This is a genomic window from Leuconostoc citreum (assembly GCF_004354555.1).
In the GTDB taxonomy this organism is placed as follows: Bacteria; Bacillota; Bacilli; order Lactobacillales; family Lactobacillaceae; genus Leuconostoc; species Leuconostoc citreum.
Map to the genome: position 1 here is coordinate 1 of NZ_PUFH01000004.1, position 115033 is coordinate 115033.

The following is a 115033-nucleotide window of genomic DNA, read 5'->3' on the forward strand; positions in this document are numbered from 1 at the left end:
TCCCTTCCTCTCCATTATGGACGCTTAGCTCAGCTGGGAGAGCACCTGCCTTACAAGCAGGGGGTCACAGGTTCGATCCCTGTAGCGTCCATTGGCGAAAGTCAAGAAACCGGCACGTCGGGATAAAGCGATGCCGACTTAGCTCAGTTGGTAGAGCACCGCTCTTGTAAAGCGGGGGTCGAAGGTTCGAGTCCTTTAGTCGGCATGATTCTGCGGAAGTAGTTCAGTGGTAGAACATCACCTTGCCATGGTGGGGGTCGCGGGTTCGAATCCCGTCTTCCGCTTGTATGCCGGCGTGGCGGAATAGGCAGACGCACAGGACTTAAAATCCTGCGATAGAGATATCGTACCGGTTCGATCCCGGTCGCCGGCATATATGCACCTATAGCGCAATTGGATAGAGCGTCTGACTACGAATCAGGAGGTTGCAGGTTCGACTCCTGCTAGGTGCATAGAGGTTGAAGGAATTCAAACTCTTTTTTTAAGTTTAAAGGGGCAGAAGCTCTCGTAGAACTTTTCGGGACGTAGCTCAGCTTGGTAGAGCACCTGGTTTGGGACCAGGGGGTCGCAGGTTCGAATCCTGTCGTCCCGATTGGCAAGGAAAATTGTCAAAGACGATCGCGGTGTAGCTCAGCTGGCTAGAGCGTCCGGTTCATACCCGGGAGGTCGAGGGTTCGATCCCCCCTGCCGCGATAGGCTCGAGATATAGGACCTTTAGCTCAGTTGGTTAGAGCAGACGGCTCATAACCGTCCGGTCGTTGGTTCGAGTCCAACAAGGTCCATGCAGGACGAGAGTCAAGCAAGAGATGATGGAGAATTACCCAAGTCTGGCTGAAGGGAACGGTCTTGAAAACCGTCAGGTCGAGAAATCGGCGCGTGGGTTCGAATCCCACATTCTCCTTAGGTAGAGATACCAAAATAATATTATCGCGGGATGGAGCAGTCTGGTAGCTCGTCGGGCCCATAACCCGAAGGTCGTAGGTTCAAATCCTGCTCCCGCAATTGGTCGCATGGTCTAGCTGGTTAGGACGCCTGCCTGTCACGCAGGAGATCGCGGGTTCGAGCCCCGCTGTGACCGTTTAGTATGGGGACATACTAAGATGGCTCTGTAGCTCAGTTGGTAGAGCATACGATTGAAGCTCGTAGTGTCGGCGGTTCGATTCCGTCCAGCGCCATAGATGTCTCAGGGCATCCAGTAAGAGATGCGAATGTAGTTCAATGGTAGAATTCCAGCCTTCCAAGCTGGCTATGCGGGTTCGATTCCCGTCATTCGCTTTTATGTTGAGAAGCATAAGAAGGGCCTGTAGCTCAGTTGGTTAGAGCACTGTGTTGATAACGCAGGGGTCACAGGTTCGAGTCCTGTCAGGCCCATGATGAAGGATGTTTCAATGGAAACATCCTTTTTTGTTTGCCTTTTCTTACTGTTTCCGTTACAATTAATACATAATTTAACTTACCATAAGTAGACTATTCTAGAAAGTTGTTGGGTGATGAAAAACAACCAGTTGAAATTCCAGTAAGTTCCAATAGTGGGTAATGCCACTCGGTTAGCTCCGTTATCAGGTGATAATAAGTGTTATTTGCTTTGGCATTAAAGTAGATAAAAACTGGGTGGTACCACGGAAGCGCGTTTTCGTCCCTATTCCTACAAGGTTTAGAGGGGAAACGCGTTTTTGTATACTATAGATATTATGGAGGATAAACTATGTTAGATATAAAATATTTACGGAAAAATGTGGCAGAGGCAACTCGCCGTTTACAGGATCGAGGCATCGAATCTGAGAAGTTAACGACATTATTAAGTTTGGATAAAGCGCGTCGTGAGGCGATACAACAGGTAGAAAGCCTAAAAGCTCAAAGAAATGAAGTCTCTGATAAAATTGCTTACGCGAAGCGTAATAAAACTGATGCTAGTGAGGCTATTCTTGCAATGCAAGAAGTCGGATCAAAGATCAAAGCACTGGATGCAAGACAAGCAAGTCTTGATATGGAAGTTAAAAATTTAGCAGCTCATCTTCCTAACTTAGCTGCGTCTGATGTGCCGGTAGGACCTGATGAAGCAGCAAATGTTGAACAACGTGTTTGGGAACCTAAGACATATGGCCAAAGATTGAAAGCACACCAAGAGGCACCAGAATGGTTAAAAGCACATTATGAGGTGGGCGAGACGCTTGGTATTTTAGATTTTGAAAGGGGTGCTAAGGTATCAGGTGCACGTTTTCTTTATTATGTGGGTGATGGCGCACGACTTGAGCGAGCTGTGTATAATTTCATGTTAGATGAGCACCGTCAAGAAGGCTACACTGAAATGATTACGCCAATTGTGGTTAATGATGCTGCGATGTTTGGCACCGGTCAATATCCTAAATTTCAAGACGATGCATATCGTGTTGAGGGACTTGAACAGACTTATATTCCGACTGCTGAAGTGCCATTAACTAATTATTATTCAGGGGAAACACTACCAGCTGAAGACTTGCCGATTAAATTTACAGCGTTATCACCATCATTTCGTAAAGAGGCAGGTGCTGCTGGTAAAGATACGCGTGGCTTAATTCGGTTACATCAATTCAATAAAGTTGAAATGGTGAAGTTTACTAAGCCTGAACAATCATATGAAGAGCTTGAAAGTATGACGGCCAATGCAGAAAATATTCTGCAGAAACTTGGGTTACCATATCATGTCATTCTGCTGTCAACCGGCGATATGGGATTTTCAGCAGCTAAAACATATGACGTTGAAGTTTGGATGCCACAACAACAAGTTTACCGAGAAATATCTTCTGTCTCAAATACGGAGGACTTTCAAGCGCGTCGCATGCATATCACATATCGCAATGAAGCAGGACAACTAGCTCTGGTTCATACGCTTAATGGTTCTGGCCTTGCTGTGGGAAGAACAGTAGCTGCTATATTAGAGAATTACCAAAATCCCGATGGTAGTGTGACAGTGCCTGAGGTGCTACGCCCTTATTTGGGTGGCCAAGATAAATTGATGGCAACGCCACATCATTAATGTACTAAAAGTCTGTATTTATCAGGCTTTTTTTGCTACAATTGACAGTAGACTATTGTGCGCTAAAACACACAAATTTATATTTCAGAGGAGAAACACACAACCTACTAGCGTTGTGTGCTAAAAATAATGGCAAATCCAATACGAAAACTAGTTGATAATTCAAAAAAACAACTAAAAAAATTAAATCATATTGCTGATAAAGTTGAGGACTACGCTGACGAGATGGCGGCTTTGTCTGATGAAGCACTTCAGGCCAAAACGCCGGTATTTAAAGAAAAAATTGCTGATGCTTTGCGTGATGTGACAGAGACAGATAAACAAAATAAAGTACTAGCAAAAACATTAGATGCACTCTTGCCGGAAGCATTTGCGGTTGCACGTGAAGCAGCAAAACGCGTGTTGGGATTGTATCCATTTCGCGTGCAGATCATGGGTGCTGCTGTTTTAAATGACGGTAACTTGGCTGAAATGCGAACGGGTGAAGGAAAAACATTGACGGCCACTATGGCGGTCTATTTGAACGCGCTAACAGGCCGTGGCGTACATGTAGTCACTGTAAACGACTATCTTTCCGCACGAGATGCCGAGCAAATGGGGCAGTTATATAATTGGTTAGGTCTATCTGTTGGGGTCAACGTAGGTGACGCGCCAGCTGAGGAAAAACGTGCTGCTTATGATGCAGATATCACGTACTCAACGAACTTTAATATTGGTTTTGATTATCTACGTGATAACATGGTGAGACGTGCTGAAGAACGTGTCATGCAGCGAGGTTTGAATTTTGCGTTAATTGATGAAGCTGATTCTATCTTGATTGATACAGCACGTACACCGTTGATTATTTCGGGACCAGGATCAGGTGTTTCTCAGTTGTATGGGCGTGCAGATCGTTTTGTAAAAACATTACAACAAGATGAAGACTACAAGATTGACGAAGAAGCAAAAACGACAATGCTCACCAACGATGGCATCCATAAAGGCGAAATTTTCTTTAATCTAGATAACCTTTATGATGCTGGAGATACAGCTTTAACACATCATATTGACCAAGCGTTACGTGCGAATTTCAATTATATCAATGATAAAGACTACGTTGTACAAGATGGTGAGGTCAAGTTAATTGACCAATCTACTGGACGTATTTCTGAAGGCACACGCCTATCTGACGGCTTGCATCAAGCAATTGAGGCTAAAGAGGGTGTTGAAATTCAAGAAGAAAACAAATCTATGGCACAAATCACGTACCAAAACTTGTTTAGAATGTATAAAAAGCTGTCTGGTATGACAGGAACAGCTAAGACTGAAGAAGAAGAGTTACGCGAAATTTATAATATGGAAGTCATTACTATTCCAACCAATCGGCCAATCAAACGAGTTGATTACCCTGATTTGCTATATCCATCTATTCGTGCTAAATATAATGCCGTTGTCAAATTAATCCAAGAATTACATGAAAAGGGTCAACCTATTCTTATTGGTACGGGATCAGTTGAGTCGTCAGAATTACTATCAAAAATTTTGATGGCACAAAATGTACCGCATAACGTACTTAACGCTAAAAATAATGCCAAAGAAGCTGAAATTATTGCTAACGCGGGGCAACGCGGGGCCGTGACAGTAGCGACGAACATGGCGGGTCGAGGCACTGATATTAAGCTTGGCCCTGGTGTAGCTGATTTGGGTGGTTTGGCAGTTATTGCTACAGAACGTCATGAGTCACGACGTATTGATAATCAATTGCGTGGTCGTGCAGGTCGTCAAGGTGATGATGGCTTCTCACAGTTTTTCTTATCACTAGAAGATGACTTGATGATTCGTTTTGGTGCGGAACGTATTAGAGCTGTTTGGGAACGGATGAATCTGGATGAAGAAGAGACGGTTATTAAAAATCGGTTAATTACACGTTCAGTTGAATCGGCTCAAAAGCGTGTGGAAGGCAATAACTATGATACACGTAAAAACGTTTTGCAATATGATGATGTGGTACGAGAACAACGTGAATTAATTTATCATCAACGAGATATCATCATTGATGAGTCACAATCATTGGATTGGGTTTTGATGCCAATGGTTTCACGTACGATCAATCGCGTAGTGACAGCACAAACAAAAAGTAAAAAGCCTTCAGAATGGCAGTTACAACAAATCATTGTCTTTGCGGAAAATGTGCTTGTCAACGAAGATGCGCTGACTGAAAATGATTTGTCTGGCTTTTCACGAGAAGATATTGAAGCGAAGTTATATGCCCTGGCAAAGGAAAACTACGCTAACAAAAAGCGGCAATTATATGAACCGGAGCAAATGTTAGAATTTGAGAAGGTTGTGATTTTGCGTGCTGTAGACCAACATTGGACAGATCATATTGACGCACTGGATCGTTTGCGTCAAGGGGTTGGTTTACGCGGCTACGGCCAGCTGAATCCGTTAATCGAATATCAGAATGAAGCTTTTGAAAACTTTAATAAGATGATTGCTGATGTGGAATATGATGCGACGCGTACATTTATGAAAGCTGAAATTCGTCAGAACTTGAAGGCGTAGTTTTTAGATTCCTTTATAGATAATGCAATAACAGGAGCGAGCCAAAGTGTTCGCTTTTATTTTGAGAGGGTAAAGACATGGAAATTATTGATGCTAAGCATGCGTTAGCAGACATACAAGAAAATATTGCGCGTTTTCAAGGCACTTTAGATCTAGAAGCGTTAACGGAAGAAATTGCCGATTTTGAAAACCGTATGACAGAACCTGGATTTTGGGATGATAATACAAAAGCGCAAAAAGTTATCGAAGAAAACAATGTGCTAAAGAATCGGCGCGACTCATTTTTGAATTTAACGAATCAGGCTGAAGAAATTGAAGTCTTAATTGATATGCTCGCTGAAGATCCTGGAGATGTTGATACAGCTACTGAATTGGCAGACAGCATTGCACAAGCCCAAAAAGATGTTGAGGCTTACAATCTGGAACAGTTACTAACGGAACCATACGACGCTAATAATGCCATTTTAGAAGTTCATCCTGGCTCGGGGGGAACAGAATCAACGGACTGGGGTGCAAACTTATATCGGATGTATACGCGTTGGGCTCAACAGCATGGCTTCCAAGTTGATGTGTTAGACTACCATGCTGGAGATGAAGCCGGCATTGATAGTGCGACAATAAAAATTACTGGGCATAATGCGTTTGGCTTTTTACGAAGTGAAAAAGGCGTACATCGTTTTGTTCGTATCTCACCTTTTGATTCAGCAGGCCGCCGTCATACTAGTTTTGTCAGTGTTGATGTGATGCCAGAGTTAGATGACACTATTGAAGTTGAAGTCCGCGACGATGATATTAAGATGGATGTCTTTCGTTCTGGTGGTGCTGGTGGGCAGAACGTCAATAAAGTTTCAACTGGTGTGCGCCTAACCCACGAACCAACAGGGATTGTTGTGTCATCAACAGTGGAACGAACACAGTACGGTAACCGTGATTACGCCATGAAGCTCTTGAAAAGTAAATTATACCAGCTCGAACTTGAGAAACAAGAGGCTGAGCGGGCTGCTTTAACTGGTGAAAAAATGGAAAATGGTTGGGGATCACAAATTCGTTCATACGTATTGCATCCTTACCAGATGGTTAAAGATCACCGAACAAATTATGAAACAAATCAACCACAGCAAGTATTAGATGGTGATTTGGACCCGTTCATTAATGCTTATTTACAATGGCAATTAAGCTTAAAAAATCCAAATTAAGGTCGAAACAATATGTTTCGGCTTTTTCCATTATCAAACATATTAGTTTCTAACAATAGTCTAATGCGTTATAATATAAGTCAACATTAGACATTAACTGCCTAAAAAATGGAGGGCATAACATGGATAACAAATATACATCAAGTGCACAGAATGTGCTGGTTTTGGCTCAAGAACAAGCAAAATATTTTAAACACCAGGCTGTAGGAACAGAGCACCTATTGTTAGCCTTAGCAATTGAAAAAGAAGGCATTGCAAGCAAAATTCTTGGCCAATTCAACGTGACCGATGATGATATTCGCGAGGAAATTGAACATTTTACCGGTTATGGCATGACATCGCGCTATGATAAAAATGTCTATTTACCCTATTCGCCAAAAGCTGGCGACATACTTCGTCAATCAGGCGAAGAATCACGCGCGCTAGCACAGACCCAAGTTGGTACAGAGCATGTGCTGTTAGCCTTATTACAGGATGAGAGTATCTTATCATCGCGTATTTTATTAGCGTTGGATGCCAATTTACAAGAAATGCGCCGAGCAATTTTGCGGAAACTTGGTGTCACCGATGTACGCAAGCAAATGAAGCAACGTGACAAACAGCAATCACAAGGGACACCAACCCTGGATAGTTTGGCACGTAACTTAACACAACGTGCTAAAGATAATAAAATGGATCCCATTATTGGGCGCTCAAAAGAGGTGCGTCGTGTTGTACAAATTTTGTCACGACGTACAAAAAATAATCCGGTATTGATTGGTGAACCAGGTGTTGGTAAAACAGCTATAGCTGAAGGTTTAGCGCAAAGAATTATTGCTAATGATGTTCCAGACACATTGAAAAATAAGCGATTGATGGCATTAGATATGGGCTCTCTGGTCGCTGGCACAAAGTACCGTGGTGAATTTGAAGATCGCTTGAAGAAAATTATTGAAGAGATTTATCAAGATGGACAGGTGATTCTGTTTATCGATGAGCTACATACTTTAATTGGTGCTGGCGGGGCTGAAGGGGCTATCGACGCTTCAAACATTTTAAAGCCAGCTTTAGCAAGAGGTGAATTACAGACCTTGGGCGCAACGACTTTTGATGAATATCAAAAATATGTCGAGTCGGATGCAGCCTTGGAGCGACGATTTGCGCCGGTGACGGTGGATGAGCCATCACAAGAAGATGCCATCAGTATTTTGAAGGGTATTCGTTCTAAATTTGAAAGTCATCATCAAGTAGCGATTGATGATGCTGCGATTATTGCTGCAGTAAAACTATCATCGCGGTATATTACAGACCGTTTTTTGCCTGATAAGGCGATTGATTTAATGGACGAAGCTGGTGCGAAGGTTCGTATTGATGCGATTAATCGGCCAAACCCAGTGAATAAAAACAAAGCCAAATTGGCTGAGACAGTTGCGGCTAAAGAAGCAGCAATTACTGCGCTTGATTTTGAAGGTGCAGCTAAATTGCGCACCGAAGAAGTACGCTTAAAAAAGCGTATCAATAAAGCTGAAGCAAAGTTGGCGGATGATACACAACAAAATTACCATCTTCACGTGACTGAAGAAGATATTGCAGAAGTAATTTCACAGCAAACGGGTGTACCGTTAACGCAACTGGAGAAAAATGAACAGCAGCGTTTAGTCAATTTAGAAGCTGTCCTTGGTCGACGTGTCATTGGTCAGAAAGCAGCGATTTCTGCTGTGGCACGTGCAATTCGTCGTGCACGTTCAGGCTTGAAAGACCCTAATCGGCCAATTGGTACTTTTATGTTTTTGGGTCCAACAGGTGTCGGTAAAACAGAGCTTGCTAAGGCATTAGCGGAAGCCATGTTTGGTAGTCAAGAAAATATGATTCGTATTGATATGTCGGAATATCAAGAACGTTGGTCAGCTTCTCGACTTGTAGGCTCAGCACCAGGTTACGTAGGATATGATGAAGGTGGACAGCTAACCGAACAAGTGAGAAACCATCCTTATTCCGTGGTGTTACTGGATGAAGCAGAAAAAGCGCACCAAGATATTTTTAATTTGATGCTACAAGTGTTTGACGATGGTTTTTTGACGGATTCAAAAGGTCGTAAAGTTGATTTTCGTAATACAATTATCATCATGACTTCTAACTTGGGGGCAACACGTTTGCGTGATGAAAAATCAGTTGGTTTTGGCGCAGTTGATTTGAAAAATAATCATGCTGCGATGGCTGAAAAAATTCGTGAGACGCTAAAAGAAACATTCCGTCCAGAATTTATTAATCGCTTGGATGAAGCGGTCGTATTTGAACCACTAACAAAAGATGAGTTACATCAAATTGTTAAATTAATGAGCCGCACAGTACTACAGCGCGTAGCAGAGCAAGGTATATCTGTTAAAATAACGCCTGCAGCGATTGATGTCGTTGCTAGTGCCGGATTTGATCCAGAGTATGGTGCACGACCAATTCGACGGGCTTTGCAGACAAAGATTGAAGACGTTTTGAGTGAAGAATTGTTGCGTGGTCAGATTACCACTGATACGACTGTGACGATTGGTGCGAAAAACGGGGATATTAGACTAAGCATTAAACCTATCGATAAAGTAGCAGCTAAAGCTTAAAAGCCATCACTTAACAAAATAAGTGATGGCTTTTTCACCGAGATTAGCAATGAGCCAGCCGGCTAATAAATAAGGCACAAAAGGCAGACGTGCTTGATTGACAAAGAGTAAGCCAGTAAGACCTAGTATTGTGGCAATTAACAATGTGTAAGCGAAAATCAGACTATCATTAATTAAGATAAAGCACAGCAGGATGGGGATGTCACCAAAACCAAGCTTGTGGCGATAAACTAAACAGAGACACACAGGGATGACGAGGCAAAAAACTGTTATTTTGTCCTCGAACTGATTGAAATGGCTGGTCATAAACAAATAAATGAGCCAAGGGTATAAAACGCCTATGTGTATCGTGTGGCTGTAGATATCTTCACACGATAGAAAAAATAGTAATACCGCAGTTATCCATACTGTAATATCAGAAAAAAGTGACCAACCAATTATTGCGCCAAGTAGTTCGATATGTGCATAGTGCATACCAAATTTAAATTGACAATGACGACAATGGCCATGTAACAAAATAGCAGATATAACCGGGATTAAGTCATACCAAGATAACTGATGTTGGCATCTAAAACAAAAGGAACGTTTAATACCTAGGGGTATGTTGTGATTTAAGCGCTCGGCAAGGCATAATATTGTAGAAGTTAGCACTGCGTTAAATAGAATAATTAATAGTGTTTGCATAAGGGATTAGACGGAAAAATAAGCGATGACTCATACAAAAGGATATAATCATTTGATGTGCTGATTCACTCTTGACATTAGTCTATAATCTGGTATTATATTGAACGTGCTTTTAAGTAATCTGTTCTGTGAAATCATCACAACGTGCTGAACGGCGCTGTAAAGGCAATTGTCAGCAGATTCCCAGTAAGCATTTTTGTTTAATTACAAAAATGACACACCTGGAACTGTGTAATTAATAAAAAATTTAAGGAGACCGTAGCATGCCTACAATTAACCAATTGGTTCGCAAGCCCCGTAAGTCAAATGCGACTAAGTCAAAGTCACCAGCTTTGAACTTCGGCTATAACTCAATGAAGAAGAAAGCAACAAATAACGTTGCACCACAAAAGCGTGGTGTTGCCACACGTGTTGGTACAATGACACCAAAGAAGCCTAACTCAGCTTTGCGTAAGTACGCTCGTGTGCGTCTTTCAAACTTGTATGAAGTTACTGCTTATATTCCAGGTATTGGTCACAACTTGCAAGAACACTCTGTTGTTTTGATTCGCGGTGGTCGTGTGAAGGATTTGCCTGGTGTGCGTTACCACATTATTCGTGGTGCATTGGATACAGCTGGTGTTGACGGACGTATGACATCACGTTCAAAGTACGGCACAAAGGCGCCAAAGAAGTAAGAAGGAGACTGACAAATGCCACGTAAAGGTTATACTAAGCGTCAGGAAGTTTTGCCTGACCCAATTTACAATTCAAAGCTCGTTTCACGTTTGATCAACAAGTTGATGCTTGATGGTAAGCGTGGAACTGCTTCAACAATCTTGTATGATGCTTTTGATCGTATCAAGGAAGCTACTGGTAACGAACCATTGGAAGTTTTCGAACAAGCCATGGAAAACATCATGCCTGTATTGGAAGTTAAGGCTCGCCGTGTTGGTGGATCTAACTATCAGGTGCCAATCGAAGTACGTCCTGACCGTCGTACAACATTGGGATTGCGTTGGTTAGTAAACTACTCACGTTTGCGTAACGAACACACAATGGATGAACGTTTAGCTAAAGAAATCATGGATGCAGCTAATGATACTGGTGCATCTGTTAAGAAGCGTGAAGATACGCATAAGATGGCTGAAGCTAACCGTGCATTCGCGCACTATCGTTGGTAAGGTTTTTGGCACAACCTTGTGTGTTGTGCTTAAATTAAACCATCATTTATTGGGATGCTAAATTTAATCGTTCACATCGCAATAAATAGTGTAAAATGACAGTAGATGGTAAAGCACTATTGGCTTTTACCATCAAAAAGCGAACACAATTCTGTGTCGCTTTTTGTTGCATATAGAACAAAACCAGGAGATAACTCACAATGGCAAAACGTGAATACCCACTAGAACGTACACGTAATATTGGTATCATGGCCCACATCGATGCGGGTAAGACAACAACCACGGAACGTATCTTGTATTACACAGGTAAAATTCACAAAATTGGTGAAACACACGATGGTGCTTCACAAATGGATTTCATGGAACAAGAAAAGGAACGTGGAATCACAATCCAATCAGCTGCCACAACAGCCGTATGGCACGGTTTCTTTGACCAATTCGTAAAGACGCCCTACCGTGTTAACATCATCGATACACCAGGTCACGTTGACTTTACAATTGAAGTTGAACGTGCTTTGCGTGTTTTGGATGGCGCTGTAGCTGTCTTGGATGGTGCTGCTGGTGTTGAACCACAAACTGAAACAGTTTGGCGTCAGGCAACGACTTATGACGTGCCACGTATCGTATTCGTCAACAAGATGGATAAGTTGGGTGCTGATTTTGCTATGTCAGTTGAATCAATGCATGAACGTTTGCAAGTTAATGCTGAAGCCATTCAATGGCCTATTGGCGCTGAAGATGAATTCGAAGCAGTAATTGATTTGATCACACAAGAAGCTTATTACCCAGTTGATGATTTGGGTGAAAAGTGGGAACCACGTGAAATTCCTGCGGAATTAAAAGAATTAGCGGAAGAAAAGCGTAATACTTTGATTGAAGCTGTTGCTGATGTTGATGATGATTTGATGGAAAAGTACCTTGAAGGTGAAGACATTTCTGTTGAAGAATTAAAGGCCGCAATTCGTCGCGCAACTTTGGCATTACAATTCTACCCAGTTCTTGCAGGTTCTGCCTATAAAGATAAGGGTGTTCAAATGATGTTGGATGCCGTTGTTGACTATTTGCCAGGACCTTTGGATGTTAAGCCATATGTTGCTAATGATCCAAAAACAGGTGAAGAAATTGACTTGATTGCTGATGATAGCAAGTCATTTGCTGCGTTGGCCTTTAAGATTATGACTGATCCATTCGTTGGTCGTTTGACATTTATGCGTGTTTATACTGGTACTTTGCAATCAGGTTCATACGTACAAAACACATCTTCTGACACGCGTGAACGTGTTGGTCGTTTGCTACAAATGCACGCCACATCACGTACAGAAATTGATGAAGTTTTCTCAGGTGATATTGCAGCAGCTATCGGTTTGAAGAATACAACAACTGGTGATTCTTTGACAGCCGTTGATCATCAATTGATTCTTGAATCAATGGAATTCCCAGAACCAGTTATTGAATTGGCTATCGAACCAAAGACGAAGGCTGATCAAGACAAATTGTCTAATGCTATTCAAAAGTTAGCCGAAGAAGATCCATCATTCCGTGCGACAACAAACCCTGAAACTGGTGATACATTAATCGCTGGAATGGGTGAATTGCAATTGGATATCATGGTTGATCGTATGCGCCGTGAATTTAACGTTGAAGCAACAGTCGGTGCACCTCAAGTTGCCTACCGTGAAGCCTTTACACAAACAGTGCAGGCGCGTGGTTACTTCAAGCGCCAATCTGGTGGTAAGGGACAATATGGTGATGTTTACATCGAATTCTCACCAAACGAAGAAGGCGCTGGATTTGAATTCGAAGACGCTATCGTTGGTGGCGTTGTGCCACGTGAATATATCCCATCAGTTGAAGCAGGTTTGAAGGATGCTTTGAACGCTGGCCCATTGGCTGGCTTCCCATTAGTTGATTTGAAGGCTAAGTTGTATGATGGTTCATACCACGATGTCGATTCATCTGAAGCTGCCTTTAAGATTGCTGCGTCATTAGCTTTGAAAGAGGCTGCCAAGACTGCCGGTGCAGTTATTCTTGAACCAATCATGGCGGTTGATATTGTTGCACCTGAAGACAATCTTGGTGATGTTATGGGACACGTCTCAGCACGCCGTGGTATGATTGAAGGTCAAGAATCTCGTGGACCTGTTTTGGCTGTTAAGGCTAAGGTGCCTTTGTCAGAAATGTTTGGTTATGCAACAACTTTGCGTTCTGCAACACAAGGTCGTGGTACATTCCAAATGGTATTTGATCACTATGAAGCTGTTCCTAAGAACATTCAAGAAGAAATTATCAAAAACAGCGGTAAAGAAGCTTAATTCTCAACTTCTTAAAACCAATGTGATTAACTGACAGATGGTTCAGTATAAACGGCGTCACTCTACTCAGAGTGGTGCCGTTTTATTTTAAGTATATTGAGGCTTAATATGAAAAAAGAATATAGTCATTATTTAGTACCAGGAATTATTGTTGTTGGCATGGTATTACGGCTCCCATTTACTTCAATACCGCCTATTATAAGCAATATTGCTAAAGCACAACATGTGCCTGTTGGACAATTAGGTATTTTAACGACCATTCCACTTCTAGCATTTGCATTATTTTCATCTATAGCACCTAAAGTAGCACAAAAATTAGGTTTGGAAAGAGCTTTCTCACTAATGCTCTGTGTCATGATTGTTGGCTCAGTACTTAGGATTATTGATACTACCTTTCTTTACATTGGAACATTGATTGTTGGTATTGGTATTGCACACATGAATGTTTTATTGCCAAGCGTTGTGCGAACTTATTTTCCAACACGTCTTGGATCGATGACTTCCCTATTTACGTTTAGTATGATGTTGGCGACAGCCGTTGGCGCCGGATTAGCGGCACCAATTACTATGGCAACTAATTGGCGCATATTTATTTTGCTACTCACTGTATTGCTCGTGATAGCATTGCTGATATGGTTGCCAAATGATTACTTTGCGGCAAAACAAAGAATAATGAATAAATTAACAGTACCGGTGGACATAAAAGATGAGCAACCATCAGTTTGGCGTAATAAATATGCTTGGCTCTTACTTTTTTTTGCTGGTATGCAATCTGCGATGTTTTATATATTAATGGCTTGGGGACCAACGATGGCGGTGCAAACAGGTATATCAACAGCCGTAGCTGGTATATTTGCTGGAATTAATGCTTTAATTGGATTACCCTTTGCGTTAACAGTACCAACAATTGTTTCGCGATTAAATGGCAAGCAGCGCCAGTTATTAGTTGGCATGACATCGCTTGTTGGCATCTTGGGTTATCTATTATTGCTTCACCCTGTAGGAAATTTTTGGTACTGGCTAATCGTTAACCTGATGATTGGTGGGAGCACATCCGTACTTTTTCCTTATCTAATGACGACGTTAAGCTTGAAGACGAGCTCACCAAAAGCAACAGCAGTATTATCTGGTATGACACAGAGTGGCGGCTATTTATTGGCAGCTTTGGGACCAGTTTTATTTGGTTATGCATATAATTGGTTTAAGAGTTGGCAACCACAATTAGTGGTTGTATTGTTCTTATTTATCTTGATGACTATTGCAATTATTACGGTTGAGAAACAAAATAAAATATTGTGAGAAAAAAGCATGTCACGCGTGAAGTGGCATGCTTTTCTTGTTACAATATATCTATTGACTAAAAGTGAGGGTTGGGAATTGACTAACACATCAACACCAATTATTGAATTTAAAAATGTTGGCTTATCATATGATGATAACGAGGTACTTAAGAATATTGATTTGTCTTTGGAAGCAGGCAAATTTTATACGTTATTAGGACCATCGGGATCGGGAAAGACAACCATATTAAACTTAATCTCTGGGCAATTAACCGCGACACATGGTGACATTTTATTTGAAGGCAACATTATTAATGATGTGCCTGTCGAAAAACGTAATATGAATACGGTATTTCAAGATTACGGCTTATTTCCAAATATGAATGTTTTTGATAACGTGGCATTTGGTCCGACAATTAAGCGTATGAGCAAGACCGACATCAATGCAAAAGTTACCGAAATGCTGGATTTGGTTAAATTAAGCGACTATGCTGATCGAGAAATTAACGAGCTGTCGGGCGGACAACGCCAACGTGTGGCTATTGCAAGAGCGTTAGCAAACGATCCAGAGGTATTGCTCTTAGATGAACCATTGTCAGCTTTAGATTATAAATTGCGCAAGGACATGCAATATGAATTACGGGAAATCCAACAACGTTTGGGCATTACTTTTGTCTTTGTGACACACGATCAAGAAGAAGCACTGGCTATGTCTGATTGGATTTTTGTGATGAATGATGGGGTTATTCAACAGAATGGATCACCAGAAGATATTTATGATGAACCAATTAATCATTTTGTTGCTGATTTTATAGGCGAATCTAATATACTAGATGGCATCATGAAGACCGATTATTTAGTGCACTTTACCGGTAAAGATTTTGAGAACGTTGATGCGGGGATGCGGCCTAACGAACGTGTCGAAGTTGTTTTGCGACCGGAAGACTTAGATCTTACAACCATTGAGAATGGCAAACTAGTCGTCACAATTGATGACCAATCGTTCCGAGGGGATTACTACGAAATTACTGCGTTAGATGATGATGGGAATGAGTGGCAGGTACAGGCAACCAACAAAGCGGAAATTGGGGAACGCGTAGGGTTAACGTTCGATCCTGAAGATATTCATATTATGCGATTTAATGAGTCGGAAGATGATTTTGATGCCCGTCTGGAAAGTTATGAGGATGATGCTGATGATGCCAAAGAGTAAGCGTCAACGACAATTCTTTTATATTATTCCCTATGGGATATGGTTAGTTCTGTTCGTTATTGCTCCATTAGTGTTGTTAGTGTTTCAATCTTTAACAACACCAACAGGTCACTTTACATTGCATAACTATGCGATTTATTTTGCTAGTGGTACTTACTTGCGGATGACATTTAATTCGGTGTGGTATGCGTTTTTGATTACAGTAGTGACCTTAATTGTGAGTTATCCAATGGCTTATTTGCTAAATCAATTAAAACAAAAACAATTTTGGCTGCTGCTCATTATTTTACCAACGTGGATTAATTTACTGTTGAAAACATATGCGTTTATTGGTTTGTTATCCAAATCAGGCACGGTTAATAATTTTATTGGTTTGTGGGGGGTTGTACCACAGCAACTCTTATTTTCGGATTGGAGTTTCTTATTAGTCGCAGCATATATTGAGATACCGTTTATGATTTTACCTATCTTTAACTCATTGGCTGAAATCAATCCACGATTAGAACAAGCTAGCCGAGATTTAGGTGCTAATCGCTGGCAAACGTTGCGACGTGTGATTGTGCCATTATCGATGCCGGGGGTCAAAGCCGGTATTCAAGCGGTATTTATCCCGAGTTTGTCACTATTTATGATTACGCGTTTGATTGGTGGTAATCGTGTTATTACTTTAGGAACAGCCATCGAAGAACACTTTTTAGTGACGCAGAACTGGCAACTGGGCTCTACAATTGGCGTTGTGTTAATTGTGGCAATGGTTATCACAATGATTTTGACACGTGATCGTGCACGCCGCTCTGCTAGAAAGGGAAGATAAACCAATGATGAAAAAAATCAAATGGGGTAATTTATATCTTTGGCTGATGTTTGTTGTGTTATATTTACCCATCATATTTTTAATTACTTATTCTTTTAATGCCGGCAAAGTTATGCAAGGGTGGTCGGGTTTTTCGCTGAAACACTATGGTGAGTTATTTGCAGATACGCGTATTTTGGAAATTGTTGTGAATACTTTTTTAGTTGCTTTATTGTCGTCATTGCTATCTAGTGTTATTGGGACAGCAGGGGCATTGTACATTTATAATATTAAGCATGCACTGACTAAAAATGTCTTCTTATCTTTGAATAATATCTTATTAGTTTCACCGGATGTGATTATCGGTGCAGCGTTTTTAATTCTTTTCACGGTTATGGGTTTCTCACTGGGCTTTACTTCGGTACTTTTGTCACACATTGCGTTTAGCATTCCGATTGTCGTCTTGATGGTATTACCACGGCTGCAAGAAATGAATCGCTCGCTAGTTGCCTCAGCTAAGGATTTAGGTGCTAATAATTGGCAAATGTTAACACGTGTGATATTACCAGTTATTTCACCAGGCATTTTTGCCGGTTTCTTTATGGCTTTTACCTATTCCTTGGATGATTTTGCTGTGACTTTCTTTGTGACTGGCAATGGGTTCTCGACGCTTTCTGTAGAAATCTATTCGCGTGCACGTCAAGGTGTTAGTCTAGAAATCAACGCTTTATCGGCGATGATGTTTATGGTGTCGTTAGCACTGGTGTTAATTTATTATGTGATTTCAACACGTGCCGCTAAAAGCAAAAAACAAGGCACTAGATTAGTTTTACCGGCATCGGAGGGGTTATAGTATGAAAAAGCTTATCACAGGTATTTCAGCTATTTTAGTACTTGTTGTCCTGCTGTTTGGAACGCAACGTTATTTGGCGTCTCAGACAGGTACCGGAGAATCTTCTGATAAAGTGTTAAATTTATACAATTGGGGCGATTACCTTGATCCTGATTTGATTACTAAATTTACTAAAGAAACTGGTTACAAGGTCAGCTATGAAACTTTTGATTCAAACGAAGCGATGTACACGAAGATTAAGCAAGGGGGGACGTCATACGATTTAACAGTACCTTCTGACTACATGATCAAAAAAATGAAGCGTGAGAACTTATTGTTGCCTTTAGACCATAGTAAGCTGACAGGTATCAATAATTACGATACGCGTTTCATGAATCAAACATTTGATAAAAATAACAAGTATTCATTACCGTATTTCTGGGGTACTTTAGGCATTATTTATAATGATAAATATGTCAAGCCTCAGGATGTTCAACACTGGGACGATTTGTGGGCGCCTAAATTCAAAAACCAAATCATGCTAGTTGATTCGGCCAGAGATGCTTTGGCTATGGCTTTAATTACACAGAATAAATCAGTCAATGATAAGTCAACAGCCGACTTGGCTGCAGCCCAAGCTAAATTGACCACGCTAATGCCTAATATAAAAGCAATTATAGCTGATGAGATTAAAATGTATATGGCGCAAAATGAAGCTGCTATTGCTGTAACCTATTCAGGGGAAGCTTCTCAAGCAATGGGCAACAATAGTCATTTGCACTATGTTGTGCCCAGTGAAGGTTCTAACCTATGGTTTGATAATATCGTGATGCCAAAAACAGCAAAACATAAAGCAGCCGCCTATGCGTTTCTTAATTTTATGAGTGAACCGAAAAACGCTGCCCAAAATGCAACGTATGTTGGATATGCTACACCGAATAAGCGTGCGATGCCATTCTTATCGGAAGCAGTTCGTCATGATAAACAGTTCTATCCTGATAAGAAAACATTAGATAATCTTCAGGTATATGATGACTTAGGTCAACGATGGACCGAAAAATATAATGATGCCTTCTTAGAATTTAAAATGTCGCAGAGATAACCTTAAAAAACCAATGATGATTGATTGGTTTTTTTTTTATTGCCCAACAGCACAAATTAATTTAAAAAAGGGTTGCTATGGCGCTGTTAATCTGTTAATATAGTTAAGTACGCTTTTGGAACGGTAGTCACATAAACCTACCGAAAGCCTGGTGTATCAATATTTAGCGATGATGATTAAGGTTGCGACACGCGCGGCCGCGTTGCCATGGGCGCGCAAAACACAAGCAGTGTTGTCGGTTTTTAATCGGAGTTAGCTGATTTACAAAATCAACGAGGAGGCACGAAATAATGGCACAAAAGAAGATCCGTATCCGTTTGAAGGCATACGAACACCGTATCTTAGACCAATCAGCAGAAAAGATTGTTGAGACAGCTAAGCGCACAGGTGCAGAAATTGCTGGTCCTATCCCATTGCCAACAGAACGTACATTGTACACAATTCTACGTTCACCACATAAGCATAAGGATAGCCGTGAGCAATTCGAAATGCGTACGCACAAGCGATTGATCGACATTGTGAACCCTACTGACAAGACAGTTGACGCATTGCGTAAGCTTGAATTGCCATCAGGTGTTGCAATCGAAATTAAGTTGTAATTCATCGGATTACACTTCGCGCCTCATCGAGGCAAAATAAAGTCAAGAAAAAATTAAGGAGATTAGTCATGACTAAAGGTATCTTAGGCCGCAAAGTCGGTATGACTCAGGTTTTCACAGAATCTGGTGAATTGATCGCCGTAACTGCTGTTGAAGCTACACCAAACGTTGTATTACAAGTTAAAAATATTGCAACTGATGGTTATAATGCTATCCAACTTGGTTACCAAGACAAGCGCACAGTTTTGTCAAACAAACCTGAACAAGGTCACGCTTCTAAAGCAAACACGACCCCTAAGCGCTACGTTCGTGAAGTCCGCGATGCGGAAGGCGAATTTAACGCAGGGGATGAAATTAAGGTTGACACATTCCAAGCAGGTGATTACGTCGACGTAACCGGTATCACAAAGGGACATGGCTTCCAAGGTGCTATCAAAAAGCTTGGACAATCACGTGGTCCTATGGCCCACGGTTCTCGCTACCACCGTCGTCCTGGTTCAATGGGTGCAATCATTAACCGTGTATTTAAGGGTAAGCTATTGCCTGGTCGCATGGGTAACAACAAGCGTACTATGCAAAATGTTGCTATTGTTCACGTTGATGTTGAAAACAACTTGTTGTTGTTGAAGGGTAATGTCCCTGGTGCCAACAAGTCACTATTGACTATCAAGTCAACAGTTAAAGTTAACGCAAAGCATCCTGAAGTTAAGATGGCCGGTGTATCTGCATCTGCTACAACTGAAGAAGCTTAATATAAAATATATAGAAAGGAGAACAATCAATCATGACTAAAGTTGCTGTATTAAAGCAAGATGGTAGTCAAGCTGCTGAACTCGAATTGAATGACGCAGTTTTCGCCATCGAACCTAACAACGCCGTTATCACTGATGCAGTTTTGATGCAACGCGCATCAATGCGTCAAGGGACACACGCTGTCAAGAACCGTTCAGCGGTATCTGGTGGTGGACGTAAGCCTTGGAAGCAAAAGGGTACTGGTCGTGCACGTGCCGGTTCAATCCGCGAACCACAATTCCGTGGCGGTGGTATTGTTTTTGGACCTACACCACGTTCATACGCATACCGTATCAACCGTAAGGCATACCAATTGGCTTTGAAGTCAGTTTTGTCACAAAAAGTTGCTGAAGGTAAGTTAGTAGTTGTTGATGCTTTGTCATTTGAAGCACCAAAGACACAAGACTTCAAGAAGGTTTTGGCTAACTTGTCAGTTGACACAAAGACATTAGTAGTTGTTGATGAAGACAACGAAAACGCAATCTTGTCAGCACGTAACTTGACTAACGTTCAAGTTATGACAACAAAGGGTATCAACGTACTCGACGTTGTTAATGCAGATAAGCTGGTGATTGTTCAATCATCAATCGAAGAAATCCAAGGAGGTCTTGCCTAATGGATGCACGCGATATTATCCGTCGCCCGATTATCACTGAAGCCTCAATGGCACAAACAGAACGCAAGCGTTATGTTTTTGAAGTTGATACTCGCGCAACAAAGCCTGAAATTAAGAAGGCAATTGAAGAGATCTTCGACGTTCAAGTAAGTGGTTTGAACACAGCTAACGTTCGCGGTAAGAAAAAGCGCCAAGGTCGTTATGTTGGTTACACACGCAAGTTGAAGAAGGCAACAGTAACGTTGTCTAAAGATTCAAAAGATATTCAGATCTTTAACGAAGGTTAATTCTAAATAGGAGGAAAAGACATTGGCTATCAAGAAGTATAAGCCAACCTCAAACGGACGTCGTAACATGACGGCTTCAGATTTCGCTGAAATCACGAAGTCAACGCCCGAAAAGAGTTTGTTGGCAAAGAAGTCAAAGACTGGTGCACGTAATAACTCTGGTCGTATGACTGTTCGTCATCACGCTGGCGGACATAAGCAAGCCTACCGTTTGGTAGACTTCAAGCGTATTAAAGATAACACGACAGCTACTGTAAAAGCTATCGAATACGATCCAAATCGTACAGCAAACATTGCTTTGCTTGTCTATGAAGATGGTATTAAGTCATATATCTTGGCGCCAAAGGGATTGAAGGTTGGCGATAAAGTACAATCTGGTCCTGATGCCGACATCAAGGTCGGCAATGCCTTGCCATTGAGCAACATTCCTGAAGGTACTTTGATTCACAACATCGAATTAAAGCCTGGTAAGGGTGGTCAATTGGCACGTTCAGCTGGTACATCAGCACAAATTTTGGGTAAGGATGGCAAGTATGTCATCGTGCGCCTAACATCAGGTGAAGTACGTTTGGTTCTTGCAACTAACCGTGCAACTATTGGTGAAGTTGGTAACGCTGAACACTCATTGATTAACTGGGGTAAAGCTGGTCGTAACCGTTGGCGTGGAAAGCGTCCACACGTTCGTGGATCAGTTATGAACCCTAACGACCACCCACACGGTGGTGGTGAAGGTAAAGCCCCTGTCGGTCGTCCAAGTCCTATGTCACCATGGGGTAAGAAGACTGCTGGTAAGAAGACTCGCGATAAGAAGAAGGCTTCAACAAAGTTTATCGTTCGCGGTCGCAAGAGTAAGTAAGGGAAGGAGACAACTAATGGCTCGTAGTTTAAAAAAGGGACCATTTGCGGACCCACACTTGCTTAAGAAGATTGAAGCGCAAGCTGATTCTGAAAAGAAGTCAGTGATCAAGACTTGGTCACGTCGTTCAACAATCTTCCCAAGCTTTATCGGCTTTACAATTGCCGTTTATGATGGTCGCAAGCACGTTCCAGTTTTTGTGCAAGAAGACATGGTTGGACACAAGTTGGGTGAATTCGTACCAACTCGTACGTTCAAAGGCCACAAGGCTGATGACAAAAAGACTGGTAAAAAATAAAGGAGGAAATTGAAAAATGGCTGAACAAATTACTTCAGCTCGTGCGACAGCCAAGATTGTTCGCGTTGCCCCACGTAAGGCACGTCTAGTTCTTGACACAATTCGTCGTAAGAGCGTTAACGAAGCATACGCAATTTTGAAGTTCCTACCTAACACTTCTACTGAAGATATTTACAAGGTTTTGAACTCAGCAGTTGCTAATGCTGAAAACAACTTCTCATTAGACAGAGAAGATCTTATTGTGAAGGAAGCCTTTGCTAACGAAGGACCTACGCTTAAGCGTTTCCGTCCTCGTGCCAAGGGTTCTGCTTCACCTATCAACAAGCGCACAAGCCACATCACAATTGTGGTTGCTGAGAAGGAGGCAAAGTAATGGGTCAAAAGATTAACCCTACTGGATTCCGTGTCGGCGTTATTCGCGACTGGGATGCAAAGTGGTTTGCTGACAAGGCTGATTATGCTAACCAACTTCACGAAGACTTGCGTATTCGTAAGTATATCGAAAAGAACTTAGCGGACGCCGCAGTTGATCGCATCGAAATTGAACGCAGCACAAAATCACGTGTTGACGTTTCTGTCCACACTGCTAAGCCAGGAATGGTTATTGGTAAGGGTGGCTCTGAAGTTGAAAAGCTTCGTACACAATTAGCAAAATTGACAGATAGAGATGAAAAGGGTCGTTCAAAGCGCGTTTTCATTAACATTGTTGAAATCAAGAAGCCTGATTTGTCTGCTCATTTAGTTGGACAACAAATTGCTGGTGACTTAGAACGTCGTGTGGCTTTCCGCCGCGCAATGCGTGGTGCTATTCAACGTGCCACACGTTCAGGTGCTAAGGGTATTAAAGTTATGGTTTCAGGTCGTTTGAATGGTGCTGATATTGCTCGTATTGAACAATACACTGAAGGCACAGTGCCTTTGCACACATTGCGTGCCGACATCGATTACTCATGGGACGAAGCAATGACTGCTTATGGTAACTTGGGTATTAAGACTTGGATCTACCGTGGTGATATTTTGCCACAAAAAAAGAACAGTAAGTAAGGAGGGAAGCAAACATGTTAGTACCAAAGCGTGTTAAATTCCGTCGTGTACACCGTGGTCACATGCGTGGCGAAGCAAAAGGTGGAAAGACGGTTGCGTTCGGTGAATTTGGCTTGCAAGCAACAACTTCAAGCTGGATTACCAATCGTCAAATTGAGGCTGCCCGTATTGCAATGACACGTTATATGAAGCGTGGTGGTAAGGTTTGGATTAAAATCTTCCCTCACAAGTCATATACATCTAAAGGTGTCGGTGTTCGAATGGGTAACGGTAAGGGTGCACCCGAAGGTTGGGTTGAACCTGTTAAGCGTGGCAAAGTAATGTTTGAAGTTGGTGGCGTTCCTGAAGCTACTGCACGTGAAGCATTGCGTTTGGCACAGCACAAGTTGCCTGTACGTACAAAGATTATTGCTCGGGAGGCTGAATAATGGCTAAAGCAAGTGAATTGAAAGAATTGTCACTTGCGGATTTGCAAAAGCGCGAAGCCGAATTCAAGGAAGAATTATTCAACCTGCGTTTCCAATTGGCTACTGGCCAACTTGAAAACACGGCGCGTATTGCACAAGTTCGTAAGGACATTGCACGAGTTAAGACAGTTATTCGTGCGCAAGAATTGGCAAACGCCAACAAATAAGACGAAAGGAAGAAGCTGAAAAATGAGTGAAGAACGTAATGCTCGTAAGGTTTATCAAGGCCGTGTTGTTTCAGATAAGATGGACAAGACAATCACTGTCGCTGTTGATACTTATGTGACACACCCTGTCTATGGTAAGCGTGTTAAGTACACAAAGAAGTTTAAAGCCCATGATGAGAACAATACTGCTAAGATGAATGATATTGTTCAAATTATGGAAACACGTCCTTTGTCTGCAACTAAGCACTTCCGTTTGGTTAAAATCGTTGAAGAGGCTGTTGTTCTCTAATTCGATTGATATCAAATCGTCGTAATTAATTGCTAACTAAGGAGGAAGAACCATGATTCAACAAGAGAGTCGTTTAAAAGTGGCTGACAACTCTGGCGCACGTGAAATCTTAACGATTAAAGTGCTCGGTGGTTCAGGCCGTAAGTTTGCTGGTGTGGGTGACATGATTGTTGCTACAGTTAAGCAAGCTATCCCTGGTGGTAACGTAAAGAAGGGTGACGTCGTAAAGGCTGTTATCGTTCGTACTGTTTCTGACGTTCGTCGTGCAGACGGTTCATACATCAACTTTGATGAAAACGCCGCTGTTATCGTTAAGGACGACAAGTCACCAGTTGGTACGCGTATTTTTGGACCTGTTGCACGTGAATTGCGTGACAGCGACTACATGCGTATTGTTTCATTGGCACCAGAAGTGCTCTAATACTGACAAGGAGGAGCCAAATCATGTTTGTAAAAACAGGTGATAAGGTTCGCGTCATTGCCGGCAAAGATAAGGGAAAAGAAGGCACAATCACTAAGACTGTTGCTGGAAAAGATCGCGTAGTTGTCGAAGGCGTGAACATCGTTAAGAAGCATCAAAAGCCTTCTAACGAATATCCACAAGGTGGTGTTATCGATATCGAAGCACCTATCCATGTATCAAACGTGCAATTGCTTGACCCTTCAACTAACGAACCAACAAAAGTTGCGTTCAAGATTGAAGATGGCAAGAAAGTTCGCGTATCTAAAAAGTCTGGTAACGTACTAGGCTAATATTGAAAGGTGAAATCATTTTCATGGCTAACGCACTAAAAGAAAAATATGTTAATGAAGTTCAACCTGCTTTGATCGAAAAGTTTAACTTTACATCACCAATGCAAGCCCCAAAGATCGACAAAATCGTTCTTAACATGGGTGTTGGTGATGCAGTTTCAAACTCAAAGAACTTGGATGAAGCGGTTGAAGAATTGAAGCTAATTGCTGGACAACAACCAGTAATTACAAAGGCAAAGAAATCAATCGCTGGTTTCCGTTTGCGTGAAGGTATGTCAATCGGAACTAAGGTTACATTGCGTGGTGCACGTATGTATGAATTCTTAGACAAGTTGATCAACATTTCATTGCCTCGTGTCCGCGATTTCCGCGGTGTATCATCAAAGGCCTTTGATGGTCGTGGTAACTACACACTTGGAATTCGTGAGCAATTGATCTTCCCAGAAATCGATTTTGACCAAGTTAACCGTGTTCGCGGCTTGGATATTGTTGTTGTTACAACAGCTCAAAACGATGAAGAGGGTCGCGAATTGTTGACACTCTTGGGCATGCCATTTGCTAAGTAATTAGGCATTTTAAAAACGTTTGTTACTCTTAAAAAAGAGTGACACGTTTTTAACTGTTATAGACCAAAATAGTCTATAATAGTTAAGAGCGTGTCATTTCATTATGTCCGTTCAAAAATAAAAGGAGGATATCGATAGATGTCTATGACTGATCCAATTGCTGATTTATTGACACGTATTCGTAACGCCAATTTGGCACATCACGAAGTCGTTGAAATTCCAGCATCAAAAATTAAAAAGAGCATCGCTGAAATCTTGAAATCAGAAGGTTTCATCCGCGACGTAGAGTACATTGAGGATAACAAGCAAGGTGTTATTCGTGTATTTCTTAAGTATGGGGAAGACCGTAACCGCGTGATTACAGGAATTAAGCGTATCTCAAAGCCAGGTTTGCGTAAGTATGCCAAAGCTGATTCATTACCAAAGGTTTTGAATGGTTTGGGTATCGCAATTATCTCAACTTCTGCCGGTGTTATCACTGACAAAGAAGCGCGATCAAAGCAAGTTGGTGGCGAAGTAATCGCTTACGTTTGGTAATATATCTAAGAAAGGAGACTTACCATGAGCCGTATTGGAAATAAAGTAATTACACTTCCTGCTGGTGTTGAAGTATCTCAAGAAGGTACAGTTGTTACTGTTAAAGGCCCTAAAGGCACATTGTCACGTGAAATTGCTTCACAAATTTCAATGTCTGTCGAAGGTACTGAAGTAGCATTCACTCGCGAAAGTGACGACAACAAAACAAAAGCTTTGCACGGTACAACACGTGCTAACGTTGCGAACATGGTCGAAGGTGTTTCAGAAGGATTCACTAAGACATTGAAGCTTGTTGGTGTTGGTTACCGTGCTGCAAAGTCAGGTTCAAAATTGACTTTGTCAGTTGGTTATTCACACCCTGTTGATTTTGAAGACCGTGAAGACTTAACTGTTGAAGTACCAGATGCTTTGACTGTTAAAGTTTCAGGTATTTCAAAGCAACGTGTTGGTGACTTAGCCGCTGAAATTCGTGCCGTTCGTTCACCTGAACCATATAAGGGCAAGGGTATTCGTTACGAAGGCGAAGTTGTTCGTCGTAAGGAAGGTAAGACTGGTAAGTAAAAGTAATTTACTTAGCACGACTATCTTAACTCTCAAAATAAATTTTAAATGGCATATAGCCATCAGAAAAGGAAAGCACAGCTATGATTTCAAAACCAGATAAAAACAAGCTCCGCGTTAAGCGTCACAAGCGCGTTCGTGGAAAGATTTCTGGTACTGCTGCTCGCCCACGTTTGAACGTTTTTCGTTCTAATGCAAACATCTACGCGCAATTAATTGATGACGTAGCGGGTGTAACGCTAGCAAGTGCCTCAAGCCATGATGCAGAAGTATCAGGTACAAAAACAGAACAAGCTACTAAAGTTGGTGAATTGATCGCAACACGTGGTAAGGCTGCAGGATTCGAAGATGTTATCTTTGATCGTGGTGGTTACCTATATCACGGCCGTGTTCAAGCATTGGCAGAATCAGCCCGTGAAAACGGATTGAAGTTCTAAGGAAAGGAGGAATATAAAAAATGGTTGAATTCGTTAACCCTAAGTCACTTGGTGAATTAGAAGAAAACGTTGTTGCTATTAACCGTGTCACAAAGGTTGTCAAGGGTGGTCGTCGTTTGCGTTTTGCTGCGTTGGTTGTCGTTGGTGATAAGCAAGGACATGTTGGTTTTGGTACAGGAAAAGCACAAGAAGTGCCTGAAGCTATCCGCAAGGCTATCGAAGACGCTAAGCGTAAGTTGATTACTGTTCCTACAGTTTCAACGACTATTCCTCACGACGTCCTTGGCGTATGGGGCGGCGGTAAGATCTTGATCAAGCCAGCCGAAGAAGGATCTGGTGTTGCAGCCGGTGGTGCCGCACGTTCTGTTATGGAACTAGCAGGTATTGCTGATGTGACTGCGAAGTCACTTGGCTCAGCTACACCAGTTAACGTTGTTCGCGCAACTTTTGATGCTTTGACAAGTTTGAAAGATGCAGAACAAGTAGCAGCTTTGCGTGGTGTTTCTTTGGAACACTTGGCTGAATAAGGAGCGATAAAATGGCTGATTTGAAAATCACTTTGATTAAAAGTGCGGCTCATCGCTTACCTAAGCAACGTGCGATTGTTAAGTCTTTGGGGCTTGGTCGTGTGTCTAGCTCAGTGGTGAAGCCTAACAACGAAGCTACTCGTGGCGCAATTTTCCACATTGCACACTTAGTAAGCGTCGAAGAAGTAAAGTAATAAACTATTAAAATAGGAGGTACCGAAAGATGAACTTGAACGAATTACAACCTGCTGCCGGTTCACGCAAGTTGCGTAACCGTGTAGGTCGCGGTACGTCATCAGGAAATGGTAAGACATCCGGACGTGGTCAAAAGGGTCAAAAGGCTCGTGGCAAAGTGCGTTTGGGGTTTGAAGGTGGACAAATGCCTTTGTACCGTCGTATTCCAAAGCGTGGATTTACTAACATTTCACGTAAGGAATTCGCTGTGGTTAACTTGGAAAAGTTGAACACATTTGCTGATGGTACAGAAGTGACGCCAGCACTTTTGATTGAAAACGGTATTGTTAAAAATCAAAAGTCAGGTATCAAAGTTTTGGCTGTCGGTCAACTTGAAAAGAAGTTGACTGTTAAGGCACATAAGTTTTCTGGCGCTGCTAAGGCTGCTATTGAACAAGCCGGTGGAACAACTGAGGTACTTTAATGCTACGCACGTTATTTAATGCAGTACGTGAAAAAGATATTCGTAAAAAGTTGGGATGGACGTTTTTAATTCTGTTTATTTACAGAATTGGCACACATATTACGGTGCCAGGTGTCAACCCTTCAGCTATGGCGAATATGGCTAACTCAGGATTAATGAACATTTTGAACATTTTTTCTGGTGGTGGCTTGATGAACTATTCATTGTTTGCAATGGGTGTTTCACCATACGTGACGGCACAAATTGTTGTGCAACTTTTGCAATTAGATATCGTGCCTCGCTTTGTTGAATGGAGTAAGCAGGGTGAAGTTGGTCGGCGAAAGTTGAACAATGCCACACGTTGGTTAACCCTTGTACTTGCCTTTGTTCAATCCGTTGGTATTACAGCAGGGTTTAACTCGCTGTCTGCCTATGGGTTAGTTAGTCAAACAAACAATGTCATGTCATTTATCGTCATTGGTTCAGTAATGACGATTGGGACATTTTTTGCGATGTGGCTAGGTGAAATGATAACTGAAAAGGGACTTGGAAACGGTGTTTCTATGATCATCTTTGCTGGCATCATTGCACAGGCACCTGAAGGTTTGTATGAAATTTTCAAAGAAAATATTTTACAAGCAAATTCAAATGATTTAACAAACGGTATTGTCTTTATGGCTGTGTTGATAACAGCAATGATCTTGATTATTGGTATTACAACATGGTTCTATGAAGCTACTCGTCGTTTGCAAATGCAGTACACGCGTTCTGCAGTATCATATGGTAGTGAAGCTTATTTGCCACTTAAAGTTAACGTTTCTGGCGTTATTCCGGTTATCTTTGCTTCGTCGTTTATTAGTACACCACAGACAATTTTGTTTGCATTCCAAGATAAATTTGCTTCGGCACAATGGTATCAAGTGATGCAACAGATTTTCAGTATGACGACACTACCAGGTGCAATTCTTTATACCGTATTAATCATTGTCTTTACATACTTTTATGCTTTTGTGCAAGTTAACCCAGAAAAGTTAGCTGAAAATTTGCAAAAGCAGGGGGCTTACATCGTTGGTGTACGTCCTGGTGATGAGACAAAAGCATTTGTGTCACAGTTACTTTTGAGCTTGAGCTTTGTTGGCTCTATCTTTTTAGGTTTCGTGGCACTAGTGCCACTCATCGCGTCAGATGTATGGAGTTTGAACGAAAAAATTGGTCTAGGGGGCACCAGCTTATTAATTGCTATTGGTGTTGCACTTGACTTAATACGTCAAATTGATGGTTTGATGCAAAAGAGAAATTATATTGGGTTTATTACGAAAAAACAGTTAGCAACTCGGGAGGCAACTAATGGCTAATAATTTGATTTTGTTGGGTTTGCCAGGTGCTGGTAAAGGCACACAGGCAGAATTTATTGTGAAGGACTACCCTACTGTTCATATTTCTACAGGAGATATTTTCCGTGCCAATTTAGCTAATGATACATCATTAGGTAAGCAGGCGCGTGAATACATGGACGCTGGGAACTTGGTCCCTGACGAAATCACAAATGCGATGGTTGCCGATCGTTTGAATCAAGATGATGTTCAGGCTAATGGGTTTATGTTAGATGGCTATCCCAGAAATGAAGCACAAGCTGAGTTTTTAGATCACTATTTAGCTGAAAACAACTCTGCCGTTTCTGCAACACTTTATTTTGAAGTTTCTGATTCATTACTGCGTGAACGTCTGTTAGGGCGTGGTCGCGCAGACGATACACCTGAAGTTATTGATAACCGTTTGGAAGTTAATAAAGCCGCTAATTTGCCACTTGTAGATTATTACAAGCGTGCAGGTGTGCTTCACACAATCGATGGCGGACGTGAACTGGCCGAGGTGTATCATGATGTGAAAGCAGTTTTGGACAACTTATAAAAGTTTCTAAAATCACATTGAGAAATGCCAGTATTTCTGGTATAATTTGATAGGTTAAGCACTTATCAGCAATGTTGAACATGATTAATACAGGAGGTTAAGTGCATGGCCAATGATGTCATCGAAATTGAAGGTAAAGTTAAAGAAACTTTACCAAATGCGATGTTCCAAGTAGAACTCGAAAATGGCGCTGTAATTTTGGCACACGTTTCGGGTAAAATTCGTAAGAATTTTATTCGAATCTTGCCAGGTGATCGTGTCACAGTCGAAATGTCACCATACGACTTAACAAAGGGTCGTATTACTTATCGTTTCCGTTAAGAAGTGATTTGGAATAATCAGTTAACCGAATAGGAGGAATAGATTATGAAGGTACGCCCATCAGTTAAGAAGATGTGTGATGCTTGCCGCGTTATCAAGCGTAATGGTCGGACAATGATCATATGCTCAGCTAACCCTAAGCATAAGCAACGCGCTGGAAAGTAATTTTCAGAACTACGCAGAATAAATAGTTATTGTAAATAGACATAATCGTCGTTTTCAAAATATAAATAGGAGGTAATTTGTTATGGCTCGTATAGCAGGTATTGATTTGCCACGTGACAAGCGTATTGTCATTGGCTTAACATACATCTACGGAATCGGTAATACTACTGCACAAAAGATTTTGGCTGAAGCTGGCGTATCTGAAGACGTCCGTGTTCGTGATCTCTCTGCAGATCAAGAAGACGCCATCCGTGCAACAGTTGACAAGTTAAACTTGCAACTTGAAGGAGACTTGCGTCGTAAGGTATCTTTGGATATCAAATCATTGCAAGAAATCGCTTCATACCGTGGCATTCGTCATCGTAAGGGCTTGCCCGTTCGTGGACAAAACACGAAGAACAACGCTCGTACACGTAAAGGCCCAGCTAAGGCAATTGCTGGCAAGAAAAAGTAATCTAAGATTATCTTTTTCTGTTGTATCCTAATCGATACGGCACATGATTATCGCAACCATAGTTGCGTAATGTTGGTTATTAAGTTAACCCGAGAAATTATACGAAAAGTATTGAAAAGGAGGCAAACATTATGGCAGGTCGTACAACGCGTAAGCGTCGTGTGAAAAAGAATATTGAAGCTGGTGTGGCTCACATCCATTCAACATTCAACAACACTATCGTCATGATTACTGATGTTCAAGGTAACGCAGTTGCTTGGTCATCAGCCGGTGCACTTGGCTTCAAAGGAAGTCGTAAGTCAACACCATTCGCTGCTCAAATGGCAGCGGAAGCAGCAGCAAAGGGTGCCATGGAAATGAACATGCGCACTGTTGCGGTTACTGTTAAGGGGCCAGGTTCTGGTCGCGAATCAGCTATCCGTGCTTTGGCAGCAGCTGGCTTGGAAGTAACATCAATCAAAGATGTTACACCAGTTCCCCACAACGGATCACGCCCACCAAAGCGTCGTCGTGTTTAATTGATTTTCATTGCTCTTGCTTTGAAAGAAGGGGTAAGAATTACAGATGATTGAATTTGAAAAGCCAAATATTCATAACATCGAAGAGGATGCGCACTATGGCAAGTTTGTCGTAGAACCTCTTGAGCGTGGATACGGTACAACGCTAGGTAACTCATTGCGTCGTATCTTACTTTCATCGCTTCCGGGCGCAGCCGTTAATACGGTTCAAATTGACGGCGTTGTCCACGAATTTTCAACAGTGGATGGCGTTGTTGAAGATGTCACACAAATTATCTTAAACCTTAAGAAAGTTGTGTTGGCGATTGATTCAGATGATGAACGTAGCCTTGAAATTGATGTTCAAGGTCCTGCAGATGTTACTGCTGCTGATTTGCAAGCAGGAGCTGATGTAGAAGTTTTGAATCCTGATTTGCATATCGCTACTGTGGCAGCAGGTAAGTCATTGCATATGACGGTCACGGCAGTTAAAGGTCGTGGTTATTCATCGGCTGACGAGAATAAGCAATTGCGCGACGAAATGCCTATCGGCGTGTTGGCAGTTGACTCAATTTATACGCCTATCGAACGTGTGAACTATCATGTTGAAAACACACGTGTTGGATCACGTGATGATTATGATAAGCTCACTTTTGATATTTGGACAAATGGTTCAATCAAGCCAAGTGATGCTTTGAGCCTCGGTTCAAAGATTTTGGCCGAACATTTGAACTTGTTCATGGACATATCTCCAGTGGCAGCTGAAGCCAATGTTATGGTAGAAGCAGAACCTGTTGCAGCTAGTGCGTCAGATTCAGCGCCAATTGAAGATTTGGACTTATCAGTTCGTTCTTATAATTGTCTCAAACGGGCCGGTATCAACACCATTGTGGAGTTGACAGATCGCACTGAAGCCGACATGATGAAGGTGCGTAATCTCGGTCGGAAATCACTTGACGAAATCCAAGAAAAGCTAACAGAAATGGGCTTAGGATTCCGCAAGGAAGATTAACACATGTCTTTAAACTACTAAAAAGGAGGATTCACCAATGCCATATCGTAAGTTGGGTCGTACATCTTCACAACGTAAAGCGATGTTACGTGATTTAACCACTGATCTTTTGATTAATGGTCGTATCACAACAACTGAAGCTCGCGCCAAAGAAGTTCGTAAGACTACTGATAAGATGATTACATTAGGTAAGCGTGGTGACTTGGCGGCTCGCCGTCAAGCTGCTGCCTTTGTCCGCAACGAAGTTGCTGACGTTATCGAAGACGGCGACAACGTGAAAGTCCAATCAGCTTTGCAAAAGTTGTTTGATGACGTTGCACCTCGCTTTGCTGAACGTAATGGTGGTTATACACGAATTCTCAAGACTGTCCAACGTCGTGGCGATGCCGCTCAATTGGTCATCTTGGAACTTGTTGATTAATAATTATCATCACATCTAAAAATCCTTGAAGTTATAAAAACTTCAAGGATTTTTTATATGTTCTATTAATATTTACGGTTGAGTAAAATACCGCTTAGCTGTTCGAGCTGTAATCGAATGCCTTCATCAGGTAATGACTGAATCATCTGCTTTAAGGATTCAGTATAGTTAGTCAATAAATCTGATAATTTCACCATGGCATTACTTTCAGTAATCAAGGTATGCAAAGTCATCATTTCTATGTCGCTAATATCATCACGCTTGGCTAATAAAGGTATTATTTTGTCAGAAATTACCGGATCTGCTAGCGCAAAGAGTATGGGGGCTGTATAGATGCCGTTACGGATATCTTGGCCCACTGGCTTGCCAAGTGATAAATCTTGTGTGATTGACTCAAAATCCAAATAATCATCTAGTAATTGGAAGGTGACACCAATATTTTCTCCGAGATGACTGACCGTTTCTAGTAAAGGTTCACTGTAATTGTCTCCACTAATGACACCAAAACTAACGCTCAATCTAAACAATGCTGCTGTTTTACCTTTAATTTGAGTTAAATAAGAGTTAAAATCAGCAGACAAATTATATCTATTTTGCTTTTGAACAAGCTCGCCAAACAGTATTTCTTGTAAGGCTTTTAGAGCGAGTTTATTAGCAGCGGGTTTGTCGGCGCGCTCCAAAAGTGAAAACATACCAGTCAATAGATAGTCGCCGGCGTAGACGGCAGTATCTTTGCCAAATTGACTTTGAATACTTTCATGGCCGCGACGTAATTTAGATTCATCAATAATGTCATCATGAATCAACGTTGCTAGATGGAGTAATTCAAGGCTAGCACCAAGTGAAATAGCCTTAGCGTTGTAAGGGTTATCACTTAATCTAGAAAATAATAGGGTGAGTGCTGGTCTAATAAGTTTTCCAGCATTGAGCTGGGATCGAATGGCAGTGTCGATTTCTTCAAAACCAATGTGCCAACTTGCAGACATATCTTCTAAGACAGCCTGCAAAGGTGCAGATAATTCAGGAAAATCTTCCCAAAATTTGGGTAAAGTAGGCGTAGACATGTTAATTTTTCTCTATTTCTCTCAAGTATACTTACTGATAAGTATACAGGTATTATGTACAAAGTGCGAGAAACTAAGTATCGCACTTTATTATTATAACTTACTTATCTAAATCATCATAAATTGACTTAGCTTTACCATACCAAAGTCCACCGAATAGCTTTTGAAGTAATGGCACAACATAGAAATCCAATCCAAATCCACGGCCAGAACCATTCATAATAGCAATGCTTGAAAGCAAAATGAACCAGTGTGTCATATCAAAGCCATTAGTAGCCCACGCTGTGATTGTTAAAATAATTGAAACAACAGCAAGTGGCCAAGTGAAGAGACCAAGTAAAATACCTGCACCAGTCACAATTTCAATGAAACTAGCTAGACCATGCTGCCAGAAGAGCATGTTGAGGTCGCCGAGTCCACCAACTGCAGCTAAAATCCAAAAGATACCTAGAAACAGACGTAATGGTGTAGACCATAACACGTTACCGAGACGTGAAATCGTACCCTGGAAAGGATTACGGCCATTTTCTGTCCGGAAAAACTCATCCATCATATAGTGGAAAATTGAGTACATTGAACGAATTTGAGAGTAAAAGAATAGGTTGATGCCATGTTTTGCCAAGCTAGCGAAGAAACCAGAGAAATTTAAGCCCATCAGACTAGCTACGGTGTAATGTGAGCCAATAGATACAGCGAAGCCATGATACTTAACCAACTCAGAAAATGTCTTAGCTTGACCAAAGCCAAGATCAGCTAACAGATTATGAGATGCCGTACGAGCAGCACTTTCAGCACCTTCTACGGTTTGTGGGACAGGGCCTGTCTTTTCATCAACATATGATAAGGTATCGCCAGCAACATAAATATCTGTTGCTGATTCATCATTATCTAATTTGGCACGCATATAATCATCAGCTTCAATACGACCGCCTCGTCCATATTTGAAGCCCCAGTCAGAAATAAATGACTTAGCTTTAACACCTGCTGTCCAGATTAACGACTTTGTAGGTAATGTTGATTCATCAGCAAAGATGACACCGTCTTCATTGACACCAGTGACACGTGAGTTGAGACGAATATCAACACCGTTGCTAGTCATATATTTGAAAGCCTTATCAGCCAAATGACGGTCTTTTAGCATGTTTAGAATTGAAGGTGATGCTTCCAACAAAACCAGCTTAATTTCACTTTCATCTAGCTTATAGTTTTGGGCCAAGACACGTCGTTGCTCAATAAATTCGCCCATCAATTCAGCACCTGTGAAGCCAGAGCCAACAACTGCAATCGTTAGTAATTGGGCACGTTTTACAGGGTCTAATTCAGCAGCACCTTGACCAATAATGTTTTCCACGTGATTACGAATCTTCAAGGATTCTTCCATCGACCACATTTCAAAACCATGTTCTTTAACACCGGGGGTTCCAAAGTCATTTGATTGACCACCAATAGCTAGAATAAGCTTTTCGTAATTAATATCCCCATGTGTTGTTTTAATAATTTTATCATTTTTGTTAATACCATTGACCTCAGCAGTCAACAATTTAACATTTTTATTCTGATAGAAGAGATGTTCTAAATCTTCTTGTACGTGTTTAGGTGCAACACGTTGTGAAGCCACTTCGTGCAATTCTGTCATGTACGTGAAGTAAGAATGCTTATCAATCAAAATGATATTATATTCTTTATGTGATTTTAACTTCTTTGACAAAGTTTTTGCTGCAAATACACCACCAAATCCAGCACCAACAATGACAATGTTTTTTTCTGCCATGACTATTTTCTTCCTTATTGTGAATTGTCTAATATTCTTGTGAAATATCTATTTTATTATAGACTAATTTCCGTTATTTTAAAAGAGTTTACCTGAAAATAAGTTTGTGAAGTAACGTGTCTGTTAATAACATATGGCATAAACTAATAATAGTATAATACGAGCAACCTATGATAAAATAAGGTCTAATGACAAAAGCAATTAAAATTAACAATTTAAAATACAGTTATGATTCTGATCAGAATTTATTCGATGATTTTAATCTCGATATTGAAACTGGTGAATGGGTAGCATTAGTTGGGCATAATGGTTCAGGTAAATCAACATTAGCTAAACTGATATTAGGACTAATTGCCGCGACTGGCGGAACCATTAGTGTTTTTGATGATATATTAAGTCCCGAAACGGTTTACCGTATTCGAGAACAGATTGGCATGGTTTTCCAAAATCCAGATAATCAGTTTGTCGGTGCAACAGTGGCTGATGATGTCGCCTTTGGCTTAGAAAATAAGCAAGTTGCTAGTATCGAGATGCCAAGATTAATTGAGGAAGCACTCACGATTGTCGATATGCAGGCGTTTAAAGATCGCGAGCCGCATATGCTTTCTGGTGGTCAAAAACAGCGTGTAGCGCTCGCTAGTGTGCTTGCTTTAAAGCCTAAAATTATTATTTTAGATGAAGCAACTGCAATGCTGGATCCAGCGGGTAGACAAATGGTCATGGCGACTTTAACGTCACTTAGAGAGCGATTTGGCAAAGCATTGACGTTAATAACGATTACACATGATATGGATGAGGCTGCATTAGCGGATCGTGTCGTAGTTATTAATGATGGGCAACTCATTTTGGACGGCACACCGCATCAAGTGTTTAGCCAACAGACTATGCTACGTGACAGCGGCTTAGAATTACCTTTTTCAGGAGAGTTGGCCTCACAGTTGCACAATCATCCTGAAAAATACTTAGACGAAAGAGAATTAATTCAGTGGCTATCAGATTTGAGCAAGTAAACTTTACTTATGGGGCTGGGACAACATTATCACAAGATGTATTACATGATATTAATGTGAACATGCCAACTGGTGAAATAACAGCGATTATTGGACAAACTGGTTCAGGTAAATCAACACTTATTCAACATATTAATGGGCTATTAAAGCCAACAACAGGGCAAGTTTTGATTGATGATTTTAAACTCACATCAGGTACCAAGGAAAAGCAACTTATCCAATTGCGACAAAAAGTGGGTATTGTTTTTCAATTTCCGGAAAATCAATTGTTTGCTAATACGGTAATTGAAGATGTGATGTATGGGCCATTAAATTTTGGTATGACGAAAGCGGCAGCCAAAATAGCCGCTGAGCAAGCATTAACGCGTATCGGCGTGTCAGAAAATCTATGGTCGAAATCACCATTTGATCTTTCTGGTGGGCAAATGCGTCGCGTGGCAATGGCAGGCACTTTAGCTAGTGATCCTTCGGTGATTGTTTTAGATGAACCAGCAGCCGGTCTTGACCCGCGTGGGCAAGCTGAATTACTGGCACTTGTTTTAGAGTTGAAAAAAATGGGCAAGACTGTTGTATTTATTTCCCATCAGATGGAACATGTAGTCACCGTTGCTGACCAAGTTATTGTGATGCATGAGGGCAGAATCGTAGCGCAAGAAGCACCAAAAGTTTTGTTTAATCGTGATTTATCTTGGTTTCAAGACTTGATGCTAGATTTACCCAAAGCAGGCCAATTTGCTGAAAAAATGAAGGCGGCTGGGCTTATTTTGCCACGCAGACCACTTAATTTACAAGATTTAGCTTCATTAATCAATAAGGGGGCGCAACATGAATAATATTATGATTGGTCGCTTTGTGCCCGGCGAGTCGCTCATTCACCGTCTTGACCCACGTACTAAAATGATTGGGACATTTATCTACATTTTTGTGATGCTGTGGGCGAACAATTGGCAAACCTATCTTTGGTCAGCTGTCTTTGTTGTTGGTTTAATTAAATTTACTGGCCAACCATTTAAATTATATTGGGATGGCTTGAAGCCCATTTTTTGGTTAATTTTATTCACTGTTATTTTACAGTTACTATTTACTCCAGGTTCGCCAGTATTATGGCATTTAGGACCGCTAAGTGTGACTGTGCCAGGGGTAGTGAACGCGATTTATGTGATGGTGCGCTTTGTTTTAATTATTTTAATGTCAACCATTCTAACTTTGACAACACCCCCCACGAGCATAGCTAATGCTATTGAATCCTTGTTGGGACCTCTAAAAAAAATCAAAGTGCCGGTTGCCGAATTGGCGCTGATGCTATCAATTGCGTTACGCTTTGTACCTTTACTCATGGATGAGACGCAAAAAATTATGAATGCCCAGAAATCACGAGGCATGAGCTTTTCAACTGGTGGCCCAATTAAGCGGGCTAAAGCAATTATTCCATTACTTATTCCGTTGTTTGTTGGTGCACTACAGCGCGCGCTAGATCTAGCCAACGCAATGGAAGTCAGAGGCTTTAAAGATGCAGTTCAGCGCACACGCTATCGTATACTGCATTATGACCGGAATGATTATATTGCTTTTTTTACCATTGTTTTTTTTGTGATTATCTTTTTTGGTATCAAAATAGTCACAGGATTTTAGAAAATTAAGGAGTGCATCAATGAGGTGCAATAGTCATGACACGATATAAAGCAATAGTCGCATATGATGGCAGCAATTTTTTTGGTTTTCAAGTACAAACTAAAAGTGGTGTTGAAGTCCAACGCACGGTACAAGGTGAACTTAATAAAGCCGTCAATCAAATGGCTAAGCAACCTGTCACACCCATTAAAGTAGTCGGGGCTTCCCGAACAGACACTGGCGTGCATGCTTTTGGGCAGGTGGTGCATTTTGATTTACCATTCGATATTAATCCTGTCGGCGTGAGCAAGGGATTGAATACACTCTTACCAAGAGATATTCTTATCAAAGCAGTTACGAAAGTTTCTGATGATTTTCATGCTAGATTCAGTACACATGCCAAACGTTATTTTTATCGTGTGTCTACGACAGCATTTACGGACCCGTTTAAACGCCATTACACCGGCCACTTTCATTGGCATTTAGACACAAGTCGAATTCAGGAAGCACTACCTGATTTAATAGGCGAACATGATTTTGCTAGTTTTGCTGCTTCGGGTAATCAAACGGCATCGACAGTTCGCACGATTACTTCAGCACAATTGATTGAGAAGCCAGACGAGCAAGAATTGGTATTTGTTTTTGAGGGAAATGCTTTTTTATATAATCAAATTCGAATCATGGTAGGCGTGTTGCTAGAAATTGGCAATGGTCGCCGTGAAATACACGATATTCAACGTTTAATTGCAGTCAAGGACCGTGAGCAGGCCCGTTTTACTGCACCAGCGAGCGGCTTGTACTTGGACGAAATTGACTATGGTGAGAACCCTGCCAATTAAGCACGATTTGTGAATGGATTTTGCCAAAACCATTGACAATAACCCTTATTTTAGGTAAGATAGAACACGGTATTGTTTACCTCACGATAAGCCCCGGAAACTTATTGTAATTGCGTAGCAAGGAACGGCTACGCCTGTAAACAACTAATCAAAGGAGCGCAAACATGCGTACAACATTTTTAGCAAAACCAGGTGAAATCGAAAAGAAGTGGTATATTATTGATGCCAAAGACGTCGTTTTGGGACGTTTGTCAACAGTAGTTGCTTCAATTTTGCGTGGTAAGAACAAGCCAACGTTTACACCAAACGTTGACATGGGTGACCATGTAATCATTATCAATGCAGCCGAAGTAAAGTTGACTGGTAAGAAAGCCACAGATAAGGTTTACTACCACCACTCAAACCACCCAGGTGGTTTGAAGGCTCGCACAGCTGGAAACTATCGTGAATTCAACCCTGAAAAGTTGCTTGAATTGTCAATCCACGGTATGTTGCCAAAGAACACTTTGGGACGTAAGCAAGGCTTGAACTTGCACGTGTATGCTGGTGCAGAACATGCCCATGCAGCACAACAACCTGAAGCACTTGACATCAACAAGTTGGTTTAAGAAAGGAGAATTTAAATTATGGCTACAGCAGTACAATATGCCGGCACAGGCCGTCGTAAGAACTCAGTTGCTCGTGTGCGTTTGGTTCCAGGTAATGGCCAAATCACAATGAACGGCAAGTCAATCGAAGAATATATTCCTTTCGCTAACTTGCGTGAAGTTGTTTTGCAACCATTCAACGCTACTGAAACATTGGGTAACTACGATGTATTGGTTAACGTTATTGGTGGTGGTTATTCTGGTCAAGCTGGTGCAACACGTCACGGTATCGCCCGCGCGTTGTTGACAGTTGATCCTGATTTCCGTGCAGCATTGAAGTCAGCAGGTTTGTTGACACGTGACTCACGAATGAAGGAACGTAAGAAGCCAGGTTTGAAGAAAGCCCGTAAGGCATCACAATTCTCAAAGCGTTAATATTTTATTTGCGTTATTCAATTGGGAACTATATCAAGCACCATCTATTAACGATAGTAGATGGTGTTTTTTTGTGGCGATTTTTTTGCATTTATTGTTTTTTTGTAATAGAATAATCTCGTTACGGGATGTAGCTCAGTTTGGTAGAGCGCTGTGTTCGGGGCACAGAGGCCGTGAGTTCAAATCTCGTCATCCCGATAAAAAAACACCAACAAAAAGTTGATGTTTTTTAATCAAATAATATATTTTTTAAATTGTTCAAGCTCTAATTGTGATAGTTCGACTGTCAACAACGTACCTGAATCATCATAATTTTCCGCAATAAAAGTATGATTGGCTGCTAATTTTGCTTGTACGGCCCCTTGATCAAATGGTATATGTAACGTCACAGTTTCGTTATCTTTAAAGACATGTTTTTGAATTAACGTAATGAGCGCATCCTGAGATGCTGCTTCAAGTGCTGATAAGGTAATTGCGTTTTCGCCCGAAACATCTGGATAATTGAGCGTTGTCTTATCGGCTTTATTGTAAACAGTCACCATTGGTATGTTAGTAACACCAACTTCGCGTAAGGTGTTTTCTGTCGTAGTCATCATATCTTTATAATGTGGGTCCGAGATATCTACAACTTGTAAGAGTAAATCAGCTTGCGCAGCTTCTTGTAATGTTGATTTGAAAGCTGCAACAAGGTTATGTGGCAGTTTAGAAACAAAGCCAACTGTATCACTGAGTAAAAATTGTGTCTTATCTGGTAAGGTGAGTTGCCGTACAGTTGTATTTAATGTGGCAAATAGCATATCCTTTTCAAAAACTTGTTTGGTGTCATCAGATTCGGCTCCGATACCAAAACGAGCCAATAAGCGGTTCATTAACGTTGATTTGCCGGCGTTGGTGTAACCAACCAATGCGACATTAGGCAGATTATTAGCCGTTCGCCGTGCCGAACGTGTATCTTCACCCTTCGATAAATCAGCTAATTCTTGTCTAATATGAACCATTTGCGACGTAATACGACGACGCGACTCTTCGAGTTTTGTTTCACCAGAACCTCGCGATGTAAAGCCACCACCACCGGCACCTGTTTGTTGATCGAGACTAACCGACATACTGGTCCGCAAGCGGGGAAGTTGATATTGCAGACGCGCTAATTGGACCTGCAATTTTGCTGCTTTCGTTTGTGCGCGTTGTGCAAAAATGTCTAAAATTAAACCTGTCCTATCCAAAACAGTTGCTTGCGTTACTTTTTCTAGGTTGCGAATTTGGGATGGGGATAATTCGTCGTTGGCGACAATCATATCCACATCATATGTTTTAACCGCTTCAGCAAGTTCATCAACCTTACCTTTACCAAAGTAAGTTGCTGGGTTTGGTCGTTCAAGCTTTTGTGAAAAAATGATTTCGGGGATGAGTTGATTAGCTTTGGCTAAATTAGCTAATTCTTCTAATTCGTAGTCAATATTACTTGCATTAGTCGATAAACCAATTAAAAAGACGCGGCGTTGTCCTTGATTAGTGACATGTTGTTCAGTCATAAAAAAATACCTCCAGTAACTTATAAACGAGACTGGGGGCATTTTGACGTGTTAAGGGCAAAGCTGCAAACCAATCTCAAGAAATGCACACAAAAATAGACAATCTATTTTGATATGCGGAATCTTAAAATTTGTTCAACAATGTGCTTTACTTCCTTCATTAATATGATGTTTAAAGTGTAACAGTTTTCAAGTGACTTGTCCACGAAAACGGGTTAAAAAACGGTGCTATCATCATTAAAACGAATAATGTCAGCATGATCTACTGATAGCGCAATTTGCATTACTGCACCGTTTTTAACGGGTTCGCCAGCTAAATCATGGCGTCCTAACTTTTCAGCAATACCGCGGATGGTGGTGCCGTGGGATACAATTAATACATTATCACCATCTGAATGGCGTGATTGAATATCTGCAAAACCGTGAGATACGCGATGCCACCATTTTTGATCATTCTCAGCAAAATGATAAGGATCAGCTAATGCAACAGTGTCCATTGCATCAGCCATACCATATTTTGCAACGAGATTGGCGTAGGTGCCAAAGTTCTCTGTTTTATAGGCTTGTAGTGTTGTGGTGACAGTTTCACCATTAATACCTTCAAATGAGCCAAAGAATTGTTCGCGGAAATCAAAAAGTTGGGTAGGCTCTTTGGGTGATTGCGTCGTGTTGTGTTGTAGAATATAGCGTGCTGTGTGGATTGCACGGGTTAAGTCAGATGAATAGGCACCATCAAAGTGGATATTGTTAAGGCGCTCACCTGCATCAATGCCGTGTTGGATACCCTTAGGCGTTAGTGGTGCATCAGACCAACCCTGAAAACGATGTAAGAAGTTAAAGTAAGTTTCGCCGTGGCGAACAATATAAAGATTAATAGCCATAATATGGTGTGCTTATTGTTTAATCATTAATATTGATTAGCAACAAGTACAAACCTCCTAATAATAGATTACTTTTATTTTATCATTTGTATGTAAAAGCTTGTAAAAAAAAACCACATTTGTGGTTTTAGTTCGTGGCAGCTTTTTCAGATGGTTGCTCGTTATTTTTATTAGTCATTTCATCTTCATCAAAAATACCATTATTGTTACGATCTTGTCGTGGTGTTGGAGACACCTGAACAATAAATTCGGAAATATAGGCATTGTCGTAATCTAAAGCTGTGAATTGGAAGTTAGCCACTTTCATGGTATCGCCAGCTCTGAATTCTGGATCGTGATTTAAAACGTAACCAGTTAATGTGACGGCATCATCTTCTTCTAATTCTTTAATCGTTTGACTAAAGTATCTTTCAAAATCATAAAGCGTCATTTTACCTGACACCTTGTAGCGATGATCACCGAGCTTTTCAATGTAGTCGTCTGAAACATCATCAATTTCGTCACGTACCGTACCAAATAATTCTTCATAAATATCTTTATCGGTAATTAGACCACTAGTGCCACCATATTCATCGACTACGATGGCAATTGGTGAGCGCTTAATAATCATTTCATCCATGACATCATGAAGATCCATATTTTCAGGTACCGCTGGGATATCACGCATGATTTTTGATACGGGGTCTTTGTCATTAATTCGTGCTTGTCTGACGAGGTCATAGTTAAAGACGTAGCCAAGCACCTTGTCTTTGTCGTTATCAGCAATCACGGGGAAGCGAGAATAGCGTTCTTGTAAGTACAAATTGAGGGCATCAGCAATTGGCGTTTTCACATCAATTGCTGTCATAGAAGTACGATCAATCATAATATCAACCGCAACTTTATCATTCATTTCAAATGCGCGCTGCATAAAGGTTAAATCTTCTTCGTCCAACTCACCAGCCGCAGCAGCATTTTTAGACAATGATAGAATTTCAGTTTGAGAATAGATATCCTCCTCACCATCAGTTCTAAAGCCTAACAAATGTGTGATGACGTTGGATAAGTGGTCTAACGCCCAAATCATTGGGAAGAGTGCGATATGGAAAAAGCGCACGGGACGAACAATGAAAAGTAGTACCTTGACAGGAGACTCAATCGCGATGTTTTTTGGTACCAAGTCGGTAAATACAGCGTGAACAATGGTAAAAATAATCATTGCTGATACAGAAGAAACAATGGCTGAGTACTCAACTGGTAAAAGTCCAGTGCCGAGGATAATTTTTGCAACAGTCGCTTCACCAACCCAACCCAAAATCAGACTGGTTAGCGTAATACCAACTTGTGCAGTGGAAAGATATTCAGTTAAATGTGTTACCATGTGGATGGCATTTGCTATATTTCGTGAAGGCTTTTCTCGATTTTCCTGTAAATCACGAAGTGCACTGAGACGCACCTTAACCAAAGAATATTCAGTCAGTGTGAACAAAATAGCTAGCAACAGCACCAAAACAATAATGAAAAAGTTAAGGAGCATAGACGGACCAGAATCCAAATTCGTAAACCTCTTTTCTTATTATAACTACCGGCTATTATACCAGAAAATCAGACTGAATATTGTAAAATTATTAAAATTATAACTTTTTCAAATAAGACGAACAATGTACCTTAATAAAATGCTAAATGGATATAAAAGCGAACATATTTTCGCAACATGAAAACTAATTTTATGAATGATAGTCGGTAAAAATTTGGTAGACTAGGTATACTGCCTGTTTTATGATAAAAAATTAGATATTTCATTTGTGAACAAATGCGCTAAACGCTTGATATGGCAATGTTTTCAACAAGCATTTCTTGACATTGTGAATTTTTCGCCTGTTTGAATCAGAGATATGTTGGTTTCATTGACTTGTGTCGAACAACTGTTTGTGAACACACATATTGTCCTTGTTTATTTTTGAAAAATAGGTAAACTAACTAGTACATAGTTCTTTGAATTTAATTGATTAAATATTTTAAAAAGTGGGTGTTAACATTATGGAGAAAGTAACCGTTTATACAAAATATGATTGTGTACAGTGCAAGATGACTAAAAAGTTTCTGGAAACACAGGGTATTCCATTTCGAGAAATAAATATTGAAGAAGAGATTGAGTATGTTGATGAATTAAAAGCTGATGGTTTCCGTCAGACGCCGGTTGTATCAATTGAAGGAATGCCTAAGTTTTCTGGATTCCGTCCAGATGTATTAAAAAAGATTTCGGCTTAATCTTAAAGTGATTGATAACATCGAGCGACCAATCGATGTTTTTTTATTTGCCAAGTGATTAGCCAATCGGAAGGATAAGTGTAATGCCGTTAAAAGAGATTAACATAGATGAAGTAACATATTTTGACCTAAATAATCAGGTTAATATACCCAAGAATAATCAAATACAGTTAGATAAAGATCAAGAGGCGCTAGATGCCTTTTTGAAAGAAAATGTCTGGCCAAATGTTTTGAAATTTGATTCATTAGCTCAACGATTTGATTGGCTGTTTGATAATCAATTCATTGAACGAGAATTTATCGCACAATATGATTTGTCATTTATTGAAAAATTATATGCTTATCTTGAAGGTGAACATTTTAATTTCAAGTCTTTTATGGCTGCTTTTAAGTTTTATAATCAGTATGCACTAAAAACAAATGATGGCCAATACTATGTCGAAACATATGTAGACCGTGTGGCTATGAATGCTTTGTATTATGCTAACGGTCAAGAGTCATTGGCACTTAAGTTGGCTGATGAAATGATTCATCAACGTTATCAACCAGCAACCCCTAGCTTTTTAAATGCTGGTCGTGCACGGCGAGGTGAGTTGGTATCTTGCTTTATCATTCAAACATCTGATGATATGAATTCAATTGGACGTACAATTAATTCAGCATTGCAGTTATCTAAGATGGGTGGCGGGGTTGGTATTAATGTTTCCAATGTTCGCGAGGCTGGGGCACCTGTTATGGGCATTGCTAATTCAGCTGGTGGTGTTGTACCCATTATGAAATTGTTAGAAGATTCATTTACATTTTCATCGCAGGTTGGTGCTCGTCAAGGTGCTGGTGTTGTCTACTTATCTATTTTCCACCCAGACATTATGGCCTTTTTGTCAACAAAAAAAGAAAATGCTGATGAAAAAGTGCGTGTGAAGACACTATCTTTGGGGCTTACGGTACCAGATAAATTCTACGAATTAGTTCGCCAAAATAAGACAATGTACTTGTTTAGCCCAGTTGATGTGGAAAAAGTGTATGGCCAATCATTCAATTATGTTGATATAACAGCGGAATACGATAATATGGTTGAAAATGATGCAATTACCAAGTATCGTGTTGATGCACGCATGTTAGAAGAAGAAATTTCAAAACTTCAGCAAGAGTCTGGGTATCCTTATATTATCAACATTGATGTAGCTAATAGAGAAAACCCAATTGCAGGTAAAATTGTCTCTTCTAACCTCTGTTCTGAAATTTTACAAGTGCAAAGACCTTCAGACATTGATAATGGGCAGCAGTATACGCGTTTAGGGTCAGATGTCAGTTGTAACTTGGGATCCATCAATATCGTTAATATGATGGCAACGCAAGATTTTGATACATCTGTTGATACAATGGTGCGTGCCTTGACATTTGTATCAGACACATCTAATCTTGATGTGGTACCTTCAATTGATAAAGGTAATAAAGAAAAGCATGCTATTGGGCTTGGCGCAATGGGATTAGCAGCTTATTTTGCACAAAATCAAATGTACTATGGTGATGAAGAAGCGCTGGACTTTACAACAACTTTCTTTATGACCCTGAATTATTATTCTATTAAGTCATCTATGCGCATTGCAAAAGAGCGTCACGAAACATTTTATGAGTTTGAGAAGTCAACGTATGCAAACGGTGCCTACTTTGATAAGTATATTAACAATGATTGGCAGCCTAAAACGCAAAAGGTTGCGCAAGCTTTTGCGCCACACCATCTGCCAACTAAAAATGATTGGTTGACATTGAAAGACGACGTTGCAAAATATGGTATGTATCATGCATACCGCCATGCGATTGCACCAACAGGTTCTATTTCATACGTTAACGACACAACGGCAACGTTATTACCTATTGTGAATAAGATCGAAGAACGTCAAGAAGGGATGATTGGTAAGGTATATTATCCAGCGCCTGGTTTAAGTGATGAAACTATGCCATATTACGTATCGGCCTATGACACGGATATGCGTAAAGTAATAGATGTCTATGCTGCTGCACAAGAGCATATTGATCAAGGAATGGCGTTGACATTATTTATGCGTTCAACACTTTCTGATAAGCTTTACGAATGGAAAAAAGGTAGAACGAATAAAATGACAACGCGCGATTTAACTATTTTGCGTCACTATGCCTTTAATAAGGGTATCAAGTCGTTATATTATGTACGTACTTTTACAGACGACAACCAAGAGTCTGGTGTTAATGAATGTGAAAGTTGCTCAATCTAATCTGAGTTAAAAGATAAATGCTAAGTAGGTGTTTATCTGTACATAAGATATGAATATTTGATTAAGGAGACAGGGGACCTATGGTAAAAATGACAGTCTTGTATGCTTCAACAGAGGGTAATACCAAGTCCTTTGTTGAAAAATTACAACGGGTTGCGGCGCAGTATGGTGATAAAGTAGACGCCCGAATGATTGGGGAAGAAACGGACTATGCTAATGAAACAGCGCCTTTTATCGCTATTGTCCCCACCTACTTAACGGGTGGGACCGGGACTGGACCAGAAGTGACAGAAATATTTACGAATGCGCTGGGAGAATATATTGCCTTTGGCAATAATCGACGTTATTTAAGGGGAATCGTTGGATCCGGTAATCGAAATTTCAATGTGCAATTTAATCTTACTGGGAAACGTTACGCCGAACAATTTGATGTGCCAATGTTGTTTGCTTACGAACTGAGAGGCAGCAAATTTGATGCCGAAAAAGTGTATAATTTAATGAAACCATTATTTGGAGAATAACTGTGAAACATATAAAAGATAATTCATATACAGCAATTAACTGGAATAATATTGAAGATGAGTTAGACAAGGCAACTTGGGAAAAGCTAACACAGCAATTCTGGCTTGATACACGTATTCCGATTTCTAATGATTTGAGGACATGGCGTGGTAATATGTCTGATCAAGAGCGGCAAACCTTGAATTTAGTTTTTGGTGGTTTAACAACGCTTGATACATTACAATCACAAGATGGTATGGCCTCCCTGAAGTTAGACGTTGTGAATCAAAAAGAGGAAGCCGTTTTAAACAATATACAATTTATGGAATCTGTGCATGCTAAGTCATATTCTTCTATTTTTGAAACATTAAACGAAAAATCAGAAATTGAAGCGATATTTGCTTGGGCAGATTCTAACGAATTTTTACAGTACAAAGCTAATCGTATCAATGATATTTACCAAACAGGTACGCCATTAGAAAAGAAAATAGCTTCAGTATTTCTTGAAACATTTTTGTTCTATTCTGGTTTCTATACACCGTTGTATTTCTTGGGACATAATAAAATGTTAAATGTTGCTGAAATTATTAAATTAATTATTCGTGACGAGTCTGTTCATGGAACGTATATCGGTTATAAGTTTCAAATAGGCTTTAATAAGTTGCCTGAATCAGAAGCAACAGCACTTCAAAGCTGGATGTATGATTTACTTTATGAATTATACGAAAACGAAGAAAAGTATACACACGAATTGTATGATGATTTAGGTTGGACAGAACAAGTATTAACATTTTTGCGCTACAATGCCAATAAGGCACTCATGAATCTAGGGCAAGAGCCAATGTTCCCAGATGGTGCAGAGGATGTGAATCCGGTTGTCATGAATGGTATTTCAACATCTACAGCTAATCATGATTTCTTCTCTGGTGTAGGTAATGGCTATTTGCTGGGTGCGGTTGAAGCGATGGATGATTCAGATTACACCATTGGACAATGATAGATTAATAAACTATGATATGAAAAAGGACATGATAATAACATCATGTCCTTTTTAAATTAAATTTCGTCGTATTTGAAAAACGGAATACGTGCTTTCAAATATTTGGCCAATTTAGCATAACAGGTTGCCGCGAAAACAACCCAAGCATAAGCAAATAGTATAGCAGCAATGGTATCACTGAAGAAATTGGCATTGAAGTAGATACGGCTCATCAAGGTTAGTCCGCCAATCAAGAAGGCAGCCCATTGTATGGTGAATTGTATAGCAATATTGTTAATGTTTGGGATAATAAGGATACTAACTATGAATATAACCACGAATAGTCCGAATACGTGACCACTTGGGAAGGCTGGTGAGCTATCCCCGATTAAATGCCCAACAGGACGTGATCGCTGGATTAAAAACTGTATTATTTTTAAGACGATATCACCTGTTAATAGTGTGATAATTGCCCAAACGGCTGGAATACGCAATCTAGCAAGAATTAATACGCCAGCTAAAATTAGTGTATAAACGATATCAACAACAGGGTTGCCTAAAAAAGTAGCTATAGTCATAATAACGTCGCCAAAGTTACTCTGGAAGCTATTAAACCAGCTATGCATCCAACCATCTAGTGCGACGGGGATTATGAAATTGAGTTTAACGAGAATAGCTAACAATAAGGCAATAGCTAGTACGAGCACTGCTTGCCGACGTTGCTTGTTTGTCACAGCAATAATCATATAATATCACTCCAGATGAAGAATTTTATCTTATTCTAGTATAATGAATGGCGTACATATAAACAAGGCTATTCGGCCACGAATATAAAATTACTGACGCTTGGTTGTGGGTGTTTTAATTAAAACATTAAAAAGACTTGTCAATAGTTCCATAATTTGTTATGATAGTATAGTTGTTTGAGACATGGGAGTGTAGCGAAGTCTGGCTAAACGCGACGGACTGTAACTCCGTTCCTTCGGGTTCGTAGGTTCGAATCCTACCGCTCCCATAGCCGATTTAATAGTTAGCGGCTAAAAAGATTAACTATTGCCCCTTCGCCAAGTGGTAAGGCATCGGTTTTTGGTACCGACATGCGCTGGTTCGAATCCAGCAGGGGCAATTTTAAAAGACTAACCATTTGTGGTTGGTCTTTTATTTTCTTAATTGTAGACGACATAAAAAAGCCAACACATTGATTAGTGTGTTGGCTTTTTTATTACTTGCTCAAAGTCTTCTTAGAAACAACTGACAAATCATCAGCTAAATCGTAAACCAATGGTTGGCCATTGGCAATTTCAACATTTAAGATGTCATCATCAGAGATGTTTTCCAAATGCTTAACCAAAGCACGCAATGAGTTACCATGGGCAGCAATAACAACGTTCTTACCAGCTTGCAATTGTGGGGCAATATCTGATTCCCAGAAAGGCAAAACGCGTTCCAAAGTAATCTTCAAGTTTTCGCCTAATGGCAATTCGCCTTCAGGGACATCTGCGTAGCGACGATCAAAGGCGGGGTATGTCTTTCCTTGAACAGTCATTTCTTTATCGTAACCGTCCAACAATGGTGGCAACACATCATATGAACGGCGCCAAATGTGCACTTGTTCGTCGCCCCACTTTTCTGCAGCCTCAGCTTTATTTTGGCCTTGTAAAGCACCGTAATGACGTTCATTTAAACGCCATGACTTAGCTTCCGGAATGAACAATTGTCCAGCTTCTTCCAATGCATAATGCAATGTTGTGATGGCACGTGTCAAAACTGATGTGTAAGCTTGATCGAATTGGATGCCTTCAGTGGCCAATAATTCGCCGGCTTCCTTAGCTTGTGCGATACCTTTGTCTGACAACTTTGTGTCGATCCAACCGTTAAATAAGTTCAATGCGTTCCATTCACTTTGACCGTGACGGATTAATACTAACTTAGCCATGTGTGCTAAACTCCTTAATTTGTGTTTAATATAACATATCCATTATACCACGATTTTTCGACACAAAAAAACTCGCCTAAGCGAGTTTTGAAAGTATCAGAACTTAATCTTACAACTTTACGATGTTTGCAGCTTGCAAACCACGATCTGATGATTCAACTTCGAATTCAACAGCTTGACCTTCTTCAAGAGTCTTGAAGCCGTCACCTTGGATAGCTGAGAAGTGTGCGAACACATCTTCACCGTTTTCGCGAGTCACGAAACCGTAACCCTTTTCGCCGTTAAACCACTTTACTGTGCCTTTTTCCATGATATGTTTCTCCTTTGGTGTGCTCCACCAATGATTTTATTTTGTAACTTAAATAATTGGTACTTGAGCGCCTTCCGAGAAAAACAAATCAAAATCAATAACTTTTATTACAAACACAGTGTAACATACTGGTGAGAATAATCAAGTATAATATGAATTGATAAGCGCTTGATAATGCAATAGTGCGCTAGGGGTGTGTTATCTTGACATTTTCATTGGGCTGGGTTAGAATAATATGGTTGTCAATACAAACGACATCGCAGCCGTGGCGGAATTGGCAGACGCGCAGGATTAAGGATCCTGTGCCCGTTTAGGGCGTGCGGGTTCGACTCCCGCCGGCTGCATAATCAAGGCACTTCCCATTACTAAAATGGGAGGTGCCTTTTACTTTTAAAAGCTATTCAGTTTTTCCTTGTGGTAAAATAGAAGCAATGGAGAACAACGATGCTACTTTTTAAACGAACAAAGCGAGATGAAAAGGCAGAAGACGTTATACCACAATCTGCTTTAGAAAATATGCAACAAGAAAATGATCAATTATTAGATCAAATAGAAGCATTGAAGTTAGATGTATCAGAATTAAGGTCTGAAAATGACCGATTAGTTGAACAGCTAAATCAAAGCAAGTATCAACGTAAATTGATTAAAACAAGTATGGGGCTTGGCGTGTTAGTTGTGAGTTACGTTTTGCTCCACCTTGTTAATGAAGACGTGCAATATACAGCAATGTTACTATTAATTGAGGCAGCATTTATGTTTATGATGTTACAAGGAGATGATAAATAATCATGTCAAAGATGCATAAAGAACAGCGTGTGCCATTTGTCGTTGCTAATTGGAAAATTAATAAATTGCAAGCTGATGTCATGGATTTTTTGTCACAAGTCAATGATAAGGTGCCCGACCAAAAAGTTGTTGAAACAGGAATTGCGGCACAGGATTTGTTTTTAGCTGACATGGTTCGGACGACGGCGGGCACACCTATACATGTGGTCGCTGAAAATGTACATTGGGAAGACGGTGGTGCTTATACAGGGGAGACTTCTCCTAAGGCTTTGAAAGACATTGGCGCAACCTATGTTTTAATTGGCCACTTTGAGCGCCGTAAATTTTTTAACGAAACGGATTCGACTGTGAATTTGAAAGTAACCGCTGCATTACGTAACGGCTTACGCCCGATTATTGATGTTGATGAAGATATGAGTACTTATGCACAGTTTATGGATGCAGAACCGTCTGTTGCACAAGTTGCAGCAGCATTAGCAGGTGTGTCAGTAGATCAGATTCGTAATGTGACGATTGCTTATGAGCCAACTTGGGCTATTGGTTCCGGCGAAGCGGCAAGTGCTGATCAAGCGCAAAAAGCAGCACATTTAATTCGTCAAACATTAGCAAAGCTTTATTCACCGGTTATCGCCGAACAGGTTAGGGTGTTGTATGGTGGGTCGGTAACACCGGATAATGCGCGTGAGATTATGTCACAAAATGATATTGATGGTGTTTTGGTAGGAACGGCTGCATTAGATCCTAAAAAGTTTTTACAATTAATTGAAATTGCTCGGGACCCAACTGTTCCAGAATTTGATATTGATCACATTTAATTGGACTTGCAAATTAGTGGTAAAAGCGTATAATTATTGATAGTAGTACTGTGAATAAATACGGAATTTTGCGAAATATTGTCCGCAATGCCTTTATATTGAAGCAAACGTTGTCTGCGGAAACAGCGGCGATTGCTTTTTTTGTGCCTATGCGGGAACAAAAATAGTCTAAAAGACCGTTTTGTAACCAAATTGTAATAACAAAACGCAGCAAAAAACAAACGAGGTGATAAATGTGGCAGGACATTTAGTAAAGTACGGTAAGCACCGTACCCGTCGTTCATATGCTAGCATCAAAGAAGTACTTGATGTGCCGAATTTGATTGAGATTCAAACGGCATCTTACCAATGGTTCTTAGATGAAGGTATCAAAGAAATGTTTGGTGACATCATGCCAATCGATGACTTCCAAGGGACATTGTCTTTGGAATATGTTGATTATCAATTGATGGAACCAAAGTATAATATTGATGAGGCGCGTGAACACGACGCCAATTATTCAGCACCATTACATGTGACTTTACGCTTGACGAACCATGAAACCGGTGAAATTAAGTCTCAGGATGTATTCTTTGGTGAGTTCCCATTAATGACAGAACAAGGAACGTTCATTATTAATGGTGCGGAACGTGTTATTGTATCCCAATTAGTACGTTCTCCGGGTATCTACTATAACCAAGAAAATGATAAAAATGGTCGCCCACGTTATGGAACAACAGTTATTCCTAACCGTGGTGCTTGGTTGGAATACGAAACAGATGCTAAGGGCATTGCTAACGTCCGTATTGATCGTACACGTAAGCTGTTGATGACAGAACTAGTACGTGCATTAGGCTTTGGATCAGATTCTGACATCATTGATATTTTCTCTGACCAATATGATGCTTTGAACATGACGCTTGAAAAAGATGTGCATAAAGACATGTCGGATTCACGTGTTGAGGAAGCCTTGAAAGATGTTTACGAACGTCTGCGTCCAGGAGAACCCAAGACAGCTGATTCATCACGTGCTTTATTGGTCGCACGCTTCTTTGACCCAAAGCGTTATGATTTAGCTTCAGTTGGACGTTATAAGATTAACAAGAAGTTGTCATTAAAAACACGCTTGCTTAATCAAACATTAGCTGAAACATTAGCTGATCCGGATTCTGGTGAAGTCATTGCTGAAAAAGGCACATTAGTTGATAAGACTGTGATGTCTAAATTGAGTCCGTTCTTGGATCGTGAAGACTTCAAGACAACAACTTATACACCATCAGGAGACGCAGTACTTGAAGAACCTGTAACACTCCAAAAAATTAAAATTGAATCACCTGAGAATCCTGAAAAAACATTACTATTAATTGGTAATGGACACATTGATGAAAATGACCGGACAGTGCGTCCAGCAGATATCTTAGCTGGTATGAACTACTTCTTGAATTTACAAGAAGGCATTGGAAACGTGGATGATATTGATCATCTTGGTAACCGTCGTATTCGCTCGGTTGGTGAGCTACTACAAAATCAATTCCGTATTGGTTTGACACGTATGGAACGTGTTGTGCGTGAACGTATGTCAATTCAAGATGCAAATACAGTTACACCACAACAATTAATCAACATTCGACCTGTTGTGGCAGCTGTTAAAGAATTCTTTGGTTCATCGCAACTTTCACAGTTCATGGACCAAACAAATCCATTGGGCGAAATGAACCACAAGCGTCGTCTTTCAGCCCTTGGACCTGGTGGTTTGACACGTGATCGTGCTGGTGTTGAAGTGCGAGATGTGCACTATACACACTATGGTCGAATTGATCCAATCGAAACACCAGAAGGTCCAAACATTGGTTTGATTAACTCATTAGCTACTTATGGTCGCATTAACAAGTATGGCTTCATTGAGACACCTTATCGTCGTGTTGATTGGACAACCCATATGGTTACTGACAAAATCGACTATTTAACTGCTGATGAAGAAGATAACTATATTGTCGCACAGGCGAACTCACCGTTGAACGATGATGGTAGTTTCGTTCACGATACAGTTATGGCACGTTTTGGTGAAGAAAACATCGAAACACCAATAGATCGCATTGATTACATGGACGTTTCGCCTAAGCAAGTTGTTTCTGTTGGTACAGCAGCGATTCCTTTCTTAGAAAATGATGATTCTAACCGTGCCTTGATGGGTGCCAACATGCAACGTCAGGCCGTACCTTTGCTTGACCCACATGCACCACTTGTTGGTACAGGTATCGAATATAAGGCTGCCCACGATTCTGGTGTTGCCATGATTTCTCGTGCTGCTGGTGTTGTTGAATATGTTGATGGGCGTCAAATTCGTGTGCGTCGTGAAGATGGTCAACTTGATACGTACGAACTAATGAAGTTCCGCCGCTCAAACGGTGGTAAAAATTATAACCAAAAGCCAATTGTCCATGAAGGTGAGCATGTTGAAGCCGATGAAGTTTTGGCTGATGGCCCATCAATGGAAAAAGGTGAACTTGCTTTGGGACAAAACCCATTGATTGCCTTTATGACTTGGCAGGGTTATAACTTCGAAGATGCCATTGTTTTGAACGAGCGCCTAGTTCGTGAAGATGTTTATACATCAATTCATATTGAAGAATATGATTCAGAGGCCCGCGATACAAAACTTGGACCGGAAGAAATGACTCGCGAAATTCCTAATACTGGCGAAGACCAATTGAAGGATTTGGATGCTGATGGCATCATTCGTGTGGGAGCAGAAGTTCATGATGGCGACATCTTGGTAGGTAAGGTGACACCAAAGGGTGTGACTGAATTATCAGCTGAAGAACGTTTGTTACATGCTATCTTTGGTGAAAAGGCACGTGAAGTACGTGATACATCTTTGCGTGTTCCTCATGGTGGTGGCGGCGTTGTGCAAAATGTCCGTATCTATACGCCTGAAAACGGGGATGAATTAGCACCAGGTGTTAACATGATGGTTCGTGTTTATATTGCACAAAAACGTAAGATTCAAGTTGGTGATAAGATGGCCGGCCGTCATGGAAACAAGGGAACAGTCTCTGTTGTTGTTCCTGAAGAAGATATGCCATATATGCCAGATGGTACACCAATTGATATCTTGTTGTCACCCATGGGTGTGCCTTCACGTATGAACATTGGTCAAGTTCTTGAATTGCATCTTGGTTTTGCGGCTAAGAAGCTTGGTATTCATGTTGCCTCACCTGTCTTTGACGGTGCAAGTGATGATGAAATTGAAGCAGCTTTACGCGAAGCTGGGTTGCCACAAGACGGTAAGTCAGTTGTCTATGACGGCCGTACTGGTGAAGCCTTTGATAAACGTGTCGGCGTTGGTGTCATGCACTATATGAAGCTTGCCCACATGGTCGATGATAAGATTCATGCGCGTTCAATCGGACCATATTCATTAGTAACGCAACAACCTTTGGGTGGTAAAGCACAATTTGGTGGTCAGCGTTTCGGTGAAATGGAAGTTTGGGCCCTTGAGGCTTATGGCGCTGCATACACTTTGCAAGAAATTTTGACTTATAAGTCAGATGATGTTGCTGGTCGTGTTAAGGTTTATGAATCAATCATCAAGGGTGAACCAATTCCACGTCCAGGTGTGCCTGAATCATTCCGTGTGCTTGTAAAAGAATTGCAAGCACTTGGCTTGGATATGCAAGTCTTGGATAATGCAGGTGATGAAGTTGAATTACGTCAAATGGATGAAGATGATTCAATTTTGCCAGTTGATGCACTTGAAAAGTTGGTTCGTTCTAACCCTGATTTGTTAAATAAAGAAGATGAAGAAGTTGCTGCAGCATTCTCTAAGGTAGAATCTCGCGATAATACTGAAGTAACCGACGAAAATTAAAATATAAATACAATGTGTCATTGTCATGGCACGTTTGTTATAAGTTATTTTTAATCGCGTGATTAAGAGTAACTTATAGCAAACGTGCAGTGATTGCGAGACATGTTGATATCATAAATAATGAAAGGTAACAGCAAATAGATGGCAATCGATGTTAACAAGTTCGAAAGCATGCAAATCGGTTTGGCTTCTCCTGATAAGATCCGTTCATGGTCTTATGGTGAAGTAAAGAAGCCTGAAACGATTAACTATCGAACACTTAAGCCAGAAAAAGATGGCCTGTTTGATGAACGCATCTTCGGACCTACAAAGGATTATGAATGCGCCTGCGGTAAATATAAGCGAATCCGATACAAGGGAATCGTTTGTGATCGCTGTGGCGTTGAAGTCACATCATCAAAAGTTCGTCGTGAACGTATGGGGCACATCGAATTAGCTGCACCTGTTACACATATTTGGTACTTCAAAGGTATCCCGTCACGTATGGGACTTGTCTTAGACATGTCACCACGCTCACTTGAAGAAATTATTTACTTTGCGTCATATGTTGTCATTGAACCTGGTGATGCACCAGTTGAAAAGAAGCAATTGATGACAGAACGTGAGTACCGTGAACTGAAGCGCGAATATGGTGCTAGTTTTAAGGCTGGCATGGGTGCTGAAGCAATTAAAGATTTGTTGGCAAGTGTTGATTTAGCTGCCGAAGCAGATCAGTTGAAGCGCGAATTACAAGAAGCAACAGGTCAAAAACGTGTACGTGCCGTACGTCGTTTAGATATTATCGAAGCCTTCTTGCAGTCAGATAATAAGCCGCAATGGATGGTTATGGATGTGATTCCAGTTATTCCACCAGACTTGCGTCCAATGGTTCAATTAGAGGGTGGTCGTTTCGCCACATCTGATTTGAATGATTTGTATCGTCGTGTCATCAACCGTAACAATCGTTTGAAGCGTTTGCTTGATTTGAATGCCCCAGGCATTATCGTGCAAAATGAAAAGCGTATGTTGCAAGAAGCCGTTGATGCATTAATTGATAATGGTCGTCGTGGCCGTCCTGTAGCTGGACCAGGTAATCGACCATTGAAGTCGCTATCTCACATGTTAAAGGGTAAGCAAGGTCGCTTCCGTCAAAACTTGTTGGGTAAGCGTGTTGATTACTCAGGTCGTTCAGTTATTGACGTTGGACCATTCTTAAAAATGAACCAAATGGGATTGCCACGTCCAATGGCAATTGAATTGTTCCGTCCGTTCATCATGAAAGAATTGACCACACGTAAGTTGGCTGGCAATGTTAAGTCAGCTAAGCGTAAGATTGACAAAGCTGATGAAGATGTGATGGATGTATTGGAAGACGTTATCAAAGAACACCCAGTTCTTTTGAACCGCGCACCTACACTGCATCGTTTGGGAATCCAAGCTTTTGAGCCAGTATTGGTTTCAGGTAAGGCGATGCGTTTGCATCCACTGGTTACCGAAGCCTATAACGCCGATTTTGATGGCGATCAGATGGCTATTCACGTACCATTATCTGATGAAGCACAAGCTGAAGCACGTTTGCTGATGCTTGCTGCAGGTCATATTTTGGCACCTAAAGATGGAAAGCCAATTGTGGCACCATCTCAGGATATGGTTATTGGAAACTATTACTTAACGACCGAAGAAGCTGGTCGTGAAGGTGAAGGTATGATTTTCTCTTCAGTTGAAGAAGCAAAAATTGCCTTTGCAAGTAAGGTAGTCCATTACCACACACGTATTGGTATCCAGACGTCTTCATTCCCAGAAGCAAAACCATTTACTGATGAACAACGTTCAAAGATTATGGTGACGTCTGTTGGTAAATTGATTTTTAATGAAATTTTGCCAGTTGATTTTCCATATATTAATGAACCATCTGAAGATAACTTCAAGGGTATTAGTGATCAATTCTTCATCGAAGCCGGTGAAGATATTCATGACTATTTGGCTGACACAGCAGTTATTGGCGCTTTCAAAAAAGGCTTCTTATCAGATGTTATTGCTGAAGTCTATAAGCGTTACAAGGTAACCGAAACATCATTGCTTTTGGATCGTATGAAAGATCTTGGTTATGAAAAGTCAACTGAATCTGGTTTGACTGTTTCGATGAATGATGTGACAGAATTGACTGAAAAGCCAGCTATTCTGGAAGATGCACACAAGCAAGTTGCAACAGTGACCAAGCAGTTCCGTCGTGGTTTGATTACTGATAGTGAGCGTTATCAACGTGTTACTGAAATCTGGACAAAAGCCAAAGATGTTATCCAAGATAAGTTGATTGCGTCGTTTGAACCAACTAACCCAATCTTCATGATGCAAGATTCAGGTGCGCGTGGTAACATTTCGAACTTCGTTCAATTAGCTGGTATGCGTGGCTTGATGGCTGGTCCTGGTGGTAAGATTATTGAATTGCCGGTTACTGCCAACTTCCGTGAAGGCTTAACTGTGATGGAAATGTTTATTTCAACTCACGGTGCGCGTAAGGGAATGTCAGATACGGCCTTGAAGACTGCCAACTCTGGTTACTTGACACGTCGATTAGTTGATGTTGCGCAAGACGTTATCGTTCGTGAATGGAATAATAACGCTGACCGTGGTGTTGCTGTTAAAGCAATCATGGATGGTACATCTGTTGTTGAACCATTGTACGATCGTATCTTGGGTCGTTACGCAATGAAATCAGTCTTTAATCCAGAAACGGGTGATAAGTTAGTTTCACGTAACGAAATGATTGATGAAGATGTTGCTAAAGCAATCGTTGCAGCTGGCATTGAAGAAGTAACCATTCGTTCCGTCTTTACTTCAACAACAGAACACGGTGTGTCAGTGTTAGACTACGGTCGCAACTTGGCTACTGGTGAAGAAGTTGAAGTTGGTGAAGCAGTTGGAACCGTTGCAGCACAGTCAATCGGTGAACCAGGTACACAATTGACCATGCGTAACTTCCATACAGGTGGTGTTGCTGGTGGAAACGATATTACCCAAGGTTTGCCTCGTGTGCAAGAAATTGTTGAAGCACGTATTCCTAAGGGACGCGCCGAAATTTCTGAAGTAACGGGTACAGTGGTTGCCATCGAAGAAAATCCAGCTGAACGTACAAAGGCTGTAACGATTGAAGGCGAAACTGATACACGTACGTACACACTACCATTGGCAGCGCGTATGCGTTTTGCTGAAGGGGATGACATTCAACGTGGTGATGCCATTAATGAAGGACCAATTGATCCTAAGGAATTGCTTGCGGTCACTGATACATTAACGACAGAATCATACATGTTGACGGAAATCCAAAAGGTTTACCGTTTGCAAGGTATTGAAGTGTCTGATAAGCATATTGAAGTTATGATTCGTCAAATGTTGCGTAAGGTACGCGTCATGGATCCAGGTGAAACTAGTCTTTTGCCAGGTATGTTAATGGATATTGCCGATTTCCAACGAGCCAACGAACCAGCTTTGTTTGATGGCTTAGTACCTGCAACAGCACGTCCTGTTTTGCTTGGTATTACGAAAGCTGCTTTGGAAACGAATTCATTCTTGTCTGCTGCATCATTCCAAGAAACAACGCGTGTCTTGACTGATGCTGCTATCAGAGGAAAGAACGATCCATTGGTAGGTTTGAAAGAAAACGTTATTATTGGTAAGATTATTCCTGCTGGAACAGGTATGGCAGAGTATCGTAAAATTAAGAGTAAAGTCGTTGGGGAAGTTGTTGCGCAACCAGAAGTTGAGCAAGAACCAACGCCTGATATTCCTAAGTTAGATGATGTTGCTAAGTCTTTTGAAGAATAGACTTTCAACCACATAGCACTTAAATATTAAAAAACCAGTCACTGTTATATGTGGCTGGTTTTTTTTTAACAATAATCTAATTAGGCCAAAATATGTCCAATTAGGCCAAAAAGATGGGCAACAAATGTTTTATTCGCTAAACTAAAATAGTTCTGCAGAACATTTATCAAACTTGTACGCGTTGTGAAAATCTCGCGTATAATATAATTATGCATAATTTACAATACGAACAAATGAATGGGTTGTCGTTGGCTTATATCGGTGATGCAATATACGAACTTGAAGTGCGCCAACATTTATTATCATTAGGAATAACTAAAGTGAATGCGTTACAGAAACAAAGTAAGTTCTACGTTTCTGCCAAAGCACACGCGGCTTTATTTAATCATATGACAACAGATAACATACTGACTGAACAAGAACTTGTGTATTTTAAGCGCGGACGTAATGCCAAATCACATACAAAGGCAAAAAATACTGATGTGGTAACGTATCGCATTTCAACGGGTGTAGAAGCCTTGTTCGGTTATCTTTATTTATCTGAACAACATGAACGCATTAGTCAATTGATGCGCTGGATTTTTGAACAAGTTGAGACAGGGAGAACAAGTGAATGAAACGTGAACAGGGAACAGCAGATCAAGCAGAATTTGTTTATGGGCATTATGCCAGTGTCGAATCTCTTAAAGGAACACAAGAGATAAACAAAGTATGGTTGCAGACAGGTTTGCAGGACAAAATTAGAAATGAAATAACGCAATTGGCTAAAAAAAGGGGTTTGGTTATTCAGCAAGCACCTAAATCCAAATTGGATGAATTGACTGATGGCGGTAATCATCAGGGGGTTGTTCTAAGCGTAGCTGCATTTGCATATGCAACTGTTGATGATTTGTTTGACTTTGCCGACGCACACCATGAAGCCCCTTTCTTTCTCATTCTTGATGGTATTGAGGATCCACATAATTTAGGCTCCATTTTGAGAACTGCTGATGCAGCTGGGGTTCATGGCATTATTATTCCTAAGCGACGTGCTGTTCAGTTGACGGCAACGGTTGCTAAGATTTCTACAGGTGCCATTGAGCATGTGCCTGTTGCGCGTGTCACGAACTTAGTTAATGTAGTGGGTGAATTAAAAGATCGTGGTGTGTGGGTTTTTGGAACTGACATGTCGGGTGATGATTATCGTCGTTGGGATGCTAAGGGACCCACTGCCTTAGTGATTGGTAATGAAGGGAAAGGCATATCACCACTTTTGAAAAAGAAAGTTGATAGTATGCTTACAATTCCGATGGTTGGTCATGTTCAAAGTTTAAATGCGAGCGTTGCAGCGAGTTTGTTAATTTATCAAGGATTTAATTCACGTCACCCACTATAAAATAGTGAGGATAATATATTTGGGTAAGGACAAATTAGTTCCAGTTGTACATGCAGCACAAAGAGGACATGATTTTGCTTATCATGTTTTAATAAAACATTTAAAGGGTGCTGTATTTGATGTCCATCGTCGTAAAATAAGTGGTAGAATGACGGCCGATGATTGGTATGCTGATGGATTGGAAGTATTGATTAAATGTGTTAATAAATTTGATACACGACAACCACGTGCTAAATTTTCCACTTATTTTATTACGGCATTATCAAATCATGCAACAGATTTAGTTAGAGCACATTATACTGCTAAATCCGATTTTGAAAAAACAATAATGTCAGACAGTGCTGAAGCGGATGGTTACTGTTTCGAACAAGGAACAGATACTTATAATCCAGAAAAGTTAGTTATTTTAAAAGATATGTTGCAGCATACTGAACTAGCGCAAACAGCCGAATTTAAAAAAGCAGCATTACATTTTTTAGGCGTAAAAGCAATGACTACTTCAAGTAGCGGGCGCCGCTTGGAGCAAATGCAATATCGCCTAAAAAAGGCGATTAATCATGCGATTGAAGCCCCATTGTGAAATAATTATGCGACAACGTGTGTTTCAAGGAGCTCTCTGTGATATAATATACATGGTATAAAACCATAAACCAAAGGAGAAATAGACATATGTCTTTAATCACTGATATTATCGCACGTGAAGTTCTTGACTCACGTGGAAACCCTACACTTGAAGCAGAAGTTATCACAGAATTAGGTGGTTTCGGTCGTGGTATGGTGCCTTCTGGTGCCTCAACTGGTGAACACGAAGCTGTTGAATTGCGTGATGGTGACAAGTCACGCTTCGGTGGTAAGGGTACAACAAAGGCTGTTGCCAATGTTAACGATGTTATCGCTAAAGCTTTGGTTGGTAAGTTCGATGTAACTGACCAACGTGCAATCGATCAAGCTATGATCGAACTCGACGGTACAGAAAACAAGGGTAAGTTGGGCGCAAACGCTATCTTAGCTGTTTCAATTGCAGCAGCACGTGCTGCTGCCGACGAATTGGGTGTACCATTGTTCTCATATTTGGGTGGTGCAAACTCATACGTATTGCCTACACCAATGATGAACGTTATTAATGGTGGTGCACATTCAGCTAACAAGGTTGACTTCCAAGAATTCATGATTATGCCTGTTGGTGCACCAACAGTTAAAGAAGCCATTCGCTATGGTGCTGAAACTTTCCATGCTTTGAAAAAGTTGTTAGAAGCAGACGGTAAGGCAACTTCAGTTGGTGATGAAGGTGGCTTTGCACCTGATTTTGCTGATAATGAAGAACCATTGAAATATTTGATCCGCGCTATTGAAGCAGCTGGTTACAAGCCAGGTAAGGATATCGCAATTGCAGTCGATGTTGCCTCATCAGAATTATATGATGCAGCAACAAAGACATACAAGTTGCGTTGGTCAACAGGTGATGAATTCACAACACCTGAATTCATTAAGTATCTTGAAGACTTGGCTGATCGTTACCCAATCATTTCAATCGAAGATCCTATCGATGAAAACGAGTGGGAAGATTGGGCTGAAATCACTTCTGAGTTGGGCAAGAAAGTTCAATTGGTTGGTGATGACTTCTTTGTTACTAACACGCAATACCTACAAAAGGGTATCAACATGGGCGCTGCTAACTCAATTCTAATCAAGGTAAACCAAATTGGTACTTTGACAGAAACTTTCGAAGCCATTGAGATGGCCAAGGAAGCTGGTTATACAGCTATCGTGTCACATCGCTCAGGTGAAACAGAAGACACAACAATTTCTGATTTGGTTGTTGCTACAAATGCTGGTCAAATTAAGACAGGTTCATTGTCACGTACTGATCGTATTGCAAAGTATAACCAATTGATCCGTATCGAAGAATTGTTGGATACAACAGCACAATACAAGGGTATTCATTCATTCTACAACTTGTCAACTGCTGCTCGTGAAGCTATTCAAGCGAAGTAATAATTTAATGCCGAAATCATACCTTTGGGTATGATTTTTTTGTACATATAATTAACAATGAATGGTATGATTAATTTTAACAAGAGTAAAAATTATAATGGTAGGTTAAGAGCATGAAACAGAAACCACTTGTGATAACAATAACTGCCGGAATTACTCTAGCAACTATTGCACATATTATTTATTGGCAAACTCGTGATGCAAGGACTAGAGAGAAAGAACCAATCAGTAGGATATTACGATGGCTAATACAACAAAAATAGCGCGGTGTGCATGGGCCTCTGGTAGTAAAACGACGCCTTTAATGATGACATATCACGATCTGGAGTGGGGACATCCCCTAAAAGATAATGATAGCTTGTTATTTGAGCTATTAACATTAGAAATATTTCAAGCTGGTCTGAGCTGGGAGATTGTATTAAAAAAGCGTCATCACTTAAAAAAAGCCTTTTGGGCGTTTGATCTCGAATCTGTGGCAAAAATGGGTGATGATGATGTTTATCGGTTGTGCCAGAATGCTGATATCATTCGTAACAAGCAAAAAATTTTAGCCACGATTCATAATGCAAAGGTAATTCAGCAAATACAGACATCATATGGTAGTTTCTCAAATTATATATGGCATTTTACGGAAAATCAGGTGATAGATCACAATATTCAGATACCAGCAGAGGTGCCGTCAAAAGATGCATTGTCAGAATATATTTCAAAAGCAATGAAAAGGATAGGGTTTAAGTTCACAGGGCCAGTTGTTATATATGCTTACTTGCAGAGTATTGGAATCATTAATGATCATGAGTCAAATTGTACTTTTAAATATCACAACTAATTTTTTAGGGGATAAATAAATAGTTCATGTGATAAACTAAGTGTAAATAAAAATTGAGGAAATTATGGCAAAATTAGAGGGTGTAATTTTATTAAATTCCAGCACCGCTGCGTTGCAAATTGTCAACGTGACGACTGGTAAACGAATTGAAAATGTCACGCGTGAGTTTAATGAAAGCGATATTAATGCACCAGTATTTTCAAATGAGATTATGCATCGTGCGTTAGCACAAGTACAACGTTTTCAACAATTACTCCGTGATTATGATGTGACCGCCGTTAGATTGTATGGTAGTGAAGCACTCTCGCAAATGAAAAATGCTGTTTACTTTGCAGATCAAATTCAAAACATCACGGGTTTGAATTTGAGCTGGCTTAATGGTAATCAAGAAAGTTACTATCGGCAGTTAGCAGTTAGACGAGCACAGCTTGATGGCAAAACGTTATTGGTTGATGAAGATGTTTTTGTACTGGGTATGAGTTCTACTCGAGTGGATTTGGGCTATTTTGAACATGATTATTTTAAATTTTCGCAGCATTCGTCTGTTGGTCCGATTAGATTGGCTCAAACGATTCATGATATGGTTGTTGAAGTCACTGAAGAAACAGCCTTGGCCAGTGAATTTATTAACAGTAAACTGGCTGATTTTTGGCATATGTTACCACCGTTCAATGCTATTGACCGATTGATTTTATTAGGAGCAGATACAGCGCAACGTATTTTTCTGCCCGAAAACAAGCATTGGGTTGCAGTATCAAAACAAGACATTCAGTTAGTTATTAGTGATTTGGGTCGCTTAAACGATCAAGCTATTATTGAAAAATATGCCGTTGATTTCAACGACGTACCATTTGCTTTAACCGAAATGTTACTTTTAATGAATGTTATGCAGGCTACTAACGTTAAAACAGTTCAAATCAGTGATTTAACGGTATTGGATGGTCTCATTGTACAGGATGTTCGTGATGATAACGATATTATTACTGCTGCGCGTGGTATAGCTGATCGGTATATGGTTGAGGAGAATCACCGTGAAATTGTCTTAACTTATGCAAACCAGTTATTTGACAGCTTAAAGCGAGTGCATCATCTGGGAAAGCGTGACCGACTGTTACTCAGTATTGCTGCACTTGTCCACGATGTGGGCAGTTTCATCAACTCTCAAAAACATTATCAGTATTCCGAAGAAATTTTATCGGGAATAGATTTTCATGGTTTATCGACCGTAGAACAACGTATGATTGCCACTATTGCCCGTTACCATAGTGCCGAAACGCCAGATAGTGCCTTACAAGGCACACATGAATTTTTGCCACAAGAACGCCTACGCATTGCTAAGTTGGCGGCGCTATTGCGCCTAGCAGATGCTCTAGATGACAGTAGACTACAAAAAATAGATAAATTGTCAGTTTCAATCGGGAAGGAAAAGATAACGGTCACAGGCCAGACAGTTGCTAATTTACAATTAGAAATTTATGTTTTCAGACAAAAAGCCAGTTTCTTTGAAACGGTATTTGGCTTACCAATTGTGTTAAAGAAAAAGGGGAGAAGAAGTTAATGGTCGATTTTAAACAGCCAAAATACTATGTTAATCGTGAAATTAGTTGGCTGGCTTTTAATGATCGTGTGTTAGAAGAAGCGCGCGATACTGCTAATCCATTGTTTGAGCGAGCTAATTTTTTGGCGATTACACAAAAAAATATGGACGAATGGTTCATGGTGCGTGTCGCTAGCCTGCAACAACAAGTCATGCTAGGTCATGATAAAGTTGATGCTGCAGGGCTAACACCAAAACAGCAGTTAGATGATGTGTCGGCGATTGCTGGGCAACAAATTAGAGATCAGTATCAAGTATTAACGCGTAGTTTGTTACCGGCACTAAAGCGAGAAGGCTTAACACTATTAAAACCAGAGCAGCTTTCTAAAACACAGCACAATTTTTTAAAACATTTTTTTGAACAAGAAATTTTGCCTGTTTTGACACCGATGGCAGTGGATTCTACGCGACCATTTCCTTTTCTAGCAAATGACACTTTGAATATTGGGGTACGATTAAAAAAATCAGGTGAAAAATCAGAAAAATATCTTGCTTTTTTGCAAGTACCTGAAACTTTCACACGTGTAATTGCTTTGCCAGAGGAACAGCAGGCAATTTTATTAGAAGATGTTGTTCAGATGTTTTTAGCTGCACTATTTCCTGGTTATACTATCAAAGAATCTATGGTTTTCCATATTTTAAGAGATATGGAACTCGATGTTGCTGATGATGAGGATACGCCAAATATTTTACAAGAAGTGCAATCCAAGCTACAAGAGCGTGAACGTGGTCGAATTATTCGTGTGATTTTATCTAGTACAGCAAGTAAGGCGTTTACAGCCAAGCTAGTCAAGCTATTGCACGTTGATGAACAGCGTGTTTATGCCGTTAATGGGCCAATTGATTTAACTTTTCTAAATGTATGGCTAAAAAATAATGTGAATGCGCAACTTAAATTCTTGCCGTTTAAAGGTTTCAATAACCCAGATTTAGCCCCTAGTCGTATTTTTGAAAGTATTCGTGCAAAAGATTACCTTCTACATCATCCTTATGATTCTTTTCAATCTGTATTATCCTTTATCCAGACAGCAGCTCAAGATGATCAAGTCTTAGCTATAAAAATGACGCTCTACCGTGTGTCAGGAAAATCCCCTATTATTAAGGCCTTGGGATTAGCCGCACAACGTGGTAAGCAGGTGACGGTTCTTGTAGAAATCAAGGCACGTTTTGATGAAGAAAATAATGTCCATTGGGCGCGAGAATTAGAAAAGCAGGGCGTTCATGTCGTCTATGGGTTACGTGGTTTAAAAACACATGCGAAAGTGACGTTAATTGTGCGTCGTGAAGAAGGTGATATTCGCCGTTACATTCATCTTGGTACAGGAAACTATAATGATGTCACGGCTAATTTTTACACCGACTTGGGGTTGCTCACGAGTGATGCTGAATTAGGCGCTGATGTGGCGTCAATTTTCAATATTTTGACAGGCTATTCAGATCCAGGCTATTTTCACCAGTTACATATGTCCCCTGATGGTATTCGTGAATTTATTTATGAACAAATTAATCGTGAAATTGCCAATGCGAAGGCTGGTAAGCCAGCTGGTATTAAAATGAAATTTAATTCATTGTCAGATGAACGCATGGTAAAACATCTATATGAAGCCAGTCATGCAGGTGTACCAATACATCTCATTGTACGTGGTATTACTATCTTAAAAGTTGGAATTTTTGATGTAAGCGAGACAATCAGTGTGCACTCGATTGTTGGTCGGTTCCTAGAACATAGTCGCATTTATAGCTTTGAAAATGATGGAAACCCCAAAGTTTACCTATCATCAGCTGATTTAATGACTCGTAACTTAGACCGACGTGTTGAATTATTGTTCCCACTCAAGGATGATAAGTTACGCGATAAAGTATTAGAAATATTTGAAACAATGTGGCAGGATAATGTTAAAACGCGTGTGTTACAGGCTGATGGACAGTATGAGAAGAAAGATCGGCGGGGGGTTGCAAGATTAAATGCACAAGAAACCTTCATTGAAGCCGCTGTTCGGCAAACGGATCAAGAGTTAAAACAACAAAAATTAACTGAAATGACCCAGCGCTTTGAACCATTAAATAACCCGTTTACCAATGAAAATGAGGAGGAAAAATCATGACAGTCATTGCAGTCATTGACTTAGGCTCTAACTCTGTTCGTATGACAGTGAGTCGCTATCATGCGAATGGGTCGTATGATGTTTTAGCGCGCTTTCAGGAAATGGTTCGCTTATCAGCAGGAATGGGTAAGGAAAAAGTACTACAACCAGAAGCTATTAAGCGGACATTAGTTGCCTTAGAAAAATTTAAGTTGGCATTAGAAGCATATAATCAAGATAAGTTGTCAGTACACGCTGTAGCAACAGCTGCGGTACGTCAAGCCAGCAATCAAAAAGAATTTTTATCAGCTTTTAAAAAGACTATGGGTTTCAATTTACGCGTCTTAACTGGTGAAGAAGAGGCCCATTATGATTATGTTGGTGTTGTGAATACCTTTCCAATTCATGATGCTTTAATTTTGGATACCGGTGGCGCGTCATCAGAAATTGTATTAGTACGAGATAAAAAAGCTATCCATGCTGTTAGTTTACCAGTTGGTGCGGTTAATATTTCTGAGCGCTATCTAGAACGAGATATCGTGTCGGCTCGTGCACTGTTTCAGGCCATTATTGGTTTGAGACAGCTATTTGGCGATATTGCATGGTTACACGAAGCGATGAATTTACCACTGATTGCGTTGGGTGGGAGCAACCGAACATTAGCTAAAATCAGTCGCAAAAAAGAAAAAATTCAAGATATGGCCATTCATGGCTATCATTTGACCATGTCAGATGTTGCGACAATATATCAAGAAATTTTAGGAAAAAATTTAGAGGGACGTAAAAAAATCCCCGGCCTAGCTAAAGAACGTGGGGATATTATTGTTGGTGGCCTCTTACCTCTTATTGAATTATTGCTTTACACCGAAAGCCGACAAGTGATATTCTCTCAGAGTGGGTTACGCGAAGGGTTCTTATTCGAACAAATTACTTTGAATACAGGACACGATGTTGTATCACCGGAGCCTGCTGCTATGACAGTTGACACTGAGGATGTATCACAGTGAATCTCTGATGTGTAGAAATGCAGGAATGCGAACAATATCTGCAGGAAATTGATCTCGTTCAATATTTTGGATGAGTGTATCGGCTGCAACACGCCCAATTTCTTGGGGATTTTGTGAAACAGCCGTAATGGCAGGTGTTAACATATCTGCATATTGGTCATCGTCATAACCAATAACGCCAACTTGATCTGGAATAAGAATCTTTTGTGTCTGTAAAAATCGAATAGTTGACCATAAAACATGCCCATTTAAAGCAAAAATGGCTGTTTTTTTTGTGCACTTTAAGTAAGACAGTAATTGGCCTTCCCAATGGCGATCTGAAGTAATCTCAATTTGACTAATTTTAATTGTTGTTGTTGCCAAGGCGTTGGCAAGTCCTTTTAGACGATTCATACGGCTTGAAATGCCATGAATGTGGTTAGACAAAACAACAACCTGTTCGTAATTTGATTGCTTTAATAGGTTAGCGACCTCACGTGATTTTTGATAGTTATCTGAAACGATGGCTGGCCAAATGACAGGGTGAGTGTAGCGATCAACCTGTACAACCGGTAACTGTGCATCGATGATATTTTGATAATGATTGGGATGATTAGTCAGTGGTTGCAGAATAATCCCATCGACTTGTTCGGTCATCATTTTTTCTAGATTACTTGCCTCACGTGTCGAATCATTATCGGCATCCATGATTAATACTTGATAAGGTGTTGATTGAAAGTAGTCACCAATACCCTTAAGCAAACGAGAAGTATACATATTTGAGATATCGGCAATTGCGACACCAATCAAAAAAGAGCGTCTTGCTTTGAGTGATTGCGCTTGACGGTTGGGGTGATAATCTAGCCTCGCAATGGTTGCTTCAATACGTGACCGCGTATTGGCAGACATGTTATCGAACTTACCATTTAGAAAACGAGAAATCGTGGTCTTTGATACGCCGGATTCGCGAGCAATATCAACAATTGTCACTTTTTTATTCATAAACTTATTATACTTTAATTTTAAAATAAGTCATTGACAAATAAATTGAAAGCGTTTACACTTATCTTGTAAACCGGTTTCCGTAAACGATTAACCTAAGGAGAATCACGTCATGAATGACCAACCGATGCATATTGATCCAGAAAAATTCGCTTTCAAATTTCTTGAGGCCTATCATTTTGATTTCAATACGCAACATTTAGAACAACAGGCGAAACAAGAATTAGCTGCTTACTTATCGGCCTATTATCTTGCTGATAGATTTAATCAGATTGAGCATCAAAATTTTAACCGTCCAGCCAAGACAGATTTGTCGCATTTAGGGTTTGACGAGCTACTCAAGCATGTGACCAACTTAAATAATTATTGAGAGGAAATATTATGAAAACAGAACAAATTGTATTAAATCTTTTGGTTTTTGATCAATCACGAAAAGCAGGGATGCAACAATTGGCTATGTTACACCATGTTGTTGATTTGGGAATTGGCGCAGCTGAAATACGTCGTGAATATTTTGATGATGTAACAGCTGAAATTGCAGGTATTGCTAGTTACGCCAAAGAACATCAATTACAATTGTTTTATTCTGTGCCTGATGAACTCTTCGTTAATCAGCAATTAAATCCGAAATTAACGCAATATTATGATGAGGCTCAAGCGATGGGCGTAACTGCCATCAAGTTTAACATTGGCGATTTTATAGCATTTTCGCAATCGGATGTCAGTGAGCTCAAGCAATTATTGGCACGTGGCATTCAGACAAATATTGAAAATGACCAAACATTAGTTTCAGGTCGATTAATGCCTATTCAACGTTTTATGGTCGGTGTGCAGCAGTCTGGCCTAGACGTTGGTTACGTTTATGATATGGGTAACTGGCGATATGTTAACGAGGATGAAGTGGCGGCTGCTCAGCAATTAAGTCACGTCGTGCGTTATATTCATGTGAAGGATGATCAAGGGGTTGCAGAAACACTTAAAACAGTGCCCTTAGGTGAAGGGGAAATTCAGTGGCAAAATATTTTACAGTTATTACCAAGTAATGTCCCTGTTGCTATTGAATATCCAACACAAGATGACACGGTGATTAAAAGGGGAATTGATGATCTCCTAAACTATGAGGCGCATCAATCATGACGAATATTATAATCAGTATACTATTATTGTTAACATTTATTGGTTTTATTTATTTCATCATTAAAGGTGGCAATTTAGTCATTGGTTTCTTTGTAATGGCTATCTTGTGGTCAGTCATCGGACTGATACCATTTAATCAAGTCATTCAAAATGTGATTGCAAAACCAGCCTTAAATTATGGCCCCACTATTATTTATATCGTATTTGGTTCATGGTTTGGGCGGGTGTTAGTTGATTCTGGCATTGCCGGCTCAATCTCTGCTCAAACACAAAAAGTGGGCCGGAAAGCACCAGTACTTGCTGCTATTTTAGTCGTCTTAGTCACTGCTTTGATTTTTTCATCAGCTTACGGTGTTGGTTCAGTGATTGCCATAGGTGTTATTTTAATTCCAATACTATTATCAATTGGTGTACCGAAAAAAGTTGCAATACCAGCATTCACTATGGCAATTGGTGCGCCAATGTATATCAATGTTGTGCTATTTAATCAAATTAAAGCATTTTTTCCATCTGTTAATTTTTCTGGAAAATATCTCGTTTTTGGTTTAGTAGCAATGTCTGTGCAATTATTAGGTGTGATACTATTCATTCTGCTTCATGCTAAACAAATTAAAAATGGCAAGATTGAAACTATCGCCGATTCTGAAGAAACTACCATAACGCAAACACATCCTATCACATATATTATTCCCATATTGCCAGTTGCTTTAAATATGTTTTGTCATTGGGATGCGATTCCAGCTTTACTGTTAGCAACAATTATTGCGCTATTGTTCACAGGACAAATGGCATCATATACAAAACTGGTTGCTTTCATTAACAAAACAGTTAGCCAAGCTATTAATGATATTTCTGGGCTCATTATTTTTTTGATGGCTTTGGTGATGTTTGCTGGCGCAGCAACTGCCAATGTGCCACATTTTAAAAGTATGATTGAGGTTATTTTGCCACATAATCCGCTAATATTAGCAGTAGCAATTGGTATATTAGCACCGTTAGCCTTGTTTAGAGGCCCTTTACATGTCTGGGGTGCGGGGGCAGCTACCGCGGCAGTATTAGCAGCAACTGGCACATTTTCGCCAATGTTTTTACTGCCACTACTTTACACGGCTAGCATTATGGCGGTTTCAATTGACTTAACCCAATCATGGAATACTTGGGCATTGACCTATTCCAAATTGGAAACCAAAGAATTCTTAAAAATGGGCATACCAGTCATGTGGGCTGTGTCTATTGTGAATGAACTATTAGTTTATGTATTTTTCGGACATTAATAATATATAGAAAGTGTGGAAATATGAGTGAAATACTAACGTTAGGCGAACCTATCGTCACGTTTACAGCAACTGATTTAAATGCTGGTTTAGTAGATAGTATTAATTATTACAAGTTTTTAGGCGGTGCCGAATTGAATGTCTTAATTGGCGCCACTCGTTTAGGACATACAACCGACTATATTTCTCAAGTAGGGGCCGACCCATTAGGACAATTTACGATTAAAGAAATCGCGCGTCATCAAGTTGGCAATCAATATATTTCAGAAGATGCGAAGCATTGGACAGCCTTTCAATTGAAAGAACTAGTTGACCAAGGTGATCCTAAAACTTTTAATTTTCGAAAAAATTCTGCTGCCGCGCATTTAACACCGGACAAAATTGATGCTATTGACTTAACAACTACCAAAATGGTACATCTTTCCGGTATTTTTCCGGCGATTTCTGTACAAGCACGTGAGACCTTTAAATATTTTGCTGAAAAGGTTATTGCGCAAGGAATTACAACGACTTTTGATCCTAACTTAAGGCCAGCTTTGTGGGCAACTGAATCAGAAATGATAACAACCATCAATACATTAGCAAAATATGGTACCATTGTGTTGCCTGGTATTGATGAGGGTGAAATTTTAGTCGGTACGCGTGATCCGGAAGCAATTGCTGATTTTTACTTAGGTAATAGTGAACGTACGACCACTGTTGTTGTTAAATTAGGCACTAAGGGTGCTTATATTAAAAGTAAATCAGGTGAAAGTACAATTGTTCCTGGCTTTAAGGTGGCTAAAGTCGTTGATACGGTTGGTGCCGGGGATGGTTTTGCACTTGGTCTTATTACAGCTCTGATTGAGGGAGCCACTATGACAGAGGCAGTAACACGTGGCAATGCAGTCGGTGCCTTGCAGGTTCAGACAACAGGGGATAACGATGGCTATCCCACACAATCAGAGTTAGCTGAATTCTTTTCAAGCAACGTACAAGGAGTTAGAAAATGACAAAAAAAGTATATTTACCAGATGATATTCCTGCTGTGGGCAAAGACATTTTGACAGCTGCAGGTTTTGAAGTCATTGTTGGTACCGGTCGCCAACGCGAGATCATGAAAAAAGAAGGTGCCGAGGCAAATGCTGTGCTTATTGGCACACAAACTTTTGACGAAGACATTATGCGGGCTATGCCAAACCTGCAAGTCATCGCGCGTAATGGCGTTGGTTATGATGCTGTTGATATTGCAGCAGCTACGCGACGAGGGGTTTATGTTGTCAATACGCCAAAAGCACTATCTAGTTCTGTTGCTGAAACAGCTGTTGCTGAGTTATTGGCAATTAGTAAGAATCTATACCAAAATGCTAAGGCTATTCATGAGGATAACTGGGGTTACCGTAAACAACACCCAGGACGCGATGTTGCCGGTAAAACGGTTGGTATATTAGGTTTTGGCAGAATTGGGCAGCAAGTCGCTGAAAAGTTGAGTGGTTTTGGTCTCCACGTCATAGCTTTTGATCCATTTGCAAAGTCTACTGACACAGTCACCATCGTTGACCGTGAGATGGTGTTTAAAAAATCAGATTATGTGATGATTCATTTACCAGCCATGCCGGAAACGATTCATTCGATTGGTAAAACAGAGTTTGACATGATGAAAAATGATGCCTATTTAATCAACATGGCACGCGGTAACATCATCGTGACGTCAGATTTGGTTGCTGCACTAAAAAATCATGATATTGCTGGCGCAGCTTTAGACGTTTTCGAAGAAGAACCACTACCCGTAAGTGACCCTTTGGTCGCATTAGATAATGTGCTATTAACGCCACATATTGCCTCCAATACGGTAGAAACGAAAGAACGTATGGCTATTGATGCAGCACATGATATTGTTCGAGTGCTTATGGGTGATCAGCCAGTATCATCAGTTAACCAGATATAGTAACAAACAAAAACAGCACAGATTAATCTGTGCTGTTTTTTATAATGATCCACCCGGGAGTCGAACCCGGATTTCAAGAACCGGAATCTTGCGTGCGATCCATTACACTAGCGGATCATAACTATTTAATTATAGCCTATTTGGTTGGAATTTCAAAGAAAGTTTCGTCACCAATAGCGATATTAATTTGTCCAGCGAGTAAATCGTTCAAAGTCGTCTCTACTGCTGTAATATTTTCTTCGGCAATGGGCACAATAAAGTGGACATTTGTGTCATAAATGACATCCAAAATATGATATTGCTGATTGGTCAACCAATAATTTAAAGTATCACTATGCTTGTAATCTACCGTGATTGTTACTTTGATTCGGGTCAAGCGTGTAACCAAACCAGCTGCTTTTATGCCGTCAGCCGTGGTGCCGGCATAGGCACGAATTAAGCCACCGGCTCCTAGCTTAACGCCGCCAAAATATCGAGTGACGACAGCAACGACATCGTGTACCTGATTTTTCTGTAAGACTTCTAACATGGGTACACCTGCTGTACCGCTAGGTTCACCATTATCAGAATAACGTTGAATTTGATCACGGTCGCCAATCATGTAGGCAAATACGTTATGTGTTGCTTTATGATGTGTTTTCGTTATACGATTAATAAAATCACGTGCTTGTTCTTCTGAGTTTACGCGGGCTATATTGAAAATGAAACGTGATTTTTTAATAACTTGTTCCCAAGTGTAGTCGTGTGGTGCGATTGTGACATAATTATTCATATATCGTATTATACAGCATGAATAACTACTATGGACGTCAGATTGTTAATCCTAAAATTGCATCAGTACCAGCAGGTATTATTGTCAGGCCAGCTTTTATTTCTGGTATTTGTCAGCGTTGCGGACAGCAACAACTTGCCCCCTTGCCGAACCAGCAGTTCTATTGTTTAGCATGTTTGTCACTAGGGCGTGTGAGTTCGTTAGATGTACTATGGTCATTACCAGAGCCCAATGCTTTTGCCCATCACGAGATGACTTTGACATGGCAAGGGACACTAACGGCTCAACAACGATTAGTGAGTCAGGCTTTAATCGATACGCTGGGCGCACAACAAGAACATCTTGTTTGGGCAGTTACGGGTGCTGGTAAAACTGAAATGATGTTCCCGGTAATTTCTCATGCTTTACAGGCCAAGCAGCGCGTAGCTATCCTCTCACCAAGAGTAGATGTTATTGTTGAGTTGGCACCTAGAATAGCAACGGCTTTTAATACGACGCCAATGGCTGTCTTATATGGGACGCAAGAAGAAAACTATCGCTATACAGCGCTAGTTTTGGCCACGACACACCAAATGTTACGTTTTAAATCGGCATTTGATTTATTAATTATTGATGAAGTGGATAGTTTTCCCTATGTGAATAATGCCATGCTAGCATATGCTGTTAAACAAGCAAAAAAAGCTGAAAGTACAGTCATTTATTTGACTGCTACACCAACAAAAATCATGAAAAAGCGTGCTGAACGTCGTGAGATAAACGTTTCCTACTTACCTTTGCGATTTCATCAGCACCCATTACCAACATTAAACGTGAGTTTAGTCGGACGTTGGCGAAAAAAGTTGCCACAGAAACTGCTGCGGCAATTACGTCAATTTCAAAAGCGGATGCAACGTTTCCTGATTTTTGTACCACGCGTTGCTGATACGCTAGTTATTTATCGCAAGATTAGTCAACGCTTTCCCGATATGTTGGGTGATTTTGTTCATGCAGGGGATGTCTCACGTCAACAGAAAGTGCAAAATATGCGGGATGAAAAAATTCAGTACTTGGTGACAACAACCATTTTAGAACGAGGTGTAACTTTTCCTGGTATTGACGTCCTGATATTGGGTGCTGAGGAGGAAACTTTTAGTGAAAACGCACTTGTTCAAATTGCTGGTCGGGTCGGCAGAGACAACAAAAGGCCCACTGGTTTGGTTCGAGCTTACGTCCAACACATTAATCTGAAGGTTTTAGCTGCCAAACGGCAGATTAAATTAATGAATCGTCGTGGGGCAACGTTAGGTGGCAAACGTTGATGTGCCTTATTTGTCAAAAAAAGCGACGCGAAACAATTAGCCTATTAGAAACACTAGGTTTACTTAAACAAAAACACCAAACAATCTGTGAGCAGTGTGCCACTCAGTTTGCAAGCATTACGTTGTCTTGTTCCGGTTGTGGTCGACAGCAAGAACATAATGAGCTTTGTTATGATTGCTGTCGTTGGCAAAATCAGGGCCAACTCTTGCTAACTCATCAAGCATTATATGTATATAATGACGCTATGCATGACTATATGCAGCGCTATAAGTTTAATGGTGAGTACGCTTTGCGTCATGTATTTAATCGTCAATTAATACAGGCAGTTCAAAATATAGAGATAGATTTGGTTGTTCCAATACCAGTTAGCCAATACACATTACTGACAAGAGGTTTTAATCAAACGCTTGGCTTATTTGAAGGCTTACGATATCAACAATTATTATCAGTGTCTCAAGCAAAAAAAACAGATCAATCCCGGTTTAATCGGCAAAAGCGCCTAACGCGTGCGCAACCTTTTGTTATAGCAAACCATACATCTTTAAGCGGAAAATCCGTTTTGCTGATTGATGATGTGTATACTACCGGAAGAACGCTCTATTATGCAGCAGAATTAATCTACACACTAGGGGCTAAAAATGTGAAAAGTTTGTCTTTAGCGCGGTAAATATGAAAAAATGATTATTTTTACAGAAAACGCTTACACTTATGGTATAATAACTATAGTAACTCAATGGAGGAATTAATTATGTTAGATTATAATGTACGTGGCGAGAATATCGCGGTAACTGATGCACTTCGTGACTATGTCGAAAAGCGTTTAACTAAGTTAAACCGATACATTGAAGAAAAGTCGAGTGCTAACGTTAATTTACGGACCTATAAGTCGGATAATTCCGGTAAGGCGGAAGTCACAATTGTACTACCTTATGTTGTCTTACGTGCGGAAGATACAAACCCAGATTTGTATGCTGCGGTTGATGCCGTTTCTGAAAAGTTAGAACGTCAAATTCGTAAGTATAAGACTAAGATTAATCGTAAGTCAAGGGAAACGGGCTTTAAGGGCATTGATTCAAAAAATGAAATTCCTGCAACTGATTCTGATGATGAAGCATTGCAAATTGTTCGTACGAAGCAAGTTGATTTAAAGCCAATGTCACCTGAAGAAGCAGCGCTACAAATGGATTTGTTAGGGCATAACTTCTTTATTTTCAGAGACGCTGATACAAATACAGATTCTGTTATTTATAAGCGTCAAGATGGTAAGTATGGCTTACTGGAAACAGTCGAAGACTAATTTTGATTGACATAGGAGCGGCGTCATGACGTTTAGCTCCTTTTTGATGTACAAAAACCTTATATGACAGAATTGTTTTAAAAGTCATAAAACTTTATAAAGCCTAACAAAAAAGCTGTTTTTATCGGTATGCTATTATTAGCAGATAGAAGAGGTTTTTTATGTTAAAGTGGCATGATGTATTAGAAGACAGACGACAATTAATCACATGGCTTTGTGCGATATGTATTCCAGTATGCCTACTTATCGGTATGATAGGGGTAGTTGGGCATCGGACAGAACAGGCAAAACAATTACGTGTAGCGGTTGTTAATTTAGATCAGGGTGGTCAGTATCAAGGCAAGCAACGACAAGTTGGACAGGAAGTCGTTGCAACGCTTAAGCGTACGCAGCAATTTAAAACGATAACTTTTAAAGACGCAAAACAAGCTCGGCAAGCACTTAAAGACGGTCGTGTGGCCAGCACTGTTATTATTCCTAAGCAATTAACGCAACAGTTAGGTCAGTTCCAACAAAATGGCCAAGCAACAGCAATCACACGCTTAGTGGCCAGTGGTCGCAATCAATTTGCTGCTAAGTATATACAGGAAAAATTAAACCAAGTATTAGCGCAAGAAAATACAATGCTTATGGTCGGCGCAGAAAATAATACAATATTCAAAAACATTGCTAGTCAAAGTGACAAGTTAGCTCAGCAATCCAATGATTTGCAAGTTAATTTGCAAGCAATAGGTAATGGTATTGATTCGCAGAGCCTAGGGGATTTGCAGGACACAGCTGGTGATGTGGCAACTAAATTAGCTAATTATTCAGCGCAATTAAATGACGCCATCAATGCTGGCGATAGTGCTAAAACGCAAGCAATGGCGGTAGCGATTAACAATCTGTCATACACGATGCAAAGTAGTGTTGTTGGTGGCATTAGCAATGCGAACGCTAATTTAGCTCAGACAAAAGCACTTAGCGACCACAATGGTAGTATTCAATCCAGCGCTAGAGCAATCCAAAGTCAACAAGCAGACATAGCAGATAAATTAAAAACATTGTTTGGTGACAATGATGCTAATAAAAATACGTCACCACTAACGCAATTAATGGTTTTCAAAACGGACGACACACAACTTGTTCAGCAAGATGGACAGGTGTTTTTACCTTATCTATTAGTTATTGGGGTAGCACTTTTGGCCGCTTTAATTGGCTTGTTGCTTCCAAATATGGAAGCTAATCAAGATATTCTTGCTTTAGAACAATGGTGGCGTATCTTTAGAATAACTGGTGTATTGAGTACAGTTGCCGTCATTTTGATGTCTTCGACTGCTGTGATATGGCATATTTCAGTGGGGAATATAGTCATCATTATAGGTGCTTCACTCCTGACATCTTGGGCAATGATTGCGCTGGTCTGGTTTTTGAAACAATGCTTAGGTTTAGTTGGCTGGTGGGCGTCTGTCTTATTATTAGTTATCCAAATCATCTTTGCCCAACCTATATTGGCGGCAAATTCAGTGACAACACTTATGCGACAACTGTTACCATTATCAGCTTTGCATGATACGCTACAAGGGGTAATTTTTGCTGGTGATATACAGCAAGGCATTGTGACAATAGTTATTTGGTTTATGGCTCTGACAATATTTGTCGTGGGTTACTATCGTGTCAAGCAAAGACGTCATTTTAAAGCAGCTATTGAGCAGTAATTATTTTGCTGCAAATAAGATGTATTTCTGATAAAGTTTAGCAATAGACTTGATGTAAAAGGTAACAAGCAAGATGACAGTTAAAACACAAGCAAATGAAGCAACGCGTGAAAAAATTATGCTAGCCGCAACGACAGTATTTTTATCACACGGTTACGAACAAACAACGACACGAGACATTTCAAAATTACTAGGCATTAGCCAGCCAGCACTTTATCACTATTTTGGTGACAAAGAGGCACTTTTCGTCGCAGTAATTAAACGTGTTGGGCACCAGGTTTTTTCAGACATGACTGATATTTTAGCCCAACAGTATGCGCAACCAATTGATCAGTTAACAGCGTTAACAACAGTGATTGTGACGCGTCATCCGCGAGACGTGTTTACCTTGATTCACGGTAGTTTTGCAACGCTTTCGGCAGAAAGTCAACAGCAATTAGGTCGCGTGTTTGGTCATGACTATGTTATGCCAATTACCCATTTTTTTGAGCAAGCAGCCGTGAAACGTAGGGAAAATATCGATGCGCGTATGGCAGCTTCCTTTTATATTACTAGTTTAGCCCCGTTATTTGGCAGCTTTCACGCACTTGATGACAACTTGAACATGACGGCGCGAATTCAACAGTTATTGGATCTCATTTTTTATGGTGTCTCAGAACGTTGAGTTTTAAAGGCTTAAATGTTATCCTTGTATAAGAATTAATGGAGAACATATATGGCAAGTCAAAAAGTATCACTCGCGTGTACAGTATGTGGTTCTCGCAATTACACAGTCACTTTATCAAAAGATCGCACAGAACGTTTAGCGGTCAGTAAGTATTGTTCTTTTTGTGGGAAGCACACGTTACATCAACAAACAAAGTAAAGGTTACGAAAATGTTGAAATATTTTAGAAACGTTGCAGCAGAAATGAAAAATGTGACATGGTTGTCACCAGATCAAGCCTCAAAAGAGACAGTAACAGTTATTACTGTGTCAGTTGTGTTTGCGCTATTTTTAGGCGGCGCCGATTGGCTAATGCAAAGTGGCTTTAATATGATCATGAAATAATAGCAGTATATTCAAAAATGTAGTATACTGTTTATAGCGAGGAGAACTTCTGTGGAAGTTCTTTTTTATATTACAAAAGAAAGGGCGCATTTAAGGATAATTCACTCAGATGATTATCGTTAAATCGATTAATAACATGTCAGAAAATAACGAAACCCCCATTACAAACACAGATGATATCGAAAAGTCTTGGTTTGTCGTTCATACATACTCAGGGTATGAGCATAAAGTAAAAGCAAACTTAGAGTCGCGAACACAGACAATGGGTATGAGTCAACAAATCTTTCGGATTTTGGTACCAGAACAAGAAGTAACAACAATCCAAGATGGGGAAGCTAAGACTTCAGTTGAAAATGACTTCCCAGGCTATGTTTTGGTTGAAATGGCAACGCCACAAGACTACAATATGACCGATGAAGCTTGGTACGTTGTCCGTAACACACCAGGCGTTACAGGATTTTTGGGTTCGCACGGTGCGGGTTCCAAGCCAAATTCACTGTTGCCAGAAGAAGTTGATTTGCTGATGAAGCGTATGGGTATGGTAACACGCGAAGTGGTCGATCTTGATGTCGAAGTTGGTCAAGTTGTCAAAATTATTGCTGGACCTTTTTCAGGTATGGAAGGAACAGTTACTGCTATTGATTCAGAAAAGCAAACTTTGGAAGCCACAGTTGAAGTCTTTGGTCGTGAAACACCGACAGAACTTGACTTTGCTGATGTCGATACCGTTTTAGATGAAGCTTAAAAAAACTATTGCTAAGATAGTTTTTTTTTTGTATAATAGATGAGTATGTCATCGACATACGTGGGAGCAGCACTTAAGCTGCGTCTACCACAACACGAGGAGGAAAAAATCGTGGCTAAAAAAGTTACAACAGTAGTTAAACTACAAATTGCGGCTGCTAAAGCAACACCAGCACCACCAGTTGGTCCAGCTTTGGGACAAGCCGGTATTAACATCGCGCAATTCACTAAAGAATTTAACGCGCGTACAGCAGACCAAGCAGGTTCAATCATTCCGGTGGAAATCTCTGTTTTCGATGATCGTTCATTCGAATTCGTTACAAAGACACCACCTGCTGCTGATCAATTGCGTAAGCTTATTGGTAAGGGTTCAGGTGAACCTAACACTAAAAAAGCTGGAAACGTTACTTTGGATCAAATTCGTGCAATTGCTGAAAATAAGATGGCAGATTTGAATGCCAACGATATTACAGCAGCTATGCGTATGATCGAAGGTACAGCACGTTCAATGGGTGTTACTGTTGATGGTGTTGACTTGACTGTTGAAGGAACAGCAATCAAGGAGGACGCAGAATAATGACTCAAAAGCATGGTAAAAAATATACTGCAGCATTGGCAAAGGTAGAAGCTGAAAAGAATTATGCCTTGAACGATGCTGTTGCATTGGTTAAAGAAATTGACTACGCTAACTTTGATGCTTCAGTTGAAGTTGCATTTAAGTTGAATGTTGATACACGTCAAGCTGACCAACAATTGCGTGGCGCAGTTGTTTTGCCAAACGGTACTGGTAAAGATAAGAAAGTTATCGTATTTGCACAAGGTGACAAGGCCAAGGAAGCTGAAGCTGCCGGCGCTGATGTTGTTGGTGCTGCTGACTTAGTTGCCCAAATTCAAGGTGGCTGGATGGACTTTGATACAGCCATTGCCACACCTGATATGATGGCACAAGTTGGTCGCGTTGCTCGTATCTTGGGACCTAAGGGTATGATGCCTAACCCTAAGACTGGCACAGTAACAATGGATGTTGCTAAGGCTGTTTCAGATGCTAAGGGCGGACAAGTGACATACCGTACAGATCGTGACGGAAACGTTGCTGTACCTGTGGGTCGTGTATCATTTGAAGAAGGTAAGTTAGCTGAAAATATTAAGACAATTGCTGATACAGTGTTAAAAGCACGTCCAGCAGCTGTTAAAGGCACTTACGTACAACACGTATCTATTGCTTCAACATTTGGCCCAGCCGTTGCATTAGATCTTAATACATTATAATTATTTGACGATATCAATTTCATTTGGTATACTCATTGAGTGAATTAAATCATTTTGCCTAAGACTCAGGTGGTATTTATACCTTAATATCCTGCCGAGGAAGTTTAAAAACTTTTCCCGTGTGTCTTTTAGCGCACGGGATTTCTTTTGCAAAATAATACTAAGGAAGGAGAAGTTATAACATGAGTGAAAAAACTATTGCGATTAAAGCGCAAAAAGTTGAAGAAATCGCTGATCAATTCAAGAATGCTGCTTCAGCAGTTGTTGTTGATGCTCGTGGATTGACAGTTGCGCAATCTACAGAATTACGTCATCAGTTGCGTGAAGAAGGTATTGTTCTTGAAGTTATCAAAAACAAGATTTTGACACGTGCTGCTGAAAAAGCTGGTTTTGCTGAATTGAACGACATTTTTGCCGGTCCTTCAGCCGTGGCCTTCTCAAATGATGATGCAGTTGCACCATCACGTATTTTGAAGAAGTTTGCTGACGCCAACGAAAAGTTGGAAATCAAGGGTGGTGTTGTTGACGGCACTATTGCTAACATCGAAGACATCAACAAGTATGCATCTTTGCCATCACGCGAAGGTTTGCTTGGTCAATTGATGGCCGAATTCCAATTCTCAATTCGTTCATTTGCATATGCTGTTAAGGCTGTGCAAGACAAATTAGAAGAGGGCGGCGAAGCTGCTGAAGAAGCACCTGCAGCCGAATAAGTATTTTTGGTTGGACAACCAATCAATGACACAGTATTAATAAAAATTAAACATATAAATTGGAGGATTTAATCATGGCTTTTGATAAAGACGCGATTATCGCATCATTGAAGGATGCAACAATCTTGGATTTGGCTGACTTGGTTTCAGCAATCGAAGAAGAATTTAACGTTTCAGCAGCAGCTCCTGTAGCAGCAGCTGGTGGTGCTGACGGTGCAGCCGCAGCTAAGACAGACTTCGACGTAGAATTGACTTCAGCAGGTACTGCTAAAGTTAAGGTTATCAAGGCAGTTCGTGAAGCAACTGGTCTTGGTTTGAAGGAAGCTAAGGACTTAGTTGACAACGCACCTTCAATCGTTAAGGAAGGTCTTGACGAAGCAGCAGCCAACGATTTGAAGGCAGCTTTGGAAGAAACTGGCGCATCAGTTACTTTGAAGTAATTTCAATTTTTAAAATTTACGGATTTGTATTGTGTTGGATGATAAACTATGTTATCTTACAACTAAACAACCGTTATATTAAAAGGGGTGCTTCGGTACTTCTTTTTTTGTACATAATATTTAAAGGGGTACACTATGCCAACTAAATCGGGAAAAACTGCAAATGAAATGTACTTTACTGCTAATCCAAATTCCGAACACCATTATCAAAATTTTGAATTCGAATTGTTAAACCACAAGCTACATTTCACGACAGATAGCGGTGTTTTTTCAAAATCTACAGTTGATTTTGGTACGCGCACCATGCTTGAGGCCCTTGAAACGGTCATTATTAATGATGGCAAAATATTAGATTTAGGCACAGGTTATGGCCCAGTTGGCATTGCTATTGCAAAAGCAATGTCGCGGCAGGTTGATATGGTAGATGTGAACGAACGCGCTTTAGAACTTGCGCAACAAAATGCGCAGAAAAATGGTGTGACGCAATTAACGCGAATTTTTCAGTCTAATATTTATGACAAAATTACGGATAAGTATGCACTGGTTTTGACAAATCCGCCAATTAGAGCAGGAAAAGCCGTGGTGACAGTCATGTTGCAAGATGCGATAAAGCACCTTCAGCCAGGTGGCAAGCTAATTGCTGTATTACAAAAAAAACAAGGGGCACCATCAGCGCAAAAAAATATGATGACCATATTTGGTAATGCTCGTATTATTGCTAAGAATAAAGGTTATTATATTTTGGAGAGCACTTATGATTCAAATACCAACATTTAGTGATGAACAAATTGATTATTTCATGCAAGTGGCGTTAAACGAAGCAAGCATTGCTTTTAATGAGGGTGAAGTGCCGATTGGCGCGGTAATTGTTAAAGATAATCAAATTATTGCCAAAGCGCATAATCATCGAGAGGCAGAACAATTAGCAACAGCACACGCTGAACTGATGGCAATCGAAAAGGCTAATCTCAAATTAAAATCATGGCGGCTAGAAAATACAGCCTTGTTTGTGACGCTTGAACCATGCGTGATGTGCGCGGGGGCAATTATTAACTCGCGTATTCCTGCTGTGTATTATGGGGCAGATGATGTTAAGGGTGGCGCAACGCGATCACTTTATCGCTTATTAGAGGATGCTCGTTTAAATCATCGAGTGGTTGTACATCATGGGATAAGAAGTGAGGCTTGTGGGCAATTACTTAAACAGTTTTTTGCACAAATTCGGCTGAAACGTCAAGAAAAAAAGGTTTTACCAAACAAATAATACACGAAATTAAAAATTCGTACTATAATAGACCTAGACTGATTAATAAAGAGGCAAAAAATACATGCATAACCCTAATGCTTGGCGCCAAGACCAAGATTATCTTAATATTGTTGATGATTTATTACAACATGACGAAGTACAGCAGCTCGCACAATACACGCAACATCATTTTTCTAACCGCTTACGGCACTCCATTTCAGTGTCGTACCAATCATATACTATTGCTAAGAAAATCGGTGCAGATGCTGAGGCAACAGCCAGAGCCGGACTTCTACATGATATGTTCTACTATGATTGGCGCGTGACAAAGTTTGAAGAGGGGTCACATGCGTATGTTCATCCCCGAATTGCTTTACAAAACGCACGCAAGATAACACACATTAGTGATAAAGAAGCTGATATTATTGTGAAACACATGTTTGGCGCAACAATTGCCTTGCCAAAATATCGTGAAAGCTGGATTGTATCGATCGTTGATGATTTTGCGGCTGTCAATGAATATCTTATTCCAAAAGCGTATCTAACTTATTTTAAATGGCATACAAAGTGGCTCAAGAAAGTTTCTGAAGTGTTTGCTTAAAATAGAGAAATTAGATATAATAATAAAGCAGGCAAATGTCGGCTCTCGAACCGGGTCAGGACAGGAATGTAGCAGCCCTAAGGTTGTTCGATGTTGTGCTTGTGTACATATTTGGCCGCTTAGCGGTCTTTTTTTGTCAGTTGAGTTATCGTAAGATAAAATAGGCAAGCAAAAATTGTAAATACAATTCAGGTGCAGGAGGAGAAAACATTGGCGTATCAAGCATTATATCGTGTATATCGGCCGCGAACATTTGAAGACATGATTGGGCAAGAAGTCGTTACACAGACTTTGAAAAATGCTATTGAGACTCATCAAACAGGTCACGCTTACTTGTTTTCAGGACCAAGAGGCACTGGGAAAACTTCTGCTGCCAAAATTTTTGCTCGTGAAGTGAATGGGATTGCCCCCGAAACTGATGATTCACAAATACCAGATATTGTTGAATTTGACGCGGCTTCCAACAGTCGTGTCGAAGATATGCGCGATATTTTATCGAATGTTGATTATGCACCGATTGAAGCTGAATTCAAAGTTTATATTATTGATGAAGTGCATATGCTATCAAATAGTGCTTTCAATGCGCTACTTAAGACGTTGGAAGAGCCACCAGCAAATGTGAAATTCATTTTAGCAACGACTGAACCACAAAAAGTCCCAGTTACTATTTTGTCACGGACACAGCGATTTGAATTTAAACGTATTGATGGTCAAGCGATAGCAGCTCATTTAGCTGATGTTCTAAAGCAACAGCATATTGATTTTGACCAAGATGCTTTGCGTATCATTGCCAATGTGGCTGAAGGCGGCATGCGTGATGCTTTGTCTATTTTGGACCAAGTAATTGCTTTTGGCACTGACACTGTGACAGTTGATAATGCCTTACAGGTTACTGGGTCAACCACCACAACACAATTAATGCAGTATCTCACAGCAGTAACAAATAGCCAAACACCAGAAGCACTGAAATTGTTACATGATATACTAGTTGCCGGCAAAGATGCACAACGTTTTGTTAGTGATATTATCGGTCTATTAAGAGATATCATGCTGGCTAATATTGCACCGGAACTCATCAAATCAACCGCACCTTTAAATGACTTACGCACATTAGCACAACAATTAACGTCGCAACAAATTCAAGCCATGATGGGCGAACTAGATGATATTCAAAAGCAGTTGCTGCAGACAATGCAGAGTGATGTGTACCTCGAATTGTTAACTGTTAAACTAGGGATGATGACACAAGGGGATCAATCGCATACTGAATCGGCTCAACATGCAACGCGCAATACGTCGTCATTTGCATCGCCAGAATCCCTCAATGACCCAACAGTCACAACGCAACCTGTATCTTCAGATACACAACCAGATACAACTACGGTAGTTACGGAACCAACTCAAAATGAGGGTGTAAGTGCTCAAGAAAATTTGGAAACGACACATGATACTGTTAAGCCAATATCACAATCATCACAGTATGATGAGTCAGAAGCAGTGTCCCACAATAATAGCTTAGCGCGTACTGGCCAGTTAGCTGTTTTTGCTATTTTACAGGCGGCTAAGCGCGACACACTTAGCCGGTCAAAAAGTACTTGGGCAACGTTAATAAGCACTTTTAATGTTGCACATCAAGCTTTGTTGACAATAGCATCGCCAGTTGCAGCAAGTCAAGAAGGACTGGTCGTGGCTTTTGATTACCCAGCCCTACTAGATCAAGCGTTAAAAGATGTCGTCTTACAAGAAAAACTGATTGCGGCGTTGCGCGAGCAAAATTTGCCAACAGCTTTAGTGCTTATTTCAAAAGATGATTGGCAGCAGGAACGTGCAGAGTATGTTAAGCAGCTTAAAGCTGGGACAACACAGACAATTAGCTTATCTGATGTGCCATATGTCAGTCAGCAAGAAGTATTAACGACAGCGACAGATGCGGTGACAGCGCCAAAAGTTGTGACAGAAGCGCAAAAATTGTTTGGCAATGATATTGTGACAGTTGTTGACTAAGAAATGAAATGAAAGGATTGGCTGACAAATAAGCCTGGTCGTGTTTATGGATTATCCAGAACCAATTGCAAAATTAATTAATAGTTATACCAAATTACCAGGTATTGGCCCAAAAACAGCAACTCGCTTAGCTTTCTATACATTAGGCATGCAGGAAGACGATGTTGTTGACTTTTCAAAGTCGCTTTTGTCGGCAAAAAAAGATCTCACCTTCTGCCAAATATGTGGTAATATAACTGAAAATAGTGTCAATCCATGTGCCATCTGTCAAGATAAGTCGCGTGATCAATCAACGGTGTTTGTCGTTGAAAACTCACGAGATGTCATGGCTATGGAGAATACGCGAGATTATTACGGTCTTTATCATGTTTTAAATGGTGTGATTTCGCCTAGTGCAGGGACTGGACCAGAGGATATTAACTTGCCAAGCTTGATTCGTCGACTATCAGACCATCAAGAAATCAATGAAGTTATTGTTGGTACCAACGCTAATGCTGAAGGTGAGGCAACAGCGATGTACTTGGCGAGACTGTTAAAGCCAGCAGGCATTAAAGTGACACGATTAGCGCATGGCTTAGCTGTTGGGTCTGATATTGATTACGCTGACCAATTGACATTAATAAAGGCTGTACAAGGACGAACAGAACTATGATATTTGGTAAGAAAAAGACAAATTTAAGACGTGAATATGATCAGGCATTAGTTTTTCAAATTGACAAAGCTAAAATAGATTGGGACACTGCAAAAAATTCAGAAGAAGCATTGCTTGATGGTCAGGTGAATGTTCGTCTCATTCAAGCACAAACGGCATTAGCCAAAGCAAAATTTAATTATTTATATCGTGAGGCACGTCGGCGAAAAACAGTTGGTCATATGCAGACACATGTCTTAAAAACTGACCGCATATAGTGTAGTAGCCGTTGCGTGCAATTACGTTGAGAAAACATTGGGGATTATGACTAGACCATTATTTATCACATTTGAAGGGCCCGAAGGTGCTGGCAAAACGAGTGTATTGGAAGCACTAGTGTCTGAATTAAAACCAATACTTGGTGATCAACTTGTGACAACAAGAGAACCAGGGGGAAATCCTATTTCTGAAGCCATTCGTCAGATTTTACAACCAGAAGATGACAATGGGATGGATGATCGAACCGAGGCGTTGCTATATGCTGCTGCTAGACGGCAACACATCGTTGAAACTATTTTACCGGCTTTGTCTGCAGGAAAGGTCCTAATTTCGGACCGCTACGTTGATAGCTCGTTAGCTTATCAAGGTGGTGGCCGCGACTTAGGGGTCGACAACATTTGGCAAATTAATCAATTTGCTATTGATGGTCTATTACCAGACCTCACAATCTATTTTGATGTACCTTCAGAGTTAGGCTTGAGTCGTGTGATGGCTAACCGTCAGGGCAAAATAGATCGCTTGGATAAAGAAAGTTTATCCTTTCATCAACGTGTTCGAACAACATACCTTGAGCTACAGCATGATTTTTCTGATAGAATTAAAATAATTGATGCAACACAGCCGTTAACAGATGTCATATCAGATACGCGTGCGTTGCTACAAGAGGCATTGAATTCGCGAAAGGGGTAATAATTTATGAAATTAATTACAGCGATTGTTCAAGATAAAGACACAAATAGGTTGAGTAATGCATTTGTTAAGGCAAATATACGTGCGACACGTTTAACGACATCAGGTGGTTTCTTACGTTCTGGCAACACAACGTTTTTGATTGCGATTGATGATGATCGTGTACAAGATGTGTTAGATATTATTCAAAAAGTATCTCAGAAACGCAAGCAGTTTATGGTACCGCCAATTAATTTAGATGCAGGTGGTGACCACATGGGGGCCTATCCAATTGAAGTCGAAGTTGGTGGGGCAACAGTATACACACAGAGCATTGAGTCATTTCATCAGTTCTAATGCAACCAGATTTTTTAACGACAACAAAACAATATTATCCAACACAAATGGGACATTTTCATGGGTTAATTCGCAGTAATCAGCTTAGTCACTTGTACCTATTTGTTGGACCGAGCCAGCAGACTAAGCTGGCTTTTTCGCATTGGCTAGCTTGGGAAGTTGTTGGTCCTAATGAGCTAAATGCCATGCGCATTAATAAAAACGAACACCCAGATGTCAAAATAACACGACCAAGTTTACCTAAGAGTGGTAGTGGCACCAAGCGTACATGGAAAGTTGACCAAATTAGGAGTTTAAAACCTGAGTTTATTACTATGTCGCGAGAAAGTCCACGTAAAGTCTTTGTATTTGATGCTATTGAAACGTTACAAGCAGAAGCTGGTAATGCGTTACTGAAATATATTGAAGAACCAGCAGGGCCACAATTGATGGTAATGTTAGCAGAAAATGTTAATGATATTTTGCCAACAATCAAATCGCGTGCACAAATTGTACACCTGAGACCGGAAATACAATTAGATACACCGCACAACGATGAAACAATAGCAGATTTTGAGGCGTGGCAACAATTAACCCGTAGCCTATTATTCAAATGGTTTGAGTTAATGATGCAAAGACGTATTGAAGCCTTTGTTTACGTGCAACAATATTTAGTTAGCCAATTAAAAGATGAACAGCAGCAAGCATTATTTTTAAATTGGCTACATGAATTAACGCGCGATACCATTGTATTTGGTCAAATACCTGAAACACAGTTGAAATTTCCTAAGCTAATTGGGCTATATAAAGTGCTAAATAAGCAGTATAATCAGGCACAATTAGTGAAAGCTAGCGATGCCATACTCAGAGATGATTTTTTTCGACAGTTTAATATGACTTTACAAGCGCGACTTGAAAAAATAGTATTAGATGTTGCTATCGCGTTAGGAGCGTAACATGAATCAACAAAAAAGCTTTGAAAAGCATGAGACGGGCACGTTGTTTTTAGTACCAACACCCATCGGTAATTTACAAGATATGACACCACGGGCAATTGATACTTTGAATGCAGTGGCCCTAATTGCAGCTGAGGATACCCGACACACTCAGCAGTTATTGAACCACTTTGATATTGAAACAAAACAAACGAGCTTTCATGAGCACAATTGGCAGTCAAAAATACCGAGTTTAATTGCAACGCTTAGCCAAGGGGGGGATGTTGCACAGGTCAGTGACGCGGGAATGCCGTCTATCTCTGATCCTGGTAAAGAACTGGTTGCTGCAGCTGTGGAAAACAATATACCAGTTGTCCCGATTCCTGGAGCAACAGCTGGTGTAACAGCTTTAATTGCAAGTGGTTTGGTGCCACAACCATTTTATTTTTATGGTTTTTTACAAAGGAAAAATAGTGAACAACTGTCAGAATTAAAACAGTTATCCACAGTAAAAGATACGGTTATTTTTTATGAATCGCCGCATCGTTTAAAACAAACCTTAGCAAACATTCAAAAAGTAATGGGCAATGATAGACAAGTTGTTTTGGCGCGTGAATTAACTAAACGATATGAAGAATTTTTGCGAGGCCATATTGAAGAATTAGTTTTATGGTCCAAAAATAATGATATTCGTGGCGAATTCGTGGTGATGATTGCTGGTTTTACTGGTGCTAGCCAGTCTGAACCAGAGACAGATTTAACCATGTTATCTGTTCATGACGCGGTCTCAGCACTGGTAGCAAAGGGGCTTAAGCCAAATGCTGCGATTAAGCAAGTCGCAAAAGAACGGCAATTAGATAGACAAGCAGTTTATACAGATTATCATGGGTTAATGTAAGGGGCAAAAAATGAATTCTTTTGAAATTAAGCGTCGCGTTGAATATTACGAAGCCGACGTCACAGGCAAGTTAGCTTTGCCAATGATATTAAATTGGGCTGTTTTAGCTTCTAAGTTACAGAGTGATGCGTTAGGTGTGGGACAATCAACACATTTAGCACGTGGCTTGGGGTGGATTATTTTACAGTATGAGGTACATATTACCAGACGCCCAGCTGTCAATGAAGAAATTACGATTCAAACTTATGCCGCGAAATATAATCCGTTTTTTGTGAGACGTCCGTTTGCATTTTTTGATGCACAGGGTGAGGAGATTATTCGCGTAGATTCAATTTGGACCATGATTGATATTAATAATCGACGGATGGCGCGATTACCACAGGATATCGTTGATAAGTATCAAGCTGAACGCGTGAAGCAAATTCCGCGTATGCCCAATCCAATTAAAATTTTGCCGAGTGATGACATGATCAGCAAAGATTATCACGTGCGCTACCTCGATATTGATGCTAATCAACATGTCAATAATTCGAAGTATTTTGAATGGATGCAAGATGTTGTCCCAACAGAATTTTTAGAAACCCATGAAATTACATCAATCAATCTAAAATATGAGAATGAAATACATTTAGGTCATACAATTCAATCACAAGTTGTGCTTGGCAATCAGTCCAGTAAGCATCGCATTATGTTGGGGGATGTTGTTAGTGCCGAGGCAGAATTCAATTGGCGTAACGTGACATTATAGTGTACACTGAGAGTATCATTTTAGAATAAAGAGGCTTATTATGTCAGTATTAGTACTAGGTGGTGCCGGTTACATTGGCTCACATATGGTCAAAACACTTGTTGAAGCTGGTCGTGAAGTGGTAGTTGTTGATGCTTTATTTACAGGACATCGTGACGCTGTAAATCCCGCGGCCAAGTTTTATCAAGTTGATATTCGCGATAAAGCAGCATTATCGGCAGTATTTGAACAAGAAAATATTGAACAAGTTGTTCATTTTGCTGCTTTTTCAATCGTACCCGAATCAGTAGCAAATCCGCTGAAATATTTTGATAACAATACAAGCGGTATGATAACGCTACTCGAAGTGATGAAAGCACATGATGTTAAGCAAATTGTGTTCTCATCAACAGCAGCAACTTATGGTAATCCTGTCAACATTCCAATCAAGGAAACGGATCCACAAAATCCAATTAACCCTTATGGTGAATCAAAGTTGATGATGGAAAAAATCATGGCTTGGTCTGACCAAGCTGATGGCGTGAAGTGGGTAGCCTTACGTTACTTCAACGTTGCTGGTGCAGCTGAAGATGGCACAATTGGTGAAGACCACAAGCCTGAAACTCATTTAGTGCCTATTATTTTGCAAGCTGGGTTGGGACAACGTGACTATATTGAAATGTTTGGCGATGATTATAAGACACCAGATGGCTTTAATGTTCGTGATTATGTTCATGTCTTAGATTTGGCAGATGCACATATTCGTGCGCTAAAGTATTTGGCAGATGGGCATGATTCTAACCAATTCAACTTAGGGTCAGCAACTGGATTTTCAGTTAAAGAAATGGTTGAAGCCGCACGTGAAGCAACAGGTGTTGACATTCCAGCTAAAATTGGACCACGTCGTGCCGGGGACCCAGATATTTTGATTGCTAACTCTGACAAAGCCCGTGATGTGCTTGGTTGGGCGCCAAAATATGATAACGTACAAGACATTATTAAGACGGCTTGGAATTGGCACAAGAGTCATCCAATGGGCTATAACGATAAGTAAATTGCTAACAGAAAGAACAACCATTAGGTTGTTCTTTTATTTGGTTTGACAAGAAAAGTAAAAGATGTTTTACTATATATATGTAAAATATCTTTTACATAAGGAGTTGGCATTGCATAACTATATCCGTAAGCGACGAAAAGAACGACATTTGTCACAGGACATGTTAGCCCAAAAGGCGAATGTCACGAGACAGACAATAAATGCTATTGAAAATGCAAAATATGACCCATCGTTAGCGTTAGCTTTTAAATTAGCCACAATATTAGAAACGACGGTGGATCAGTTATTTACCAAAAGTGAGGACGAGAATGATTAACGTCAAAAAGAATGCACTCATGACAACACTTATGGTGTTTGGGCTACTCATCATTTTTGTGACATACAGCGTGACAGGGAACATGGCATTATTTGCCATTTACTTTATTTATGGCATCGTGCTATTAAAATATTATAGGACACAAAAACAGACAATAGGCCAACTGTCTAAAAAAGCACAGCTGACTATTAAATTGGATGAATTATACAACGATGAGCGTGAATTAAATGCCATTATGATTGCCAACCGCTTTGCCACACACGCTGCATTTAAGGTGTTGGCAATACTGGGTATTTTGTGTGTTAGTTTTTCACGATCATTGGATCAAATAACAATATCTTTATCCAGTGTGGGTATCGTGTTGTTAATACTTGCGTTTCTTTTGCAATTGTTTTATGTGACAAGATTATTTTATGAGCTACGTGATAATTGACAGGCAAACAGTGAATTAAAACTATTGCGCAAAACAAAAATACATGATATAATATTTTTTGTTGTGAAAGCGACACATGGACAGTTAGCTCAGTTGGTAGAGCAACGGACTCTTAATCCGTGGGTCCAGGGTTCGAGCCCCTGACTGTCCACTAAGTAACCGATACAAATTGTATCGGTTTTTTTTTATGCACGGCTTAATGTGCCATGACGTGGTAGAATGAAAAGGTATGAAGCAAGTGAGTACCTTGCGATGTGGGCAAAACTATTGGGGAGTTAAACACATGATGGGACGACGTCAGATTTGGCAGAAGATTACACTTATCGTTATTGTTATCGTAGTGGGCATACTAATTATTAGTTTTTTGCAGCCTACGCGTAAAAAAGCGCAGATGCAGACAACCACGACATCAAAAGCTGTATCTCAAGATTCTGGGTTACCCAAACAGGCAAGCGTGTCAGATTGGCAACTTATTTTAGTTAATAAACAGCACGCACGGCAATCAGAAATACCTTTTACGCATGTTACTGTGGATGATAAACAGATGGATAAACGCATTGTGGCGCCGTTAGCAGCATTTCGACAAGCTGCTCAAAGAGCAGGTTATGCCACCACGCTTGTTTCAGCGTATCGATCAATAGCTTACCAAACACAAGTGTATGATCAGTCCATTGCGCAACATGAAGCCAATGGTATGGCCCATGATCAAGCCGTCAAACTAACGCAAACAGTCATCCAAACGCCAGGTTCATCAGAGCATCAAACCGGGTTAGCGGTTGATTTAGCAGGCACAGATGCAGTGGCAAAATATCCACAATTAATGGCGCAAATGGATGAATTTAAGTCACAGCAGTGGCTAATTCAACATGCACCAGCGTATGGTTTCATTTTACGTTATCCGAGCGATAAACAAGCCATAAGTGAGACAGGAATCGATTATGAATCATGGCATTTTCGCTATGTTGGTATTGACAATGCACAGTATATCACTAAACATCACTTGACCTTAGAAAAGTATTTGTCACAATTACGACAACGTTAATTCTGAAAAATAGGCCGAATTTTGATATACTAGTTAGGGACTAAATTAATAGAAATTAGGAGAATTGGCATGATCGTATTATCAGGCACTATTGGCGCCGGCAAAACAAGTTTAACGGAAATGTTAGCAGAACACTTGGGTTCAGAGGCGTTTTATGAAAGTGTAGATGATAATCCGATTTTGCCACTTTTTTATGAAAACCCTAAAAAATATGGCTTTTTATTACAGATTTATTTTCTAAACAAGCGACTATCGCAAATTCAAGTTGCACAAGCAACTGGGCGTCATAACATTTTAGATCGCTCAATATATGAAGATGCGCTGCTGTTTCAATTAACGGCTGATTTAGATCGGGCAACACAAACAGAAGTTGATATATATAAATCACTACTAGATAATATGATGGCTGAGATTGCTGGTACAGCAAATCTGAAAAACCCAGAACTTTTAATTCATGTACGTGTTAGTTTTGAGACAATGTTAACACGTATAAAAAAACGCGGACGCTCATTTGAACAAATCGATGAAAATCCTGGGTTATATGCTTACTATAAAGAACTTAACAAACGTTATGATGATTGGTTTGCAGCGTATGACCGCTCGCCAAAAATCCAAATTGATGGTGATCACTATGATTTTGTGACTAACACCACAGCACGTGATCAAGTATTAGCAGCAATTGATGATAAATTGTCAACATTGAAAGATTAAGTTGCTGTCAGTATATCCAATTGCTTTAAGTAAAGGAGCGACTATGTCAACATATGGTTTTATTGGTACTGGTAATATGGCACAAGCCATGATGAAAGGCCTATTGCGTCAAGGTGTCCCAGCAAAAGATATCCACATCACTTCACCGCGTTCTGCTGAAAAATTGGCGGCAGAATTAGGGGTTGTGGCTATGTCGCCAGAATCATTGGTAGCTGCCAGTGATCTCGTTGTTTTAGCTTTTTTGCCTAACCAATTAGAGAAAATTGTTCAGCCATTAAATTTGCAAGATAAGTTAGTAGTTTCTGTGTTAGCAGGTGTTACACTTGAAACGCTTTCTGCGGCGACAAAGTCAACTCAAATTGTACGCACATTACCTAATGTCAATGTGGCAATTAATCAAGGGGTTATTGCGTATGCAAGTACAGTATTATCGGCAACGCATGAGAAAGTATTTCAACAATTTGTTGACAGCTTAGGGCAGCATTTTGATGTGAGTGAATCCCAGTTTGCAACTTTTTCTGCAGTTGCAGGTTCTGGACCAGCCTATGTTTTCAAGTTTATTGATGCGTTAGCTCAGGCAGGAACGCAAAATGGTTTAGAAGCAACACTGGCTACAAAGATAGCCACACAAACTGTCCTTGGCTCAGCTGAAATGCTGACACAAAGTGACTTAACAGCACAAGCCTTGCAAAATGCAGTGGCCTCACCTGGGGGTTCAACCCGTGCTGGCTTGGACGATTTTGATACCCAAAATTTTGACGCAGTTGTTGCGCATGCCATTTTAGCAACAATAAAGCATAAGCATCTTTAATCTTTGCACAAAAGAAAACCGCTCAATGTATTATTGAGCGGTTTTCTTTATTGTTAGGCCCAATCACCGTTACGGAAAACGGGAACGCTGTGATTGTCTTGTGTTATCCCATCAATCATCATATCAGATGAACCAATCATGAAGTCGACATGTACATCGGAGATGTTCCAACCACGGCTAGCCAAAGATTCGGGACTAGCAGTTTTACCATCTGAGATGTTCGAAGCATAGGCTGCGCCAATTGCTAAGTGGTCTGAAGCATTTTCATCAAAGAGTGTGTTATAGAATAAAATACCACTTTGTGAAATCGGTGATGGATCAGGCACAAGCGATACTTCGCCCAATGACTTTGACCCATCATCTGTCTCAATCAATTGCTTCAAGACGTTTTCACCTCTTGTTGCTGTCGCGTCAATGATACGGCCATCTTTAAAATCCAGTGCAATGTTGTCAATGAGGTTACCTTGATATGATAGAGGCATAGTGGCTGCGACATGACCATCAATGTGACGATTGTCAGGGGCAGTGAAAACTTCTTCGGTTGGCATATTTGGAATAAAGATATTACCGGCTTTATCTTGTGAAATAGCAGCTTCCCAAATATGGCCTTCAGCTAAACCAATTGTAAAGTCTGATTTAGCATTTTTATAATGGAGCGCTTTAAAGTTTTGTTGATTCAGCCAATCCGCCTTGGCTTGTAATTTTTTGATGTGGTGATTCCAATGATCGATGGCGTCTGATGTGTCATCGATACGTACATCTTTCAAAATCTCTTCCCATAGGCGATTAACAGCAGCTTGACCAGACAAATCTGGGAAAACTTTTTCAGCCCATGCTTGCCCAGCCGCAGCGACAACTAGCCAGGAAATATCATCCTTCATTGTTGCTTCACGCACACTTGTAAAGGCCTTTTGATTGGCTTTGGTCATTGTCTGCAAACGTGTTGAATCAACGCCAGCAAGACCATCTGGGTCCTGCGATACAAGCGAAATACGTGAAGCGTTATTAGCCATTAGCGTATTAGCTTTTAAGATATCATATTCTGGGACATTCGCTAAACGTTCCAAGGATGTATGTGTTAAAAACGCCTTATTGATTTGTTGATCAGACCATTCTAAGACAACTTCATGTGCACCAGCACGATAAGCCGCGGCAACAATCTTACGTGCAAAATAAGCTTCATCAACGGCGGCGTAGAGTATGATAGTTTGGCCCGGTTGAACGTTCACACCGCGTTTAACAATTAATTCAGCATATTGGTCTAATTTGTGGTCAAGTGTCATGTTTTTTAGTAATGTCAGATGTTATTTATCTAACGTTTCCCTTCATTTTTTAAAAATAATATCATCATTATCTCATGAAAAATATAAGACATCAACTACTGTGATATTTGTGACCTAAGCTTAATGTATTTTATGAGCGTTTGGCTAAGAAATTTTGTATAATTAATATTATGACAAATAACACTGAAACCCCAAAAAAAGTTAAGACTAAAAAATCTTTGTCGCTCATTACCTGGCTAATTATTATTGTTGGTATTATAGCAACAATTGTCATTTGGCTAATGGCCAAACCACCAATTACTGTTGTGAAAAACACGGCACCAAGTGGTTTTAGTGTTCAAGGTGTTGCCATTAACCAAACTTCAGGTTATGTGGATTATAATAATCTAGCAACAAATGGCATTGATTTTACCTACTTGCGTGCAACTTCAGGGGTTACTTTTGCAGATGATGGTTACCAGGCAAGCTATGACCGCGCGCAAGGGGCACATTTGAAAGTCGGGAGTATTCAAGTATATGATGCGAGTGTTGACGCTGCAACACAGGCACAATATTTCATTGATAAAGTTGGCAATAATATTGGGCAATTACCAATTGCCATTTATGTAACTAATGATCAAATTGCTACGAAAAGCAGCAAAGAACGATTAGCCGTACTTATTCAGTCGCTGTCTACACATTATAATCGCGATATTGTCATTTACACGACACCTAACGTGCAACAACAATTAAACCAAGTCATCAAAAAGACAAAATATTGGTTAATTGCAGATAATACTGATAATAGAGCAACAGCAAATCAATTTATTCAGTATAGTGAAGATCATACAATTGGTAAGGGCTTGAAGGCTGTTAAAATGCCAACCAGTGTATTTAATGGTACAAGACAACAATTTAAGGAGATAAAATGATAAAACTTGGTATTATTGGGACAAATTGGATTACCAAAATGTTCGTAGAAGCGGCATTGGCAACCAATGAGTATGTATTAACGACAGTTTATTCACGCTCGTTAGACAGTGGGGAAAAATTTTTAGCTGACTTAAGGATTGAAGATGCAACTGTTGTCACAACTTTAAGTGATTTATATGCAGACATTGATGTCGTTTACATTGCTTCACCTAATGCTTTGCACTTTGAGCAATCAAAGGCGGCGATTGCAGCTGATGTGCATGTGATTGTTGAAAAACCAACAACAAGTAATCCTGTTGAATTTTCTGAGATTGAACAATTACTCGCTCAACATGCAGACGTTCGTTACTTCGAAGCAGCAAGGCATATTCATCAACCGAATTTTAAAATTATCGCGCAGACCATTGGTGAGTTATCAGAAATACAAGGGGCAACACTAGTCTATCAAAAGTATTCATCACGATTTGATGCCTATCTAGCTGGCAAAGAACCAAATGTCTTGACACGTGAGTTTAGTGCGGGCGCTTTGTATGATTTAGGTGTTTATCCAATATATGCTGCTATTGCCTTGTTTGGTACACCAAAAGCTGTTCAATATTTACCAATATTACTGGCAAATGGGGCCGATGCCCGTGGTACAGCAAACCTATTCTATGATAAATATAATGTGACGGTTATTTTCGGTAAGAATGCTAACTCTTATTTGCCTAGTGAATTTTATGGTTTAAAAGAAACCATTTCAACGTCAAATATAGCCGAACTAGAGCATGTCACTTATTATGATGGTGAGGGTCAGACTGAAAATATCGGGGAAACACCTGATGATAATCCTATGATTCGTGAGGCACAAGACTTTGCCAATGTCATCAATGATCCAGTAGGTAATCACGTGATATATAATCAGTGGTTCCAACTTGCAAAACAAGTCAACCAAACATTGTTTGATTTGCGTTCGTCTGCGGGGATTGAATTCCCAGCAGACCAGAAAGAATAATAAATTAATGGCTATTAGACCAGAGTTACAGGAAAAATTTAATCAAGTATTTGACAAACCGACACCAATCCAAGATGCAGTTTGGGAACGTTTAACAGATGGCGAAAGTGTTTTTGGATTGGCACCAACGGGTACTGGGAAAACATTGGCTTTTCTATTACCAATTTTGTCGCGTATAGATACAAACGCAAAACGCACACAAGTGTTGATTTTAGCACCCAGCCAAGAATTAGCTATGCAGACAACGTCTGTTGCGCGAGAGTGGGGCGCTACGATTGGGGTAACTGTTACGAGCCTGATTGGTGGTGCCAATGGCCGTCGACAGGCAGATAAATTGAAAAAAGATAAGCCACATGTTGTTATCGGTACGCTCGGTCGTGTATTGACGATGGCTGCGGGTGGTACGCTAAAATTGGGGATGGTTCAGACTGTTATCTTTGATGAAGCAGATGCCATGCTAAATGACGAACGGCATGATAGTTTGCAAGAATTAGCAACTCAATTGCCAGAAAAAGTACAACTAGGCCTCTTTTCGGCGACTTCTGGTGTTGATTTGAAATATGTTTCAGACACTTTTAATCAGATGGTCAAACCTATTTCAGTTGGTACAGATGCGCCAGCAGCAATAAGCCATGAGTTTCAATATGTTGATCAAAAGGCCAAAGCAAATATACTCATTCAATTAGCGCGACACAACCAACAGGCTCTGGTATTTTTTAATACAATTAGTGGTCTGGTGAATATGCAGGCAACACTGCGTCACGCACATGCCAGTGTGATGAGCATCGGTAGTAATGACAAACGACAGGTACAACGTGCAGATGCATTGCGTCTCTTTAAGAAAGGTGACGTTAAGTTATTACTCGTGACCGATGTTGCGGCCAGAGGTTTAGATATTGATGATTTACCACTGGTAGTTAATGCGCAACTACCACAACGAAAAAAGACTTATATCCACCGTGCTGGTCGGACTGGTAGAATGGGTAAGCCAGGGCGAGTACTGAATCTCGGCAATGATCATGATATTCGTAATCTCAAACACGAATTAGGAGACGATTTTGCCTTAGTGAAGGCAGTGAATGATTTTCCTGACAAGACGACAGAAAAGACATCGGTACAAGTTGGTAATGCAGCATCGCCATCTCGTGCAAAGTTAACCGCTAGAGATTCGAATGTCAAAAAGTCGGCATACGTTAAAGCACCTCAATCCGACATAAACCATGTTATTTCTGAAAAGCCAAAAAAGAAAAAGCGTGCTAAAGCATCAAAAGATAAAGGTAAGCCGAAATGGGCAGGGCCAAAAAAGTAAAAACGCAGATTGCGTTTTTTTATTGACATTTGCATCTTAAAATTATAAAATATCTCATATTAATAACATTTTTCTAATTGCATAGGGGACAGCAACATGGCAATGAAATATATTAAGCAATTGAAAAAGCAACTCAACCTACTCATTTCCTAATGAGTAGGCATTTTGAGCACTGTCTACGGTATCTGGTAAGTACGTAGACAGTTAGTTGATGGGAAAAGCATTCTAACTGATCAGCAGTTAGAATGCTTTTTTGTTAGGAGAAAAGATGATTGTAGATATTGATAAATTTATAAATACACGTAAACAGCTAAAAATATCACAAGTGGCCTTATCGGCAGGCATTTGTACCCAAGCAACCTTGTCGAAATTTGAGCATCAACAGCAGACACCTTCTCTAGAAATAACAAGTGCACTTTGTTCACGACTTAATCTGACCTTAGATGATATTTTTATTATTGAGAATTCGAACAAGCGCCAAGAAGAATATCTTTTACAACAAATTTTTAGAGCATTAAGTAGCCAAAATGATATGTTATTTGAAACAGTTGTTAGAACTTGTGATGTGAGACAGTTTTCTTTGGCGGGATATCAGTTACTTCAATTGTGTCGTTACTTTAAAGTGGTATTAGTGACAAAAAACACAAAACAGGCGAAAAAATTATTGAAAACAATCGTAGTTAGTAAGTTAACGACGGCGCAATGTTATTTTTTTTATGCGATTACGGCGTATTATTATCAATTAATTGGGCGCACAAAGGAAGCAGGACAAATAGTGTCCGACTTGTTAGAACGAAAAGATAGTATAATGTCTGGTGAGTATAGCATTGTGAAAATCATGACAATTTACACCATTGCTATGTCACAACGAGATATGCAACATACTCAAGCATCAGTCACTACGGCGGCAAAGGGTATTGCTTTATCAAATCAATATGATCAAACAGCATTTTTAGAAAATTTTTTTTGGTTAATAATAGATGCTAGTCCGACGTGGTCTAGTCAGCATTTCGTTGTAACCGAACTAACTAAAAATGCGTGTTGCTTGGCTAAAATGCATGGCAACCAGTGGATATTAGACAAAATAAATCAACAAAGTGGGGGAAAACAATGACAACATTACAAATTAAGAATTTACATGTGGCAGTCAGTGGCAAAGAAATACTAAAAGGCGTGAATTTAACAGTTCATACTGGCGAAATGCATGCCATTATGGGGCCAAACGGTACCGGAAAATCAACATTGTCTCAAGCTATCATGGGACATCCAGCTTACCAGGTAACATCGGGAAGCATTACTTTAGATGGACAAGATTTATCAGAAATGGCTGTTGATGAACGCGCACGGGCGGGTTTATTTCTGGCTATGCAATATCCATCAGAAATTCAGGGTGTCACTAATGCGGAATTCATGCGTGCAGCCATCAATGCGCGACGACCTGAATCCGATCAGATGAGTATTATGACATTTTTAAAGACCTTAGATCGTCAACGTGAGTTTTTATCGATGACATCGGAAATGGCAGAACGCTATCTCAATGAAGGTTTTTCAGGTGGTGAAAAGAAGCGAAATGAAATTTTACAAATGATGATGATTCAACCTAAAATTGCTATTTTAGATGAGATTGATTCAGGACTAGATATTGATGCCTTGAAAGTTGTGTCACGAGGTGTCAACCATATGCGCTCAGATAACTTTGGCACATTAATGATTACACATTATCAACGGTTATTAGATTACATTGTCCCAGATTTTGTCCATGTTATGATGGGTGGCAAAATTGTTAAAACGGGTACTGCAGATTTGGCAAAAAAGTTAGAGCTGGAGGGCTATGCTGGTTTACGTGATGAACTTGGACTGGATATTGTGTTAACTGACGAAGACGCTGATCGTCTTGTGGCGGTGAAGCATGAATGAAGAAAGTCTACCCTTGCCTGAATTTACCAAGGTGAAGTATCGTACTTGGCAGTTAGATCAAATGAACCCTTCTCAGGCACAGAGCGCAACGTCCCATTTTTTAACAGACGAATTAGGCATTGAAGTAAGTGGAACAGCAACGAGCTATTATTATTTACCAAAATATCTTGTTGCGCAAGGCGTGTTGCTGACCAACATCAATACTGCTCAATCACGTTATCCGCAACAATTGGATAAGCTGTTAGGACAAGTCATTGCCAATAACACTGATCGACTAACAGCGCAAAATGCCCAGAAATTTAACACAGGCATCCTACTTTATGTGCCTGACCATACAGTGATTAAAGACGTGATCCATCTTAATTTGAACCAATTATCGGTTGGCGGAAATGATTATATTGCGCGGGTATTAGTTTATGTTGGTCGTCAGTCATCAGTCACTATTTTACAATCAGCCCACACAATAGGCTCTGACACAACAAAAGTATCGCTTGTCGTTGAAGTGATTGCTGACGTTGGCGCTTCGGTTCACTATGCTAATCTAGACGCGTTCTCTGGCAAAACAACAGCTTACATTCATCGTGAAGCTGATATTCGTGACCATGCTACCTTAGATTGGTCAAATGTGGCTTTTAATGATGGCCAAGTGGTGACCAAATTAGTGAGTCACTTGAATGGTGAGGGGGCTGTTTCACATGCGAATATTATGGCGATGACCCACCATAAACAGACGCAGGGTTTTATGACGAACATGGTTAATCGTGGCCGTCATTCACTTGGTCATATTTATCAACGTGGTGTCATTTTGAATCATTCAACCTTGGTTTTTAACGGTATCGGACAAATCATTAAGGGTGCCAAGGGTTCTGATGCACAACAAGAATCACGTGTATTGATGCTATCACGTCGGGCACGTGGCGATGCAAACCCTTTGCTCCTCATTGATGAAAATGATGTCACTGCTGGGCATGCAGCATCAGTTGGTCGCGTTGATGAAAATCAAATGTATTACTTAATGAGTCGTGGTTTGAGTGAAAAATTGGCACGAGAACTAGTTATTCGCGGTTTTATGGGTAATGTTTTAGCAGAAATACCGACAAACAGAGCACAGCAAGCTGTTATTAATGCGATTGCGGAGAAACTAAAAAATGAAAATTAAACCATCAGATTTTCCTATTTTGGCACAACAGGTCAACCAACATCGACTAGTGTATTTGGATAGTGCAGCAACATCTCAGAAACCAGCAAGCGTACTGGCAGCTTTGAACCAATACTATACCCATGACAATGCAAATGTTCATCGTGGTATTTATGATTTATCACAACGAGCCACCACTGCTTACGAATTAGCACGAGATAAAGTACAACATTTTATCCATGCTAAGAGACGTGAAGAAATTCTTTTTACGCGTGGTACAACCGAAGCGATTAATTGGGTTGCGCAAACTTACGGTATGACGCATATCAATCCCGGTGATGAAATTGTTATTTCTTATATGGAGCACCATGCCAATATTGTGCCGTGGCAACAACTTGCTAAACAACGTGGTGCAACCCTAAAATATATTAGGTTAGCTGCCAATGGCACATTAGATATGCACGATGCAGACAAACAAATTACGGCACGTACTAAAATTGTTTCTATCACACAGGCGTCAAATGTGTTGGGTGTTGTTAACCCAATTAAACAAATCGCAGCTTTGGCTCATGCTCAACACGCAGTATTGTTGGTTGATGGTGCGCAATCTGTACCCCACATGCCAATTGATGTGCAACAATTAGATGCTGATTTTTTTGTTTTTTCAGGTCATAAAATGATGGGTCCAACAGGAATTGGCGTCTTATATGGCAAACGTGACCTTTTGGCACACATACCACCTGCGCAATTTGGTGGTGAAATGGTAACAACTGTTTCACAAAATGACGCTCATTTTCAACCATTGCCTTGGCGATTTGAGGCTGGGACACCTAATATTGCTGGAGCCATTGGTTTGGGTGCTGCAATTGATTATCTACTGACATTAGATATGGTGGAAGTTGCCAAATATGAGCAACAACTAATACAATACGCATTAGAGTCATTACATAAAATTGATGCTATTACGGTTTATGGTGCTGATGATGTCCACCAAACAGGGATTATTACTTTTAACATGGCAGGCGTACATGCACATGATTTAGCCACGGCATTAGATCAATTGGGTATTGCAGTACGTGCTGGGCATCACTGTGCGCAGCCACTAATGCGTTATTTAGGCGTAGCTGCAACGGTGCGCATGAGTTTCTATGTGTATAATACGCTTGACGATATTGATGACACTGTTGCTGCAATAAAGGAAATAAAGGATTACTTTAAAAAATGACTTTGCATAATTTAGATCAAATTTATCGACAAGCTGTACTTGATTATGCCCAACATCCCCACCACAAAGCACCAGTGACAAAAGCGGATAGTTGTCAAATTGAACAGTATAATCCAACTTGTGGGGATATTATTCGGTTAGCGCTGCCAGTTGAACATCAAACAATAGTTGCTTGCCATTTCGATGGTGAGGGATGTGCTATTTCGACGGCTTCAGCATCAATAATGATGGACCTTATTATTGCGCAATCGTTAGTCACCACTAAAGAACAAATCAAATTATTTTCGCGTATGGTGACAGGAGATGATGGTGACTATAAAATGTTGGGGGATGCACAAATGTTAGCTGGCGTCACACAGTTTCCAGCACGTGTGAAGTGTGCCACGTTGCCATGGCACGCATTGTCGCTGTTAATACAACAAATTGAGGAGGAATAGTGTCATGGAAATTGACCGCCAAGAAGCATTGGAACACACAAAAATAGCAATTCAAACCAAAAAAATAGACGAATTAGGCCGTCAAGATGATTATCAGGCTGTTTTTTCAACTGGACGTGGGCTTAACGAATCAGTTATTCGCGCGATTTCTGCTGAGAAAAAAGAACCAGAGTGGATGCTTAACTATCGGTTACGTGCTTATCAATCTTATTTAGATATGCCGATGCAAACTTGGGGACCAGATTTAAGTGACATCGACTTTGATGCTATCTATTATTATAATAAACCAACACATGAAAAATATCGTGATTGGCAGGACGTACCAGATACTTTGAAACAAACCTTTGAAAGGTTGGGTGTGCCAGAAGCTGAGAGGCGTTGGCTAGCAGGCTCTTCAGCACAATACGAATCGGAAGTTGTTTACCATCGGATGAAAGCTGAATTTGAAAAAACAGGTATCGTATTCACGGATACAGATACAGCAGTACAAGAATATCCAGAGTTAGTGAAAACTTATTTTGGTTCGTTAGTAAAACCGACCAATAATAAATTAGCGGCCTTGAATGCGGCAGTATGGTCAGGTGGCACTTTTATCTATGTGCCAAAAGGTGTCCATGTCACTACGCCCATTCAATCTTATTTCAGAATTAATACAGCGAATGAAGGACAGTTTGAGCGCACACTAATTATTGTTGATGAGGGGGCACATGTTGACTATGTTGAAGGGTGTTCGGCACCAATGTATTCTGGTGATGCATTGCATGCGGCCGTAGTGGAAGTGATTGTTAAAAAAGACGGCTATTGCCGATATACAACCATTCAAAACTGGTCAAATAACGTTTATTCTTTAGAAACTAAGCGTGCTGCTGCACATGAAAATGCCACAATGGAGTGGGTGGATGGCAATTTTGGCTCAAAAACAACCATGAAGTATCCATCAGTTTATTTGGAAGGTGAAGGCGCGCGAGGAACCATGCTGTCCATTGCTGTTGCTGGACAAGGGGTGACACTAGATTCTGGTGCGCAAATGATTCATCATGCTAAAAACACCTCTTCGTCGATAGTGTCTAAATCAATAGCTCATGATGGCGGTGCAACGGATTATCGTGGCACGATTAAATTTGGCCGTGAATCTGATGGGTCTTTTGCCCATGTTGAATGTGATACGATTTTGATGGATGACCAGTCATCTGCTGATACGATTCCCTATAATACCATTTTGAATGGCAATGTATCGATGGAACATGAAGCTAAAGTATCACGTGTGTCTGAAGAACAGCTTTATTATCTTATGAGTCGTGGTATTTCTCCCGAAAAAGCCACAGAAATGATTGTTATGGGATTTGTGGAGCCCTTCACAAAAGAATTGCCAATGGAGTATGCTGTAGAATTAAATCGTCTCATGAAATTTGAAATGATTGGATCGGTGGGTTAAATGGCTACAATTGAAGAAGCTATTATGGCACAGTTGCGTATGGTTGTTGATCCTGAATTACAGATTGATATTGTCAATCTTGGTTTAATCAATCAGGTTACCTATGAAGAAGATGGACATGTCATCATTAATATGACGTTAACGACAATGGGATGTCCGTTAACATCAGTATTAGAAACGATGATTGACGATGCGCTTAAAATTTTACCAGAAGTTAATACGACAGAAATTGTATTGCAGTGGGAACCAGCATGGACCATAGATCGCATGTCACGTTACGCTAAAATGGCATTAGGCTTAAAATAATGCGTGATATTATATCCATTTGGCATATTTTGATATAATTGCTTGCCGTTGAGACATAAAATGATTATGATGAGTTTATTAAATGAAAAGGAAAAAAATCACATGATGAGTAGCATGACAACACAAATAAATAATAGTGCAGTGCGCCTTCTCAACTTGCTTAGAAACTCCTAACAAGTTGGGCTTTTAAGGCTGGTTTGTTGGGTTAAGTTAAACTCTAACGGCTGGCTGACGAGGACATGTGATAATCCCAAACAAGCCGTTTAACGGCAGGTTTGGGATTTTTTTATGACTAAGGGGGTCAAAATGACAAATCAAATCACTTTTTATGACACAACCATGCGTGATGGAGAACAAACCATAGGGGTAAATTTTACGATTGATGAAAAAATAAAATTAGCGCAAGCACTAGAAAAATATGGGGTGTCTGCTATTGAGGCTGGTTTTCCAGCAGCATCCGAGAAAGACTTTGATGCTGTGGTAGAAATTTCAAAGGTAGTACACACAGCTAAGGTTGTTGGTCTTGCGCGCCTTGTGCGTCAAGACATTGATGCCGTGGTTGCAGCCACACAGCAGGCAAAGCACCCCATGATCCATGTTTTTATTGCCACATCACCAGTGCATCGTACCTATAAGCTACATATGTCGCCTTCAGAAATTATTGAAAAAGTAATATCAGATATTCACTACACAAAAACAATGATGTCAGAAATAATTTTTTCACCAGAAGATGCCACGCGAACTGAACCAGAATTTTTAGCGCGCGTGATTCAAGCAGCCATTGAATCCGGCGCAACGATGATTAATATACCGGATACCGTAGGCTACGCCACACCATATGAATATGGTGAACTGTTTGAGTATTTACGCGAACATGTACGAGATTTTGATCAAGTGACTTGGGCCACACATACACACAATGATTTGGGAATGGCTAACGCCAATGCATTGGCAGGTATTATGCACGGGGCTACAGAAATTCAAGGCACAATTAACGGTATAGGTGAGCGTGCGGGGAATGTCGATATTATTGAGGCTGCTGCAGCTATTTATGTTCGACGACAAACTTTTGCGAAACAAACAGCAATTATTTTAGAGCAATCAAAGCACATTTCGGATATTGTTGCTCAGGCCACTCACATGCCGGTAGCTAAAAATAAACCCATCATGGGGCGTAACGCGTTTGCACATGAGTCAGGCATTCATCAAGATGGGTATCTTAAGAATCCTGAAACTTATGAAATCTTGAGACCGGAAATGGTCGGGACGCAAGCCTCATTACCACTAGGAAAACTATCCGGTTCGCATGCTGTCATGAATCAGTTGCTCTCTCTGGGATATCATATTTCTCGTCAAGATATGGTGACCATTCTACCTATTTTTAAGCGTATTGCTGAAAAAACATCAACGGTTTCCGATCAACAAATGCAAGATATGATGACCATGATTCAAACCAACAAGATGATGGGGGCCATTCATGAGTGACATCAAAAAAATAGCGATATTAAAAGGCGATTACATTGGACCGGAAATTATGGCTGCAGGGCTGGCAGTTTTAGAAGCTGCGACGGCGGGTTCTACTTTTAAATATGAGTTAATCGACCTGCCTTTTGGTGGGGATGGCATAGACCGTGTGGGCGATCCGCTACCTGAAAAAACGATTCAAGTAGCGAAACAATCGGATGCCGTCTTATTGAGCGCGATTGGTGGTCCTAAATGGGATGACGCAACGAAACGACCCGAAGAGGGATTACTTGGTATGCGATCGGCTTTAGGATTGTTCGCAAATATCCGACCAAGGCATATCACAGCAGCACAAATTGCGCGTTCACCACTAAAACAATCGTACGTTGCAGACACCGACTTTGTGATTGTACGTGAATTAACGTCAGGCGCTTACTTTGGTGAACCCCGTGTGTTAGCAGCAGACTTTGCAAAAGATACTATGTATTACAGTACTTCTGAAATCACTCGAATCATGCAGACAGGCTTTCAACTTGCCGAAAAACGACGACAACATGTCACGATTGTGGATAAATCAAATGTGCTGGCAACGTCTAAATTGTGGCGTCAAATTGCAACAGAAGTGGCAAAATCCTACCCGGATATTTATGTTGATTATTATTATGTCGATGCTATGTCGATGGCTATTATTGCTAAACCTACAGCCTTTGATGTGATTATCACGCCGAATCTATTTGGTGATATTCTCAGTGATGAGGCAGCACAAATTACTGGGTCTATCGGACAAATACCTTCAATGTCAGTTGGTCAAGGCGGGCCGAATTTATATGAGCCAATTCACGGATCGGCGCCAGATATCGCCGGAAAAGGTATTGCGAATCCAATGTCAATGATTCATGCTGTAGCGATGATGCTTTCCGAAAGTTTTGGGGAAGTGAACTTGGCCAGGCAAATTACTGATGCTGTATCGGCTGCCATTAATGCTCAGGTTATGACGCCTGATATGGGTGGTCATGATACAACGCTCACAGTAACTAACTACGTGATTCAATCTATTCAACATGTGAGAGAGGGTAAGCAATGAAGCAAACACTATTTGATAAAATTTGGAATACGCATGTAGTGGCTGGTGAGCCGGGTGAGGCACAACTGATTTACGTCGATTTACATTTAATTCATGAGGTGACTTCACCACAACCGTTTGATGGTTTGCGTAGTACAAAGCGGCAATTACGACGACCAGATTTAACCTTTGCCACAATGGATCATAATGTACCAACAAAAGACATTTTTAATATTGAGGACCAAATGTCTCGTTTACAAATGGATACTTTGGTAAAAAATGCGCAAGAGTTTGGGGTGCCATTGGCTTCAATTGGTGATGATAAGCAAGGCATTGTCCATGTTGTTGGTCCAGAGCGCGGGCTAACACAACCGGGAAAAGTCATTGTTTGTGGGGATTCACATACAGCTACACACGGTGCATTTGGCGCCATTGCGTTTGGTATTGGTACATCTGAAGTTGAACATGTGATGGCTACGCAAACGATTTGGCAAGTTAAACCAAAAACGATGGGCATTAAAGTAACAGGTGAAATGCCAAAAAATACTTATGCTAAAGATATTATTATGGCTATTATTGCAGAACATGATGTCTCTTTTGGTACCGGTTATGCGATTGAATTTTATGGTGAAACGATTGAGGCGCTGTCTATGGCTGCACGGATGACACTATGTAATATGTCAATTGAAGCAGGATCAAAAACTGGGATGGTGAAGCCAGACCAGACCACATTTGATTATATAGCCGGTCGAGAGTTTGCACCAAAAAAATTTGACTCGGCTAAGGCTTATTGGTCGCAATTTTATACAGACGATGAAACGGCCTTCGATGAGATTATCACTTTTGATGTCAGTCACCTTAAGCCGATGGTAACATGGGGAACAAATCCGGGGATGGCAACTGCAGTAAATCAAATATTACCGGAAATAAGAGATGATAATGATCGCGCAGCATACGATTATATTGGTTTAGAGCCAGGAATACCAGTGACCGATATTCCACTAGACTATATTTTTATTGGCTCTTGCACAAATAGTCGCTACGAAGACTTGGCAATCGCTGCTGCCATGATGAAAGGGCAGCATTTGGCACCCAATATCACAGCATGGATTGTGCCAGGGAGTCGCGCCATTCGTAATCGTGCGATTGCAACCGGTATTGCTAAAATTTTTGAAGCGGCGGGTTGCGAATGGCGAGAACCTGGGTGTTCAGCATGTTTGGCGATGAATCCAGATAAAATACCAGCCGGCAAGCATGTGGCTTCCACGTCTAACCGTAATTTCATTGGGCGACAAGGGGCTGGCTCTCGTACACATTTGGCTTCACCAGCAATGGTTGCTGCTGCGGGTATTGCCGGACACTTTGTTGATATTACAGAAATCTGATTTAAGGGGGGCGTCTATGGAAGCATTTATTAAAGCAACAGGTCGTGCGGTGGTGATCCCAAACGACAGTATTAATACCGACATCATTTTACCAAAGCAGTTTTTGAAAAATATATTGAAAACGGGGTTTGGGCCACATTTATTTTATGATTGGCGCTATCTTGCAGATGGCAAAATAAACCCGAAATTTGAGCTCAATAAGCCAGAACATGCTGGTGCTACTGTACTGATTACTGGGGTTGATTTTGGTTCTGGTTCGTCGCGCGAACATGCGGTATGGGCACTTACTGATTATGGCTTTCGTGCGGTGATAGGTGGCAGCTTTTCAGATATTTTTTATATGAATGCCACTAAAAATGGGTTACTACCTATTGTGTTACCAGAAGCAGAACGACAAATTTTACGTGATATAAAACCTGATGAAACAATAACGATTGATTTGCCAAATCAAATAGTCACTTATAACAATAATCAATTTCACTTTGATATTAATCCGCAGTGGCAAGCAAAGTTTATTAATGGTGAAGATGATATCGATGTCACAATGAAATTTGAAGCAGCCATTACAGCGTTTGAAAAAAAACAACCAAACTTTGATTAGGAGGAAACCAGATGAATCGTGCAACTGTCTTGCAACAGAGCATGGACGCAACACTTGTCGCCATCTGGGGACCAGAAACGAAAAAATCTACAATGAACTAAAAGGAGTATTGAAAATGTCAGAAACAACTACAACTACAAAAACAATAACATGGAACGGTGGTGTTCAAGAAGAGGCCATCACGATTTTGAAAGCAGCAGGGGGCATGATTGTTAGTCCAACAAAGGTTGGTTACATTATTATGACTTCTGATAAGCAAGGATTAGAACGCAAATTTTCTGCAAAAAATCGTCGACGAAATAAACCTGGGGTTGTTTTATGTGGCTCAATGGCACAAGTCAAAGCATTGGCAGAAATGACGCCCGAAATTGAGCAAATGTACCAAAAACATTGGGATGACGATATTTTGCTTGGATGCATTTTGCCATGGAAAGCGGCCGGTAAGGCCATGATTCCAGCAGATGGCAGTCAAGAATTGATGATGGATCAACGTGAGACGAGTTGTTTTGTGATTAAGTTTGGTAAACCAAGCGAAAAAATTGCCAAGACAATGTGGGAAACTTACCATAAGTTTTCGTTTGCGAGTTCAGCAAACCCATCAGGCAAAGGGAACCGCGGACTTGTCACAGGTATTGGGGAACAGATTGAGCGGGCAGCAGACTTAATTATTGAAGCTAATGACTATGTTGCTAGCATTCAACCTGATAAAACAGTTGATACACGCTACGAACAAGGTGTTATGGTTTCAATGGTTGATGACAAAGGGCACCTTATTCCAGAACAGCATGGTCGTGTGGGCGTGCAACCAGCACCTATTGTTATTCGTAAGGGATTAGATGTTGATAAAATTATGAAACACATGAGTGATATTTTCACTACCTGGGATTACCGACATGGTTTCTATTATTAAGTGGGCAACAGAACAATTAGGAGAATAGTATGATAGAAAAACAGCACCGCACCACATTACAAACCGATATTCTACGGTATAGTAGCTTTATTTTACTCATTTTAGTAGCTGGTATTTTGCTACTAATGTCAGGTGTTGCAAAATATCCTGAAATCATAGGAATGGCTTATTTATCCTTTACATTTGGGTTGCGTCATGCCTTTGATGTTGATCACATTGCAGCGATTGATAATATGACACGTAAAATGCTGAACGATGGCAAAAATACACGTGGTGTGGGCTTTAGTTTTTCATTTGGACATTCAATGGTGGTTGTTTTAATGGCATTGTTGACGGTTTTATTTGTGGCGTGGGCGAAGCAATCCATGCCGATTTTTGAGCAAATTGGCGGTGTTTTTGGGACAATGATAGCTGCTGTTATGCTGTTATTATTGACGATTGTTAATACGTTTATTATGCGTGGTATTTGGCGAGAGTTTAGGCATATTGGGCGTGGTGGACAGCAACACACGACTGATGAACGATATCAGCAATCAGCAATCTATCGCTTTTTTTTAAAGTTGCTAAAATTAATTAAACACAACTGGCAAGTTGCAATTGTTGGCTTTTTGTTTGGTTTGGGTTTTGACACAGCGACGCAAATTGCCGTATTAGCGACATCAGCGACGGCTGCAAATGCAGGCATTGCCTGGTATACCACGCTTGCTTTCCCGCTGTTATTTACAGCTGGTATGTGTTTGATGGACACAGTGGATGGTTTTTTCATGAGTACCACCTATACTTGGATTGTGTCGTCATCGTATCGTAAGGTTTACTATAACTTGATTTTGACAGGTATTTCGATTATGGCTGCAGGCTTTATTAGTTTTGTTGATTTCATTCAGTCAATCAGTGTGATGCTTAATTGGCATAATAGTTTGACCGATTGGGCACAAGCTTTAGATTTCAATAAATTAGGGATTATTTTAGTGGCAATATTTGCCGTAACATGGATTATTGCCTTAACGTTGTGGCGTGTACTAAAGCTCTCTGAGAAAGATGTGTTATCTCACTAAACTGCAAAAGAATGTCTGTTACTAAGCAAGATTCTTTTCGTATAATAAATGCGTTAACCATTACAACGGTTGAATATGCTACTATTAATGGTAGGATATAAATTTATTGTGTCAGTTGTTTTTAATCTTCTATTAATCAGAAACAAGTACAATAAAAACAACATAACGCTACAATGGAGATGCAAAATGTCAAAGGCAATTAAAATTTTATTAATCGAAGATGATGCTAATCTCGCAGATAATATTGTGGGCTTTTTGCAAGATTTTGCGGATGTTAATGTTGTAACCAATGGATTAGATGGGGAATACGAGGGACAAGAATCCCCTTATGACTTAATTATTTGTGATTTAATGTTACCTGGCGAAAATGGGCTAGAGGTGATTAAGCACTTGAGAGACAATGATATTGAGACGCCTGTCTTAATTTTAACGGCTAAAAGTTCTTTGGATGATAAGATTGAAGGTTTCAATGTTGGTGCTGATGATTACTTGACAAAGCCTTTCTATCGTGAAGAGTTACTAGTACGTGTTAAGGCATTATTGCGCCGAGCAGGTGTCTATTCTGAAGATAACATGATAACTGTTGGTGATGTACTCATTAATTTGGAGAATCGCGGGGTACAAGTTCATGGTCAACCGGTTAAATTAGTGGGTAAGGAATTTGATATTTTAACTTATTTAGCTCAAAACAAGAACATTATTGTGACACGAGATCAAATTTTTGACCGTGTGTGGGGAATTGATTCAGATACGACGATTAATGTTGTCAATATTTATTTGAACAATCTTAGACGTAAATTAGAAGCTGTCGGGCAAAATGATTTGATAAAAACATTACGTAACATCGGTTTTATTTTAGAGGTTGATGATGCCTAATGTCATTAATAAACAACAACAAATTCGCGGATTTTTACTTTTGATTGCGAGTTTTTTTGTTATTTTCTCAGTTCTTGGTGGGGTGATTTATTGGTCGTACACACGGACAATTTTTCAGAATTCTGATTCTGCCATTACCCAACAAATCAAACAGTTTAATTTAGCAGGGGCATTAAGGGATTCGGAAGATACTAACCGTAAATCACCAATGCTGCTACAATCTAATACATTGGCGGATGTTTGGGTTTATGATAAAGACAAACATCTCTTGTTAGATGACCGTATACCAGAATCATTACAAGAGATCTACCGCAAGCAGTTCAAATATCGTGGTAATTTTATCTCGTCAAGACCCAAGACAGTACAAATAGAAGGTAATTACTATCG

The 115033-nt window shown here is 40.3% G+C and carries 126 protein-coding genes, 19 tRNA genes, 1 other RNA gene and 1 other annotated feature (1 of these 147 cut by a window edge); of the genes, 134 read left to right on the top strand and 12 right to left on the bottom strand.

Annotation, left to right across the window (positions count from 1 at the left end; all coding sequences use genetic code 11):
- Positions 1-18 precede the first annotated feature (18 nt).
- The 18 genes from C5L21_RS01700 to C5L21_RS01785 all read left to right on the top strand — a co-directional run bounded on the left by C5L21_RS01700 (position 19) and on the right by C5L21_RS01785 (position 9344).
- Positions 19-91, top strand: a tRNA-Val gene (locus tag C5L21_RS01700).
- Between the two features lie 41 nt (positions 92-132).
- Positions 133-205 (top strand) — tRNA-Thr (locus tag C5L21_RS01705).
- Between the two features lie 7 nt (positions 206-212).
- Positions 213-284, top strand: a tRNA-Gly gene (locus C5L21_RS01710).
- Between the two features lie 5 nt (positions 285-289).
- Positions 290-373, top strand: a tRNA-Leu gene (locus tag C5L21_RS01715).
- A 5-nt stretch (positions 374-378) separates the two neighbouring features.
- Positions 379-452 (top strand) — tRNA-Arg (locus tag C5L21_RS01720).
- Positions 453-518: 66 nt separating this feature from the next.
- Positions 519-592, top strand: a tRNA-Pro gene (locus tag C5L21_RS01725).
- Between the two features lie 27 nt (positions 593-619).
- A tRNA-Met gene (locus C5L21_RS01730) sits at positions 620-693 on the top strand.
- Positions 694-708: 15 nt separating this feature from the next.
- Positions 709-782 (top strand) — tRNA-Ile (locus C5L21_RS01735).
- A gap of 29 nt (positions 783-811) precedes the next feature.
- Positions 812-901 (top strand) — tRNA-Ser (locus C5L21_RS01740).
- A gap of 27 nt (positions 902-928) precedes the next feature.
- Positions 929-1002 (top strand) — tRNA-Met (locus C5L21_RS01745).
- Between the two features lie 2 nt (positions 1003-1004).
- Positions 1005-1078: transfer RNA gene (locus tag C5L21_RS01750), tRNA-Asp, on the top strand.
- A gap of 24 nt (positions 1079-1102) precedes the next feature.
- Positions 1103-1175, top strand: a tRNA-Phe gene (locus tag C5L21_RS01755).
- Positions 1176-1204: 29 nt separating this feature from the next.
- Positions 1205-1275 (top strand) — tRNA-Gly (locus C5L21_RS01760).
- 22 nt (positions 1276-1297) lie between these two features.
- A tRNA-Ile gene (locus tag C5L21_RS01765) sits at positions 1298-1371 on the top strand.
- Between the two features lie 334 nt (positions 1372-1705).
- Positions 1706-3016, top strand: coding sequence for a serine--tRNA ligase (gene serS, locus C5L21_RS01770; RefSeq protein WP_133285993.1), 1311 nt, complete (start codon positions 1706-1708; stop codon positions 3014-3016).
- Between the two features lie 129 nt (positions 3017-3145).
- Positions 3146-5560, top strand: coding sequence for a preprotein translocase subunit SecA (gene secA / locus C5L21_RS01775; protein ID WP_085699695.1), 2415 nt, complete (start codon positions 3146-3148; stop codon positions 5558-5560).
- Positions 5561-5637: 77 nt separating this feature from the next.
- The gene (gene prfB, locus C5L21_RS01780) at positions 5638-6756 is read left to right on the top strand and encodes a peptide chain release factor 2 (protein WP_004899481.1); all 1119 of its coding nucleotides are present in this window, start codon (positions 5638-5640) and stop codon (positions 6754-6756) included.
- Positions 6757-6878: 122 nt separating this feature from the next.
- Complete coding sequence (locus tag C5L21_RS01785) at positions 6879-9344, top strand: ATP-dependent Clp protease ATP-binding subunit (RefSeq protein ID WP_004909195.1); 2466 nt, start codon at positions 6879-6881, stop codon at positions 9342-9344.
- Between the two features lie 6 nt (positions 9345-9350).
- Here the strand turns inward: C5L21_RS01785 and C5L21_RS01790 are convergent, their stop codons facing one another.
- The gene (locus C5L21_RS01790; RefSeq protein WP_012305436.1) at positions 9351-10028 is read right to left on the bottom strand and encodes a prepilin peptidase; all 678 of its coding nucleotides are present in this window, start codon (positions 10026-10028) and stop codon (positions 9351-9353) included.
- Between the two features lie 263 nt (positions 10029-10291).
- Here C5L21_RS01790 and rpsL point away from each other — a divergent pair, with 263 nt between their 5' ends.
- The 36 genes from rpsL to rplQ all read left to right on the top strand — a co-directional run bounded on the left by rpsL (position 10292) and on the right by rplQ (position 32937).
- Complete coding sequence (gene rpsL / locus C5L21_RS01795) at positions 10292-10705, top strand: 30S ribosomal protein S12 (RefSeq protein WP_004899477.1); 414 nt, start codon at positions 10292-10294, stop codon at positions 10703-10705.
- Positions 10706-10720: 15 nt separating this feature from the next.
- A complete protein-coding gene (rpsG, locus tag C5L21_RS01800; RefSeq protein ID WP_004899475.1) occupies positions 10721-11191 on the top strand; it encodes a 30S ribosomal protein S7 in 471 nt (156 codons plus the stop codon).
- A 200-nt stretch (positions 11192-11391) separates the two neighbouring features.
- Positions 11392-13503, top strand: a complete 2112-nt coding sequence (gene fusA / locus C5L21_RS01805) for an elongation factor G (protein ID WP_085699511.1) — start codon at positions 11392-11394, stop codon at positions 13501-13503.
- A gap of 108 nt (positions 13504-13611) precedes the next feature.
- Positions 13612-14802 carry an MFS transporter gene (locus C5L21_RS01810; protein ID WP_004899472.1) on the top strand — a complete coding sequence of 397 codons (1191 nt, stop codon included), beginning with the start codon at positions 13612-13614 and terminating at the stop codon, positions 14800-14802.
- A gap of 78 nt (positions 14803-14880) precedes the next feature.
- Positions 14881-15996, top strand: a complete 1116-nt coding sequence (locus C5L21_RS01815; protein ID WP_176606029.1) for an ABC transporter ATP-binding protein — start codon at positions 14881-14883, stop codon at positions 15994-15996.
- Positions 15983-16810 (top strand): ABC transporter permease, encoded by an 828-nt coding sequence (locus tag C5L21_RS01820; protein WP_133286082.1) that lies wholly within the window; start codon positions 15983-15985, stop codon positions 16808-16810. Before C5L21_RS01815 ends, C5L21_RS01820 begins: the two co-directional genes overlap by 14 nt.
- A 4-nt stretch (positions 16811-16814) precedes the next feature.
- Positions 16815-17642 carry an ABC transporter permease gene (locus C5L21_RS01825; protein ID WP_004904441.1) on the top strand — a complete coding sequence of 276 codons (828 nt, stop codon included), beginning with the start codon at positions 16815-16817 and terminating at the stop codon, positions 17640-17642.
- A gap of 1 nt (position 17643) precedes the next feature.
- Positions 17644-18723 carry an ABC transporter substrate-binding protein gene (locus C5L21_RS01830; RefSeq protein WP_004899466.1) on the top strand — a complete coding sequence of 360 codons (1080 nt, stop codon included), beginning with the start codon at positions 17644-17646 and terminating at the stop codon, positions 18721-18723.
- Positions 18724-19013: 290 nt separating this feature from the next.
- Positions 19014-19322 carry a 30S ribosomal protein S10 gene (gene rpsJ, locus C5L21_RS01835; protein ID WP_002816040.1) on the top strand — a complete coding sequence of 103 codons (309 nt, stop codon included), beginning with the start codon at positions 19014-19016 and terminating at the stop codon, positions 19320-19322.
- A gap of 68 nt (positions 19323-19390) precedes the next feature.
- Complete coding sequence (gene rplC, locus C5L21_RS01840) at positions 19391-20074, top strand: 50S ribosomal protein L3 (protein ID WP_004904438.1); 684 nt, start codon at positions 19391-19393, stop codon at positions 20072-20074.
- Positions 20075-20106: 32 nt separating this feature from the next.
- Positions 20107-20730, top strand: coding sequence for a 50S ribosomal protein L4 (gene rplD / locus C5L21_RS01845; RefSeq protein ID WP_004899463.1), 624 nt, complete (start codon positions 20107-20109; stop codon positions 20728-20730).
- Entirely contained in the window at positions 20730-21017 is a 288-nt protein-coding gene (gene rplW / locus C5L21_RS01850; RefSeq protein ID WP_004899461.1) for a 50S ribosomal protein L23, read from the top strand. The genes rplD and rplW overlap by 1 nt, the downstream gene beginning before the upstream one ends.
- A 22-nt stretch (positions 21018-21039) precedes the next feature.
- Positions 21040-21873 (top strand): 50S ribosomal protein L2, encoded by an 834-nt coding sequence (rplB, locus tag C5L21_RS01855; RefSeq protein ID WP_004899460.1) that lies wholly within the window; start codon positions 21040-21042, stop codon positions 21871-21873.
- Between the two features lie 16 nt (positions 21874-21889).
- Entirely contained in the window at positions 21890-22171 is a 282-nt protein-coding gene (gene rpsS, locus C5L21_RS01860; protein ID WP_004899458.1) for a 30S ribosomal protein S19, read from the top strand.
- 16 nt (positions 22172-22187) lie between these two features.
- On the top strand, positions 22188-22544 hold the full coding sequence (gene rplV, locus C5L21_RS01865; RefSeq protein WP_004899456.1) for a 50S ribosomal protein L22: 357 nt from the start codon (positions 22188-22190) through the stop codon (positions 22542-22544).
- Positions 22544-23215 carry a 30S ribosomal protein S3 gene (gene rpsC, locus C5L21_RS01870; RefSeq protein ID WP_004899455.1) on the top strand — a complete coding sequence of 224 codons (672 nt, stop codon included), beginning with the start codon at positions 22544-22546 and terminating at the stop codon, positions 23213-23215. Before rplV ends, rpsC begins: the two co-directional genes overlap by 1 nt.
- 14 nt (positions 23216-23229) lie before the next feature.
- The gene (rplP, locus tag C5L21_RS01875) at positions 23230-23643 is read left to right on the top strand and encodes a 50S ribosomal protein L16 (protein ID WP_004899453.1); all 414 of its coding nucleotides are present in this window, start codon (positions 23230-23232) and stop codon (positions 23641-23643) included.
- Positions 23643-23849, top strand: coding sequence for a 50S ribosomal protein L29 (gene rpmC / locus C5L21_RS01880; protein ID WP_002816028.1), 207 nt, complete (start codon positions 23643-23645; stop codon positions 23847-23849). The genes rplP and rpmC overlap by 1 nt, the downstream gene beginning before the upstream one ends.
- A 22-nt stretch (positions 23850-23871) precedes the next feature.
- Positions 23872-24138 carry a 30S ribosomal protein S17 gene (gene rpsQ, locus C5L21_RS01885; protein WP_004899451.1) on the top strand — a complete coding sequence of 89 codons (267 nt, stop codon included), beginning with the start codon at positions 23872-23874 and terminating at the stop codon, positions 24136-24138.
- Between the two features lie 52 nt (positions 24139-24190).
- Positions 24191-24559 carry a 50S ribosomal protein L14 gene (gene rplN / locus C5L21_RS01890; protein WP_004899448.1) on the top strand — a complete coding sequence of 123 codons (369 nt, stop codon included), beginning with the start codon at positions 24191-24193 and terminating at the stop codon, positions 24557-24559.
- Positions 24560-24582: 23 nt separating this feature from the next.
- The gene (gene rplX / locus C5L21_RS01895) at positions 24583-24891 is read left to right on the top strand and encodes a 50S ribosomal protein L24 (RefSeq protein ID WP_004899447.1); all 309 of its coding nucleotides are present in this window, start codon (positions 24583-24585) and stop codon (positions 24889-24891) included.
- Between the two features lie 23 nt (positions 24892-24914).
- Positions 24915-25457 carry a 50S ribosomal protein L5 gene (rplE, locus tag C5L21_RS01900; protein ID WP_004899445.1) on the top strand — a complete coding sequence of 181 codons (543 nt, stop codon included), beginning with the start codon at positions 24915-24917 and terminating at the stop codon, positions 25455-25457.
- A 138-nt stretch (positions 25458-25595) separates the two neighbouring features.
- Complete coding sequence (gene rpsH, locus C5L21_RS01905; RefSeq protein ID WP_004899444.1) at positions 25596-25994, top strand: 30S ribosomal protein S8; 399 nt, start codon at positions 25596-25598, stop codon at positions 25992-25994.
- Positions 25995-26018: 24 nt separating this feature from the next.
- Positions 26019-26555 (top strand): 50S ribosomal protein L6, encoded by a 537-nt coding sequence (gene rplF, locus C5L21_RS01910; protein ID WP_004904436.1) that lies wholly within the window; start codon positions 26019-26021, stop codon positions 26553-26555.
- 83 nt (positions 26556-26638) lie between these two features.
- Complete coding sequence (gene rplR, locus C5L21_RS01915; protein ID WP_004899440.1) at positions 26639-26992, top strand: 50S ribosomal protein L18; 354 nt, start codon at positions 26639-26641, stop codon at positions 26990-26992.
- Positions 26993-27012: 20 nt separating this feature from the next.
- The gene (gene rpsE / locus C5L21_RS01920; protein WP_004899439.1) at positions 27013-27519 is read left to right on the top strand and encodes a 30S ribosomal protein S5; all 507 of its coding nucleotides are present in this window, start codon (positions 27013-27015) and stop codon (positions 27517-27519) included.
- Positions 27520-27530: 11 nt separating this feature from the next.
- A complete protein-coding gene (gene rpmD, locus C5L21_RS01925) occupies positions 27531-27713 on the top strand; it encodes a 50S ribosomal protein L30 (RefSeq protein WP_004899438.1) in 183 nt (60 codons plus the stop codon).
- A 29-nt stretch (positions 27714-27742) separates the two neighbouring features.
- Positions 27743-28177 (top strand): 50S ribosomal protein L15, encoded by a 435-nt coding sequence (gene rplO / locus C5L21_RS01930; protein WP_004899436.1) that lies wholly within the window; start codon positions 27743-27745, stop codon positions 28175-28177.
- Positions 28177-29511: a preprotein translocase subunit SecY gene (secY, locus tag C5L21_RS01935; RefSeq protein ID WP_004899434.1), complete on the top strand. Its 1335-nt coding sequence runs from the start codon at positions 28177-28179 to the stop codon at positions 29509-29511. Before rplO ends, secY begins: the two co-directional genes overlap by 1 nt.
- Entirely contained in the window at positions 29504-30067 is a 564-nt protein-coding gene (locus C5L21_RS01940; RefSeq protein WP_004899432.1) for an adenylate kinase, read from the top strand. Before secY ends, C5L21_RS01940 begins: the two co-directional genes overlap by 8 nt.
- Before the next feature lie 105 nt (positions 30068-30172).
- Positions 30173-30388, top strand: a complete 216-nt coding sequence (gene infA / locus C5L21_RS01945; RefSeq protein ID WP_002816015.1) for a translation initiation factor IF-1 — start codon at positions 30173-30175, stop codon at positions 30386-30388.
- Between the two features lie 45 nt (positions 30389-30433).
- On the top strand, positions 30434-30553 hold the full coding sequence (gene rpmJ, locus C5L21_RS01950; RefSeq protein ID WP_002816013.1) for a 50S ribosomal protein L36: 120 nt from the start codon (positions 30434-30436) through the stop codon (positions 30551-30553).
- Between the two features lie 82 nt (positions 30554-30635).
- Positions 30636-31007 carry a 30S ribosomal protein S13 gene (rpsM, locus tag C5L21_RS01955; protein WP_004899407.1) on the top strand — a complete coding sequence of 124 codons (372 nt, stop codon included), beginning with the start codon at positions 30636-30638 and terminating at the stop codon, positions 31005-31007.
- Positions 31008-31138: 131 nt separating this feature from the next.
- Positions 31139-31525 carry a 30S ribosomal protein S11 gene (rpsK, locus tag C5L21_RS01960; protein ID WP_004899402.1) on the top strand — a complete coding sequence of 129 codons (387 nt, stop codon included), beginning with the start codon at positions 31139-31141 and terminating at the stop codon, positions 31523-31525.
- Positions 31526-31571: 46 nt separating this feature from the next.
- Positions 31572-32516 carry a DNA-directed RNA polymerase subunit alpha gene (locus C5L21_RS01965; RefSeq protein ID WP_004899399.1) on the top strand — a complete coding sequence of 315 codons (945 nt, stop codon included), beginning with the start codon at positions 31572-31574 and terminating at the stop codon, positions 32514-32516.
- 37 nt (positions 32517-32553) lie between these two features.
- The gene (rplQ, locus tag C5L21_RS01970; RefSeq protein WP_004899394.1) at positions 32554-32937 is read left to right on the top strand and encodes a 50S ribosomal protein L17; all 384 of its coding nucleotides are present in this window, start codon (positions 32554-32556) and stop codon (positions 32935-32937) included.
- Between the two features lie 65 nt (positions 32938-33002).
- Here the strand turns inward: rplQ and C5L21_RS01975 are convergent, their stop codons facing one another.
- Positions 33003-34001 carry a polyprenyl synthetase family protein gene (locus C5L21_RS01975; protein ID WP_004904433.1) on the bottom strand — a complete coding sequence of 333 codons (999 nt, stop codon included), beginning with the start codon at positions 33999-34001 and terminating at the stop codon, positions 33003-33005.
- A gap of 100 nt (positions 34002-34101) precedes the next feature.
- Complete coding sequence (locus C5L21_RS01980) at positions 34102-35772, bottom strand: FAD-dependent oxidoreductase (RefSeq protein WP_004899386.1); 1671 nt, start codon at positions 35770-35772, stop codon at positions 34102-34104.
- Between the two features lie 188 nt (positions 35773-35960).
- Here C5L21_RS01980 and C5L21_RS01985 point away from each other — a divergent pair, with 188 nt between their 5' ends.
- The 7 genes from C5L21_RS01985 (at position 35961) to C5L21_RS02015 (ending at position 40452) form a co-directional block, all read left to right on the top strand.
- Positions 35961-36782 carry an energy-coupling factor transporter ATPase gene (locus C5L21_RS01985; protein ID WP_040190653.1) on the top strand — a complete coding sequence of 274 codons (822 nt, stop codon included), beginning with the start codon at positions 35961-35963 and terminating at the stop codon, positions 36780-36782.
- Positions 36758-37615: an energy-coupling factor transporter ATPase gene (locus tag C5L21_RS01990; protein ID WP_004899382.1), complete on the top strand. Its 858-nt coding sequence runs from the start codon at positions 36758-36760 to the stop codon at positions 37613-37615. Before C5L21_RS01985 ends, C5L21_RS01990 begins: the two co-directional genes overlap by 25 nt.
- The gene (locus C5L21_RS01995; RefSeq protein ID WP_085699513.1) at positions 37608-38414 is read left to right on the top strand and encodes an energy-coupling factor transporter transmembrane component T family protein; all 807 of its coding nucleotides are present in this window, start codon (positions 37608-37610) and stop codon (positions 38412-38414) included. Before C5L21_RS01990 ends, C5L21_RS01995 begins: the two co-directional genes overlap by 8 nt.
- A gap of 35 nt (positions 38415-38449) precedes the next feature.
- Positions 38450-39232 (top strand): tRNA pseudouridine(38-40) synthase TruA, encoded by a 783-nt coding sequence (truA, locus tag C5L21_RS02000; RefSeq protein WP_004899376.1) that lies wholly within the window; start codon positions 38450-38452, stop codon positions 39230-39232.
- Between the two features lie 164 nt (positions 39233-39396).
- Positions 39397-39840 (top strand): 50S ribosomal protein L13, encoded by a 444-nt coding sequence (gene rplM, locus C5L21_RS02005; protein WP_004899373.1) that lies wholly within the window; start codon positions 39397-39399, stop codon positions 39838-39840.
- A gap of 18 nt (positions 39841-39858) precedes the next feature.
- Positions 39859-40254 (top strand): 30S ribosomal protein S9, encoded by a 396-nt coding sequence (gene rpsI / locus C5L21_RS02010; protein WP_004899371.1) that lies wholly within the window; start codon positions 39859-39861, stop codon positions 40252-40254.
- Between the two features lie 124 nt (positions 40255-40378).
- Positions 40379-40452: transfer RNA gene (locus C5L21_RS02015), tRNA-Pro, on the top strand.
- 35 nt (positions 40453-40487) lie between these two features.
- Here C5L21_RS02015 and hflX read toward each other — a convergent pair.
- From hflX to C5L21_RS02030, 3 genes are all read right to left on the bottom strand, one after another.
- Positions 40488-41786, bottom strand: a complete 1299-nt coding sequence (gene hflX / locus C5L21_RS02020) for a GTPase HflX (RefSeq protein WP_004904430.1) — start codon at positions 41784-41786, stop codon at positions 40488-40490.
- Positions 41787-42001: 215 nt separating this feature from the next.
- Positions 42002-42667 (bottom strand): histidine phosphatase family protein, encoded by a 666-nt coding sequence (locus tag C5L21_RS02025; protein WP_004899366.1) that lies wholly within the window; start codon positions 42665-42667, stop codon positions 42002-42004.
- 127 nt (positions 42668-42794) lie between these two features.
- Entirely contained in the window at positions 42795-44201 is a 1407-nt protein-coding gene (locus tag C5L21_RS02030; RefSeq protein WP_004899359.1) for a hemolysin family protein, read from the bottom strand.
- 485 nt (positions 44202-44686) lie between these two features.
- Here C5L21_RS02030 and nrdH point away from each other — a divergent pair, with 485 nt between their 5' ends.
- The 4 genes from nrdH to nrdF all read left to right on the top strand — a co-directional run bounded on the left by nrdH (position 44687) and on the right by nrdF (position 48670).
- Positions 44687-44917 (top strand): glutaredoxin-like protein NrdH, encoded by a 231-nt coding sequence (nrdH, locus tag C5L21_RS02035; RefSeq protein ID WP_004904428.1) that lies wholly within the window; start codon positions 44687-44689, stop codon positions 44915-44917.
- A gap of 83 nt (positions 44918-45000) precedes the next feature.
- On the top strand, positions 45001-47172 hold the full coding sequence (gene nrdE / locus C5L21_RS02040) for a class 1b ribonucleoside-diphosphate reductase subunit alpha (RefSeq protein ID WP_133285994.1): 2172 nt from the start codon (positions 45001-45003) through the stop codon (positions 47170-47172).
- An 80-nt stretch (positions 47173-47252) separates the two neighbouring features.
- Positions 47253-47693, top strand: a complete 441-nt coding sequence (locus tag C5L21_RS02045; protein ID WP_004899354.1) for a class Ib ribonucleoside-diphosphate reductase assembly flavoprotein NrdI — start codon at positions 47253-47255, stop codon at positions 47691-47693.
- Positions 47694-47695: 2 nt separating this feature from the next.
- The gene (gene nrdF, locus C5L21_RS02050; protein WP_085699516.1) at positions 47696-48670 is read left to right on the top strand and encodes a class 1b ribonucleoside-diphosphate reductase subunit beta; all 975 of its coding nucleotides are present in this window, start codon (positions 47696-47698) and stop codon (positions 48668-48670) included.
- Between the two features lie 59 nt (positions 48671-48729).
- Here the strand turns inward: nrdF and C5L21_RS02055 are convergent, their stop codons facing one another.
- Positions 48730-49398: a phosphatase PAP2 family protein gene (locus C5L21_RS02055; RefSeq protein ID WP_085699518.1), complete on the bottom strand. Its 669-nt coding sequence runs from the start codon at positions 49396-49398 to the stop codon at positions 48730-48732.
- Between the two features lie 186 nt (positions 49399-49584).
- On the opposite strand from C5L21_RS02055, the gene C5L21_RS02060 reads away from it, so the two are divergent.
- Together C5L21_RS02060 and C5L21_RS02065 are read left to right on the top strand one after the other, a co-directional pair.
- Positions 49585-49667 (top strand) — tRNA-Tyr (locus tag C5L21_RS02060).
- 39 nt (positions 49668-49706) lie between these two features.
- Positions 49707-49778: transfer RNA gene (locus C5L21_RS02065), tRNA-Gln, on the top strand.
- 96 nt (positions 49779-49874) lie between these two features.
- On the opposite strand, the gene gpmA is transcribed toward C5L21_RS02065, so the two are convergent.
- A complete protein-coding gene (gene gpmA / locus C5L21_RS02070; protein WP_004899344.1) occupies positions 49875-50588 on the bottom strand; it encodes a 2,3-diphosphoglycerate-dependent phosphoglycerate mutase in 714 nt (237 codons plus the stop codon).
- 109 nt (positions 50589-50697) lie between these two features.
- Positions 50698-50898 carry a cold-shock protein gene (locus tag C5L21_RS02075; protein ID WP_004899341.1) on the bottom strand — a complete coding sequence of 67 codons (201 nt, stop codon included), beginning with the start codon at positions 50896-50898 and terminating at the stop codon, positions 50698-50700.
- A gap of 259 nt (positions 50899-51157) precedes the next feature.
- Here C5L21_RS02075 and C5L21_RS02080 point away from each other — a divergent pair.
- From C5L21_RS02080 to C5L21_RS02140, 13 genes are all read left to right on the top strand, one after another.
- Positions 51158-51242: transfer RNA gene (locus C5L21_RS02080), tRNA-Leu, on the top strand.
- A gap of 100 nt (positions 51243-51342) precedes the next feature.
- Entirely contained in the window at positions 51343-51684 is a 342-nt protein-coding gene (locus tag C5L21_RS02085; RefSeq protein WP_004899340.1) for a hypothetical protein, read from the top strand.
- A gap of 2 nt (positions 51685-51686) precedes the next feature.
- A complete protein-coding gene (gene tpiA / locus C5L21_RS02090; RefSeq protein WP_004899338.1) occupies positions 51687-52499 on the top strand; it encodes a triose-phosphate isomerase in 813 nt (270 codons plus the stop codon).
- A gap of 235 nt (positions 52500-52734) precedes the next feature.
- Complete coding sequence (gene rpoB / locus C5L21_RS02095; protein WP_004904425.1) at positions 52735-56349, top strand: DNA-directed RNA polymerase subunit beta; 3615 nt, start codon at positions 52735-52737, stop codon at positions 56347-56349.
- A gap of 141 nt (positions 56350-56490) precedes the next feature.
- Positions 56491-60153 (top strand): DNA-directed RNA polymerase subunit beta', encoded by a 3663-nt coding sequence (gene rpoC / locus C5L21_RS02100; protein ID WP_004899333.1) that lies wholly within the window; start codon positions 56491-56493, stop codon positions 60151-60153.
- Positions 60154-60362: 209 nt separating this feature from the next.
- The gene (locus C5L21_RS02105) at positions 60363-60770 is read left to right on the top strand and encodes a Mini-ribonuclease 3 (protein ID WP_004899332.1); all 408 of its coding nucleotides are present in this window, start codon (positions 60363-60365) and stop codon (positions 60768-60770) included.
- Positions 60767-61528 carry a 23S rRNA (guanosine(2251)-2'-O)-methyltransferase RlmB gene (gene rlmB / locus C5L21_RS02110; protein WP_004904423.1) on the top strand — a complete coding sequence of 254 codons (762 nt, stop codon included), beginning with the start codon at positions 60767-60769 and terminating at the stop codon, positions 61526-61528. The genes C5L21_RS02105 and rlmB overlap by 4 nt, the downstream gene beginning before the upstream one ends.
- 19 nt (positions 61529-61547) lie before the next feature.
- Positions 61548-62108: a sigma-70 RNA polymerase sigma factor region 4 domain-containing protein gene (locus C5L21_RS02115; RefSeq protein WP_004899328.1), complete on the top strand. Its 561-nt coding sequence runs from the start codon at positions 61548-61550 to the stop codon at positions 62106-62108.
- Between the two features lie 89 nt (positions 62109-62197).
- Positions 62198-63523 (top strand): phosphopyruvate hydratase, encoded by a 1326-nt coding sequence (gene eno / locus C5L21_RS02120; protein WP_085699520.1) that lies wholly within the window; start codon positions 62198-62200, stop codon positions 63521-63523.
- Positions 63524-63764: 241 nt separating this feature from the next.
- Positions 63765-64352, top strand: a complete 588-nt coding sequence (locus C5L21_RS02125) for a DNA-3-methyladenine glycosylase I (protein WP_133285995.1) — start codon at positions 63765-63767, stop codon at positions 64350-64352.
- 64 nt (positions 64353-64416) lie between these two features.
- Positions 64417-65910 (top strand): Ppx/GppA phosphatase family protein, encoded by a 1494-nt coding sequence (locus C5L21_RS02130; protein ID WP_133285996.1) that lies wholly within the window; start codon positions 64417-64419, stop codon positions 65908-65910.
- The gene (locus C5L21_RS02135) at positions 65910-68054 is read left to right on the top strand and encodes an RNA degradosome polyphosphate kinase (RefSeq protein WP_133285997.1); all 2145 of its coding nucleotides are present in this window, start codon (positions 65910-65912) and stop codon (positions 68052-68054) included. Before C5L21_RS02130 ends, C5L21_RS02135 begins: the two co-directional genes overlap by 1 nt.
- On the top strand, positions 68051-69040 hold the full coding sequence (locus C5L21_RS02140; protein WP_004899305.1) for a Ppx/GppA family phosphatase: 990 nt from the start codon (positions 68051-68053) through the stop codon (positions 69038-69040). Before C5L21_RS02135 ends, C5L21_RS02140 begins: the two co-directional genes overlap by 4 nt.
- Here C5L21_RS02140 and C5L21_RS02145 read toward each other — a convergent pair.
- Complete coding sequence (locus C5L21_RS02145) at positions 69032-70021, bottom strand: LacI family DNA-binding transcriptional regulator (protein WP_085699528.1); 990 nt, start codon at positions 70019-70021, stop codon at positions 69032-69034. The two genes, C5L21_RS02140 and C5L21_RS02145, sit on opposite strands and share 9 nt — an antisense overlap.
- 112 nt (positions 70022-70133) lie before the next feature.
- Here C5L21_RS02145 and C5L21_RS02150 point away from each other — a divergent pair, with 112 nt between their 5' ends.
- The 5 genes from C5L21_RS02150 to C5L21_RS02170 are packed head-to-tail and all read left to right on the top strand — an operon-like array spanning position 70134 to position 74359.
- A complete protein-coding gene (locus tag C5L21_RS02150; protein ID WP_004899297.1) occupies positions 70134-70391 on the top strand; it encodes a hypothetical protein in 258 nt (85 codons plus the stop codon).
- Positions 70392-70402: 11 nt separating this feature from the next.
- Entirely contained in the window at positions 70403-71158 is a 756-nt protein-coding gene (locus C5L21_RS02155; protein ID WP_004906872.1) for a sugar phosphate isomerase/epimerase family protein, read from the top strand.
- Positions 71155-72432, top strand: a complete 1278-nt coding sequence (locus C5L21_RS02160) for a hypothetical protein (protein WP_004899292.1) — start codon at positions 71155-71157, stop codon at positions 72430-72432. The genes C5L21_RS02155 and C5L21_RS02160 overlap by 4 nt, the downstream gene beginning before the upstream one ends.
- A 23-nt stretch (positions 72433-72455) precedes the next feature.
- Positions 72456-73424: a sugar kinase gene (locus C5L21_RS02165; protein WP_004899289.1), complete on the top strand. Its 969-nt coding sequence runs from the start codon at positions 72456-72458 to the stop codon at positions 73422-73424.
- A complete protein-coding gene (locus tag C5L21_RS02170) occupies positions 73421-74359 on the top strand; it encodes a phosphoglycerate dehydrogenase (RefSeq protein WP_040177456.1) in 939 nt (312 codons plus the stop codon). The genes C5L21_RS02165 and C5L21_RS02170 overlap by 4 nt, the downstream gene beginning before the upstream one ends.
- 136 nt (positions 74360-74495) lie before the next feature.
- Here C5L21_RS02170 and C5L21_RS02175 read toward each other — a convergent pair whose 3' ends face one another.
- The gene (locus tag C5L21_RS02175; protein WP_004899283.1) at positions 74496-75131 is read right to left on the bottom strand and encodes a YigZ family protein; all 636 of its coding nucleotides are present in this window, start codon (positions 75129-75131) and stop codon (positions 74496-74498) included.
- Between the two features lie 17 nt (positions 75132-75148).
- Here C5L21_RS02175 and C5L21_RS02180 point away from each other — a divergent pair, with 17 nt between their 5' ends.
- The 31 genes from C5L21_RS02180 to proC all read left to right on the top strand — a co-directional run bounded on the left by C5L21_RS02180 (position 75149) and on the right by proC (position 96336).
- Complete coding sequence (locus C5L21_RS02180; protein ID WP_012305430.1) at positions 75149-76429, top strand: ATP-dependent helicase ComFA; 1281 nt, start codon at positions 75149-75151, stop codon at positions 76427-76429.
- 245 nt (positions 76430-76674) lie between these two features.
- Positions 76675-77097, top strand: coding sequence for a ComF family protein (locus C5L21_RS09485; protein ID WP_004906864.1), 423 nt, complete (start codon positions 76675-76677; stop codon positions 77095-77097).
- An 81-nt stretch (positions 77098-77178) separates the two neighbouring features.
- A complete protein-coding gene (hpf, locus tag C5L21_RS02190) occupies positions 77179-77727 on the top strand; it encodes a ribosome hibernation-promoting factor, HPF/YfiA family (protein WP_004899274.1) in 549 nt (182 codons plus the stop codon).
- A 161-nt stretch (positions 77728-77888) separates the two neighbouring features.
- Positions 77889-79424, top strand: coding sequence for a YhgE/Pip domain-containing protein (locus C5L21_RS02195; RefSeq protein ID WP_085699530.1), 1536 nt, complete (start codon positions 77889-77891; stop codon positions 79422-79424).
- 73 nt (positions 79425-79497) lie between these two features.
- Entirely contained in the window at positions 79498-80088 is a 591-nt protein-coding gene (locus C5L21_RS02200; protein ID WP_040177449.1) for a TetR/AcrR family transcriptional regulator, read from the top strand.
- 51 nt (positions 80089-80139) lie between these two features.
- Positions 80140-80289, top strand: coding sequence for a 50S ribosomal protein L33 (gene rpmG / locus C5L21_RS02205; RefSeq protein ID WP_004899264.1), 150 nt, complete (start codon positions 80140-80142; stop codon positions 80287-80289).
- An 11-nt stretch (positions 80290-80300) separates the two neighbouring features.
- Positions 80301-80474: a preprotein translocase subunit SecE gene (gene secE, locus C5L21_RS02210; RefSeq protein ID WP_004899259.1), complete on the top strand. Its 174-nt coding sequence runs from the start codon at positions 80301-80303 to the stop codon at positions 80472-80474.
- A gap of 136 nt (positions 80475-80610) precedes the next feature.
- Positions 80611-81219: a transcription termination/antitermination protein NusG gene (gene nusG / locus C5L21_RS02215; protein WP_036058301.1), complete on the top strand. Its 609-nt coding sequence runs from the start codon at positions 80611-80613 to the stop codon at positions 81217-81219.
- A 111-nt stretch (positions 81220-81330) separates the two neighbouring features.
- On the top strand, positions 81331-81795 hold the full coding sequence (gene rplK, locus C5L21_RS02220) for a 50S ribosomal protein L11 (RefSeq protein ID WP_004899252.1): 465 nt from the start codon (positions 81331-81333) through the stop codon (positions 81793-81795).
- Complete coding sequence (rplA, locus tag C5L21_RS02225) at positions 81795-82487, top strand: 50S ribosomal protein L1 (RefSeq protein ID WP_004899250.1); 693 nt, start codon at positions 81795-81797, stop codon at positions 82485-82487. The genes rplK and rplA overlap by 1 nt, the downstream gene beginning before the upstream one ends.
- A 39-nt stretch (positions 82488-82526) precedes the next feature.
- Positions 82527-82643 (top strand) — a sequence feature (ribosomal protein L10 leader region).
- Between the two features lie 26 nt (positions 82644-82669).
- Positions 82670-83200 carry a 50S ribosomal protein L10 gene (gene rplJ / locus C5L21_RS02230; protein WP_004899247.1) on the top strand — a complete coding sequence of 177 codons (531 nt, stop codon included), beginning with the start codon at positions 82670-82672 and terminating at the stop codon, positions 83198-83200.
- A gap of 74 nt (positions 83201-83274) precedes the next feature.
- The gene (gene rplL, locus C5L21_RS02235) at positions 83275-83640 is read left to right on the top strand and encodes a 50S ribosomal protein L7/L12 (RefSeq protein ID WP_004899246.1); all 366 of its coding nucleotides are present in this window, start codon (positions 83275-83277) and stop codon (positions 83638-83640) included.
- A gap of 135 nt (positions 83641-83775) precedes the next feature.
- Positions 83776-84417, top strand: coding sequence for a class I SAM-dependent methyltransferase (locus C5L21_RS02240; protein WP_133285998.1), 642 nt, complete (start codon positions 83776-83778; stop codon positions 84415-84417).
- On the top strand, positions 84395-84904 hold the full coding sequence (tadA, locus tag C5L21_RS02245) for a tRNA adenosine(34) deaminase TadA (protein ID WP_085699532.1): 510 nt from the start codon (positions 84395-84397) through the stop codon (positions 84902-84904). Before C5L21_RS02240 ends, tadA begins: the two co-directional genes overlap by 23 nt.
- Positions 84905-84968: 64 nt before the next feature.
- Positions 84969-85487 carry an HD domain-containing protein gene (locus C5L21_RS02250; protein WP_004899235.1) on the top strand — a complete coding sequence of 173 codons (519 nt, stop codon included), beginning with the start codon at positions 84969-84971 and terminating at the stop codon, positions 85485-85487.
- A gap of 23 nt (positions 85488-85510) precedes the next feature.
- Positions 85511-85598, top strand: an RNA gene (gene ffs, locus C5L21_RS02255) — signal recognition particle sRNA small type.
- A 99-nt stretch (positions 85599-85697) separates the two neighbouring features.
- A complete protein-coding gene (gene dnaX / locus C5L21_RS02260; protein WP_085699534.1) occupies positions 85698-87491 on the top strand; it encodes a DNA polymerase III subunit gamma/tau in 1794 nt (597 codons plus the stop codon).
- Between the two features lie 46 nt (positions 87492-87537).
- Complete coding sequence (recR, locus tag C5L21_RS02265; RefSeq protein WP_004899227.1) at positions 87538-88143, top strand: recombination mediator RecR; 606 nt, start codon at positions 87538-87540, stop codon at positions 88141-88143.
- Positions 88140-88400, top strand: a complete 261-nt coding sequence (locus tag C5L21_RS02270) for a YaaL family protein (RefSeq protein ID WP_004899224.1) — start codon at positions 88140-88142, stop codon at positions 88398-88400. The genes recR and C5L21_RS02270 overlap by 4 nt, the downstream gene beginning before the upstream one ends.
- Before the next feature lie 46 nt (positions 88401-88446).
- Positions 88447-89091 carry a dTMP kinase gene (gene tmk, locus C5L21_RS02275; protein WP_012305425.1) on the top strand — a complete coding sequence of 215 codons (645 nt, stop codon included), beginning with the start codon at positions 88447-88449 and terminating at the stop codon, positions 89089-89091.
- A 6-nt stretch (positions 89092-89097) separates the two neighbouring features.
- Positions 89098-89427 (top strand): cyclic-di-AMP receptor, encoded by a 330-nt coding sequence (locus C5L21_RS02280; protein WP_004899218.1) that lies wholly within the window; start codon positions 89098-89100, stop codon positions 89425-89427.
- On the top strand, positions 89427-90362 hold the full coding sequence (locus C5L21_RS02285) for a DNA polymerase III subunit delta (RefSeq protein WP_004899217.1): 936 nt from the start codon (positions 89427-89429) through the stop codon (positions 90360-90362). Before C5L21_RS02280 ends, C5L21_RS02285 begins: the two co-directional genes overlap by 1 nt.
- 1 nt (position 90363) lies before the next feature.
- Complete coding sequence (rsmI, locus tag C5L21_RS02290) at positions 90364-91239, top strand: 16S rRNA (cytidine(1402)-2'-O)-methyltransferase (RefSeq protein ID WP_004899214.1); 876 nt, start codon at positions 90364-90366, stop codon at positions 91237-91239.
- A 10-nt stretch (positions 91240-91249) separates the two neighbouring features.
- On the top strand, positions 91250-91987 hold the full coding sequence (locus tag C5L21_RS02295) for an acyl-[acyl-carrier-protein] thioesterase (RefSeq protein ID WP_004904406.1): 738 nt from the start codon (positions 91250-91252) through the stop codon (positions 91985-91987).
- 40 nt (positions 91988-92027) lie between these two features.
- Complete coding sequence (galE, locus tag C5L21_RS02300; protein ID WP_085699536.1) at positions 92028-93020, top strand: UDP-glucose 4-epimerase GalE; 993 nt, start codon at positions 92028-92030, stop codon at positions 93018-93020.
- Positions 93021-93132: 112 nt separating this feature from the next.
- Positions 93133-93339: a helix-turn-helix transcriptional regulator gene (locus C5L21_RS02305; protein WP_004904405.1), complete on the top strand. Its 207-nt coding sequence runs from the start codon at positions 93133-93135 to the stop codon at positions 93337-93339.
- A complete protein-coding gene (locus C5L21_RS02310; protein WP_085699538.1) occupies positions 93332-93772 on the top strand; it encodes a hypothetical protein in 441 nt (146 codons plus the stop codon). Before C5L21_RS02305 ends, C5L21_RS02310 begins: the two co-directional genes overlap by 8 nt.
- Before the next feature lie 78 nt (positions 93773-93850).
- A tRNA-Lys gene (locus tag C5L21_RS02315) sits at positions 93851-93923 on the top strand.
- A 132-nt stretch (positions 93924-94055) separates the two neighbouring features.
- Complete coding sequence (locus tag C5L21_RS02320; RefSeq protein ID WP_085699540.1) at positions 94056-94814, top strand: M15 family metallopeptidase; 759 nt, start codon at positions 94056-94058, stop codon at positions 94812-94814.
- A gap of 69 nt (positions 94815-94883) precedes the next feature.
- Positions 94884-95525, top strand: coding sequence for a deoxynucleoside kinase (locus C5L21_RS02325; RefSeq protein ID WP_004899199.1), 642 nt, complete (start codon positions 94884-94886; stop codon positions 95523-95525).
- 43 nt (positions 95526-95568) lie between these two features.
- Positions 95569-96336, top strand: a complete 768-nt coding sequence (gene proC, locus C5L21_RS02330; protein WP_085699542.1) for a pyrroline-5-carboxylate reductase — start codon at positions 95569-95571, stop codon at positions 96334-96336.
- A 53-nt stretch (positions 96337-96389) separates the two neighbouring features.
- Here the strand turns inward: proC and C5L21_RS02335 are convergent, their stop codons facing one another.
- Positions 96390-97619: an aminopeptidase gene (locus C5L21_RS02335; RefSeq protein WP_040190632.1), complete on the bottom strand. Its 1230-nt coding sequence runs from the start codon at positions 97617-97619 to the stop codon at positions 96390-96392.
- A 170-nt stretch (positions 97620-97789) separates the two neighbouring features.
- Between C5L21_RS02335 and C5L21_RS02340 the strand changes: the two genes are divergently transcribed.
- From C5L21_RS02340 to C5L21_RS02425, 18 genes are all read left to right on the top strand, one after another.
- Positions 97790-98530, top strand: a complete 741-nt coding sequence (locus tag C5L21_RS02340) for a GH25 family lysozyme (protein WP_004904401.1) — start codon at positions 97790-97792, stop codon at positions 98528-98530.
- Positions 98527-99525, top strand: coding sequence for a Gfo/Idh/MocA family protein (locus C5L21_RS02345; RefSeq protein ID WP_085699544.1), 999 nt, complete (start codon positions 98527-98529; stop codon positions 99523-99525). The genes C5L21_RS02340 and C5L21_RS02345 overlap by 4 nt, the downstream gene beginning before the upstream one ends.
- A 7-nt stretch (positions 99526-99532) precedes the next feature.
- A complete protein-coding gene (locus tag C5L21_RS02350) occupies positions 99533-100834 on the top strand; it encodes a DEAD/DEAH box helicase (protein WP_085699546.1) in 1302 nt (433 codons plus the stop codon).
- A gap of 268 nt (positions 100835-101102) precedes the next feature.
- Positions 101103-101948, top strand: coding sequence for a helix-turn-helix domain-containing protein (locus C5L21_RS02355; RefSeq protein ID WP_085699548.1), 846 nt, complete (start codon positions 101103-101105; stop codon positions 101946-101948).
- The gene (gene sufC, locus C5L21_RS02360; RefSeq protein ID WP_004904397.1) at positions 101945-102751 is read left to right on the top strand and encodes a Fe-S cluster assembly ATPase SufC; all 807 of its coding nucleotides are present in this window, start codon (positions 101945-101947) and stop codon (positions 102749-102751) included. Before C5L21_RS02355 ends, sufC begins: the two co-directional genes overlap by 4 nt.
- Positions 102744-103910, top strand: coding sequence for a Fe-S cluster assembly protein SufD (gene sufD, locus C5L21_RS02365; protein ID WP_133285999.1), 1167 nt, complete (start codon positions 102744-102746; stop codon positions 103908-103910). The genes sufC and sufD overlap by 8 nt, the downstream gene beginning before the upstream one ends.
- Entirely contained in the window at positions 103900-105114 is a 1215-nt protein-coding gene (locus C5L21_RS02370; protein ID WP_085699550.1) for a cysteine desulfurase, read from the top strand. Before sufD ends, C5L21_RS02370 begins: the two co-directional genes overlap by 11 nt.
- Entirely contained in the window at positions 105111-105551 is a 441-nt protein-coding gene (gene sufU, locus C5L21_RS02375; protein ID WP_133286000.1) for a Fe-S cluster assembly sulfur transfer protein SufU, read from the top strand. Before C5L21_RS02370 ends, sufU begins: the two co-directional genes overlap by 4 nt.
- 4 nt (positions 105552-105555) lie before the next feature.
- A complete protein-coding gene (sufB, locus tag C5L21_RS02380; protein WP_085699552.1) occupies positions 105556-106986 on the top strand; it encodes a Fe-S cluster assembly protein SufB in 1431 nt (476 codons plus the stop codon).
- Positions 106987-107292 carry a metal-sulfur cluster assembly factor gene (locus C5L21_RS02385; protein ID WP_004899151.1) on the top strand — a complete coding sequence of 102 codons (306 nt, stop codon included), beginning with the start codon at positions 106987-106989 and terminating at the stop codon, positions 107290-107292. It abuts the gene before it with no gap.
- Between the two features lie 306 nt (positions 107293-107598).
- A complete protein-coding gene (locus C5L21_RS02390; protein ID WP_085699554.1) occupies positions 107599-108777 on the top strand; it encodes a 2-isopropylmalate synthase in 1179 nt (392 codons plus the stop codon).
- A complete protein-coding gene (gene leuB, locus C5L21_RS02395) occupies positions 108770-109840 on the top strand; it encodes a 3-isopropylmalate dehydrogenase (protein WP_133286001.1) in 1071 nt (356 codons plus the stop codon). The genes C5L21_RS02390 and leuB overlap by 8 nt, the downstream gene beginning before the upstream one ends.
- Positions 109837-111204 (top strand): 3-isopropylmalate dehydratase large subunit, encoded by a 1368-nt coding sequence (leuC, locus tag C5L21_RS02400; protein ID WP_085699558.1) that lies wholly within the window; start codon positions 109837-109839, stop codon positions 111202-111204. Before leuB ends, leuC begins: the two co-directional genes overlap by 4 nt.
- A gap of 16 nt (positions 111205-111220) precedes the next feature.
- On the top strand, positions 111221-111805 hold the full coding sequence (gene leuD / locus C5L21_RS02405) for a 3-isopropylmalate dehydratase small subunit (RefSeq protein ID WP_085699560.1): 585 nt from the start codon (positions 111221-111223) through the stop codon (positions 111803-111805).
- A 115-nt stretch (positions 111806-111920) separates the two neighbouring features.
- Positions 111921-112715 carry an L-threonylcarbamoyladenylate synthase gene (locus C5L21_RS02410; RefSeq protein WP_133286002.1) on the top strand — a complete coding sequence of 265 codons (795 nt, stop codon included), beginning with the start codon at positions 111921-111923 and terminating at the stop codon, positions 112713-112715.
- A 29-nt stretch (positions 112716-112744) separates the two neighbouring features.
- A complete protein-coding gene (locus C5L21_RS02415) occupies positions 112745-113770 on the top strand; it encodes a HoxN/HupN/NixA family nickel/cobalt transporter (protein ID WP_085699562.1) in 1026 nt (341 codons plus the stop codon).
- A 186-nt stretch (positions 113771-113956) separates the two neighbouring features.
- Positions 113957-114646, top strand: a complete 690-nt coding sequence (locus C5L21_RS02420; RefSeq protein ID WP_004899129.1) for a response regulator transcription factor — start codon at positions 113957-113959, stop codon at positions 114644-114646.
- Positions 114639-115033 carry the start of a sensor histidine kinase gene (locus C5L21_RS02425; protein WP_004899127.1) on the top strand. 889 nt of this gene lie beyond the right edge of the window, so only the first 395 of its 1284 coding nucleotides appear in the window; it begins with the start codon at positions 114639-114641; its stop codon lies beyond the right edge, outside the window. The genes C5L21_RS02420 and C5L21_RS02425 overlap by 8 nt, the downstream gene beginning before the upstream one ends.

Excerpts from the sequence above, each read along its gene's own strand:
- serS (WP_133285993.1), top strand. The coding sequence starts at position 1,706 with ATGTTAGATATAAAATATTTACGGAAAAATGTGGCAGAGGCAACTCGC.
- secA (WP_085699695.1), top strand. The coding sequence starts at position 3,146 with ATGGCAAATCCAATACGAAAACTAGTTGATAATTCAAAAAAACAACTA.
- prfB (WP_004899481.1), top strand. The coding sequence starts at position 5,638 with ATGGAAATTATTGATGCTAAGCATGCGTTAGCAGACATACAAGAAAAT.
- C5L21_RS01785 (WP_004909195.1), top strand. The coding sequence starts at position 6,879 with ATGGATAACAAATATACATCAAGTGCACAGAATGTGCTGGTTTTGGCT.
- C5L21_RS01790 (WP_012305436.1), bottom strand. The coding sequence starts at position 10,028 with ATGCAAACACTATTAATTATTCTATTTAACGCAGTGCTAACTTCTACA.
- rpsL (WP_004899477.1), top strand. The coding sequence starts at position 10,292 with ATGCCTACAATTAACCAATTGGTTCGCAAGCCCCGTAAGTCAAATGCG.
- rpsG (WP_004899475.1), top strand. The coding sequence starts at position 10,721 with ATGCCACGTAAAGGTTATACTAAGCGTCAGGAAGTTTTGCCTGACCCA.
- fusA (WP_085699511.1), top strand. The coding sequence starts at position 11,392 with ATGGCAAAACGTGAATACCCACTAGAACGTACACGTAATATTGGTATC.
- C5L21_RS01810 (WP_004899472.1), top strand. The coding sequence starts at position 13,612 with ATGAAAAAAGAATATAGTCATTATTTAGTACCAGGAATTATTGTTGTT.
- C5L21_RS01820 (WP_133286082.1), top strand. The coding sequence starts at position 15,983 with ATGCCAAAGAGTAAGCGTCAACGACAATTCTTTTATATTATTCCCTAT.
- C5L21_RS01825 (WP_004904441.1), top strand. The coding sequence starts at position 16,815 with ATGATGAAAAAAATCAAATGGGGTAATTTATATCTTTGGCTGATGTTT.
- C5L21_RS01830 (WP_004899466.1), top strand. The coding sequence starts at position 17,644 with ATGAAAAAGCTTATCACAGGTATTTCAGCTATTTTAGTACTTGTTGTC.
- rpsJ (WP_002816040.1), top strand. The coding sequence starts at position 19,014 with ATGGCACAAAAGAAGATCCGTATCCGTTTGAAGGCATACGAACACCGT.
- rplC (WP_004904438.1), top strand. The coding sequence starts at position 19,391 with ATGACTAAAGGTATCTTAGGCCGCAAAGTCGGTATGACTCAGGTTTTC.
- rplD (WP_004899463.1), top strand. The coding sequence starts at position 20,107 with ATGACTAAAGTTGCTGTATTAAAGCAAGATGGTAGTCAAGCTGCTGAA.
- rplW (WP_004899461.1), top strand. The coding sequence starts at position 20,730 with ATGGATGCACGCGATATTATCCGTCGCCCGATTATCACTGAAGCCTCA.
- rpsS (WP_004899458.1), top strand. The coding sequence starts at position 21,890 with ATGGCTCGTAGTTTAAAAAAGGGACCATTTGCGGACCCACACTTGCTT.
- rplV (WP_004899456.1), top strand. The coding sequence starts at position 22,188 with ATGGCTGAACAAATTACTTCAGCTCGTGCGACAGCCAAGATTGTTCGC.
- rpsC (WP_004899455.1), top strand. The coding sequence starts at position 22,544 with ATGGGTCAAAAGATTAACCCTACTGGATTCCGTGTCGGCGTTATTCGC.
- rplP (WP_004899453.1), top strand. The coding sequence starts at position 23,230 with ATGTTAGTACCAAAGCGTGTTAAATTCCGTCGTGTACACCGTGGTCAC.
- rpmC (WP_002816028.1), top strand. The coding sequence starts at position 23,643 with ATGGCTAAAGCAAGTGAATTGAAAGAATTGTCACTTGCGGATTTGCAA.
- rpsQ (WP_004899451.1), top strand. The coding sequence starts at position 23,872 with ATGAGTGAAGAACGTAATGCTCGTAAGGTTTATCAAGGCCGTGTTGTT.
- rplN (WP_004899448.1), top strand. The coding sequence starts at position 24,191 with ATGATTCAACAAGAGAGTCGTTTAAAAGTGGCTGACAACTCTGGCGCA.
- rplX (WP_004899447.1), top strand. The coding sequence starts at position 24,583 with ATGTTTGTAAAAACAGGTGATAAGGTTCGCGTCATTGCCGGCAAAGAT.
- rplE (WP_004899445.1), top strand. The coding sequence starts at position 24,915 with ATGGCTAACGCACTAAAAGAAAAATATGTTAATGAAGTTCAACCTGCT.
- rpsH (WP_004899444.1), top strand. The coding sequence starts at position 25,596 with ATGTCTATGACTGATCCAATTGCTGATTTATTGACACGTATTCGTAAC.
- rplF (WP_004904436.1), top strand. The coding sequence starts at position 26,019 with ATGAGCCGTATTGGAAATAAAGTAATTACACTTCCTGCTGGTGTTGAA.
- rplR (WP_004899440.1), top strand. The coding sequence starts at position 26,639 with ATGATTTCAAAACCAGATAAAAACAAGCTCCGCGTTAAGCGTCACAAG.
- rpsE (WP_004899439.1), top strand. The coding sequence starts at position 27,013 with ATGGTTGAATTCGTTAACCCTAAGTCACTTGGTGAATTAGAAGAAAAC.
- rpmD (WP_004899438.1), top strand. The coding sequence starts at position 27,531 with ATGGCTGATTTGAAAATCACTTTGATTAAAAGTGCGGCTCATCGCTTA.
- rplO (WP_004899436.1), top strand. The coding sequence starts at position 27,743 with ATGAACTTGAACGAATTACAACCTGCTGCCGGTTCACGCAAGTTGCGT.
- secY (WP_004899434.1), top strand. The coding sequence starts at position 28,177 with ATGCTACGCACGTTATTTAATGCAGTACGTGAAAAAGATATTCGTAAA.
- C5L21_RS01940 (WP_004899432.1), top strand. The coding sequence starts at position 29,504 with ATGGCTAATAATTTGATTTTGTTGGGTTTGCCAGGTGCTGGTAAAGGC.
- infA (WP_002816015.1), top strand. The coding sequence starts at position 30,173 with ATGGCCAATGATGTCATCGAAATTGAAGGTAAAGTTAAAGAAACTTTA.
- rpmJ (WP_002816013.1), top strand. The coding sequence starts at position 30,434 with ATGAAGGTACGCCCATCAGTTAAGAAGATGTGTGATGCTTGCCGCGTT.
- rpsM (WP_004899407.1), top strand. The coding sequence starts at position 30,636 with ATGGCTCGTATAGCAGGTATTGATTTGCCACGTGACAAGCGTATTGTC.
- rpsK (WP_004899402.1), top strand. The coding sequence starts at position 31,139 with ATGGCAGGTCGTACAACGCGTAAGCGTCGTGTGAAAAAGAATATTGAA.
- C5L21_RS01965 (WP_004899399.1), top strand. The coding sequence starts at position 31,572 with ATGATTGAATTTGAAAAGCCAAATATTCATAACATCGAAGAGGATGCG.
- rplQ (WP_004899394.1), top strand. The coding sequence starts at position 32,554 with ATGCCATATCGTAAGTTGGGTCGTACATCTTCACAACGTAAAGCGATG.
- C5L21_RS01975 (WP_004904433.1), bottom strand. The coding sequence starts at position 34,001 with ATGTCTACGCCTACTTTACCCAAATTTTGGGAAGATTTTCCTGAATTA.
- C5L21_RS01980 (WP_004899386.1), bottom strand. The coding sequence starts at position 35,772 with ATGGCAGAAAAAAACATTGTCATTGTTGGTGCTGGATTTGGTGGTGTA.
- C5L21_RS01985 (WP_040190653.1), top strand. The coding sequence starts at position 35,961 with ATGACAAAAGCAATTAAAATTAACAATTTAAAATACAGTTATGATTCT.
- C5L21_RS01995 (WP_085699513.1), top strand. The coding sequence starts at position 37,608 with ATGAATAATATTATGATTGGTCGCTTTGTGCCCGGCGAGTCGCTCATT.
- truA (WP_004899376.1), top strand. The coding sequence starts at position 38,450 with ATGACACGATATAAAGCAATAGTCGCATATGATGGCAGCAATTTTTTT.
- rplM (WP_004899373.1), top strand. The coding sequence starts at position 39,397 with ATGCGTACAACATTTTTAGCAAAACCAGGTGAAATCGAAAAGAAGTGG.
- rpsI (WP_004899371.1), top strand. The coding sequence starts at position 39,859 with ATGGCTACAGCAGTACAATATGCCGGCACAGGCCGTCGTAAGAACTCA.
- hflX (WP_004904430.1), bottom strand. The coding sequence starts at position 41,786 with ATGACTGAACAACATGTCACTAATCAAGGACAACGCCGCGTCTTTTTA.
- C5L21_RS02025 (WP_004899366.1), bottom strand. The coding sequence starts at position 42,667 with ATGGCTATTAATCTTTATATTGTTCGCCACGGCGAAACTTACTTTAAC.
- nrdH (WP_004904428.1), top strand. The coding sequence starts at position 44,687 with ATGGAGAAAGTAACCGTTTATACAAAATATGATTGTGTACAGTGCAAG.
- nrdE (WP_133285994.1), top strand. The coding sequence starts at position 45,001 with ATGCCGTTAAAAGAGATTAACATAGATGAAGTAACATATTTTGACCTA.
- C5L21_RS02045 (WP_004899354.1), top strand. The coding sequence starts at position 47,253 with ATGGTAAAAATGACAGTCTTGTATGCTTCAACAGAGGGTAATACCAAG.
- C5L21_RS02055 (WP_085699518.1), bottom strand. The coding sequence starts at position 49,398 with ATGATTATTGCTGTGACAAACAAGCAACGTCGGCAAGCAGTGCTCGTA.
- gpmA (WP_004899344.1), bottom strand. The coding sequence starts at position 50,588 with ATGGCTAAGTTAGTATTAATCCGTCACGGTCAAAGTGAATGGAACGCA.
- C5L21_RS02075 (WP_004899341.1), bottom strand. The coding sequence starts at position 50,898 with ATGGAAAAAGGCACAGTAAAGTGGTTTAACGGCGAAAAGGGTTACGGT.
- C5L21_RS02085 (WP_004899340.1), top strand. The coding sequence starts at position 51,343 with ATGCTACTTTTTAAACGAACAAAGCGAGATGAAAAGGCAGAAGACGTT.
- tpiA (WP_004899338.1), top strand. The coding sequence starts at position 51,687 with ATGTCAAAGATGCATAAAGAACAGCGTGTGCCATTTGTCGTTGCTAAT.
- rpoC (WP_004899333.1), top strand. The coding sequence starts at position 56,491 with ATGGCAATCGATGTTAACAAGTTCGAAAGCATGCAAATCGGTTTGGCT.
- C5L21_RS02105 (WP_004899332.1), top strand. The coding sequence starts at position 60,363 with ATGCATAATTTACAATACGAACAAATGAATGGGTTGTCGTTGGCTTAT.
- rlmB (WP_004904423.1), top strand. The coding sequence starts at position 60,767 with ATGAAACGTGAACAGGGAACAGCAGATCAAGCAGAATTTGTTTATGGG.
- eno (WP_085699520.1), top strand. The coding sequence starts at position 62,198 with ATGTCTTTAATCACTGATATTATCGCACGTGAAGTTCTTGACTCACGT.
- C5L21_RS02125 (WP_133285995.1), top strand. The coding sequence starts at position 63,765 with ATGGCTAATACAACAAAAATAGCGCGGTGTGCATGGGCCTCTGGTAGT.
- C5L21_RS02130 (WP_133285996.1), top strand. The coding sequence starts at position 64,417 with ATGGCAAAATTAGAGGGTGTAATTTTATTAAATTCCAGCACCGCTGCG.
- C5L21_RS02135 (WP_133285997.1), top strand. The coding sequence starts at position 65,910 with ATGGTCGATTTTAAACAGCCAAAATACTATGTTAATCGTGAAATTAGT.
- C5L21_RS02140 (WP_004899305.1), top strand. The coding sequence starts at position 68,051 with ATGACAGTCATTGCAGTCATTGACTTAGGCTCTAACTCTGTTCGTATG.
- C5L21_RS02145 (WP_085699528.1), bottom strand. The coding sequence starts at position 70,021 with ATGAATAAAAAAGTGACAATTGTTGATATTGCTCGCGAATCCGGCGTA.
- C5L21_RS02150 (WP_004899297.1), top strand. The coding sequence starts at position 70,134 with ATGAATGACCAACCGATGCATATTGATCCAGAAAAATTCGCTTTCAAA.
- C5L21_RS02155 (WP_004906872.1), top strand. The coding sequence starts at position 70,403 with ATGAAAACAGAACAAATTGTATTAAATCTTTTGGTTTTTGATCAATCA.
- C5L21_RS02160 (WP_004899292.1), top strand. The coding sequence starts at position 71,155 with ATGACGAATATTATAATCAGTATACTATTATTGTTAACATTTATTGGT.
- C5L21_RS02165 (WP_004899289.1), top strand. The coding sequence starts at position 72,456 with ATGAGTGAAATACTAACGTTAGGCGAACCTATCGTCACGTTTACAGCA.
- C5L21_RS02170 (WP_040177456.1), top strand. The coding sequence starts at position 73,421 with ATGACAAAAAAAGTATATTTACCAGATGATATTCCTGCTGTGGGCAAA.
- C5L21_RS02175 (WP_004899283.1), bottom strand. The coding sequence starts at position 75,131 with ATGAATAATTATGTCACAATCGCACCACACGACTACACTTGGGAACAA.
- C5L21_RS02180 (WP_012305430.1), top strand. The coding sequence starts at position 75,149 with ATGAATAACTACTATGGACGTCAGATTGTTAATCCTAAAATTGCATCA.
- C5L21_RS09485 (WP_004906864.1), top strand. The coding sequence starts at position 76,675 with ATGCATGACTATATGCAGCGCTATAAGTTTAATGGTGAGTACGCTTTG.
- hpf (WP_004899274.1), top strand. The coding sequence starts at position 77,179 with ATGTTAGATTATAATGTACGTGGCGAGAATATCGCGGTAACTGATGCA.
- C5L21_RS02195 (WP_085699530.1), top strand. The coding sequence starts at position 77,889 with ATGTTAAAGTGGCATGATGTATTAGAAGACAGACGACAATTAATCACA.
- C5L21_RS02200 (WP_040177449.1), top strand. The coding sequence starts at position 79,498 with ATGACAGTTAAAACACAAGCAAATGAAGCAACGCGTGAAAAAATTATG.
- rpmG (WP_004899264.1), top strand. The coding sequence starts at position 80,140 with ATGGCAAGTCAAAAAGTATCACTCGCGTGTACAGTATGTGGTTCTCGC.
- secE (WP_004899259.1), top strand. The coding sequence starts at position 80,301 with ATGTTGAAATATTTTAGAAACGTTGCAGCAGAAATGAAAAATGTGACA.
- nusG (WP_036058301.1), top strand. The coding sequence starts at position 80,611 with ATGTCAGAAAATAACGAAACCCCCATTACAAACACAGATGATATCGAA.
- rplA (WP_004899250.1), top strand. The coding sequence starts at position 81,795 with ATGACTCAAAAGCATGGTAAAAAATATACTGCAGCATTGGCAAAGGTA.
- rplJ (WP_004899247.1), top strand. The coding sequence starts at position 82,670 with ATGAGTGAAAAAACTATTGCGATTAAAGCGCAAAAAGTTGAAGAAATC.
- rplL (WP_004899246.1), top strand. The coding sequence starts at position 83,275 with ATGGCTTTTGATAAAGACGCGATTATCGCATCATTGAAGGATGCAACA.
- C5L21_RS02240 (WP_133285998.1), top strand. The coding sequence starts at position 83,776 with ATGCCAACTAAATCGGGAAAAACTGCAAATGAAATGTACTTTACTGCT.
- tadA (WP_085699532.1), top strand. The coding sequence starts at position 84,395 with ATGATTCAAATACCAACATTTAGTGATGAACAAATTGATTATTTCATG.
- C5L21_RS02250 (WP_004899235.1), top strand. The coding sequence starts at position 84,969 with ATGCATAACCCTAATGCTTGGCGCCAAGACCAAGATTATCTTAATATT.
- recR (WP_004899227.1), top strand. The coding sequence starts at position 87,538 with ATGGATTATCCAGAACCAATTGCAAAATTAATTAATAGTTATACCAAA.
- C5L21_RS02270 (WP_004899224.1), top strand. The coding sequence starts at position 88,140 with ATGATATTTGGTAAGAAAAAGACAAATTTAAGACGTGAATATGATCAG.
- tmk (WP_012305425.1), top strand. The coding sequence starts at position 88,447 with ATGACTAGACCATTATTTATCACATTTGAAGGGCCCGAAGGTGCTGGC.
- C5L21_RS02280 (WP_004899218.1), top strand. The coding sequence starts at position 89,098 with ATGAAATTAATTACAGCGATTGTTCAAGATAAAGACACAAATAGGTTG.
- C5L21_RS02285 (WP_004899217.1), top strand. The coding sequence starts at position 89,427 with ATGCAACCAGATTTTTTAACGACAACAAAACAATATTATCCAACACAA.
- rsmI (WP_004899214.1), top strand. The coding sequence starts at position 90,364 with ATGAATCAACAAAAAAGCTTTGAAAAGCATGAGACGGGCACGTTGTTT.
- C5L21_RS02295 (WP_004904406.1), top strand. The coding sequence starts at position 91,250 with ATGAATTCTTTTGAAATTAAGCGTCGCGTTGAATATTACGAAGCCGAC.
- galE (WP_085699536.1), top strand. The coding sequence starts at position 92,028 with ATGTCAGTATTAGTACTAGGTGGTGCCGGTTACATTGGCTCACATATG.
- C5L21_RS02310 (WP_085699538.1), top strand. The coding sequence starts at position 93,332 with ATGATTAACGTCAAAAAGAATGCACTCATGACAACACTTATGGTGTTT.
- C5L21_RS02320 (WP_085699540.1), top strand. The coding sequence starts at position 94,056 with ATGATGGGACGACGTCAGATTTGGCAGAAGATTACACTTATCGTTATT.
- C5L21_RS02325 (WP_004899199.1), top strand. The coding sequence starts at position 94,884 with ATGATCGTATTATCAGGCACTATTGGCGCCGGCAAAACAAGTTTAACG.
- proC (WP_085699542.1), top strand. The coding sequence starts at position 95,569 with ATGTCAACATATGGTTTTATTGGTACTGGTAATATGGCACAAGCCATG.
- C5L21_RS02335 (WP_040190632.1), bottom strand. The coding sequence starts at position 97,619 with ATGACACTTGACCACAAATTAGACCAATATGCTGAATTAATTGTTAAA.
- C5L21_RS02340 (WP_004904401.1), top strand. The coding sequence starts at position 97,790 with ATGACAAATAACACTGAAACCCCAAAAAAAGTTAAGACTAAAAAATCT.
- C5L21_RS02345 (WP_085699544.1), top strand. The coding sequence starts at position 98,527 with ATGATAAAACTTGGTATTATTGGGACAAATTGGATTACCAAAATGTTC.
- C5L21_RS02350 (WP_085699546.1), top strand. The coding sequence starts at position 99,533 with ATGGCTATTAGACCAGAGTTACAGGAAAAATTTAATCAAGTATTTGAC.
- C5L21_RS02355 (WP_085699548.1), top strand. The coding sequence starts at position 101,103 with ATGATTGTAGATATTGATAAATTTATAAATACACGTAAACAGCTAAAA.
- sufC (WP_004904397.1), top strand. The coding sequence starts at position 101,945 with ATGACAACATTACAAATTAAGAATTTACATGTGGCAGTCAGTGGCAAA.
- sufD (WP_133285999.1), top strand. The coding sequence starts at position 102,744 with ATGAATGAAGAAAGTCTACCCTTGCCTGAATTTACCAAGGTGAAGTAT.
- C5L21_RS02370 (WP_085699550.1), top strand. The coding sequence starts at position 103,900 with ATGAAAATTAAACCATCAGATTTTCCTATTTTGGCACAACAGGTCAAC.
- sufU (WP_133286000.1), top strand. The coding sequence starts at position 105,111 with ATGACTTTGCATAATTTAGATCAAATTTATCGACAAGCTGTACTTGAT.
- sufB (WP_085699552.1), top strand. The coding sequence starts at position 105,556 with ATGGAAATTGACCGCCAAGAAGCATTGGAACACACAAAAATAGCAATT.
- C5L21_RS02385 (WP_004899151.1), top strand. The coding sequence starts at position 106,987 with ATGGCTACAATTGAAGAAGCTATTATGGCACAGTTGCGTATGGTTGTT.
- C5L21_RS02390 (WP_085699554.1), top strand. The coding sequence starts at position 107,599 with ATGACAAATCAAATCACTTTTTATGACACAACCATGCGTGATGGAGAA.
- leuB (WP_133286001.1), top strand. The coding sequence starts at position 108,770 with ATGAGTGACATCAAAAAAATAGCGATATTAAAAGGCGATTACATTGGA.
- leuC (WP_085699558.1), top strand. The coding sequence starts at position 109,837 with ATGAAGCAAACACTATTTGATAAAATTTGGAATACGCATGTAGTGGCT.
- leuD (WP_085699560.1), top strand. The coding sequence starts at position 111,221 with ATGGAAGCATTTATTAAAGCAACAGGTCGTGCGGTGGTGATCCCAAAC.
- C5L21_RS02410 (WP_133286002.1), top strand. The coding sequence starts at position 111,921 with ATGTCAGAAACAACTACAACTACAAAAACAATAACATGGAACGGTGGT.
- C5L21_RS02415 (WP_085699562.1), top strand. The coding sequence starts at position 112,745 with ATGATAGAAAAACAGCACCGCACCACATTACAAACCGATATTCTACGG.
- C5L21_RS02420 (WP_004899129.1), top strand. The coding sequence starts at position 113,957 with ATGTCAAAGGCAATTAAAATTTTATTAATCGAAGATGATGCTAATCTC.